Source organism: Vibrio sp. VP6 (assembly GCF_028823755.1).
Taxonomy (GTDB): domain Bacteria; phylum Pseudomonadota; class Gammaproteobacteria; order Enterobacterales; family Vibrionaceae; genus Vibrio; species Vibrio parahaemolyticus.
Window position 1 is genome coordinate 1 of sequence record NZ_JAPEID010000019.1, and the last position, 94,709, is coordinate 94,709.

The window sequence follows — 94,709 nt, forward strand, 5'->3', positions numbered from 1 at the left end:
TTTGTGACGCCCCAGTTGTTTAGCTATTTTAGCGGTACTAATCCCTTGCTTTCTGAGCGCAGAAATCATATACCTTTCGTTCTCAGTGAGGTGCGTGTATCTCATGTTTTTTACTTCTTGGCGGGAGCAAACTTCATGATTATCGCATTTCACTGTTTTTATGTTCAGAGGTGTCGCACTTCGTACTTGAATCCAAGGAGCCTAACAATCTGTTTAAGAGGGATTCGTAACGCGTGGCATTTTCACTATGCGTTGGTTTTAGTGTTTAAGGTGGTATGCGGCGGCTTGAGTATTGCGTTGCTCACCCCTTAACAGGGCGTTATGTGTATCCGCTTGGAAAGGCGTTCAGTTTGAAAGATCTATCAATGGCTGTAGTGGTAAAACAAGGTAAAGTTCTTATTCAGAACCGCTACCGACGTGGTAAAGGTATGGTTTTTGAATTTCCGGGCGGTTCGGTTGATTCTGATGAAAGTGGTGAGCAAGCCGCTATACGGGAACTATGGGAAGAAACAGGTTTAAATGGCCTTAAGGTTCTAGGTAATCACACTGCTCAAAATTGCTATGGTGGTGAAATAAGTTATGTAGTTTTAGAGGCTCTACCGAACCAAGAGCCAACAGCCGTAGACCCAGAACGGAAGCAGACTTTCTACTGGTTTATTCCTACCGATATTCCTCGTGGTGACTTCTTTGAGGCTGACTTAGCCTTCATCGAAAAGCATTTAGGATTATACACATAACAAAGCGTTTAAGAGGGATTCTCAACGCTTGGCAGTTTTGGTTCAAAGTTTAGCTTTTGTGTTTATGGCACAATGATTTAAGCTGGGTGGCACCGCGTTGTTCACCCCTTAACGCGGCGTTAACTGGCGCAGAAAATACGAAAGCACATTGATACGGTTTCTAGGTCCAGAGGTCTAGCGTGTTCGGTTGGTTTCCTTAATTTAGCTAATGCGACTAATTTAAATTTGGTACTTAAGTTTACTGATGTGAAAGGCGGCACAAAGCCTTCTAATAATATAAGGCATTCGCGATTAGTTCGGCGAACTTACATCGCCGAAGTATGGTGTTGTGAGACACATTTCAAACTAAAGATAAACTGTAATCTTTTGGTTAAACACATATTTGAGTTAGCTTTACTAATCATTAATTAGTGAAACCAGCTTTGGCTACAGTGGCTGTAAGCTCGGCGAAAACTGAAGGGCGCTCAGTTAACAAACTGTTCAAGAGGGATTCGCAACGCGTGGCATTTTTACTATGCGTTGATTTTAGTGTTTAAGGTGGTTTGCGGCGGCTTCGGTATTGCGTTGCTCACCCCTTAACAGGGCGTTAGACAAAATAAATAAGAGAGAATGTAATGGAAAGAAAAAAAGAGTCATTGGCTATAGATAAAATCTTTGAAGAAATTAGTGATTTTCTTATTATTGGTTTGACAGGTAGGACTGGATCTGGATGTTCTACATCCGCTGAAATTCTATCTGCTAAAAGTCTAGATTTACCCGACCCAGGACAGTCACACTTTTCTGGAAATGAGCAAAGAAAATATAGAATTGTTAAGAAGTATATAGAAAAAAACAGGAAGCCATTTTTATGGCTTCAAGTTAGAACAGTAATAACTGGCTATATTTTGAGACTGAATTTTTCTGAGTTTTGTGTATTATTGAGTGAAACACTAGATACTCCACTGCCAGAAGTTTCCCAAATTATGTCTAATTTTCGTGAGAAATATGAGAATGCGCATCATAGAGTCAACGGATATTTCATGAGTGAGGAAAATACTGTTGATAGTTTAAATAAGAAAAAAGAGGAATGCTACAAGATATTTTTTAATTGGCTGCCTGTACTATCTAATGAACTTAAGGATGAAATAACTAAAATTAAACCGGGTGCGTATACAAAGTTGTATCAGTTGGTCGGTGACAATATTCGCTCTTCAGGTTTAGCCAATTGTAAAGAATTTAATGAGGATTTTATATTTTCATTCCCATCATTGATTAATTCAATCATTAAATCTGCACGATACTTTTGTAAGATTAATAATAGGCCATGCTATATCGTTATAGATGCAATTCGTAATCCATATGAAGCTGTATATCTAAGGGATAGATATTCTGGTTTTTATTTGATGTCTGTAAATACTAGTAATGAAAACAGATTGAAACATCTCATGGAAAGCCATAAATTTACTTCTGTACAAATTAAGGAATTAGATACAAAAGAATATCCAGAGAAATTGGTTGGTTATCAAAAATATATTTCTCAAAATATACAAAAATGTATAGAGCTAGCTGACATTCATATAAATAATCCTAGAGAAAATCAGTTTGGTCATAGTGAGTTAAGAGCACAACTTGCGTGGTATGTCGCATTGATGTTACATCCAGGGTTAGTTATGCCTACTTCAACTGAAAGCTGTATGCAACTAGCTTATAGTGTAAAACAAAATTCGGGTTGTATATCTAGGCAAGTTGGTGCAGTTGTGACCGATAATGGGTATTCTGTTAAAGCTGTTGGTTGGAACAATACAGCTCAAGGCCAGGTCCCATGTCTATTAAGAAGTGCCGAAGATTTATTAAATGGGTTTGATGAAAGTGCTTATAGTAAGTATGAAAAAAATGATAAAGAATTTAGAACTGTATTAAAAAATAAGTTTGATCAGGTTCGTAGATATAAGCATTTGGATGGGAGAAATCTAGCATTTTGTTTTAAAGATTTACAGAATCAGGTGGAGCAAAAGAAAAACCAAGTGCATACGAGGTCTTTGCATGCAGAAGAAAATGCTTTTTTGCAAATTTCAAAGCATGGTGGTCAAGGTGTTAATGGCGGTATACTATTTACGACAGCTAGTCCATGTGAACTTTGTGCTAAAAAAGCATATCAATTAGGAATGTCAAAAATAGTATATATTGATCCATATCCAGGAATTGCTACACCACATATTCTATCTTGCGGTTCACATCAACCAAAATTGGAGCTTTTCAGGGGGGCAATAGGCCGAGCATTTTATCAGTTATACCAGCCTATTATGCCTTATAAGGATGAGCTTGAAGTGTTGTTAGATATTAAGGGGGGCGTTGATAAAAAAGATCTTCAAATACATCAGCTTAAATCAGAGTCAGAAGTCTTGAGATCAGAAAATGAAAACTTAAGAAAAGAAATTTCACGTCTTAAAGGGCTTGAAAATACCGAAGAATGATTTTATCTAACAAACGCTTCAAGAGGGACAGCCAACGCGTGGCATTTTTACTATGCGTTGGCTTTTGTGATTACGGTATTATGCGGCAGCTCGGTAGTAGTGTTGTCTGCCCCTTAAGCGGGCGTTAGTTGCCAACGAGAAAATCGCAGCTAAAACAGAATGTTTAGGTCTAATCGTTCGTGTGCTTTGATCGATACTGCACTTAGAACTTCGGGATCTTGGCTCGGGGAATTGAGCATCGATCTTTTCCTAGTTTGGTTTGCCGTTTCAGAAGCCGATTTACTTGTTGAAAGTCAGCTTTGTGGCATTGTCTTTTCAAATGAGCTTTTTGGTGTTGTTAGACGGCATTCTACGGCGCTGTTTGTTCCAAGTGGTTTCAGTGACAGGCGCTTTGAAACTGCGCCTGATTTAAGTTTTTCAAAACACGTAAAGTTCGTGTTGGCAAAGCTACAATTAATTTCAAATCAAAGCGTTAGGCTTGGCAACTAACAAAGCATTCAAGAGGGATTCACAACGCTTGGCAGTTTTGGTTTGAATCGGCTTTAGTGTTTACGGCACAATGGGTTAGGTTGGGCGGCTGCGTTGTTCACCCCTTAATGCGGCGTTAGTTGAATAGGGAAAATCCGTGAATATTTTTGAAGCATTTCTTAATGTGTTTGCGCAAGTCTGGTATCTAGTGCCTTTATTACTCATTGTTAGCGTTTTCAAAAGTAGGTGGCTAAAAGGTGTATTCGGTGAGTTTCTCGTGAACCGTCTTTTGTCCAAATTACCAGAGTCTGATTACACGCTAATAAAAGACGTAACGTTGCCGACTAGCGATGGTACAACTCAAGTCGACCATATTGTGGTTTCTAAATATGGCATCTTTGTCGTTGAAACTAAGAATATGAAAGGTTGGATATTTGGCTCGGCTCGCCAGAAGCAGTGGACACAAAAGATTTACCGTCATTCCTCTAAATTTCAAAACCCACTGCATCAGAATTACAAGCACATAAAAGCTCTGGAAACCTTGCTAGGTTGCAGTGAAGAGCACTTGCATTCAGTTATTGTTTTCATCGGCGATAGCACCTTTAAAACCGAAATGCCTCCAAACGTTACCTATGCTCGAGGAAGTATTCGATACATTCAGCAATTTAACGATGTAGTGTTCTCTGACAATGATTATGCTCGGTTAACTGAGTCTATAAACCAGATAAAGTTAAAGCGTGGAGTTATTACGGATTTAAAGCATCGTAAACATGTCAAAGAAGTTGTCACATCCAAAGCTAGCTCAAATCAGTGCCCCCGTTGCGGCTCTGAAATGGTGTTGCGTGAAACCAATCGTGGTGAAAATATAGGTAAACAGTTTTGGGGTTGTTCAACTTTTCCCAAGTGTAGAGCGGTGAAACAATTCAACTAACAAACTGTTTAAGAGTGATTCGCAACGCGTGGCATTTTTACTATGCGTTGAATTAGTGATTAAGGTGGTTTGCGGCGGCTTCAGTATTGCATTGCTCAGCCCTTAGCAGGGCGTTACATGCTTGATAATAGTGGCTAGTTTGTTAATTACATTTACTATAGATATTTCTAGAAGTCTGTCGAATGTTGATTGACTCCTGTTGAAGATTGGAAATGCCTGAATAACATAATTGCTATTTTAAGTTTATGGGGATTTGTTGATGGTAGTGATCGAGAGTTCAGTTGGTGCTGGTGGAGTTAATAAGAAAAAAGATGTAAAAATTGTTCAGATTTTGCTAAACAGTCAAGCTAAAGCAGAAAAGCTAATAACCGATGGTTTGTGTGGTTCAAAGACAATCGGAGCAATATTTTCTTATCAAAGAACTATAATGCCAGGTTGGAAGCCTGATGGTAGAGTTGATCCGAATGGAAGAACTTTTCGCGAGCTATTAATGTATGTGCCTAAAGAAGAAAAGGAAAAACTTAGTAGTTCATTAATTGTACGCAATTAAAATGTTGAAATAGAGTCAAGGAATAAGTTGTCAACTACAGACTATTCTGTTAGCTATAAATCATCACTCCCTAGCGATAAAAGATTAGTAAGTAGTTATTCTATTAATGTTATTAGGTTAGCGTTAGCACAAGCTGGAATGAAGTGTGCGGTAATATCTAGTACATTAAGATTTCCTGAAGAGCAAGCGTCCATAATGTATAGAAACGCTAGAATTGATTTGAAAAAACAAAAACAGCTGTATGGTAAAAATGGCGACGCTGTTCTTGATGTTTATAGTAGTAATTCAAAAAAAGATAAACATGAAGTTATAAGACTAATGAAAGAAAAAATAGAACTATTAGCTAGAGATGGTAAAAAGGTTTCAAAGCATTGTACAACTGTTGAGGACTATAAGAAATACAATGTTATTGATATCGGTGTTAATTCTACAAGAGCAGCTAATAGTGAGTTTTTTCTGTTAAAAAAATTACTGCTGTTTTGAAAGCATTAACAGAAGACGGATATATCAATAAGTTCATTGATGAAACAGGAAAGTCAAATAAATGTTGGCATATAGAAGTTGTCCCTAATGCAAAAAAAATCACGAGGTTTGATTGATGAGGGTATCCAATTGCATACTGATCTTTTGCTTGGCTTTAAGTCCATTTTATTCAAGTGCCTGTGATGAAATCTCTTTCATGCCATTGATCAAAGGCTCTTCTGCATTTTATGTCTATGAGGGGATTGATACAGATAGTGATGAGAAAGTAATAAGGCACTATTACACTTTTAGTGATGGAGACCAGTTAATATTTGAAAATAAATATTGTCTAATGAATAACTATGTGGTTAATTATCAATCAGAAAAGTTAAATTTAGATAAGCTAAAGTTACGAGTTGGTTTAATACTAGATGGTATTAAAGATAAACATCAATTAACAGTTAGCCCAGACTTTTTTTCAATATGGTTCTATGATAGTGAAAAACTTGAACTTGTGGTTGATTCAAAATTCTCGAGTATAGAGGTATCTGGAACACGGGAATATAGTAAAAATTCGGTGTTACATGAAATGATTAGTCTATATGTTGGTGTTGGAGGTGAGCCATAGGGGCATCGTTGGTGCGCATGTAACAAAGCATTTAAGATTGATTCCCAACGCTTGGCATTTTTCATTCCATCGTTGGGTTTTGTGTTTACGGTGGTTTGGTTGAGTTTCGTGGTAGCGTTGCTCACACCTTAATGTGGCGTTATAAGCTTTCAAGATACAGTTGAATTTGGAGATATAAGTGTTTGAAGTTCGTGAAGCCATAGATGAAGACTACGAGTTCCTATTTGAGCTAAAGAAGGCTGCCGAATATGAACCAGTAAAAGCCGTTTTTGGTTGGGACGAAAACGTACAAAAAGCAATTCATCGCAATGAGTGGAATGAAGCGAAACCAACCATCATAGAAATTGAAGGAGTACCTGTTGGTAGTTACCTAGTGCAGGCCCATCCTGAGCACTTGTATTTTTGTCGCTTTTTCTTATTGCCATCCTGCCAAGGTAAAGGTATTGGTAGTCAAGTTTTGAAAACTGTAATTTAATTTGCTAATGAAAAATCACTGCCAATTCAGCTTTGTTATTTGCAAGGTAATCGAGTAGGGCAACTATATAAAAAGTTTGGCTTTGAGGTAACAAGGCAAGATGAACAGTTCGTGCATATGCTCAAACCACGCTTATAACAAAGCGTTCCAGACGGATTCACAACGCTTGGCACTCTCAATTCGAATCGGCTTTAGTGTTTATGGCACAATGGTTTAGTTAACGTGGTCGCGTTGTTCACCACTTAACGCGGCGTTAGTTGCCAACGAGAAAAGCGCAGCTAAAGCATAATGTTTAGGGCTAATGTTCGTATGTTCTTGGGCTTGTTTCCGTATTTTAATTTTTAGTCTTCAGTTCCGACTAGATCTGACACTTCAATTTGAAAAGAAGAGAGTTACCCACTTTGATTAACGGTGCTGAATCTGTAATCAAAGACAATAAGAGGTAACTCCCATGCTTCATACTAGCAATCCAATCATCAAACACAAAGCTGGTCTTCTCAATCTTGCAGAAGAGCTTGGCAATGTATCTAGAGCCTGCAAGGTTATGGGGGTCTCACGAGACACTTTTTATCGCTATCAAGGATTGGTTGAAACTGGTGGCATTGATGCTCTGATTAATCAAAGCAGAAGAACACCAAACTTGAAGAACCGAGTAGATAGTGAAACAGAGCAAGCCGTTCTCAAGTACGCCATTGATTTTCTTGCTCATGGGCAAGTTCGGACAAGCAATGAGCTGCGTAAGCTAGGTGTATTTATTTCTCCAAGTGGCGTGTGTTCAACCTGGTTGCGTCATGACCTAGAAAACTTCAAAAAGCGCCTTAGAAAAACAGGTAGCTGAAAACGGTATCATTCTAACGCACGAGCAAGTTGCTGCTCTTGAACGTAAGAAGCACGATGATGAAGCTTGCGGTGAAATAGAAACAGCCCATCCAGGTTATCTAGGCTCTCAGGACACGTTTTATGTCGGCAACCTTAAGGGTGTTGGACGCATCTATCAGCAGACGTTCGTTGATACCTATAACAAAGTGGCTTTCGCTAAGCTCTACACAACCAAAACACCAATCACGGCAGCAGATATGCTCAATGACAAAGTCCTACCGTTCTTCGAGGCTCATGCGCTACCTATGCTCAGAATCTTAATCGACCGAGGTACTGAATACTGTGGCCGCGTTGAACAGCACGACTATCAACTCTATCTAGCCATAAATGATATAGACCACACGAAAACTAAAGCGATGTCGCCACAGACAAAAGGCATCTGAGAGCGCTTCCACAAGACCATATTGAATGAGTTCTACCAAGTAACATTCAGAAAGAAACTGTATGGGTCGATGGAAGAGCTACAGAAAGATCTGGACGAATGGATGGACTACTACAACAATCATCGTACTCATCAAGGAAAAATGTGTTGCGGCAGAACGCCGATAGAAACATTAGAGGATGCGAAATCAATCTGGGCTGAAAAGAATCTAGCCCAGATATAATCTGACAGGCACCGAGTCAAAAAGTGGGTAACTGTCAGATCAGGTCTGAATTAGTACAGTTAAAAGGAACATAGCTTTGTAACTCAGATAATTTCATAAAGTCCTTTTTGATAAAATCTTACACTAGCAAGCAATGTCTTGTTATGGTGTAAGCAATGCAACCTCCGAACTCAAACCCGCTTCGTGAAATGCTGTAACTTGTCGTTTGTCTAATGCAGAAAAAGCGATGTGGCATGTTGAATTACTGACACCTTTTTCAATGAGAAATCTTACATTTGGCTCGCTCGAAAGCCCGAAACCAGCAGCATTTTCATCTGACCATTTGAGTTCAATGCCTAATGGCTCCAGCGCATTCATGTAAAATGCACGACATTCTTCGAATGCTGCTACCTTAATTTCAAAATGATCTATCACTCTTTATCCTTTAGAGTCAGTTACAATTTCCCTTGAAGTGCACAACTCCAATGATGGGGTGAGGCATGTCATATCGGTGCTTTATACAACTTAGCGATTTAACCAGCGCATAGCTCACGTAAGATCTGCTTCTGTAAAGTTAGTTTTAAATGTGAAAGCAAAGGGCGTATCTCCGTTATCGCGCAAATGTTGAAGGCGGAATAAAGCTTCTTGTGGTGTTGGTATATGGCCATCTTCAACCCACCATAGAACATAGCTATCTTCTGTTAATCGATGAAACCATTCGCTTTTTCGGCGCATGAAATCTCTATGGTCAGTACGGAACATAAAGTTTTTGAGTGCGTCAGTACTTTCCCAGACAGACATGTTTACAATCATGTTTGGGTCTTCAAACAATTTAATGCTGGTGGCATCACCGGAGTCGTCTTTTAAACGCCAAACAAAGCCTTCACTCTCTTCAGCAATACCATTAACTAAGTCTAAATTGTCTACAAATTCTCTAATTTCAGGTGCATCCAGAGGATATTTGGCAAGCGCAATATTTAACTGTGCTAATTTCATTTCAGACCCTCCTTGGTCGGTAAGTTAGTGCAATAGCGGTAAGCGGCTTCTTATAATGCAATGTATTGCTTATGCCTTCAAAGATAAATTAGAAAGTTAGTGATTTTGACTGCCAATTACGTTGTAAAAATCGGTTTGGTACATTGGTCTTGTTGAGTTAAAGACGGTACCGATAACGAGAGATTTCTTAGAGACAAACCATCCCATTTGTGCGAGAGTATTTTTAGTCGATTTGACTATCTATTTGATTTTTAATTTATATTTCGAGTTACTATGAATTAATTGCGCAAGTATCACTCGGCGTGTTCAGTTCAAGACGAGCAATACTTAAAGGAGTCGCTATGTATTTTTGGGATGTACAAAGTCTGAAGAACGATATTCGAGCCAACAAACTGTCGGAAAAAGATAAGTTCTTGTATATGTTTTTAAGCATAGCGTTTGTGACTATTGGTATTGAGCTTATTTCCATCTCGCCACTCGAACCACAAAATGTATGGGATGCTGTCGAATCTGTGTCTTATATTCTGATTGTCTTGTTTGGTACGTACTGGGCGTATAAGGCCAATGGTTCCGAACATGGTACGGATTTCCTTGGGCGTTACTTTAGTATTAGCTTTGTTGTGTCAGTGCGGTTTTGTACGTTATTGATTCCGATATCTGTATTTTTGCTTGCCTACTACATGACTGTGATGCCTGAGGATGGCATTGTGGTGAGCTCGTCCGTCGATGTTCTGCCATTCATCGTTTGGTATGCCTTACTTTACGCCAGTATCATCAAGCATATTAAAGCGGTGCAGGTTTAGTTGAGATTCTGCCTGTTTCCGCTTCGGATGTTTCGCCAAACTAAAAAGCCCTGCTCATTGGTGAGCAGGGCTTTGCTTTTAGGGCTAATCTTAACCGATGATGAAGAAGAAAATCGCGGTTGCAACAATACCAATCAGTGCATAAGGGAACTGTGTTGTCGCGTGTTGCATGGACGTACAACCAGAGCCTTGTGCAGACAACACGGTAGAGTCACTAAAGAAACAAGAGTGGCTACCGGCCGCTGATGCCGAAAGTAGAGCCGCAACGGTTAAGTGTAGTGGCACGCCAAGCTGTTCACCCAAAGGCAGAACTATTGGCATCGCTACCGCGAATGTTCCCCAAGAAGATGCAGTAGCAAAGACCAACGCACCAGTAATCATAAAGATAATCGCAGGGAAGTAAGACGCCGATAAGTAAGGGCTTACGGTCTCAATCACGTATTGCGTGACACCTAGCGAGTCATTGACGGATTTCAGCATGAAGCCACCAATTACGGTTGCAAGCGGTAGTAGCATGACTTTAATGCCATCATAAACAGCCTCGAACATATCGTTCATTGAAATCAGTTTTTGTGCGCCGTAGAAGCTAATGGTGAAGATCAGCGCGACGAAAACCCCCGCCAGTAGGTCGATACCAAAGTACCAGCTGGCAGCAACGAGGACGATCATCGGTAAAAGGAAGTTGATCAGACCCATTGTCGGATTGGTGTGCGCAGAAACTTCAGAACCAAAGTCCACATCGGTTGCGCCGTCTGGACGAACTTGACCATTCTTCGCACGCTCTTCTGCTTTTTTCATTGCGCCGAGGTCAGGGATTTTTTCCATCGCAACGAGTAAAACAATGACCAAGGTTACCCAGCCGTAAGCCATGTAAGGAATTGCTTGCATGTACGTCTGAATACCTTGGCCTGCTTCAGCGACGCTGTTTGCTTCTAGCAGTGAGCTAAAGAAGATGGCCCAAGTTGAAATTGGCACCAGAATACAGATAGGCGCTGCGGTTGAATCCACTAGATAAGAGAGCTTTTCACGAGAGATCTTGTAGCCGTCAGTGACTTTTTTCATTGATGATGAAATCGCAATTGCGTTTAAGTAGTCATCAATAAAGATCAGGATACCCAGAGCAAATGTCATCAACATCGATTGCTTGCGGCTTTTGACCTTGGTGACAAGCATATCGGAGAAGCTCAAAATACTGCCGCCTTTCTCCAACACGGCAATTAGACCGCCCATCAAACCACATACGAGGATGATCCATGCGATGGTTTCATCCATCATCACACTCATCGAAATATCGACAATTTGCTCGACCGCTTCGGTTGGATTGAGCAAAAGTACCCCAGCAATTGCGCCACTAAAAAGGGCTTCCACAGTTCGGTGTGTCGTGAGGGCAAAGACCAAAACCAACGCGGTTGGCAGAAGACTCATCCATCCGTAGGCTTCGCCTTCCTCATGATTTAATCCGATTGTGGTAAAAAAGATAAACGTCGCAACTGAGATTAAAGAAACAATAATATGTTGAGTATTGATTTTAAGCGGCGCATCCAGCGCCTTGGTTTGCGTTGTCATAAAGTGCATTTCCTTTGTTTATGCCGAGTGCAACATCCAGTCGATTTCCAATGGAGTAATCGCTCGCTCAAATTCTGCGAGTTCACTCCGCTTGCAAGCTAGATACAAGTCAATAAAGTCTTGTGAGATGTATTGAGCTAACTCGCTGTGCTCCAGTCGCTCTAGCGCTTCTGACATACGCAGCGGCAGTTCAACAGCATCGTCACTTAAGGTTGGCGGACATTGGTCTTTGGTGTAGTTATCACTCGCTAATACTGCGGAAAGTACTACTGCAGCGAGAATGTAAGGGTTAACGTCAGCGCCAGCGATACGATGCTCAATACGACGGTTTTTACTGTCGCTAATCGGCACACGCAGCGCCACGCCTCGGTGGTTTTCTCCCCAGTCAGCTTTTGTTGGCACATATGCACCCGGTAAAAAGCGGCGGAAGGAGTTAACGTTCGGACAAATCAAACCCATGGCATCGGAGGTTTGTGACAACATGGCTGCCATGGTTTGATAGAAGAAGGGGCTAGGTTGACCATCGGTTTGACTAAAGTGGTTGTTACCATCTTTATCAACCAAGCTGAGGTGAATGTGCATGCCATTACCCGCTTGTTCACCAAATGGCTTCGCCATAAATGTCGCATCAAACCCGTGCTGGTGAGCCACTTGGCGAATCAAACGTTTTGCAATGATGATTTCATCACACGCTCGCAGTACATCTTTGGAATGGTTGAAGTTGATTTCAAACTGTCCCGGTGCAGACTCAGAAAGAGCGCCGGACGTATTCAACCCTTGTTCTAATGCGATTCGATTAAGATCGGTCAAGAAATCCGCGTAGTCATCTAATCCATCAAGGTCGTAAACCTCGGTGTCTTTTTCTCGTGTTTTCTTCGTTGGATTAATTGCCGTTAATGGTTCGCCATTTTCCCCACGAGTTTTGTCGATTAAATAGAATTCTAACTCTAGCGCGACACATGGGTACTGATCTTTGGCATGCAGCGTTTGCAACATAGACGCGAGAATGTTGCGGATGAACAGTGGGTTAGGGTGTTGCCCGGTTTCATCCATCATACTAAGCAGTAGTTGGCCAACTTGTTCCTTTGCCGTTGGCATCAAAGTACCACTGATTGGGTAACAGAGGTGATCTGGCTCTCCGAGATCTTCGCCCAACCCCGCAGTTTCAACGACGTTACCTTTAGTATCGAGGGTGATGGTCGAGAGGGGGAGTGCTACCCCTTTATCAAGCTTCTCTAGTGCGTCTATCGGGATGCGCTTTCCTCTTGGAGTGGCATTGATATCGGTAAAGATAAGGTCGATAAATTCTATATCGGGCCATTTTTGTTTAAAATTTTGTACTTCCTGTAGATACGATTCCATTTTCTTCTCCAAATAGCCTGACGAGTAGAAATTAGAAATAACCAAATTAACAAATAAATTACAGTGCTTTAATTAAATCGTTTGTTTTTCAGGTTATTTTTAATTTAAACATGCACTTATACTGTGCTTTTGGTGTTTAACGGCTGGTTTTTATGTCTTTCTGTTAACTATTTTGTAACAGTTGGTTTTGTTTTGTTCAATATAATGAGCATAAATATTCAATTTAGTGGCCTAAATAGTGCGTTAGATCACGTTGTGACGATAATAACGAATATCCGTGTTGATAATTTTGTACATGGTTTGTAGGGTAAATGTTAAATAAATCGAACACGGAAATATCATGTCAGGAACACGCAAACCCATCATTGGTGTGGTTAGCTGCACTAAAGAGTTAGGTGGCTATCAGATACAAGCGGTCAACGACTTTTACTTACGCGCCGTTAAGGATTTTGGAGGGCTACCGATTATGTTAGCTCCAGAAATGTCGGGAGACGACGTAGCCACCATATTAGACATGTGTGATGGCTTCCTATTTCCTGGTAGTCATTCGAATGTTGCTCCGTATCGATACAATGCAACACACGAAGAAAGCCATAAAGATGAAGCGCGTGATGAACTATCACTGACATTAATTCGTCACGCGGTAGACCAAAACATTCCGTGCCTTGGTATCTGTCGCGGTTTCCAAGAGATGAATGTTGCACTAGGCGGCTCATTAAACCCAGCCGTTCACGACTCAGGCTTTAATGATCATCGCGAAGCGACTGTTGAAGATTTCGAACAAAAATACGCGCCCGCTCATGCGGTATTAGTGCAAAAGCAGAGTTTGTTTGAACAATGGTTGGTACAAAATCACTGGGAAAATACCACCTTTTTTGAAGTGAACACGCTGCACAATCAAGGCGTCGATCAGCTTGCCCCTCAACTGCAAGTTGAAGCTAAAGCCCCGGATGGCCTAGTAGAAGCATTTAGTCTTCCGCAACAAAAATTTTTCGTTGGCGTGCAGTGGCACCCAGAATGGAAAGCAAAAAACAATCATTTCTCTCAAATTTTATTCAATGAATTTATGATGGCAGCCTCTCGTTAAACGTTTGGAGCTGCATGAATGGACAATCATGAGATTGGTAAAAATATTGTTCAGTTACGTAAAAAACATGGATTGTCACAAAGGGAATTAGCCGAACGCGCTGGTATTACCCACAGTGCAATCTCGTCCATTGAAAATGGCAAAGTGAGCCCGTCGGTCAGCTCACTACAAAAAATCGTCAATGTCTTTTCTTTATCACTGTCGGAGTTTTTCATTTTTGAACAATCTTCGAATGATGAAGTGAAAGTGGTCTTCAAACCGTCAGACCTCGTGGAAATTGGGAGCGAGACGGTATCCATGAAACTAGTGACGAATGGCGACAAAGATCAAGTTATTGGATTCTTGATCGAAGAATACGCACCACATGGAACAACAGGTGCGGCGGAAATCAGACACGAAGGCGAAGAGGTCGGCACGATTTTAGAGGGAGAAATCACTCTAGAGTACAAAGGCCACTCCTACGTCCTCACAGCCGGCGAGTCGTACATTATTGATACGACGAAGCCACATCGATTTACGAATCACACAGACAAGGCTTGTCGATTGATAAGTGCGCATACGCCAACCACATTTTAGTGGGGGCTTGCCTTGTGTGATCACAAGGAGAGCGTATGAAAACCCAAGAGCAATGGATTGAGCTAAAAAACAATCTAAACATCGAAAACAGGGCGTACATTAACGGTGAATACAGTGCCGCTTTAACAGGGCAAACCATCCCGGTAGTTAACCCAGCAACAGACGAGATATTTACTGAGATCGCCCGTTGTCAGAGTGAAGATGTCAACCTTGCCGTATCGTACGCTCGTCAAGCATTCCAATCAGGTCAGTGGAGCGAGAGCAGCCCAGCTCATCGCAAGGCAGTACTTAAGCATTTTGCTGACCTGATTGATCAACACCAAGAAGAGTTAGCTCTGCTAGAAACTCTTGATACTGGTAAACCTATCTCTCACAGCTTCTCTACCGACATTCCTGGCGCGGCGAGTTCTTTGCGCTGGTACGCCGAAGCGATCGACAAAGTGTACGGTGAAGTTGCCCCAACAGAAAAAGACGTACACGCTTTTATTTCTCATCAGCCAATTGGTGTGGTTGCCGCGGTTGTGCCGTGGAACTTCCCACTTTGGCTCGCGTGTTGGAAGCTTGGCCCTGCTTTAGCGGCTGGTAACAGCGTGATCTTAAAACCCTCAGAGAAGTCATCACTGACCGCTATCTTCTTAGGCCAGCTTGCATCTCAAGCGGGCTTGCCAACAGGCGTTTTCCAAGTCGTGACGGGTTTTGGCCATGAAGCTGGCGAGGCGCTGGCGAAACACCAAGACGTAGACTGCATCGCCTTCACAGGCTCGACGCGTATTGCAGGTCAACTGATGGTCAGCTCGGGTGAGAGCAATCTAAAGCGCGTGTTTGCAGAAGCGGGCGGCAAGAACGCGAACATCGTGTTTGAAGATTGTGATGATTTAGACCGCGCAGCAGCAGAAACCGCTGCAGGGTGTTTCTACAATCAAGGTGAGGTGTGCGTCGCGGCAACCCGCTTGCTTGTTCACGAAAGCATCAAAGATCAGTTCATAGAAAAAGTTATTCAAGCGTCGAAAGCGTTCACGCCAAAAGACCCAATGGACCCAAGTTCATCCATGGGCGCGCTTATCGACCAAGATCATAAATCAAAAGTGTTGGAATACATCTCGTTAGGTGAATCAGAAGGTGCAAACGTACGTTGTGGCGGCGATGTCGATGGGCAGGGCGCATTTGTCTCCCCAACCATTTTAGACAACGTCGACAACAAGATGCGTGTCGCCCAAGAGGAAATTTTTGGTCCGGTGCTGTGTGTCATTCCATTCAAAGATGAAGCGCAAGCAATTGAGATCGCTAACGATTCGAAGTACGGCCTAGGTGCCGCACTTTGGAGTAGCAATATCAACCGCGTTCATCGCGTAGCAAAACGACTGCAAGCCGGCTCGGTTTGGGTCAACAACTACAACGAAGGTGACATGACGGTCCCATTTGGCGGATTCAAAATGAGCGGAAATGGTCGAGACAAGTCTCTCCACGCGATTGAAAAATTCACCGAAACCAAAACCACTTGGATTCGCCTACATCCTTAAGCCTGCTGACGATTACGATAAATAAAGGAATAGTTCTATGAACAAGCATACGGATTCGTTCTACGCGCACTCTGTGCCAAACATGCCGGAATACCCACAACTGCAAGACAACATCGAGTGCGATGTGTGTGTAGTCGGTGCGGGATTCTCTGGTCTTTCTTCTGCACTACACCTAGCGGAAAAAGGTTTTAAAGTTGTTGTGTTAGAGAGCGCAAAAGTGGGCTTTGGAGCAACTGGTCGTAACGGTGGCCAAATCGTTAACAGCTACAGCCGAGATGTTGACGTGATTGAAAGCCGTTACGACCAAAACCAAGCCAAAGCTCTGTGCGATATGATTTTTGAAGGCGGCGATATCATCCGTGGCCTGATTGACAAATACGACATCAACTGTGATTACAAGCAAGGTGGCTTGTTCACGGCACTGAACAGTAAACAACTCAAAGGGCTAGAAGAACATAAGAAGAACTGGGAGCGTTACGGAAACGACCAACTGACTCTGCTTGACGCAGGAGAGGTAGAACAAGCGGTAGGCACGAAAGTATACACTGGCGGTTTGCTGGATATGCGCGGTGGTCATATTCACCCGCTTAAACTGGCATTAGGTGAAGCCGCTGCGTTCATTTCTCTAGGTGGTCAAATCTTTGAGCAGTCGGCGGTCGTGTCGATTGATAAAGGGATGAACCCAGTAGTTAAAACTGCGCAAGGCAGCGTGAAGAGCAAGTACGTGGTACTGGCAGGTAACGCCTACCTTGGTGGTTTGGCACCAAACATCAGCAACAAAGCGATCCCGTGCGGCACACAAGTGGTGGCGACTCAGCCTTTGAGTGATGAGCAGTTAAAACAAGTGCTGACCAGTGACTACTGCGTTGAAGACTGTAACTACTTGCTGGACTACTTCCGCTTAACTGCCGACAAGCGTTTGTTATTCGGAGGTGGCGTGGTTTATGGCGCACGTGACCCAGAAAACATTGAAGCATTGATTCGTCCGAAGATGGAGAAAGTCTTCCCACAATTGAAAGGCATCAAGATTGATTACACCTGGACGGGTAACTTCTTGCTGACTTACTCACGCATGCCACAATTTGGCTCGTTTTCAGACAACATTTACTACCTACAAGGCTACAGCGGTCACGGTGTAACGTGTACTCATCTCGCAGGCAAGTTGCTGGCAGAAGCTCTGACCGGACACGCAGAACGCTTTGATGCGTTTGCGGCTCTGAAACATTACTCCTTCCCGGGGGGCCGCCACTTCCAAATTCCGTTTACGGCAATGGGCGCGGCTTACTACAACCTACGTGACAAACTGGCGATTTAAGAGATAAGGAATATCCAATGAGCAAAGTAGTGAAATTTGCAGCCCTTCAACTGACGAAAAGCTGGGATCTGGAAGAAAATCTAGCTAAAGCCAAAAAGGCGATTCGTGAAGCAGCACAAAACGGTGCGAACGTGATTCTTCCTCAAGAGCTGTTCGCCGCGCCTTACTTCTGCAAAAAACAAGAAGCGAAGTATTTCGAGCTTGCAGAAGAGACGGCAAATAGCCACCTTATTCAGGAAATGAGCGCACTGGCGAAAGAACTCGGCGTGGTTATTCCTGTTAGCTACTTTGAAAAAGCGGGCAACACGTTTTTTAACTCGCTAGTGATGATAGATGCCGATGGCACAGTATTAGATAACTACCGCAAGTCACACATTCCTGATGGTCCGGGCTACAGTGAAAAGTACTACTTTAGCCCTGGCGATACTGGTTTCAAAGTGTGGCAAACCAAGTTCGGTAAGTTCGGTGCTGGCATTTGCTGGGACCAATGGTTTCCAGAGCTTGCGCGCAGCTTGGCTCTGCACGGCGCGGAAGCAATTTTCTATCCAACCGCAATCGGGTCTGAGCCTCAAGATCCAACACTGGACTCGCGTGATCACTGGCAACGTACAATGCAAGGTCACTCGGCAGCAAACCTCGTTCCAGTGATTGCGTCAAACCGAGTGGGCACTGAGGTCGATGATGGTATCGAGACCACTTTCTACGGCTCTTCTTTTATCACTGACCACACTGGTGCAAAAATTGCCGAAGCACCACGTGAAGGTGAAACCATCATTTACGCAGAAATCGATCTCGCTGCGACAGCGAAAGCGCGTCACGCGTGGGGCTTGTTCCGCGACCGTCGTCCAGACCTTTACACCAGTGTTGGCAAACTAGCTGTTTAAAGAGGCGTTAAAATGAAGTTATCGACAACACCAGCGCAAGATGGCTTCTATTTTCCGGCTGAGTTTCAGCCGGTTAGTGAAGTTTGGCTAGCGTGGCCAGAAAGGAAAGACAACTGGCGTGATGACGCATTACCCGCGCAAGAAACCTTTGCCAGAATCGCGAACTTAATCGCGGAAGTGACCAAGGTGTGTGTGGCGGTATGCTCGCACAACTTTGACCGAGCGCGTCAAATGCTCCACTCAGACGTACGTTTGGTGGAAATCCCATTTAACGATGCGTGGATGCGCGATATTGGACCGACCGTGCTCGTGAATCAGGCGGGCGAGCGCCGTGGGATTAGTTGGCAATTTAACGCGTGGGGCGGCGAATACAACGGGCTTTACGATAACTGGCAACAAGACGATCTTGTCGCTGGCTCGGTGTGCGACATCATCGGTATAGATTATTACCGCGCCCCGTTTGTACTTGAGGGTGGGGCGATTCACACCGATGGTGAAGGCACCCTTTACACCACAGAAGAGTGCTTGCTTAGTCCGGGGCGAAATCCGCAATTGAGCAAAGCGCAAATCGAAGAGCAATTAAAGGCGTATCTCGGTATCGAAAAAGTCATTTGGTTGCCAAATGGTTTATTCAATGACGAAACAGACGGCCATGTTGACAACCTGATGCACGTTATCGCACCGGGTAAGGTGGTACTGAGTTGGACCGATGACCCAAGCGATCCGCAATACGCGTTGTCTCGTCAAGCGGAACAAGTACTTAAATCTCAGCACGATGCGAAAGGGCGCGAGATTGAAATTGTCCGTTTGCCATTACCGGGTCCGTTGCATTATAGCGAGCGCGAAGCCAATGGCATTGACGCCAGTTCAGGAATGAGTCGACAAGCTGGCGAACGCCTAAGTGCCTCTTATGCGAACTTTCTTATCGTCAACGGCCATGTGTTCTTACCGATGTTGGATGAAGACACCGACGCCATTGCGATCGATATTTTGCAAAACGCGATGCCGGAATACCAAATCATCGCGATACCGTCGAGAGAGGTTCTACTGGGCGGAGGGAACATTCACTGCATTACGCAGCAGATCCCTGCTTAAACATATGCTCGCCGCTGACTTTGCGGCGATGATGAGTTGTCAAAAGGAATGACCATGCAACAGATACAAAACCAAAGCCTTGTTTCGTTTATGGTAGCGAACCCACAGCAGGGCATTGCAGTGACTAATCCAGCGACCGGAGAGCTTCTCGGGTACGCACCAGTCTCAACCGAGAATGACATTTTAAATAGCATTGAACGTGCCCATGTCGCGCAGAAAGAATGGGCGGCACTGCCAGCAAAAACGCGCGCTGGTATGCTCAATCGTTGGTTCCAACTCCTGTTAGAAAACAAAGCCGACCTTGGCCGTTTGATGACGTTAGAACAAGGTAAGCCGCTAGCGGAAGCTCAAGGTGAAGTGCTTTACGGCGCGAGTTTTATCGAATGGTTTGCTGAAGAAGCGAAACGTACCTACGGTGAGACGATTCCTGCGCCGAGTGCAGACAAGCGTTTGGTGACCATCAAACAGCCAATTGGTGTTGCCTGTGCGATTACACCTTGGAACTTCCCAATTGCGATGATCACGCGCAAAGCAGGGCCAGCTTTAGCGGCAGGCTGTAGCTTTGTCGTAAAACCATCTGAATCTACTCCGCTGTCTGCGTTTGCGGTTGCAGAGCTTGCCTATCAAGCGGGTATCCCACGCGATGTTCTGCAAGTGGTTCTAGGTGAAAACTCCCGTCAGGTAGGTGCTATCTTCACTTCACACCCGTTGATTCGCAAGTTGTCGTTCACTGGCTCTACTCAAGTCGGTCGCGTGCTGATGCAGCAAAGCGCTGCGGACATTAAACGTACCTCAATGGAGCTAGGTGGCAACGCGCCGTTTATCGTATTCGATGATGCAGATATTGATGCAGCCGTGGCGGGCGCGATGGCGTCGAAATTCCGTAACGCAGGTCAAACGTGTGTGTGTGCGAACCGTTTCTACGTACACAGCAAAGTGTATGACGAGTTCGTTGCTAAGTTCGACGCTGCGGTTCAGCAGCTCAACGTCGGTAACGGCTTAGAAGAGGGCGTAAACATCGGCCCTGTGATCAGCGAATCGGCAAAGCAAGGCATTCAAGCGTTGATCGATGGTGCTATCGAGCAAGGCGCGAAGCCGGTTTCAGAACTTAAAAAGCTCGATGGCCTATTTATGCAGCCAGTGGTGCTCAAAGACGTTACTCACGACATGAAGATTGTCTCTGAGGAAATCTTTGGCCCTGTCGCGCCAGTGATTCGTTTTGACAGTGACGCACAGCTGATCGAAATGGCGAACGACACCATTTACGGTCTTGCGTCGTACTTCTACAGCCAAAACATCCACCGCGTTTGGAAAATCGCAGAAGCGCTCGAATACGGCATGGTCGGCATTAACGAAGGCATGATTTCTACTGAAGTTGCTCCTTTCGGTGGTGTTAAGCAGTCCGGCGTCGGACGCGAAGGCGCAAAACAAGGTATCGATGAATACATGGACGTGAAATATCTCTGCTTTGGCGGCAACTAATTAAGGACAAAACAATGACAAACCAACAACTACACGAAAGAAGAAGCCAAGTTATCGCTCAAGGCATGGGCGCACTGTACCCACTTTACGTCGAGAAAGCAGAAAACGCTTACGTATGGGATATCGAAGGCAACAAATACATCGACTTTGCAGCGGGCATTGCGGTGACCAATACCGGGCATTCTCACAAACGTATCAGTGATGCGGTAAAAGCTCAGTTGGACAACTTTTCGCACACGTGTGCGATGGTCACGCCGTATGCGTCATTCGTTGAGCTGGCGGAAAAGCTGACAGAACTTGCACCGGGTGAGACTAAGAAGAAAGCGATCTTTCTAACCACTGGCGCCGAGGCGGTCGAAAACGCCGTGAAAGTAGCGCGCGCTCATACTGGTCGTAGCGGCGTGATAGCGTTTAAAGGTGGCTTTCACGGTCGCACAAACATGACGATGGGGTTAACCGGTAAAGTTGCGCCATACAAAGCAGGCTTTGGTCCTTTCCCGAACGAAATCTACCACGCGCCGTACCCAAATGCGTTCCACGGCATTAGCGTTGAGCAAAGCTTACAAGCGATCGACGATCTATTTGCTTGCGATATTGAACCTTCACGCGTTGCGGCGATTATCTTCGAGCCAGTGCAAGGCGAGGGCGGCTTCTACAAAGCACCTGAAGCGTTTGCACAAGGCTTGCGTCAGCTGTGTGATAAGCACGGTATCATGCTGATTGCTGATGAAATCCAAACGGGTTTTGCTCGTACCGGTAAAATGTTTGCCACAGAATACCTAGGCATTGAACCAGACCTAATGACAATGGCGAAAGGCATTGCTGGTGGTTTCCCAATCTCAGCGGTAGTTGGGAAAGCGGATGTGATGAATTCTGCACTACCTGGTGGTTTAGGTGGCACTTATGCGGGCTCGCCACTTGGCTGTGTTGCTGGTCTTGAAGTACTGAAAATCATCGAAGAAGAAGACTTGTGTGCTAAAGCAATGGGCATCGGTGAAGTGGTCAATGCTCGTATGACTAAACTGCAACAGTCAGTGCCTGCTATCGGTGAAATCCGTACTACAGGTGCGATGATGGCGATTGAATTTACTGATCCAGAAACGGGTGAGCCGCTACAAGAGATGACCAAAGCGGTGATTTCTAAAGCGCAAGAAAACGGCCTTATCCTGCTTTCTTGTGGAGTAAAAGCGAACGTGATTCGTCTGTTACCTCCACTGACCATTGAATCTGAAGTGCTTAGTGAAGGCTTAGATAAGTTGGAAAAAGTGATTCTTGAAGTGGCGTAATTCACGCGCTTTTAAATAGCAATCACAAGTAAAGGAAACGATTGGCACCAATCGTTTCCTTTTTGTTTTTGGAAAATCGTCCTTCGCTTAACTAAATATCCTGTTTAAGTTGTAAGCGGAATCGATAAAAAAGTGTGTATCGACTCGAAAAACGTTTGCGATTCCAAGAATATCGGGTGAATTGGCAACTCGAAAAAATTACATTTGAATCAATGGTCTATGCAGTACCAATAGTAACTTACCACTCACCATTAAGGACTCAAATGAAACGTTCACTACTTGGATTAACCATGATTGCCTCTTTCAGCTGTTTGGCTGAGGGCGCTTTGGATCTCACCACGCTTTCAAACAATAATACCGACAACCTTGTATGGGTTGGACATTTGAGCCCAGACACCGATAGTGCCGTTTCCGTTATCCTAGCGTCACACATCTACGGCGGAGAAGCAGCGCTAACTGGCGAAGCGAACCCAGAAAGTAAGTTTGTGTTTGAATTTTGTGGCATGGACGCGCCAAAAGTGAAGGCGGATTTCTCTTCTCACCACATTGGTTTGGTGGATTTCAACCAATCGACTCAACTTGCAAAATCGGTTGATCCAACTTCCATCGTGGCAATCATCGACCACCACGCGATGGGCAGTTCGCCAATCAGCATGCCGCAAATCGTCACGATGGACATTCGTGCTTGGGGTTCAGCGGCAACAATTCTTACGGCAAATGCCGAGAAGTTAAACGTTAAACTGCCTAAGAATATTGCGTGTGCAGGTTTAGGGGCTATTTTGTCGGACACGGTTGTGTTCCAATCTTCGACTACCACCGAATATGACAAACAGTACGCGCAAAAGCTGGCGGACATTGCAGGCATCAAAGACATCAAAGGTTTTGGTGAACAAATGTTGTTGGCTAAATCGGATCTGAGCCATTTCTCAGCAGAGACGATTTTGACGATGGACTACAAAAACTTTGAATTCGCAGGTAAAAAGGTAGGCATCGGCGTAGCAGAAACGCTCAACGCGCAGCAGTTGATTGACCGCAAACAGGACTTCAACGAAGCTATTCAAGCGTATAAGAAAGCTCAGAATCTTGATTACTTGTTCTTCTCGATCACAGATACCAAGCACAAACGTGCAAACATGCTTTGGGCGGATGACGCAGATAAGAAAGTGCTATCAAAAGCTTTTGATGTGAAAATCGACAATGACATGTTGGTATTGGATGGCGTGACGTCTCGCAAGCGTCAAATTGGTCCTGCAATTCAACAAGCGATTGAATCACTCTAGTGACTAAGCCACACTGAAAATAATCAAAAAACCACCGTTAAAGGTGGTTTTTTCGTTTTTGGCAAGACAGAGTTGGAAATTTAGATTCCACGCAAAAGAGCAGAAGAAAACAGTCTCCCGCTTGCGATAAGCCATTGCGTATATAATAAAGGTCAATTGCTATCATTATTAGCTCATAATCTCATGCGAGAGAGTTGTAAAAGCCAATGTGCAGCAGTAGTCTCAGCAAATAATTGCCGCTCAATCACTTATTCTTTGCGATTGAGAGTCCATCCCCACTTTTCCACTTATTAAAGTGAGATAGTGAACCTGCTTACTGAAAATTGTTCGTGGCAGAACATTAGGAGGAGTTTTGGCTAATAAGACAATAAGAAATGCCATCTTAATAGGGCTAGTCCCCATCATTATTTTTGCTGTCGCTTTTAATGCCTTGTCAAATTTATATGTTGGGTATATCAAAGAGGCGAAAATCAAAACGTTGGTTGAATACTTAAATCACAGATCCACGTTTTTAGAGAGTGCCATTACCAAACAGATCGCCCAGCTCGACTTCAACTGTCAATCTGATGATATGAAAGTGCTGCGTGACCCTCGTTACTACAACCGCTACATTCGGTTTATTGGCATGACCACGGAAGATGGCGACTCGTGCTCAAGCGTAGGGATGCCTGTCTCCAAAGTTACGTCATCCGAACGGGTTCAATTAGATACCAACTTCTATATTTCCTTGATTTTGCCGGAATACAAAGACCAAGCAGAATGGATGGTAATTTATGACAATCAGCACGTTGAGGTGTTTTGGGTTCTCGATAACAGTTGGATAAAACAGCTTATTGCTGAGCCGTGTGAAGAGTGCTTATTCGTAAAATTTGAATATCACGAACCTATGTTTGGTGACCTTTCAATCAGTCGCGGCATGCCAAACATTATTGATGAAGACAATGCGCTATCGAGCGAGTTTTTCTTCTCTGATGAATCTCAGGCCAACATGCTCATCAAGATTTACAGTGGTGAAGCCTTGGCCGCATACGCGAATCAGCGTCTTTTCGTGTGGGGTGTGCCTGCTACTTTGATTCTTGGGATTGTGTTTGCGCTGTTTTATATCTCAAGTAAAAGCCTAAGAAAGTCTATCAAAGGGCTGATTCAAAACGGCATCAATAACGGCGAATTTATCCCTTATTACCAAGCTATTGTGGATAGCAGAGATGGCCAAACTGTAGGTTATGAAGCGTTGGTTCGTTGGTCAAGACGCGATGGTTTGGTGCCACCTAATATGTTTATTGGCGCCGCAGAAGAGAGCGGATTGATTGTTCCGATGACGAACCAGATGATTCGCAAAATCATCCAAGATCTTGAGTCACTGCCTGAGTCGATTTGGGTGAGTGTCAATATTGTCTCTTCTCATTTAGAAACCGGTTCGTTAACCAAACTGTTGGCAGATTTGAATTGGCCGTGTGCAAACCGAATTCATTTTGAGCTAACAGAAAGAATTCCGGTTAAAGACGTAGAAGCCGCGAAAAAAGAGATTCTCTACCTCACCAACAAAGGTTACAAGTTCAAAATTGATGACTTTGGAACTGGGTATGGTGGCTTTTCTTATTTGCAGGACTTGGGTATTCGCTGCTTGAAAGTGGACAAAATGTTCGTTGATCCAATTGGCTCAGACGACCAAAAACTCAAAGTGTTGGATTCTATTGTGTCTGCGGCGATGAAAGCGGAATGTGAAATGATTGCTGAAGGTGTAGAAAACAGAAAACAGATTGAGTATTTGGCTACGCACAATATCTATTTGATTCAAGGCTATGTGTACGCAAAACCAGAGCCAATCGAGAATATTGCTGAACCAAATCCGGAGGCGTAACTTCTGTTCGTTGATTTTAAAGGTGTCCAATGTGGCACCTTTTTTCTTGCCTATTGTTTACCAGAAAATAGGGAAGTCATTAAAAGTGACTCCCAACTTTAAATCGAAAACTTGAGCTGATTTTTATATCACGATGAGACGATTTTGATATTTGGCATATTGTCGAATTGAGCACTTCCCATTACATTTTTTTGCCATCTCATAGATGGTCGTCGAAGTAAATAAACAGAATGTGATTTCTAAATTTATGTATTGTGAGAATCACGATGAGTGAACATGAGTTCGTGTGCTCGTTTGACGAGCAATTAGCGATGGCCAAAAGTGAATTAATTTCAGCAATTACCCGTTATCGAGAAAACATCTTGATGAGAGATACTAAAAACAGATCTGAGTTGGAGGTTGAATTAGAGAAAAAGTTTCATACATACGAAGCGCTAACCAGTCAGCGGTATTGCTGAGTTGTTTGTATTCATAATTTGAATTTTTAATGTCGTCTAATAATAAAAATTTGAATGTTTGACTCTATGATAAGCAAAAATACTTTTAATAAGATCGCAATGCTATTACTCCTCACGAGTTTGTTTGGTTGTAATAGCGACAGTGGAAGCAGCACTAGCCAACCACCAATGAGCTTGCCAGAAGAAGTATTACCTGACGAGCCAGAAATTGAAGCACCAATACCGGAACTGCCAGTGCCTGAGTTTCCTGATGTTTCCAAACCGGAAGCTCCTGAAACGCCAGAGGTGACGCCGCCGGAGCCTTCTGATCCCGTTATTCCAGAGCCGCCAATACCAGACAAAGTGGTGTCTCGTATTGCACTAAACCAAAGCCGTGTGTCGCTTGCAGAGGGTGAGCTGGCGCAGGTGAAAGTCATCGGCTTTTATAACGATGGCACTCAAGACGACCTTACATCACAAGTTGTTTGGAACGTTGAAAATGCTGACATTGTTAACATCGACGAACGCGGTGTGATTACAGCGCTTAAAACAGGTGTTTCGGTCATTCGCGCAGACCTAGATGAGTTCAGTAGCGAAATGACCGTACAGGTTGTGGACGCGAAGTTGACCAACATTTACTTCGCTCTGCCACATAAGGCGATTGCCAAAGGGCTAAGCTTTCAAGCGAAAGCTTACGGTGAATATACTGACAAACAAACCCGTGATATTAGCCATCTCGTAGAGTGGGATTCCACAGATTGTAGCGTTGTCATGCCAGGCACAAACGGCATTTTCACCGCACAAGATGAGGGTGACGCGGATATCTATGCCGAGCTTGATGGCTTAACCAGTACGCATGGTTCTATTACTGTCACGCCTGCGGTATTAGTGAGTATGGACATTTCGTCAACCGCACTGGAAATGCCGTTGGGCACACATAAGCCTTTGGTGGTCATGGGAACGTTGAGCGATGGTGAACAAGTCGACCTCACCCGAGGTATCACTTGGCACGTCGATAACGATGTGGTTGAGATTGTCGACAACGTTGTGAAAGCCAAACATAAAGGAACAGCGTTGGTGACGGCTGCGTCAGATGGTGTGCAAAGCGAGCCAATACAAGTGCAGGTGACCGATGCAATCCTAACAAATATTGAAGTGACAACGAATGCGTCGAGCGTGGCAAAAGGCAACTCGACCCAGCTGTCTGCACAAGGAGTCTATAGCGATGAAAGCCGCGTTGAGTTGACCGAACAGGTTGCTTGGTGGGTTGATAATCAAGATGTCCTACAACTAGAAGGCGATCGCGTTAAAGGTCTTGCGGTAGGGCAGGCAATGGTTTACGCCACCAAAGATGCGATCACCAGTGCACCATTGCAAATTCAAGTAACGAATGCGGTGTTAGAAAAAATCCATGTTCATCCTAGTGAAATCACTCTAGAGAAAAAGAACGTCCAGCGATTTTATGCCTACGGTGAATATAGCGATGAAACCACTCAGGATGTAACGCATCGAGTGACATGGCGAAGCAGTAATAAAGCGGTTTTAGATTTGATTGCTGGTGGGCTCTCAAATAGTGCTCAGCTTGGTTCGGTCACCATTTCAGCTTCCTTTGGGGAGTTAAAAGGCACCTCTGAGGTCAAGGTTGTTGAGGCGGAAGAAAAAGAGTCTGCCATCTCTATTTGCCCACAGCCTCGTTCAGGAGAAGGAAGCGCGGAAGCGTGTTTGATGGTAGCGAGTGATGAAGATGGTCGCCTATTTACCGCACCACCATCAGTGAAGCTCATGAACAAACTAGGCTATGAGCTTGTTAAACCTTTGAGCTACGACGCGACAAAACCAAAAACTTACGTTGGCATCAAAACGGAAGACGGTACACGCGGCCCTGAGGGTGACTTTGCGATGTTCAACCAATACGGACGTGATCGCGCAGGCTTAACCAGCCAATACGCAAACTGGTGTCATGATTTGTCTGTAAGAAACTTTGCTGGCCGTGACAACTGGCGTCGTGCCACTCGCAATGAGTTGTTTAGCTTGTATCGTGCATCACGAGGCAGTGTTTGGGACGGGACTGAAAGCATCTATGAAGAAGACAAAGATGGCGGAGGTTTTGGTTGGCCAGCGAACTCGGAATATTGGTCTACCTCGCTAATGGATTTACCGCATCATGAGGGCGTCGTGTATGACATCATTAACCTGCATCGAGGTCGAGCGCAGTTGGTGATGGATGCTCGAGACCCGGCTTATGCTTCCTGCGTGTCTGACGCGCCTGGCGTTCCTCTTAAGTAAATGAATAGGCTCCTTCGGGAGCTTATTTTTTATCTCATCAGCATCGCTTGACTTCACTTATTAGCCGCGTAGCATCGATGTACGTCAATATTATGTGCAAAGGAAGGCCATATGACCGTCAAGGTATTTTGGAAAAACCCTTACCAAACAGAACTCACCTCCACGGTAACTCGAATTTCGGACAAAGAAGTCGAGTTATCCCACACTATTTTTTATGCTGAATCCGGCGGACAAGAGAGCGATGCAGGTACGATCGACGGGATTCCTGTCGTCGGTGCAATTAAGTCTGGCTCACGCATTGTTTACACTCTAGAACGTCAACCCACGTTTCGAGTTGGCGACCAAGTGATCACTCAAATTGACTGGCAAAGGCGTTATGCGTTGATGAAGCTCCACTTTGCGGCGGAAGTTATACTTGAACTGTTCACGCAAAAATTTGCAAACATTCAGAAGGTTGGCGCACATATCTCCGCAGATAAAAGCCGAATTGATTTTGAATGGCCTGAAAGCATCACGCCACTGCTGGCGGAGTTTCAACAACGAGCTCAGGCAGTTATCGATTCGGACGCTGAGATTGAGAGCGCATTCTCTGACGAAGGCCAAGAAAGGCGCTATTGGAAAGTGGAAGGCTTCGCTCAAGTGCCTTGTGGTGGTACACACCTTAAGCGCACCTCTGAAGTCGGCCGCATTGCCTTAAAACGTAAAAACGTTGGTAAAGGAAAAGAAAGAGTCGAAATTACTTTGGTTAGCTAACCGATTTCAGCGTTCAGTATTTCTGAACGCTGATTAAAAAAATTCAAATTGACTCTCTGACCGCGAGAACTAACATTCACGCACTTTGTTCATATCGTTTCAAGATAGCGTTGACACTCATTTTGGAAATGTAAATGAAGGCTTTGATTGAGGTTCTTGACGGGCAGGTGCAACACTGTCCGATAAATCAAAAGTTTGATATTAGCTCGACGGATTTTTACATTGTCTTAAACCATAACTGTGCTTTGGAGTTATGTGATTCTAAAGGCATTAAACAGCTTATCGACCCACCTTGTTTGGTCGCTATTGGCGCGGATTTCAAAGGGCAAATCGCCATCAATTCGTTCGTAGAAAATGCCAATATTTCGGGTTTCAGACTGGCTGCGTGTTTCATTGAAAAACTCAATCAACAGTTGAACTTCCGCGAGCTTTGCGATGGCGTGTTCTCGGGGAATGTGGTGGTGAGTTTCACTTTACGTCCGGGAATCGTGGATATTTACTCAGCATTAAAAGCAATGGTGAAAAAGGGCTGTGGTAACCGTTCAAATGATGAATTGCTCGATATCAACAGCATGCTTTTGTATTTGTTGATGCACTTTGAGCAGAGCGCCAGTCAGGCAGAAACTCGTTCATATTCTTCGTTGTCTTCACGTATTCGCGCACTGATTTCTAAAGATCTAACGAAGCCGTGGACGCTCAAAGAAATTGCGAAACTGGTTTACATGAGTGAGTCGACGGTAAAAAGAAAGTTGAACAAGGAAGGGACGACGTTTACTGATGTGCTGCAGGCTGCACGATTAGATACAGCACAAAAAATGGTGTGCAACAGCGACGCGAGTGTCAGTGCAATAGCTGAGCTATGTGGTTTTAAGCATGCCTCTTATTTTGGTGCCTGTTTCAGAAAAGAATACGGTGCCACACCGCTTGCTTATCGAAAACAAGCCCAGCTCAGAGCGAGTTGATCGTATTGAATAACAAAACGCCCGATACAAAATCGGGCGTTCTCTGAATATGATGGGGATGATTACTTAAACCGTTATTACTTCTTTTCTTGCGCGCAACGACGTTAAAATTTGAGGCAGTAAAGACATCACAATCATGCCCACCATCAAGCTGTATTGGAGTGGGGTAAAGTTTTCACCCAGCAGCAATAGCCCAGAGACGATCCCTGCAATCGGGTTGGCAATGCCACCAAACGTAAAGTCGACCACAGACATGCGTTGCAACAACCACACATACATGCCGTAACCTAGCGCGGTGTTGAGCACAATTACCCACAGCAGCCCGAGTGTGTTGGTCATATCGATATTCTGTACGGCATGCACATAAGGCTGCGGATTGATGGTAGCTAACACAGCCGCGGCGATAGACAGCAATACACCACCCAAAATCAACTGCCACGTGAGTACCGTCCACCAATGCATTTTTGTGCCGAGTGATTTGGTTACGCTACTGCCAATCACGATGCACATGATGGCCGCCAGCATCGCCCCTAAACCGATAGGGTTGAGCGAGATTGAGCTTGGATCGAACAAGAACCACGCTAACGCAATCAACACTGCGCCGCTAATGCCTTGTATTGCGCTAGGCTGACGTTTGTAAACCGCCCAACCAAACAGCATGGCAAAGACGGGGACAGAAATCATGCCGACACCGGAAATTGCAGAAGGTAGGGTCAACGCCATCACAAAAATGAGGCCAAAGAAGAAGGCGATGTTAATCGTGCCCAATACCAATAACACTTTCCATTCGTGCTTTTGGGGCAGCGAAGGTTTGATTGCCAGTAGCAGTAGTCCGGCTGGAAGTGCCCGCAGTGCTCCCAGCAATACAGGCGGCCAGTCTGGAAGAGTGAACTGCGTAACGGCATAAGTAGTGCCCCAGAAAAATGCGGGGATCATTGCGAGTAATATGTTCATGTAAAATATCTTCACGTTGAGATAATTAATTGTAAAGGTACGCGCTAGATTGCTTTTTGTAAAGTATCTTTATGTTAAAATAAATCGTCAGGCAGAATTCGTATTGGAGAAAGAAAACTCGTGGACGCAATTGATAGAGTAGTAACGCAGTGGGCGAAGGAAAAACCAGATCTTGATACCGAACCAATGGCTATCATGGGTAGGCTAATGCGCATTGCTAAGCATATGGAGTGTCGAGTCGCTGATCTGCACAAACAATATGACCTGAAAATGGGCGAATTTGACGTGTTAGCCACGCTGCGCCGTGCCGGAGCGCCTTACCGTCTCACCCCATCAGAGTTGATTGCGTCGATGATGCTCACGTCCGGAGCGATGACCAACCGCTTAGACAAGCTAGAAAAGAAAGGCTTTATTGCCAGAGAGCACAGTAAAGAAGACCGACGCAGTGTTACTGTTGAGCTAACAACTGAAGGCTTGGCATTGATTGAGTCGTTGATCCAAGAGCATGTGGATGTACAACATAGTTTGATTAGTGGATTGTCGGCGGACGAAAAGTCACAAGTGAATCAGGCGTTAAAGTTACTACTGCCTCAATTTGAATAGCGAATCTCGTTGCTAAGAAAACAAGGAATGAGCATGAATATCAAAGAATTGGAATCGTATTTAGAGACATTTATGTGCGCCGAAAGTGACTTCCCTTTCGGCCCTGACGCACTTGTGTTCAAAGTAAAAGGCAAAATGTTCGCGATAATCGCGGAGCGTGGTGGTCGAGAATACGTCAGTGTTAAAGTGAAACCGGAAGATGGAGAAGTGCTAACGTCCCAGTTTACCGACATCACACCGGGCTACCATCTTAACAAACGCCATTGGGTCACAGTGTATTTCAATGGTGATGCCGAAGATGGTCTCATTCAAGACTTGTGCGAGCGCTCCTACGATTTGGTTGTAGCGAAACTGCCCAAAGCGCAACGTACATTGCTTGGACACTGAAGCCAAATAGCATTTCAGGAAAGCGTTTAGGCAATAACGAAAACCATCAATTGCTCGCTGAAAAACTCGCACCTTTTTTGAGCTCGGACTATATAAAAAGAAGTTGCGTAAAAAGGGAAGTGGTATGCGAGCACTATCTGACTGGTTAGAAGCCTACGGTGAAAACCATCAAAACCCAATCAATCAAAAAATCCACAAAGTTGCCGTACCGGGTATTTATCTTTCTGTGGTTGGGCTTATTTGGTCCATTCCTCAACTTTCAATCTTAGGTTTTCAGCTCAACTGGGTTTGGTTCGCTGTCATTCCGGTTTGGGTCTTTTACTTCCGTTTATCTCTCAGTGTGTTCATGATGATGCTCGGTTACACGTTAGCGTGTATTGGTTTGATTTGGTCGTTGGAGATTCTACAGCTACCCGTCTTACACATTTCTATGCTGTTGTTTGGCGCTTTGTGGATTCTTCAGTTCATTGGGCACAAAATCGAGGGCAAAAAGCCATCCTTTTTTGAGGACCTACAGTTCTTATTAATCGGCCCGATCTGGGTGTTTCGAAAGCACTAAATGCACAAGCTGAGTGTATTGCCACAACACGATTAAGATTTTGAGTGTAGTATTCGGCTCCTTTCGAAGTTTATGTAGTAGAGGCGAGTGGTGAGTGACGCGCATTTCCAAGGGCAGTTTGAAGTTGAGTTAAAGTATCGAGTAAAAAATCATGATGCATTTTTAAACACGCTCAAACAGATTGAGCATGAAGTCATGTTCGAAAACAACCAAGAGTCAGATTGGTTTTACGATACCCCACAACGCACGCTGACTCAGCAGGGGAAGAGTTTAGTGCTCAGAGAAATTCAGCCTGCTGGCATCAAACTGTGGATTGTAAAAGGGCCAGAAGCTGACCGTTGTGAAGCAACAAATATCACTAAGTTAGATTCTGCTCAAAGTATGCTCGAAAACATGGGCTACGAAGTGATTCAACGCAGCAAGAAAATCAGAAGTATCTTCTTTGTCGGCGAGTTCCATATCACCTTAGATTTTCTCGATGGTTTTGGTCACTTTGCGGAGTTCGCTATTATGACCGACGACGAAACTGCTTTGGCTCGCTATCGCGAGCGGTTAGTCGCACTTGCGCTGCAGTTTCATCTGAGTGAAGCGGATAGAGAGCACCGCTCATACAAAGAGATTTTAGCTGCATAGTCGCTATTTCTTTCCTTTCTAAAACGCGGAGCAAATTCTTCCCAAAACACAATGTCATTTTTGTGTTCTTCTCATTGGTTTGACAGGCAACTCCTAGTAAACAGCACTATGATTACCATAGTGCTGATGCACTGAACCCACACTATCATTTAATGAGTGACGCCGTCACTTTGTGGAGGAGTAATGTATAACCGAGAACATAAGTATGTTTATTGGCGAGAGGAGAGAAAGAAAGGAAAATGGCACTACATCATGAAATCGTTTTTTATGATTTGTTGTGCGTTGTTGGTGGGTAAAATTATCGGTTTGTTCATCTTTGGAGAGCTTCACACTTTTCAGGACGTGACGGAGCAGTTTCCGGCAGATTTCTTCATCATGATGTTAGTTGGTTTCCCGATTAGTGTTGTGGGCTGGTATCACGAAGAGTCCAAGTTCTTCCGTGCTCTAAAACGTAAAGATAAGCAGCTAAAGATGAAGCGAGAAAAAGCAAAGCAAAACAATTCATCAGTGAGTTAATTTCATTTTGTGCGATGGCGCAACTTCCTGTTTTTTCGTGCAGTAATCCGCAAGGTTTCCATGATTTTTTGCAAATTTTGTTCGTGCAAGGTCTGCTAGTTTCTACAAGACATACTCCGGTCTGCCACTGTGATTGGTTATTGTAAGACCGAAGGTAATAGAACGTTAAATGAGATGGATACATGGACCGACAATCAATGCTGCATAGTCAGAAGATTTATTTTTGTACTGACGAAGAACTCGCAAAACAGCAAACGCAATGCCTAGAGATTCTCTATGACTATAACCAAACGCGACCTTCAGAGGGCGAAAAACGTGGTGAAATTCTTCAGCGTTTACTTGGGGCTGTGGGCGATAACTGTTATTTAGAGCCACCGCTTCGAGCAAACTGGGGGCGTCACACTTATCTGGGTGACAATGTGTACGCCAACTTCAATCTTACACTTGTCGATGACACCTATATTTATATCGGCAATTCCGTGATGATTGGCCCGAACGTGACGATTGCGACAGCAGGACATCCTATAGAGCCAGGTTTACGTCGTGAAGTGGCTCAGTTCAATATTCCGGTTCACATCGAAGACAATGTTTGGATTGGCGCAAACTCAGTGGTGTTACCGGGTGTGACGATTGGTGAAAACTCGGTTATTGGTGCAGGGAGCGTTGTGACCAAAGATATTCCAAGTAATGTAGTTGCGGTGGGGAACCCTTGTCGTGTGCTACGTGAAATCGACGAGCATGACCGAGAGTTTTACTTCAAGGATCGTAAAGTCGAGGGCAATGTCTATCGAGACCAAAAAGAGGCTTAACGCTGGGCATATGAAGCGATAGATAGAAACAAGAAAAGGCAGATGGACCATCTAATCTGCCTTTGTTCGTATTGAGTAGCTAAAAGACGAAATTCAACATCACCGTGTAGAGGTTGGCATTGGTATCGGCTGGTGGGAGAGAAAACGCGCCGGAGTCGTTGTTGAAGGCTTTAAAGTGTTGCCATTCGGCATTCACTGACACGTTGTAATCCACGTCAAACCTTAACCCTGTAAGGACGCTGTCACCGGTCTTCTTTTCGTTGTCGTCAAACTGCTGGCCATAAACCACGTAAGGGGTGAACTTGTTTAGGTTGTAGCTGGTTGCGGCGTACCACGAGGTCGAGATATCGCTGGTTTGTCCTTCGGCTGTGACGGTTATACGGTCAAACTCATATTTTGCACCCAGTGAAAACAGCTGGATGTGTTGGCCTTCATCTTTCAGCCGTATTGTTCCCGCCGTGCTGCCTTGGCCAGGTATGGGTTGCATGGCGTTAGAAAGTATGGTGGTTTGATCGTACTCGGCATTCAAATACGCAAAGTTCCAACGGTAGTTATCACCGCTTAACGTCAAGTTAAGCCCTGCTGAATAGTTGGTGTCTATACTAATGTCCGTATCTTCACTGATGGTAACGTCGCTGCTGTAACCATAGCCCACAAACGGCATTGCAGTGATCATCACATTCTCATTAAGGTCGTAATTCCATCTAACGGATAGGCCATCATACGCCGTGATCCCGAGAATGCTGTCATACACTTCGTTCGGAGGTCTGGCGGTGGTAAACGCTTGTCCCACATAGTTGTATTCAGAAATAAGGAATACAGGCAAACGCAATCGACCACCACGAATTTCGACGTTGTTATAGGTGTAAGCGAGGTAAGCCCATTCTACTTTGGGTTCACTCCAATGATCTTGCGGTCGCTTGACGACTTGAACAGAAGCACGAAAAGCTTGATAGAAGTAATCAAGTTGGAGGCCGAATGTGGTGTCGCAATCGAAACAGCTGTCATCATCAATAAATCGATTCACGAGCAATGAAGTTTCGTTGTCGGACTGCGCCCAAGCAATGGAGCCAAACCCGCTAAGCGATAAGTTATCGGTCAGTTCTACTGTTGCTAAGCTCGGAAAAGCGACACTGCTAATAAGTACTGCGAGGAGCGATCTCTTCATTTCATTTCTCCGAACTGACGACATAAAGAACATGAGCATCCGACGGCAACGAGTCGACGGGGGCATAGCCAATGCGATTAGGTTGTTCTCGCATCCACGCTAACAAGATTTCAATACTGGGTTGATCAATTACTTTGGGTGGACGCGCCTTGCCTGAAAACGAAAGGCTGGCCCAATGCGCATTCATTTGAGCCAAGTTTTTATTAAGCAGGTAGCGATAGAACTCCGTTCGTTCAACGGACGTCTCTGGCCAATCAGAGAGTTCAATTCGTTGGCCTTGTAATAGTCTGGTTTTGCCTCGGTAGAGCTTCCTCGCTTTATTAATGGTCAACGCGTCAAACTGAGCGTTAAGTGAGAAAATGGCGTAACTTTCTGCGGCAAATGCCTGATGGCTCCAAGGCAACAAAAATATAAGCAGCAAACAAGCGGAGACCAGTAGTCGCAGCGCTCGTTGATTATGAGGGGGGAGAATCATGCTCATGTGTGGCTCGCCTACATTACGTTTTCGATTTGATGCAACAGTTTCTCCTTTCTCACTGGTTTAGGCACATAAGCGTCCATCCCGGAGTCAAAACAGCGTTGAATATCGTCGTCGACCACACTGGCTGTTAGCGCGATGATCGGCGTTTTTTCGAGTCCTAAGTTTGCTTCATAAGCGCGGATCTGTTTCGTTGCTTCGAACCCATCCATCACCGGCATCATGCAGTCCATTAAAATGATGTCGAAGCCACCATCGCGCTGGAACATCTCCACTGCGATCTGGCCATTTTCCGCGACTTCAAACTGATAGCCAGCCTTGCTTAACAGTAAAGAAGCAACTTTTTGATTCACTCGGTTATCTTCCACCAATAAAATCCGTTCACGTCGCATTGGCACCGCACTTAACGTCTCACCAACGCGTTGTTTGAATTCGGGTTCTTCAAAAGCGGGCAAGCTTGACTGGTTGAGCTTTGTCGATGCAGTTACGGGAAGTCGCAACCCAACGGCTTTATCAAGTTTCTCTTTGAGTAAATCCGCTTTAAACGGTTTTGGTACGTAGTCGTCCATGCCGACGTCAAAACACTTTTGAATATCGTCATCAACAACGCTTGCTGTTAACGCGATGATAGGAATGCGGAACGTTCGATTTTCTTTCAGCTCTATTTGTCGGATTTGTTTTGTTGCCTCAAACCCATCCATCACCGGCATCATGCAGTCCATCAAAATCAGACAGTATTGGGATGTTCTGAACATGTCGACCGCTTCCTCACCATTAGCAGCGACATCAAAACTAAAACCTGCTTTGGTGACATGCAACCCTGCAATTTTTTGGTTCACAGTATTGTCGTCTACAACGAGCACTTTGGGTAATTTTTCAAGTCGGGTTGCAGGCTGAACGACGGAAATAGATTGAGTAAATCGTTCAGCACAGCTTTCAAGCGCTTTGAGTAGACGTTGTCCTAGCAAAGGTTGAGTAATGATCGCTGCAACACGGTGACCGAAATCAAGCTGTTGGCTGTGTAGATGTTTGATTAGGCAAACTTGCACATGTTGATGTTCCAAATTTCGCATCAAATCTGTGTTCTTCACTGCGGCATCTGGCGTCGTTTCAACATAAAGAATGATGATGCGTTCTTTGTCGTTAATCCATGTTGGAAGAGCACTAAGATCATGAACAGATTGATGCACTTGAATTTGATAGAAGCTCAACTCATTACGTAGTTTTGTTTCTAGGTCAGTGTCGTCACAGACGAGCCAGATTTGGTTATTCACGGTATGTCTAGCACGAAAATGGGCTTGAGAAATCGGCGCGGTGAGTTGGAAGTAGAAACGGCTTCCGCGGCCTTTTTCAGATTCAAGTTGTATGCTTCCGCCCATGAGTTCGACAAGTTGCGTACTGATGGCAAGGCCTAAACCTGTTCCTCCAAATTGGCGGGTGGTGGAATCGTCCTCCTGAGCGAATGGTGCGAAGATTCGTTTCTGTTGCTGCTCATCGATGCCGATGCCTGAGTCTTGCACGGAAAACTCGATGATGGCTTCCGATTCATTACTTTCAAGCGTGGTAATCGAAAGCTCTACACTGCCTCGTTCCGTAAATTTAACGGCATTGGACATGAAGTTCATGATCACCTGACGCAAGCGGTGATCGTCAATGACGATGTGGTAAGGCGTGTTCGGGCTAATGCTGACGGTTAATTCGATGCCTTTCTCTTTTGCTTTTGGGGACACGATTGAGGCTATGTCATAAATTGATTCTCGCACGCAGGTTGAATGAGGACTTATCAGCAACATACCGGACTCAATTTTGGAAAAATCCAACACGTCGTTAATCAGGCTGAGCAGCAATTGGGAAGACGTCTCTATTGTGTCGACGTAATCTCGCTGTGTAGCCGTCAACGGGGTGTCTGCCAGCACTTCAGAAATACCTATCACACCGTTGAGCGGAGTACGAATCTCGTGCGACATGTTCGCTAGGAAGCTACTTTTCGCTTTGCTGGCTTCAATCGCGTCGTCTTTGGCGCGCTCGGCATCTTCTTTGGCTTTGGTGAGTTTCTGCTTTGCTTGTTCTCTCTCATGACTGAGTTTTTCCACTTCTTGAGCAAACTTGCTTAACTCATCTTTGCCTTTGATGAGCTCAGAAAGTGGTGAGTCTTCGCTGTAATTTTCGCGGCTTAAAAACTCAAGAACAAGATGCAGGTTGTTGGTCACTTTACGCACCAAGCGAATGGTTAAACTGATAACAAGAATCGTCACCAACGACATGATAACAATGAATACCAACCGCTGTTGCGTGGTTGCTTTAATGGTTTGTGCGAGCTTCGTTTGCAGCTCATGTTCCATCGTATCGTCGATGTCATGAAGTAGCGCCAGTCGCGTGTTCAACGCAGCAAGTCCAGCTCCCGTTTTAAGAGGAGATAACGCTTGTAGTTCCTCTTGGTTAAGTAACTGATCACGAAATTCTTGGCTAGTTTGAAATACCTTGTTGCTAAAGGTTTCTATCAGCAATTGGACTTGGTTCTGGTTGGCATTGAGCGCGACGAAGCGCTCTACAAGCAGCTGTTGGTTTTGAATCAGAGACTGAATCTCATCACGAACAGCCTCGTCGTAATGAAGACGCTTATTGGCTGAATAAATGAGATATTCACTCAATCGACGCTCTTCCGTCGACCAAAACATTAACCATTCCAATTGCATTAAGGAGGAAAGATGGCGATCGGTTTCGTAACTGACGTTACTAAAATAGACCTTGTCGAGATTAAGTAGGATTTGCTCAAAAGTATCTGCTCGCCATTCTGCAATATCCAGTTTTTCTTCGATATCGATTGCTGTGAACATCGAGAGGCTGGCTTCTTCAAAACTCGCAAGTAGAGGCAAAACCTCTGAATTGTCGCCAAAAACGCGGGGGGTCGTTTCTTTTAGTTCTTGAATGAGCTGCGCTGTTTTGTCAGCTTTATTCGGGATGGATGGGTTATTGGGTAAATTAAACAGGTAAGAGACTTTGTCGATGTAAACAGAGAATAATTGAGCTTTTTGTAAATCTTGAGCTTGAGTCGAAAGATTATGAACGTGTTGTCCCGCCAGAAAAAACAACAAAATGATTGGCAGTAAGACAAGGCCAAACAGTTTGTGTTTAACTGACAGGTTATTCCACGAAAAAATTCCGACCACAGCGCATTTCCATATCCAAAGGGTTGATATGAAAAGTGTAGTTTATCTATTTGGGTTGTTAGCGCTGTGAGTGCAATCGGGTTTAAAAGGGGATAAAAATGTGACGTGTTTTGCAGAAAGCTTCTCATAACGCCAAGCAAGAAGCAGAGCGTTATGAGCTTTTCATGCCAGTTTTTAACCTACGATGGAAGAGGCATTGTGCTTCATCGCTTGGCAGGTATTTTCAAGTTCTAGGAGCTGCGCCGCTGGAACAGGCTTGCCTAAGAAAAAGCCTTGTGCCACATCGCAATTTAGACGCTCGATCAGCGCCAGTTGTGTTTGGGTTTCTATACCTTCTGCCACAACTTTCATTCCGAGGTTGTGAGCCATTGAAATGATGGCACGTACCAGAGAGTCATCTTTGTTGTCTTGCTGGGTTTGCGCGATAAATGAGCGATCGATTTTAAGCCCATCAAAGTTAACTTGTTGAAGATAGGACAGGGCAGAATAGCCAGTACCAAAATCATCTAACCAGACTTCAATACCAGTGGCTTGCAGTTTGCGCAAAACGAAGTGGGCTTTTTCGATGTCGTCCATCAAAAGTGACTCCGTCACTTCTACGTGAATGTCTTTGGCGGATACATTGTATTGCGATAAAAAGTGCTCAAATATGAGGCTAAGATCCTGACGGTAGATTTGTCGTGGGGACAAGTTCAACGCGATATGAAAATCATGGTCGAATGCTTCTGCCCATTCCGCTCTTTGCTTGATCGCGGTTTCGATCAAATGCTCACCAAGATCGAGAATCAAGTCGTTTTGTTCTGCAATCGGAATAAACTGTTCAGGGCCAATGTAACCTTTCTCGGGATGATTCCATCGCACTAAAGCTTCAACCCCAACCAACTGGTAGGTCTTAAGGTCAAATTTAGGTTGATACCAAAGCTCAAACTGCGATAAGTCGTGGATGGAGCGACTCAGTTCTCTTTCGATATAGAGTCGTTGTTTCACCGTCGCATCGAATGCGGGATCGTAAACGGACATAATGTCTTTGCCGCGACGTTTTGATTCTTGTGCGGCAAGGGATGAAAGTTGCAGCAACGAATCTGCGTTACAGCCAAACTCTGGATATACCGCAACACCAAGGCTGGTGGTTAAGCGGATATTGTGACTGTCGAGCCTCAATGGCGATAGCACTTGTCTATGAATTTGGTTGGCAATCTCGCGCGCTTCTAAGCTGTTGTTGCAAGGGAATACGACGACAAACTCATCCGCCCCAACGCGGCTTGCGAGTATCCATGGTCGATAATCTGGTTCGATATAAATTGGCAGTTCCTTTCTCAATAGTGCCGAAAGGTGCACCAGTAATTTGTCCCCAACATTGTGGCCGTAGTTGTCGTTGATGTGCTTAAAATCATCCAAATCGACAAATAGGACGGCAAGCGCTGGCGCTCGCTTGGCGCTGATTTGTTCTTGAAGATCAATCAGCAGCTTTTCACGATTAGAAAGCGAAGTCAGAATGTCGTGATAGGCCATGAACTCAACACGGGTTGTGTAGGTGTTTACCTTGTTAGACATCTTGTTATAGGCAGTAATCAGCTCACCAATTTCATCTTTGCGTTGAATATCGGTAACTGGAAGTGCTTGGGTATCAAATTCCGAAAACTGTTCACTCAACTGTTTGATTGGTTTCACCAACGAGCGACCTACAGCGAACGCGAATAAGCTACCCATGAAGATAGAAATAATGCTGATTGCCAGCAGCAAAATAAACATGTTGTGTTTATCTTTAGACGTTATCGCTGCAACTTGTGCAATGTTTTGCTCTTTTTCTTCTAATAAATGGGCAAGGTTGAGCTCCAAATATACGGCTCCAAGCGTCACATCTGATTGGTGAATAGGCGCGGCAATTTCCAGTTGTTCTCTAGATAGAGCGACTTGGACACGTTCTTGTTCAATGGCCTTAAGAATAAAGTCTGAGCGGTAGTGGGGCTGAGCAAACATGGCAAGCTGAGGTGTACCGTCGTGGAATACAAGTCCATCGTTATCTACAACATGGATTTTTGATACGTCCGGTTGGCTTAAGGTTGCCGTAATCTGTCCATAGACTTGGCTGATGTTATCGTTGTAAAGCGGATCAAACAGCTGCTTAGACAACAACTCCGCGTACACTAATCCTTTTTGTTTGACGTAGGATTCCGTCTTATCTTGAGAATTTTGCGTAATCTGCTGCGCGAGATTGTTTGAGTATGTGTCGTAGCCATGCATGTAAAGTACAAGGTTGACCACAACCACCAAAACAACGACGGAGATGGTCGCGAAAATGTATTTGGTTTCTAGCGAAAGTTTGTTCAGCATCAGTTTGCCTTTGGTAGCAAGTTAACAGACTTTCGAACCGTGTCGAGAGACGTTGCCATATCTGGCGTGAGTGCTGATATGCGCTTGGTATTTTGGAATACATCCAAGGCATGCAAACCTTCTGGTGAGGCATCCATTTTCAATAAAATCGATGTAATTTCATTTTGGGTCGATTGGCTCAAAGTAGGCGACGCTAAAACCAAATCACGCGGGATCTCAACCGAGTTATGGAAAATGGTCAGTTTTTCCTTCATGTTTTCTGGCAAATCTTTTGGGTTGTTCCAGTTGAAATTACTGAACGCCCCGGCGGCAACGCGCTGTTTATACACCCAAACGGATAGGTTGATTTCGTTGGATTGTTCCAAATGTTCATCCAAAAACAAATAGCCGATACGGCCTTTCGTTGGGTGAGCATCAATAGAGCGAAGGTATTCTAATTTTTCGCCTTGGTTGAGCAATGTAATGGCAGGTAAGTAAAAGCTGCTGGTGGAGTTGCGACTCTCGAAAATGAGCGTTTTGCCGCGCAGATCGGCCAAGGAATGAATGCCACTGTCTTGATGGGTGAAAAATACAGAGTGGTATTTTTCGAGTCCCTTTTTCCACCTTACGGCGAGCACTTGGCTGTTAGATTCTCGTTCTAGGGTTACGGCGTTAAACGGTGTAGCTGTTGCAATTTGAACGCTGCCATTTTTGAGAGCAACTGCAAGTTGTCCATAGTTGTTGAAGACTTGTACCGACCCAGAGGTATAACCGAGGTGATTCAGCCTTCCGGACACATATTGAGCAAAGGGTGTCGCCTTTTTGATTTTACTTTTTGCTTTGTCGGAAACGATACCTACGGTGAATACGAGGTCATTGACGGGTTGAGCGCTAGCAAGAAAGGGGGAGCTTAAAGAAGCAAGCAGTAAGAGTGTGCAGGCAGGTTTCATCCGGCGTCAACATCCTTGGGTATGTGTTCTTGAACGACAAGATTCATAATAAAAGCAAATTGCACTTCAACGAAGCGCACAATCATTCAGTAATTATTGAGTTAGAACTCAAAAAGTGACTCGGTCACGTATCTTTCAAATAGTACCGATTTTGAATGTTAAGTACAGGAGTAATGTCGCTCTTTCAGCGACTGAAACACAAGTGAAACAGGGGATTTGTCGGCGTTCTGAGAAACAAGGCTCACTTAACTTGAACGGTGTAAGTGAGCCTGAAAATAAAATGAGAGGTTAAGCAAAGACTTATGCTGTTTGGGTTATCAGTGTGGCTAGTTACGACATACGTTCTAACTGTTTTACGTATTTTTGCTCTAGCGCTTCATTACCTGCCGCACGTTCTAACTCGATCATAAGTTGCAGTGACGGTTTTTTCACACCGTACATTTGATTAAATCGCATCAGTCGAATTCTTGCATCGGTAAAGTTGCCACTTTCTATTTCGAGTTTAGCCAGTTGGAGAATCGATTTTGGGCGGTGTGGGTCGTGATCGATAGCTCGCGTAAAGTAGTATTTTGCTTTGCCTTTATCTTGTGATTTCAATGCGCAGAAAGCGGCGTTTTCGTAGCTTGCAGGGATGAGGTAGTAATAAGGTTGTTCAATTGCGCGGTTAAACATTTGGTCGGCTTGTTGGAAATCACCTCGTTTACATAGAAATGTTCCGTAGTTATTGAGCACGTTGCCGTTTTTGGTGTGTTGGCGTAAAGAGCGTTTGTACATGTCTTCTGCTTTCGCATCTTCACCAACGGTTTCGTAGTAGTGCGCCATAGAAAGCTGTGCGCGATAGTACTGTGGGGCGTGGCTCAAGGCTTGTTGCAAGTTGTCGTGCGCTCGGATCATATTGCCACCTTCGAGATAACCAAGCCCAAGAGCGATGCGAGATTCTGCCATAGCAACAGGATCGGCCTTCACGATAGGAGCGCCGTTTTCTTTTACGGTAACACAGCCTACGAGTGCAAACTGAGTCATCAACATTAGTGCACTGAGCGTTACGGTTTTCATTCTTCTTCCCCACATCCCTGAATCTGACAGCATGATATGAATTACGTAGCAAAAGCCCATTGAGGAAAAAGCACTATGCGATCAGGTTTGCAAACTGATATGAAAAAGCCGCCAGATGGCGGCTCGGTTCACAAACTTAATTTGTTGATTTAATCGTCTTTAGTGAAAGCATCTTCGCTGAAGTGATCCAGATCGTAAGGCGTTTGTTGGTATACGCAGTAGTTGAGCCAGTTCAAGAACAGCAAGTGTCCGTGGCTTCGCCAACTCGCAATGGGAGAGTTGTCAGGGTTGTTGTTCGGGTAGTAATTGACCGGAATTGCCGGCTCCATCCCTTCACCCAAATCCCGAATGTACTCATTGTGAAGAGTGTGCGAGTCATACTCTGGATGGCCGGTAACAAAAACGTTTCGCTTGTCTTTGGTCGTTGCCAGATATACGCCCGCCACATCGGATGTGGCGAGAATATCTAAGTCAGTATGTTCTTCTAAAAAGTGTGGCGAAAAATCGGCATAACGCGAATGGGGCGCTAAAAACGTATCATCAAACCCACGCAAAATAGGGTGGAATGGATTATGAATTTGGTGATGATATACACCGGAAAGCTTTTCTTTACGCGTTTTTTTCGGCAAGTCATACAATAACTTTAAGCCAGCTTGCGCTGCCCAACACACATACAACGTCGAGGTAACATGGTCTTTCGCCCATTCCATGATGGTTTTTAAATGATCCCAATAGATCACATCTTCAAATTGCACTAGACCAAGTGGCGCACCAGTGATGATAAGACCGTCGAAATTCTTCCCTTTTACCATCTCAAACTGACGGTAAAACGTATCTAAATGCTCGGTTGGTGTGTTTTTGCTTGGTCGATTATCTATGCGCAGTAGCTCGACGTTTACTTGCAATGGACTGTTTGAAAGGAGGCGAAGAAACTGCGTTTCTGTTTCGATTTTCTTGGGCATCAAATTCAGAATCAGTACTCGCAAAGGACGTATTTCTTGACTCGCGGCACGAGTTTCGCTCATTACAAAGATGTTCTCTGTCCTTAGTACATCTGAAGCAGGTAGTTGATCTGGAATTCTAATTGGCACGACTTTCTCTCCCTAAGCTTAGTCAATCTAGACGTCTATACTTCTAAAGCTAACTTAAATTAAAATGGATGTCGATACGAAATGTGACTTTAGCCAAGGTTATTTCAAAACGCTGATAGCAGAAGATGGCGACACCTATTAGATAGTATGGGAAAGGCACAGCAAAGCAGCCAGCAATTGTGATTAAAACAGGGTTTCTGATGAGACGAGGTTGAAACGAGGTGACTATTATTTGATGCGCATTATGCGATCAAGTTAGTATACAAACGTGACTTGAATGTAACTTAGTCTCTAAATCGTGAGCCATACTAAAAACTATTCGCTCGCTCGACCCACGTTGTGTGCGGTATTTGGAGACATCGTCAGTGGAGGACATTATGTTCGGTATTTTTAAGAAAAAAACGAAAATTCAGAGCATTGCTCAAGAGGTTCCAAGCGTGTTGTTGCGTTCGTTTGGCGATAAAAACACTTACGTTCCCGATGAAATTGATCAGGCACTTCAAGAGCTTGGCTATGACAAACAGAAAGATCTGAATCATCATTATTACGCGTATGGCATGTTCGCAAGCGAATCATGTTACGAGCAACTAGGCCTAACCGATGAGCTTGGGAACTACGGCCATTTTCAGCGCGAAGTCGGCAAAATGCTTTTGAACACACCTGAGCCAATAGACATGCATATCTACTTCGAAATTTCTCAGCAATACCAAAGAGAAGGCAAACGAAATACCCACTAGAGCGCGTGGGATTGCAAGCATGCTTTGCATGATTTTTAGACAAAATATGTAAAAACAAAAAGCCGCGACAGGTAACTGCCGCGGCTTTAATCTATTGCGTATTTCGGAAAAATTAGCTTGCTAAAGCTTCGATTAGTTGAGCTTGAGAGCGAACTTTTCGATTGCGATACATCACCGCCGCGATAGCTGGCAAACTAAATGCGATGAACCCCAGTACGAGCGCATACGCCCCCGTTTCTGCGCTGATACCTGCTGGTACGTCGAACGACACCACGATAGTGATCATACAGCTAATTAATCCTAAACCTGCCACTAAGCTCATCCCCACTTTGCCACCAGGGACACGAAATGGTCGTTCGATGTCTGCGTGTTTGCGTCGTGACACCAAAAAGCTAATAAAGATACACACGTACATCACCATGTATAACTGAGTCATTAAGATATTCAGCAACCACATACCTTGGTTAACGTTTGGAACCAAAATAAACACTAAGGACAACACGCTAACGATGGCCCCTTGCAATAAGAGTAGGGCGACAGGTGCTTGGTTTTGATTTTCTTTCGCCAGTGCGATTGGCATAAACTGGTCTTTCGCCGCCACATGCAGGCTCTTTGTCGGTGCAATAATCCAGTTGTTCAAGCTTGCTAGCGTGCCAAACACAATCGCCAAAGCTATCACAGGCAGCATGAACGAGAGGTTCAAATCATCAAAGAAGGTTTTGAACGCCAAGATCACACCTTCGCTTAAGCTGGCGTGATCGCTTGATACCACCGATGAAATTGACAGTGAGCAAGCTGTTAAAGAAACCAAAATCAGCGCCGTAGAAGCCAAGAGTGCTTTTGGATACGCCTTTTGTGGATTTTCTACTTCACTTGCATATGAGGTGGTAATTTCTAAACCAGTCAATGAAAGCACTACAGCGGTGAAACCTGCCCCAATTCCATCTTGAGAGAAATCGGGTAGCCAGTCAGAGACATGACTAAGGGAGATATGAGACTCACCCGGATTGGTATATGCCCAGTAACCACCCAAGCCAATGATCAGCAAAATTGGGAAAATGAGCCCTAGAGTGCCAAACACGTTTGTGATCATCGATGACAAACGTAAGCCGAATATATTTACCAATGTTAGCGCCCAAAAAATCACGTTAATCATGATTAACATGAAAATATTATTCTGCGCCAGTTCAGGGAAAAATGGGTAGGCACCTGTAGCGACAATGAAAGAGATCAGCGGCGGGTAATAAACGATATTTTCCGCATATTGATACCAAACGGTCGCAAAGCCGAAGTTAGGTCCAATCGTTTCTTTTCCCCAAAGATAGACACCACCCTGTTGAGGGTAAGTCGTGCTTAGCTCGGCACACACTAAAGCTGTGGGAATGAAAAAGCATAAACCAGCAAGTAAAAAGAAAGAGATGGCATGACTACCAAATAAGGCGGCACCCGGTATGTTTCTGATGCTATCAACGGATGTAACCGTAATCATGATCACAGAGAAAACACTGAGTTTAACAGCGGACTTGGCGATATTGCTCATTCGATACCTTTAATAAACGAGCCACGAATTCATGGTTGGAAAACCCGCGTGCTACAAGTAAGACGCGCGTATTGTAGGGTTGTTATAAACGGCGGGTATATAGCGAAAAATGGTATGTATTTACCCAAAAATGAACCGAAAACTCAGTGATTTATTTGTAAGCAATATAAACGTTTGCGTTGGTGTATTGGCGTGAAAAAAGTAAAAGAGACACACAACAAACTGCCTCAGGTTGACCTTCACCCAAGGGTAAGCGTTAAGTTAAAGGGAACGAAAATCGTTAAGGAGAAGTCAAATGGGATGTTGTAATCAAGCGCCAAAAGGTGGAACAGGCAAGCTATCATACTTAATGTTAGTTATCGCTGGATTGTTTGCGGCTATTTTTCTGATCGCCGTTCTTTGGGGGTAATACGCAATCCAAGGTATTGTAAATACACGGTTATGTTTATCCAAACTTTATGAAAGGCGGGTGGATTCATTTCATCAGTAGATGTTAATGTCCGAGCTCGTCTTTGGTGTTTTTGCACGCCCAACATATTCTTGTAAAGTTCTTATTGTGTAGTGTGTCGAAGAACCATAGAATCCGCGCGCTTTAATTTATGTTATTAGCGTTATCAATGATAAAAGTGCTTTTTATTATCATTGTTTCTCCCGCTTATAGATGCCCGCATCTGACATTTCACACATGAATAAATACAAAAAGCCTGAATTTAAGGCTAAATTTCTTTTACCTCGTTATTGGGGTACGTTAATTCTCATCGGCGTGATGTACTCATTGAGCCTTCTTCCTTTTAATATTCAATTAGCGCTAGGACGCGGTATTGGCCGTTTAGCCATGCGAATAATGAAAAAGCGTCAAGTGACGATACGGCGCAATCTTGAGCTTTGTTTTCCTCACATGGGCGAATCTCAACGCGAGGCAATTTTAAAAGATAATATCGACAACTCCGGTATTGCACTCTTCGAAACAGCGATGGCATGGTTTTGGTCAGATAAAAGAGTCAGTAAGCACGTTACGATTAAAGGAATGGAGCATTTAGAAGCGTTAGAAAAGTCCGGTAAAGGTGCCTTAATGTTGGCCGTCCATTCAATGAACTTGGAATTAGGTGCTCGCGCATTTGGCATTCAAAAATCTGGGACGGGTGTCTATCGACCAAACAACAATCCGTGTTTCGACTATTTCCAATACAAAGGTCGTTCTCGTTCTAACCGTACGTTGATCGATCGTAAAAATGTCAAAGCCATGCTTGAAGCGCTCAACTCTGGCGAGCGTGTTTGGTATGCGCCGGATCATGATTACGGTAACAGACGTTCGACGTTTGCTCCGTTGTTCGCGGTTAAAAATGCCTGTACAACAACAGGCACTAGCTTGCTAGTCGATAATACAAATTGCGCAATTGTCCCATTTACGATGGTCAGAGGCGAAGATGGGCATTATACCTTGACGATTGATGCGCCAGTGGATGGTTTTCCAAAAGACGACCCCGATAGTGCTGCGGCTTTCGTTAATAAAATTGTTGAAACATCTATTATGGCAAGCCCAAGCCAATACATGTGGCTCCACCGACGTTTTAAAACCAGACCAGAAGGGGAAGACTGCTTGTATAAACCAAGACTTGTCCCTGCAATGGATATCAGTATTTAAAAAGAAAAATGCCCAAGGAGCTAAGTTCCTTGGGCATTTACTTTCTAGAGTCTTAACTCGTGGGTCTTAACGTTATATTAAGTTCAGCAGTTATAGGTAACGACTTTTTAAGTGGGCTTGGAAGTGTTGAGCATTAAGCGTTTCACCTGTTGCTTGTTTTACGAGCTCATCGGTCGTTAACAAGCTGCCTTTGCTCCAGATATTGTCTGATAACCAAGTAAAGATAGGTGAAAGGTCACCACTTTGAATTACACCATCAACGTCGATAGTCTTCTTCATCGCTGCCATAAACTGTGCCGCGTACATGGCTCCTAGTGTGTACGATGGGAAATAACCAAAAGAGCCGTCTGTCCAATGGATGTCTTGCATACAACCATTTTTGAAGTTGCCCTCTGTAGATAGACCCAGATACGCTTTCATTTTCTCGTTCCACAATTCAGAGACGTCAGTGTGTTTAATCACACCGTTCATGAGATCTCGTTCAATTTCGTAGCGAAGGATAACGTGCGCAGGGTAGGTCAGTTCATCTGCATCAACTCGGATGAAGCCTTTTTCTACTCGCGTGTATATCTTCGCTAGATTGTCCTTCGCGAACTCGTTGCCAGAGAAATGATTTGAAGCCAAGCGAGCAAGATGATCGATAAAGGCGTTGTTGCGGCCAATTTGCATCTCGAAGAATAGAGATTGTGACTCATGAATGCCCATCGAGCGCGCTTCACCCGCTGGTGTGCCAGCCAATTCCTTAGGTAAGCCTTGTTCATAACGAGCGTGACCAGTTTCGTGCACGATTCCCATTAATGATTGCATAAACTCACTCTCATCGTAACGAGTTGTGATACGCACATCGGTAGGAACGCCGCCACAGAACGGGTGGACACTCTCATCGAGTCGACCATGCTCGAAATCGAACTGGAGCAGCTTCATCACTTGCAAGCCCAGTGCTTTTTGTTTTTCAGCAGGGTAATGGCCGTTAGGAAGCAGAATGTTATTTGATTTTTGCTTTTCAATTGCTTCGTCAATTAAAGAAGGCAACCATGTTTTGACGTCAGAAAACAGTGTATCTAAAGAAGCCGACGTCGTGCCTGGCTCGTAAACATTCAGCATCGCATCGTATGGCGTTGTGCCATTTGCGTCTGCACGAATTTGAGCCTCTTCTTGGGATAGCTTTACAACTTCTGCCCAGTTCTTCTCAAAACCGGCCCAGTCATTATTAGCACGCTGTGTTCGCCAAGCGTGCTCACACTTCGAACCGGCAAGAGAACTTGCTTGAACTAATGATTCTGGAAGAAGGTTTGCAAGCTGCCATTCGCGTTTCATTTCACGTAACATGGCTCGCTCTTGCGTGGCGAGGGTTTCTTCTTCTGCTTGTGCAAATAGATCCTCAAGATGCGGCTGAGTCATGAGCGAGTGGATGTGTACTTCAAGTTCAGCCATTGCGTTGGAGCGTGCTTCAGCACCGCCTGATGGCATCACAGCTGCTTGATCCCAGCCTACAATTTCTAATAAATGGCCAAAGTTGGCGACTTTTTTTGAATGTTCGACGAGTTTTGTAAATGCATTCATTGTGACTACTCTTATTTTTGTTCTTTCCCTAAACACCCGAAAAGGGTCCTTCACATCAAGTCGCGCTAAGCAACTGAAGTTAATTTACTAATAATTAACATTTAATGACGTCTCATTGTCCACAAATTCATCCGGTTGTATAGCGCTCTTAAAAAAGAAGCTTGCGAATCGAGTTGATTGGCGGTATTGATGACGCATTACCCATTAATTATCACAACAATATGGACATACTAAATTTTGAAGCGTTTCTTATCGCTATCACGATTTTAACGCTGACGCCGGGGCTGGATACCGCATTAGTTCTTCGTAATACAAGTCGTTCGGGCTTAAAAGATGGGTGTACAACAAGTTTAGGCATTTGTTTTGGCTTGTTTGTACATGCGTTTTTCTCTGCCGTGGGCATTTCTGCCATCCTTGCACAATCCGCTGAGCTATTCCAAATCGTTAAAATGATTGGAGCCGCGTACCTCATTTGGCTTGGTATCAGCAGTTTGAAAGCGCTAATGGCTTCAGACGGAGGCATTACTGTCGCTGAACAAATTCAGCAGGTATACAGTGGAAAACGTTCGTTTAGAGAGGGCTTTCTCTCAAATGTACTAAACCCAAAAACGGCAGTGTTTTACTTGGCATTTTTACCGCAATTCGTTAATCCGGAAGGCTCACCATTGTTGCAATCTATGACGATGGCCGCTATCCATTTTGTTATCGCAATGGTTTGGCAATGTGGCTTGGCGGGGGCTTTAAACTCAGCAAAGAACTTGCTCAAAAATGCCAGCTTTATGAAATGGATGGAAGGAGTAACAGGTGCTGTGCTTGTTGCGCTAGGAATTAAGTTACTGATTGAAGAACCACTTTAAATGCGCAATTTATACCGACTTGCTTTAATGCTGACGCTGTTTTTGTTGGGGTTTGCGAGTGCTGTTGCTTGGATGACATTACCACAAATCAAGTTTTCACCTCGGGGGATGGAGTGGGGGTGGCACTGGGCGCACTTTGAGCCGTTTTCTAATGGTATCCAAAAGGCGCGAACGCACGACACCAAACAGCTCTTGTTAAGACGAGTTTACCTTGACGATGCGATCGTCGTTTTTGTATCTACGACGTTAGACAACAAGTTTGAAATCGATGTTGTGCAGGAGAAAACTTGCAAACCGAACGCCACAACTTGGGCATCCGTATCAGTGAATCGCCAGCGAATGGCGCATGTGCCAATGGTGTGTGATAGCGTCGGACAGAGTTATTTTTACCGTTACATAGGTAAGCATTTAGATTCGCTAGAATTTGGCGTTGATGAGTCTTTCATTACGGAAGATTTTGCCCATTGGCCAATCGCGGATATTAAAGTTGATCAGTTCAAACAGCAAAACGCTAAGTTTTTTGAACAGCGTGGAGAGAAGGTTGAACATCAGTGGTTACGTGATTAACGCTGTCATCTGAATCTAGATAAAAATAAAGCCCGCTAAACATGAGCGGGCTTTGTGTTTTAAGGTTTCTAACTCGTTTAAGTGCAGGCTTAACGGTTCTTTGTAGAGCTATGCTTTTACCGCATCAAGATCATCAGATTGAACTGAAGGGTTAAAGAACAATTTAGTTTCTGCTAGTACAACATGACGAAGCGCAATCAAACCAATAAGGTTAGGGATCGCCATCAAGCCATTTACGATATCTGCCAGAATCCAAATCATGTCTAGATGCAGGAACGCACCTGAAGCCACTAGAGCAAGGAAGATAATCTTGTAAGGCAGAACCGCTTTTGTGCCCATTAGGAACACCACACAACGCTCACCGTAGTAGTTCCAACCAAGGATCGTTGTAAACGCAAAGAACATCAGACCGATAGACACCAGCATTGGGCCAAATGTTTCTGCGTTGAGACCAACAGCAAAGGCATGCGTTGTCATCGCGGCACCTGACAAGTCACTTTGCCAAGCGCCAGTTAGGATCAGGGCTAGACCTGTCATGGTACAAATGATGATGGTATCGAAGAAGGTACCTGTCATCGAAATCAAACCTTGTTTAACACAAGAGTCTGTTTTCGCTGCTGCTGCGGCCATTGGCGCGCTACCCAAACCCGATTCGTTGGAGAATACACCACGCGCAATACCAGATTGGATTGCCAACATGATGCTAGCACCTAGGAAACCGCCCGTTGCTGCGGTAGACGTGAAAGCAGATACCAACACAAGTTCAACAGCATTTAGTAGTTGATCTGCGTTCATGATGATCACGCTAAGACACGCCAGCACATAAAACAGCGCCATTGCTGGAACCACTTTACCTGCGACACTTGCGATAGATTTGATGCCACCTAGAGTTACAAATGCAACCAAAAGCGTCAGGATGAAAGCTGCAAGCTCACGGTTTACACCTAGAGAGATTTCACTTGCATCAAGAATCGCATTTACTTGCGGGAACGTACCGATACCAAAACAAGCAACCCCAAGTGAGAATACCGCAAACATGATGGCTAGTGCTTTAGAGCCAACACCATATTGTAGGTAGTACATTGGGCCACCAATCATTTGGCCATTGTCGTCAACGCGTCGATATTTAACAGCAAGCAGACACTCAGCGTATTTCGTCGCCATTCCGAATAGGGCAGCAAGCCACATCCAGAATAGGGCGCCAGGGCCACCAAGTTTGATTGCGGTTGCAACGCCGACAATGTTACCAGTACCGATAGTTGCAGAAAGTGCAGTACAAAGTGCTGCGAAGCTAGAAACGTCACCCTGTTTATCAGATGACTTATCTTTACTGAATACCATCGCTAACGCGGTTGGTAGGTGCTTAAACTGGATCAAGCCTAGGCTAAAAGTGAAGTAAACACCGGTTCCCACAAGCAAAATAAGCAGTGGTGGACCCCAGACAAAGTTATCAATGGTTTGTAGTAAAGATTGTAGGTCGTTCATGATTTCCCCTTAATAAAACAACTAATAAGGAGAAGAGGGAAAGGACGAGATCAAGGATCTCTAATAGAACTAAGCTATTTAAAGAAGGCGGGAACGCCAAATAGTTAGGTTGTAACTTTCCACTCCTCTGTCCTTTTGCCTGAGAGTTTCACCCCGCACACATGTGCAGGACTTGCTCCTTCGGCGACCGATTTAACGGTTCTCTCCAGAGGTTCCTCCAACTACAGTCCCCGCTACCAAGGTAGCACCTGAAATAGTTAATTCTTCGGCGAGTTAATCTAACCAAATGTTAAAGTTTGGTTAATAACCACTCTCCTGCAGTCTTCATCGGAACAATTACTCAATCAAATGAGTAAAGGTTAGTTAATGATGCTGGTCACCATTAACGTGTGAACTCTATCATGTTTCTTGACCATTTCAACACCCTTGGACGATTTATTTTCAACACATTTTTGAACAAAAGGTATTTTTATGACGTACTGGATAGAGGTTTGTTGAGTAGAGTAGGGAACTGATACTATTTCTATCGGCAATATTCGCATTTCTCAACATAATTGTTGGTAATGCATCGCCAGTGAGCCTTAGGTAAGTTATTCAATTAAGAGCACAAAATTGATCCAATCTAGCACACGCGAATGAAAATCTACGCTAAGTTGACCTTGCGTAACGTAGAAATGAGTTACAATAAACTTTTGTGAAACTGTCTCAGGAGTTAGTCAGTTTTACGCGATTGGACAAGGAGGCTGTATGACCAGATTGTTAGCCATTGCGGTATTGATAGTTGTAGCGTTTGTGCTATTCCGTTATCGAACCAATGAAAAAGTCCAAAAAGCGACCGTCATAACATTGATTGGCGCATTCCTGATTTATACCGCATCCATTGTGATTGCGGAACTGATTCGCTAGCAAGATAGAAGAGTCCTTGGAGTAATATACGGTGACTTCTCAAAAAAATATTGAAGAACAAGATGAAGTGGTTGTCATTGAGGAACGTGACAAACGCACACACATATATATCGCAATTGCAGCGGTACTAGGCTTGGCATTTGGGGGCTTGGCTGGCTCTGTTTTGACGGCGAATAAATGGGAATCTACTTACCAAGTTTTAGAAGATAAATATCAAGCGCTTGCTCAAGATAAAACCGCGTTAGTTTCTCAAGTTAAAACTCGTGAAGAGTCGCTAGACAAAGAAATCCAAGAAAAAGTGGATGCACTGCTCGCAGAAAAGGACGCCGCACATCAGAAAGCGCTGAAAAAATTACAAGCTCAGCTTACCGAGGTCGAGAAGGTTAACTTGTCGTTGGAATCTCAAGTGAAGCAACAGAATGACAAGTTGAGCTCAAGCAAGACAGAGAATGAAAAGCTCACTCGCCAAGCGGATATGCAAGCAACCATGTTTGAACGCTCTCGTGAAGTGTTCCAGAAAGAACTCAAAATCTCGCAAGATCTAGAAGCGTTAGAGAAAGAGCGCGAGAAGCTACTGCCGAAAATCGACAAGCTGAAGAAAGAATGTGATGTGTTCTTAGAAGGGAAGTCGTGGGATGTAAAATCCGATGCTTGCGATAAGCACGATGAAGCAAATTCTCGACTTAGCCAAATCGATCAACTAATTGAAGTCTACAAAATGGATCTCAAACAGATCAAAGAAATCACATCGGATATGGGTTTATAAGCTCAACAATACACTCGATTGTTCATATAAAAAGGAGCTCACTGAGCTCCTTTTCCTTTACCTATGTCAAGCTAAAACTCGTTAGATACGAGAGGCATCATAACCTGATGCAAGCAAAAGTTCTCGTTCATACCTAATGAGTTGAGCACGATCTTCAATTAATTCGTTCAAAGCTTGAGATGGCTTTCCTGCGAGAGTTTTGAAAGCAGCAAACGTTTCTGCACTGTCGATCTCATCAATCATACTGCTAATGACATTGCGCGCTTCACACGGATTGTTATCTGTAGTGAAGTATTCCACTTGTTTAGCTGCAGCTTTCATTTCTGTTAATAGCTCAAGCGGGCTCGTGTCTTTTGCTACCGCCATGTAGTTGTCTAACACGCGCTTTGCATAAAGCAGTTCTTTTAGTGGGATATCACGTCCACTTTCAATTAGGGATTCGCTAAGGATCATACTTGAGCTCATGGGCATTCCTTTAGTTATATACAACGCAGCTTATAAGTGTCCCATGAGTCTAATTTATTGAAGTCTAGTTGGGAATGGTAAAAAGCATTTTTTACGCATTTTTATTCACTAATGAACACGCGAATGCGATGCTTATCAGGATCGGTCGCTACAAAATTTAACCCATACACCGAGGTCATTGGTGGCTGAATAATGTCTACGCCCATCTCTTTCCACTTGTTGTAAACCAGCTCCAGTTGATGGCCGTCTGCTACAGACAGCGATAACTCGGCTCCTCCACCTTTCACCATGCTGATTGGAGTGAGCGCGTCACTTTGTTTGAGCGTAAGTTTGACGCTATGGGAAAGTGGCATAGAAGCAAATGTAGGAGATAAAAGCGTGACCTCGCAATCAAACAGTCTCGAGTAAAATGTTTGGCTCACGTGAATGTTTTCTACATAGAGAACGAATGAATTGATAGTCAGCATGGATTATTCCTCAACTTTGTTAAATAGATGAGGCTGAATTTACCGAAAGAGCATGACAGGTGCTGTCAGTAGTGAATTTTCACGTTAAAATCTAGTCGCTCTAAAACAAAGAAAAGGAGCCATTTGGCTCCTTTTTTCCTAACTGAATCAGCGGATATTAGTTGGTACGTTTCGAAGAGTACCAGTTGTTTTGATACGCTTTAGATGCAAACAGCGCGTTTGCTTTTGCTCGGTCAATAACGGATTCATCGACCTCTAGCGGTTTCATCGTTTGGCTTTCAAAGTTGTATTCCATGGTCGACACTTTTTCGCCAGGAGAAAGTACAACCAAGTTATCTCGGGTTAAGTAACCGAAGTTTTTGTCGTACTGCATCATTGCGCGTTCATCTTCGCGAGCCAGTGGCTTAGTTAAGTCACGGCCAATCATCGGTGTTTTTGCGTCCACACCAATAAGAGACAGCAGCGTTGGCGGCATATCAATGTTGTTGGCGATGCGGTCATCTTTACGTGGTTGAATGTCTTTACCAATGATCAAAGCAGGGATGTGGAAGTGCTTAACAGGAACAAGGTTTGCACCAAATACACGAGCATCGTGGTCCGCAATTACGATGAAAATCGTGTCATCCCAGTATGATGATTTTTTCGCTTTGTCGAAGAACGTTCCCAAAGCGTAATCTGAGTATTTCACCGCGTTGTTACGCGTCATGTGCTCAGGATCGTATTGTTCGATTTTACCTTCTGGGTACTCATAAGGACTGTGGTTGCTTGATGTGAACACAAGGCTGAAGAAAGGTTTGTCGCCTTTTGAAAGGCGCTCAAACTCTTCATCTGCTTTATTGTAAAGATCTTCGTCACTCACTCCCCAAGAGCCAACAAAACCTGGGTTCGTATAGTTTTTCTCCTCAACAATTTGGTCGAAGCCATTGCCGAAGAAGAAGGTCTTCATGTTATCGAAGTTTGCTTCACCGCCGTAAATGAACTGTGTGTGGTAGCCTTGCTCTTTCAGCAAATCAGCAATAGTAAAGAAACCCGTTTGGCTCTTACTCAGTTTAACAACCGCGCGAGAAGGCGATGGCGGGAAGCCTGTTGTTACCGCTTCGATACCACGAACTGAACGAGTGCCCGTTGCGTACATTTGTGTGAACTGCCAGCCTTCTTGCATTAGTTCATCAAGGTTTGGTGTAAGAGGCAGACCACCCAAAGAGCCCACAAACTGTGCGCCCAAGCTCTCTTGTAACAAGATAACCAAGTTTTTACGCTTGCCTTGGTACGTCGCTGGGTTGCTGTTCATGGTTGGTAGCAATGTAGGATCAAAGTCGACCTTCGTTGATGAAGCGCGAACGAGATCCAACATTTTTTGATTGTCCATCTTGCCGTAGAACTGCTCTGCGCTCTTTTCTGACTTCATATTGTTGACAGCAAATAGCAATGAGTAAGACGAATTCAGTGCTAAGTCGTTAAGCAGTGGATCGTTCGAAAACGCCACCATAGCAGGGTTGAGTGGACGGTGACCCAAAGACGAACGAGCGCCTGCAACACAAAGAAGCACAACGAAAACCGCCAAAAGAGGGCGCCATTTCCAATTGATTTGTTGCGCGCTATCGGTCAGTTTTTTGCTCCATTTCCAGCCTAAAACTAGCGTCAAAGCAGTGCCGATTGCACCAATAAACAGTTCTAGTTTGTAGCCAGTCCAAAGCATGCTCATCACTTCTTTCGGGTAGATGAGGTATTCAACAAACAGGCGGTTCGGACGCAGGTCATATTCTTGAATGAATGGCGCCGTTGCCAGCTCCATGTACACAAGAATCCATAGCCCTGCGACCATCCAAAGGCGCAATACCCATTTCCAGCATTCTCCGACCTTGCCTTTTAGTGGCATGAAAGAAGAAAGCAGAGCAGGGAGGATGAACAACCAGCATAACGTTGCGATATCAACACGCACGCCTTGGCCTAGGATGTAAAGGAAGTCGTTGAAGGATTCAATACGATCAAACTGCCAAAAGGCGAGTAAAATGCGTGATATGGACAAAAATGCAAGTGAAAACAAAGAAAAAACAGCGAGAGGCTGCAATGGCCCAAACATGGGTCTCTTAGACGAACTTTTCATATTTATTTTGTGATGGACTTAGTCGTGATGTTGTGTCGTTTCTAGCAAAGCGAGCGTGAAATAAACGTGAATTATAATGAAAATCTATGGACTGAATTGTAAGTATTCGTATGTCTATGTAAGAGTGGGAGGCGTCTCATGTCTGGGGCGAAACAAGGCGATAGAAGTGTGCTCCATATCGCCTTTTTAGTCGTCTTTTTTCGCTAGTACTTTGGGAATGCGACGACAAACGTGTTCTTGCCATTTTCTCTCGGAATCAGCTCTATTGTTGCGCTGTGTAGCGTGGCGATATCTTTGCAAATAGACATTCCCAACCCCGCACCATCGCCTTTTTCTGAGTGACCTCGGTAGAATTGTTCAAAGATCCTTTCTCGCGTTTCTTGTGGAATTTCGGGGCCAGTGTCGGAAACCAAGATTTTGATGGCATTTCTATTTTCTTGCACATTAACTTGGATTTCGCTGTGTGCGCCTGAATAGCGAATGGCGTTGTCTACAAGGTTACGGAACAACACTTCTAACAACATTTTGTCGCCAGAAAGGGCGACTTCCGCTGGTGAGAGGCTGATGTCTTGATCTTGTCTTAAAGCAAGTGGCGCTAAATCGGCGACGACGGTTTGCAGCAATGGCGTTAGTTCGACGTTGTCAAAGACGCGTTCAGATAAACTGTCTACTTTAGCAAGTGTAAGCAGTTGGTGGATGAGACGGTCGGTTCTTTCAATGCCTTGAAGGATGTTGTGTAAGTCTCCGCGTAGCTGCTCTGGATCATTACTTTCAAGAGCGTTTTCTACGTTTAGGCGCAGGATTGTCAGCGGCGTTTTGAGCTCGTGAGCGGCGGCTCGCGTAAAGCGCTTCTCTCTCTGCCACGCTTGTTCAAGTTCAGAAAGCAATGAATTGAGTGCTTCCACCAACGGAGCAAGCTCGGTTGTGTTGTCGGTTACATGAATGCGGTCTAAGCGGTGCACGTTTCGTTGCGTGATAGCCGTGCGTAGATCGTTAATCGGTCTGAAATACCTGTCTATCAGCCAGAATAGCAACAGCAGCAAAGTCGGCAATAGTAGTAACTGTTCGATGGACGTCGACAGAGCGATTTCATGGATGATCTCTTTACGTATCTTCTGCTTTTCAGCAACGACTACGTATTCGTTCTCATGCTCGGTCTGTGGTAATGAGAGTTGGAAAGTGCGCCACTGTACGCCGTCTTTGGTAATGTCGGCGTAGCCGTTGTTATAAAAAGAAGAAGAAAGAGAACGCAGATTCGGAGTGGAACTCCAGATTAACTTGTTGTCACGGTAGAATTGAAAAACGAGATTCTGCTCGTAGGGGTGACCAAATTTGGTGGCTTTGTCTTCGTCGCTTTTTGCCAAAGAATCGATGTTCTTCATCCACTGGTCGAATAGCTCTCTGTGGTTGGCGAGAGTGTCCGTTTCGGTTGAAATGGACAGCGTCAGCAGCATCAGCTTAGCGGATTGCCCAAGCCTAGCGTCATAAACTTCTTCGACTTCGTGTTTTGCTGATTGAAAGCTGAAGTACAAAGAAATAAGCAAAAGCGCACTGACTAACAAGCCAACCGAGAGCGTCAGTTGGCGTTTAATGGAGTAAGGTTTTTTATTTTTCAAGAATGTACCCCACACCACGAATGTTTTTGATGGCGACGTTGGGGGCTTTTTTTCGTAGGTTATGAATGTGAACTTCTATCGCGTTGTCGCTTGAACCTTCATCCCAGCCGTGTAGTGATTGTTGCAATTGCTCCTTACTTTGCACGCGTCCGGCGTTCGTCATCAAGCTGGTGAGGATTTTAAATTCATTGCGTGTGAGTTTAAGCGGAGCGTCATCGTAGCGAATGCTTTGTTCCGATAAGGATAAAGATAACTGCCCAACTTGAATGACTTCTTCTGCACTACCGGATTGACGGCGAATCAACACACGCAAGCGAGCGAGCAACTCTTCGAGTGCAAACGGTTTTCCGAGGTAATCATCTGCGCCGCCATCAAGGCCTTGAACGCGATCGCGAATGTCGTCTCGTGCAGTAAGTATCATCACTGGGAGCTTAAATCCGCCTTTGCGAATATTACGCAGAACTTCCAATCCATCGATATCGGGGAGAGTGAGATCCAAAATCACGGCAGTGAACGCTTCTGTTTTGAGTGCGCTAGTCACGCCAGACCCTTTTTCTACCCAATCCACGGTGTACCCATGGCGACTTAATGAAGTCACCATGGATTGACCGAGTAGTTTGTCATCTTCTACGAGTAATAAGCGCATAGATTATTTCAATCTCCCAAGAGTCGCTTCAATTTCCAGTTTTCGACCTTTATCCGCCAAAGGTCGGTCAGGGCGAGGTGATGCTTGCATTGCGCGAGTCAAATACACTTTCGCTTCTTTGTCTCGACCTTCTTCTGCAAGGAAGTCTCCATAAAAATAGTTCGGATCGATGCCTTTTGGATTGATCTCTAACGCTTTTTTCAACATTTCTTCGGCTTTATCGTCATCACCAAAGCCAATTGGCCACCCCGGAACTTTGTAATACAAAGAACCTAAACTGGTGTATGCAGAGCCATCAAGCGTTTGCGGTGACGTTGCAATTACTCCTTCGAGTAAAGATTTGGCTTCTTTGGCGAGTGATAGGGCACCTAAGCCACCTTGAGCACCAGCCAGCGATGCTTTATTGATTGCCAGCCAAACAGTGAGTTCGGGATTGCCGGGTTCTCTGTCGAGATAAATACTGGTTTTGGCAATCGCACGATGGAAGCATTGTTCCTTTTCGTCACCATCGGGCGTGCTGTACTGACATTCCGCCCATTTCTTTTGAACTTGTTGCAGTGGAGCATTACCCGCTAACGCAGCGGTCGAAGCTAACGTTGAACAAACCGTCAAAGCGCAAAGTAGTTGTTTGGTATTCATCGTCCATGTCCTCTTCAATGACTGACTCGGTTTACGTATTGGTGAATGGTTTCTTGTTGCTTACGAATCGCAGAAGAAACCACGCTTGGAAGCAGTTGATTGATGCGCGCAAAAAGTTTTTCTGGCCAACCAATCCACTTCGCGGAAATTTCTTTTTCCAACATGGTAACAACGTGATCGGCTACAACTTGCGGCGAGTCCGTTTTGTTACCCAGTTGTCGATTCATTTCATTGACGGCATCGCTATTGAGTGAGGTTTCTGTCGCTCTTGGGGCCAAATACAGCGCACGAATTCCGGTTGCGAACAGCTCTCTGTCGATCGATTCGGTAAAACGGTGCAACCCCGCTTTTGCCGCGCAATAGGAGGTATAGCCAGGGTAGCCAATTGAGCCGAATGTTGAACCAATATTGAGAATCACCCCAGGCTGTTTTAACCACGTTAACGCCGATTGGCACAGCAGCATCGGCGCGACGAGATTGAGTTGGATTTCGTCTGCGATCTGCGTTGGTCGTTTGTGGCTTAACAACGAGAAATCGTTGCTGCCCGCATTGTTAATCAGTGCGTCCACTTTTTGATGTTGGCGCGCTCGATCTTTAATCGCTGTTAATCCTTCTGATGAGGTGATGTCTGCAACGACTACGTCATGACGTTCTGGATTTGACAGTTCACGCTGTAGTGTTTGCAAGCTCTCTTCGTTTCGCCCAACAAGAATGAGGCTGGCTCCGCGTTTTGCTAACTCTCGCGCGATGGCTTGCCCAATTCCGCCCGTTGCGCCTGTCAGGAGAATGGTGCTGTTGTTAATGATCATGCTTCACCTCACGCCGCTTGTTGGGTTGAGAAGGAAGGCAAAGAGCGCAGCATTTGTCCGTACAGTGCAAACACCATTTTTGCAGAGTCGATGATGACTTGTTGATCTTCCACTTTGGTGATTTTGTTCATCAGTGATTCAAAAAATTGCAGATGATCTTGGTCTAACACGCTGTGTGAAATTAGGTAAGTCATTGCTGAAGGCGGTAGGCTTAACGTTGACTGGATTTTTTCTGCCATTTGGCCACCAATGCCGACGCTGGTGCCTTCTAATACCCACACCATGCCAAACAGCGCGAGTGGGTTGTGGCGGTCAATGTTGTGGTAAAGATAGGAAACCATTAATTCAATCGGCGCACCGACTTGACCTACATCTTTGTTGTTGCGCACTGCTTCGGCATCACCGCCACACGCTTTGATGTCATTTAAAATCCATTCTTGATGGCCTTTCTCTTCCTCGATGTATTCGGCAATGGCGTCTCGTACCCATTCGTATTCGCCAGATAGTCGGCCCCCACACGCCATCAGCAAGGGAACGGTGTGCTTAACGTGATGGTAAGCTTGGGTTAGAAAGGCGATATACATATCTTTGGAAATGTTGCCTTGTTGAACGTCTGCGATGACTGGCGCAGTTAACATTGCTTGTTGAGCAGCGGCAGTGCTTTTTTTGAGTTGTTCGAAAAATAAAGTCATAACCTTCTCCTTAAGAAGCCGTTAACTAAGATGCAGTTTGGAAAGACGTAATGTGTTGCTGAAAGGGCAAATCGATGCGTTGGATCTTTTGCGCTTGCAGCGTTAATTCAGACGTTGTGCTCGCTAATAACTGAGCCACATCATGTTCGATTTGATTTCGTTTGAGCTTGCCGTTATCCGTGTACCAACCAGAGATGGCTCGTGGGTTGTCCAGCAGCAATAAGGTTCGGATTTGAGCGTAATCGGGTAGGGTTCGGTTTAATGCATGAACCTTTGCTTCGACGTCTTCGCTATTGGCAATGACAGCACATAATGTTTGTTGGCTATCACCTGTAACGATCAGTGGCGTCATCGGCAAAAACGCCAACGCTTCTGATTCAATCCACTCCGGTGAGACATTTCTGCCGTATGCGGTGACGATAAGGTTCTTCTTGCGTCCTGAGAGAGTGACAAAACCTTGCGCGTCAATTTGGGCTAAGTCGCCAGTCGCTAACCATTTTTGAGTAAACGGCTCATTCAAATAGCCAAGAGCAACGTTGCCTTTGACGAGCAGTTCACCATCTTCTGCGATACGAATCAGAGCGTGGGGAAGTGGTTTGCCACACGTTCCTGCTTTAAATGTGGCTGGTGTATTCAAACAAACGACGGATCCACATTCAGACAAGCCATAACCTTCAAACGCAGGGATGTTCAGCGCATGCGCGGTATTAATCAGTTGCGACGACACTCTTGCGCCGCCAACGGCGACAAATTTTAGAGAACCCACAAGAGAGGGCTGCTGTTTCGCGATCTGAATGAGCGCAAGCAATAAAGCCGGTGTTAGCACTAAGCTTTCTGGTTTGATGGTCGCTAATGCTTGTGCAAACAGACGCGGTTCGAATTGGCTTGAACCGAGTAAGCCAGTTTGCTCTCCGGGTAAAATATATGACGTCACGCCCAACATGAGTGGAACATAAACGCCAGTTATGTTCTCGAGAAGTGTCGATAACGGAAGCAGCACTAAGTGTGAGTGTGCCGTGCTATTTACTGCGTCGGCGAGCGATTTTGCCACCAAACACAAATGATCATTGCTTAAACAAACGCCTTTAGGCTGACCAGTCGAGCCCGACGTAAATGTGATTTTTCCGGTTTCTGGTAGATAAGCTGCCTGTGTATCTTCATCTCCCAACTGGTTACGACGCAGCAAAGGCAAATTTGCAATGGAAAACGGATTGTCTTGTTGCTTAAAGCTTTGCTTAGGATTAGAACCCAACCATGCTTGCCAATCGCCAACTAAAGCATCGACGCCTGATTGCTCTAACGTATGTTCAACTTGTGCATCAGAGAAAAAAGTCGGAATAGGCACGACGACTATGTCTGCCGCCATCGCCGCCAAATCAACAATGGCCCAATCAATGCTGTTTTCTGCGCGTAGCGCGAGTGCTTTGATGTTCTGTGCAATAAGCTCTGCGGCAACGAGTTCGATCTTGTTTAACAATTCAGAGTAAGTCAGTTCAACCGTTTGATTCGCTTCGTAGCCAACAAGTGCTACTCGATTTGGTGTCGTTTTTGCCCATTTTGTAATGGCATCGAGGAGAATATTCATACATCACCTATATTCTGGCGTTGTGTTTAACCAAGTTGTTCTGGTTGTGTTTGCGGTTTTAACGACGTTTACTTTTCTATCTAGGCTTGTTTGCGTTTTCTTTCTTGGACTAATCGAAGACGCTCTAGTCCTTTTTGCAAATTGCCAGCTAACACACGCGGTTGATGTTCGTAGTATGACCCCCAAGTGGACTCGGCATCGGGGACTTTGTTTTGATCGGCCTGCGCGATGATATGAGGCTCCAATCCTAGGCGCGCCATCATGGCGTGGAGTGGATCTGTCGCGGTGAAGATGCACCATTCAAAACCGAGGTTGACCAGCATTTCTGCGATGAGGTAGAAGTGAAGAGATGACATGCCCTTAGCGAAAGATGCCAAGTGACCGAATTCCACTAAGTTCGAACGTTTTACGTCGCAGTTAAATACGTTAGAAACCAGCTTTTGGGCGTCGTCTTCTAAATACTGTTCAAGGAACAAGGGCTCATCTTCGGCGATGCGAAAGCCGCATACGGAAATAATTTGGCCGCCTTCAATGAGGGTTAAATACGCCGGCATAAATTGTTTTAGCTCGGCAAAGAATGCTTCTTGATAACGCTGAGAAACATGCTCGATAACTTGGCTCCAAAGCGGATGCATTGGATAAACGATGTCTAAAGTAAAGCCATCTGCAGAAGTTTGTGCATGGTGTTTCATGAGCGCTTCCTTTGTTTGAGTAGTTATCAACAAAATAAAACGCGAAACTTAAGAAATTCTTAAGGAATGAAATTTTGATAAATTATTTAACGACAGGAAGGCTTAAATGGCAGTGCCTTTTGGGGGTTTTGTGCTGGTATGTGGTTGATATTAATACGATGTTTCCTTGAGTAATCTAAATAAAAAAGCCAGTCTAAATAATCGACTGGCCTTTCATTTTCTCACTGAGGAACTAAAGATACGCTAAAGCTTTAGCGGTTTCTTAAGGTTTTTGGGCGTTACATTGCCGCTTTCTTCGCTTCTTCAATCCAACCATCAAAGGTTGTTTGGTTGGCTTTAATCCAGCCATTTACGTGCGCTTCGATGTCTGCCGCGCTATTTTTACCTTGGCTCATCATCATGTTTTGAGCGCTGACATCATTGATATTCAGTTTGATGATTTCGAACAGTTTCGCTGCCGATGGGTTCTTCTCTGTGAACTCTTTGTTCGCGACGATGCGCATAGAGTTCATTTCAAAACCGTAGTTTTTGCCGTTTTTCAGTGTGGTGTCGATGTCTTTACGTTCACCAGGAAGAGACGAGAACGGCACCTCTAGCCACACGACGTCTTTACCCGGAACAAGTACGCCACTTACCCAATACGGCGTCCATGTGTAGTAAAGAATTGGGTCACCTTTTTTGTAGCGGGAGATTGTATCAGCAATGATTGCGGCGTAGTTACCCTGGTTGTGAGTGACGGTGTCACGAAGCTTGAACGCGTCCAACTGATGCTCAACCACCATTTCACAACCCCAACCTGGGTTACAGCCGGTAAGATCGGCTTTGCCATCGCCATTTGCGTCGAATAGTTTCGCCAATTTTGGATCTTTTAACTGACCAATGTTCGTAATGCCGTATTTCTCGGCGGTTTTCTTATCGATGAGGTAGCCTTGCGCTGCGCCACTGACGTATTGGCCTTCTCGGAAAAACTTATCATCACCACCTGACATGGTGTATTTGTCTGCATGGAGCGGAAACCAGCCAACCGCTAAGAATGTTGCGTCACCTTTCGCTATCGAGGTGTAACCGACGTTGTAATCCACTTCTTTGGTTGGTTGGACATCGTAACCCAAAGCTTCCAGAGCACGATTTACGATCAACGTTTGGAACGTCTCTTCAGCGACAGTGGACTGTACAGGTTGAACCGTGACGCCTTCACCCGGTAACTCTCCGGCAAAGCCGTAAGTCGAAAATGTGATTGTGCTTAGCGCGCCGACAGACAGCGCTTTCTTCCATGAATTATTCATTCGTATTTCTCCTAAGTTTTAGGTCGTTTTGGTTCTTGTTGGTTTTAAATTTGAGCAGATAAGAGATAGGGCCGGTATGGTACCAGCGAAGTTTGGTATTGCCGGCGTTGACGCCAAGCTCTTGCGTAATGCGATCCAACAAAATAGCGAGGATCACAATGCCTAAACCGCCGACAGCGGCCAGACCCATGTCCAGTCGTCCGATGCCTCGTAACACCATCTGACCCAAACCGCCCACGGCGATCATCGAGGCGATAACCACCATCGATAGAGAAAGCATTAAGGTTTGGTTGACGCCCGCCATGATCGTTGGCAGCGCAAGTGGCAATTGAATGCGATACAGCATTTGCTTTTTGTTTGCACCAAAAGAGTGACCTGCTTCGATAAGCTCTTCCGGTACTTGTTGAATCCCAAGAATGGTCAATCGAACCACTGGCGGAAGGGCGAAAATGATCGTCACGACAACGCCCGGTACGTTACCAATACCAAACAGCATCACGATCGGAACAAGGTAGACGAACGCCGGGGTGGTCTGCATCGCATCCAATATTGGTCTTACAAATTTGGCGGCGGTTTGGCTTCTGGCTAGCCAGATCCCCATGGGTAAGCCAATCAACAAGCAGAAAAACACCGAAGTGAGCACCAAGGCGAGCGTGGTCATGGCTTGAGACCAAGCGCCGATCAAGCCAATGAACACTAGCGATACTAGCGTTGATAAACCAAGTTTGAAGTTAGAAAACTGCCACGCGAGTAAAAATAGGATCAGCACCATAATCGGTGACGGCGTAGAGACTAACGCGGTTTCGAATGAGGACAAGATAAAATCGATCGGAACTCGTATGGCTTGAAAAACAGGGCGACCATGTTCAACGAGCCAATTCAACCCAGATTCTACCCAATTATCGAGTGGGAGAACGGCATCTTGAAATGGGTTCATGATATCGAAAGGTGTCTCTTGCACGGCTTCGCTGTTCAACCAATCGTTGTTAGTTGCGGCCTCGCTACCTTGTGACCACGGGTCTTCTTGTGTTGGTGCGGTTTGCGACCAAGGATCGTTATTTGTTTGCTCTGTAGACATCGTTTAATCCTTATCGAGTGTTTGCAGAAGACGCGACTTCGTCACGACACCAAAATAGGTTCCTTGCTCATCGACTACTGGCACAGCATAAGGAACGCTCGCCACGATGCCGAGAATGTCATTCACAGACTGGTCGGGCTGAAGGGTCACGTCATCTTCTAATTGTGCGCTGGCCAAGGAGCGATTTTCCTTGTGGGCTAAGCGTAAGGAGTCGAGAGAAACGATGCCGGAATATCGGCTAGATTTATCTACGACGATGCCGTAATCACGGTCGTGATCCATCAAGATTTGCATGGCAGAGCCTGGGCCGTCGTGTTCGGATTTCTTGAATACCGCAGCGGGCTTCTTGCGCGCAATATCTTTGACGGTTAGCACGCTGGCGACATTAACGCCGCGGAAAAACGCCTCGACATAATCATTGGCGGGGTTATGAAGAATTTCATCTGGTGTGCCGACTTGCACAACTTCGCCGTTTTGCATGATGGCAATTCGGTCACCGATGCGCATGGCTTCGTCCAAGTCGTGCGAAATGAACACGATGGTGCGTTTATCGTCATTTTGCAGACGAATCAATTCATCCTGCATTTCAGAACGAATCAAAGGATCGAGCGCCGAGAACGCTTCATCCATCAGCAAAATATCGGGGTCGCAAGCTAGGGCGCGGGCAAGACCAACACGCTGCTTCATACCACCTGATAGTTCATCAGGAAACGATTCAGCGTAGGTGTCTAATCCAACTCTCTGCAACGCTGATAATGCACTTTCGTGGCGAATAGTCACATCGACGCCTGCGAGTTCCAGGCCGAAAGCGGCATTTTCTATCACCGACATGTGGGGCATGAGCGCAAAATTTTGAAAAACCATTGAAATGTTGTTCCGACGAACTTCGCGCAGTTCTTCTTCGGAGATGTGAGCAATGTCTTTCCCTTTGAGGTAAACACTGCCTTTGGTGGGTTCAATGAGTCGATTGAGAAGTCGAACGAGAGTGGATTTTCCTGAGCCAGATAGACCCATAATGACAAAAATCTCGCCTTCATTGATGGTCAGAGATACATCGTTGACGCCAACGGTTAAGCCAGTTTGTTCAAAAACATCGTCTTTATCAACGCCTTTTTCGATGAGTGAGAATGCTCGCTCCGGAGCTTCTCCAAACACTTTATAAAGTCCCTTAACTTCCAGTATGGGATCCATGTTAATTGTCCTTTGTTATGTGTTTATCACGAGTTAACGTTTTGTACTCTAATTAAATTGATAAAAGTTTTCAAATGATTGACTTGGCTTATTGGTGTTCTGTGATCATATTCTTCGTAGTAATGAACTTTCGTTGTTTTATTGATAAATCTTTTTAAAACATCTAGTTATGAATATGTTCGTTTGTGTTTTTAGGCGATAAACACGACGTTGAATTTATTTTTAAGTTTTTAATACATGTCGGTACAGTAGGGTTGCATATTTATTGCTCAGTATTTAGAGGCGGAAAGAATAGTGAAATGATTAGAGTTCAAATCTGTGTTTGGAAGAAGCAAACATAACATGATGAGGTAAGCAGAAGTCTTAGCGTTATCTGTTGCTTATGCGAAATCGAGATGATATTGATCTGGTTACTTTAGGCAACGCATGGAATAAAGAATGGAAGCCGAGCAGTTAGAAGTACTCAATTTCATTAGCCAACATCCTCCTTTCGATGAACTGCCAGAAGAGCAGTTAAAAAAAATCGCCATTCATGCAGAAGTGGCGTATTTCCGTCAAGGTACCGACATCCTCAAATTTGGCGATACGATTCGCGACTTGTATATGGTACGCAGTGGAGCGGTAGAGATTTATCGACGCAAAGGTGAACTTTATAACCGTATTGATGCTGGTGGCCTGTTCGGGCAAATGGGGTTGCTCATGAACAACCGCGTTCGTATGCCAGCAAAAGCGATTGAAGACACCTTGGTGTATTGCATTCCTGAGAACATCTTCAACGAACTTTGCGACGAGTTTGAAAACTTCGCGGATTTTATGGAGCTCGAAGATAGCGCTCGGCTTCGCAATGCGATCTCTAGTCGCTCCGATGGCAATGATTTAACAACCGCAAAAGCGCGTAAAATCCTGACTCGTGACCCTGTGACGCTCGAAGCGACCGCTTCTATTCAAGAAGCTGCAAGCCTAATGGCAGAAGAAAACGTCACCGCCTTGCTCATCGTCCGCCCAACTGAAGAACTGACCGAAGAGGATGATGACCAACTGCTTGGCATTCTTACTGACCGCGATTTATGTATACGGGTTTTGGCGCAGGGGATTGATACCAATATATCGGTGGGCGAGGTCATGAGTTACGACGTGGTATCGCTTGATTACAACGCGTATGTGTTTGAAGCGATGCTGACCATGCTTCGCTACAACGTGCATCATCTGCCGATTCTCAAAGACAAAAAGCCAATAGGCATCATCGGTATGACGGACATTGTCCGTTACGAATCCCAAAACAGCTTGTTGTTGGTGAGCTCGATTTTCCAACAGACCAGTGTGGAGGATCTCAAACAAGTTTCCCTGCAAGTGAAAGATTGTTTTGTTCGCATGGTCAATGAAGACGCCAACGCACACATGATTGGACGAGCGATGTCGGTGATTGGCAGCAGCTTTAAGCAACGATTAGCGGAACTCGCCGAGCAAGAGCTTGGTCCTGCTCCAATTCCTTACTGTCTGGTTGCGATGGGATCGATGGCGCGAGATGAGCAGCTCATTGTCACCGACCAAGATAACGCGCTGATTCTTGATGACAGTTACGATCCTGACAAGCACGGCGAATATTTCGCGCAGTTTGCGAAATTTGTATGTGATGGATTGGCGGCATGCGGCTATACCTATTGTACGGGCGACATTATGGCTACCAATCCTGAATGGCGAAAAACCAAATCGCAATGGGAAGAGTGCTTTGGCGATTGGATCGATCATCCGACGCCAGAGAGGTTGCTAAACAGTAATATTTTCTTCGATTTGCTAGGGATTCATGGTCGGGTGAAATGGGCAGAGCAACTGAGTAGCTTTATCGTCAGACGAGCCAAAAAGAACAATCGATTTTTGGCTTGTATGGCTTACAACGCAATTCGAAGAACGCCGCCGTTAGGATTTTTTAAAGATTTCGTGATGGAGAAAGATGGACGTCATCGAAATTCGATCAACCTTAAACGACGCGGTACCGCGCCGCTGGCAGATTTGATTCGAGTGCATGCCTTGGCGATTGGTTCGCGCTCGCAAAACTCGTTTGATCGATTAGACGACATTAATGACGCCGGGATTCTGCCAAAAGGGCGAGGAATGGACTTGCGAGATGCGATGGAGCTTATCTACATGGTTCGAATCCGTCACCAAGCCTTGGATATTGAAAATGGCGACGAGCCAGATAACAACATCGAGCCAGAAAACATGTCCGATTTCGAACGTCGTAATCTGAAAGCGGCATTCCAAATTCTAAGCAATGCGCAGAACTTCATTAAGTTCCGCTACCAAAGAAGCAGTAAATGATGTGGTTGGCAAAAAGTAAGGCGAGTACACCGCTGCTAGATACTTCGCAAACGCCGGAGTGGTCAGTATTGTTTGAGCAGTTGGCAGAGCAAGCGCAAGATCAACGGTTGAAGCGATACTATTCGACTCCTATGGTGAATGGGGATACGCCATTAAAAGAGGTGCCGTTTGTCTCGGTAGATTTTGAAACGACGGGCTTAAATGCAGAAGACGATGCCATTCTTACCATTGGTCTTGTACCGTTTACGATTGACCGAGTGCAGTGCAGTGGTTCAGCGCATTGGATTGTAAATCCGAACCGAGAGCTTAATGAGGAGTCTGTCGTTATTCATGGCATTACGGATTCTGAAGTGAAAAACGCGCCCCAGTTAACACAAATACTAGGTGAGATTTTGGATGCGCTCGCTGGCAAGGTGGTGTTGGTGCACTACAAGAATATCGAGCGGCAGTTTTTTTATAATGCGCTTTTAAACACCATTGGCGAAGGGATTCAGTTTCCCGTCGTCGATACATTGGATATCGAGTACGCACTTCAACGCCGAGAATGTTCAGGCATTTGGAATAAGTTAAAAGGTAAGAAGCCAGGGTCAGTGAGGTTGGGGCATGCTCGGGAACGATATGGTCTGCCTGCTTATCAACCGCATCACGCATTAACGGATGCATTGGCGACGGCAGAGTTGTTTCAAGCTCAGTTGCAATATCACTTTAACCGAGACATGCCAATTTCTGCTATTTGGCAATAAATGTTATTTACCTTAAACACAAAAACATCAAATGATCGATGGGGGTGTTTCCTTTTAAGATGCTAATGAGAGCTACTACTTTAAGAAAATACATATACTTAAACTTGTGCTTGGTGATGTGAACTAATCATCACTCAAACTCCTACAAAGTATTTAAATTTGGTCACGTATTGTTAAGGAGATTATTCGTGAGCACCGACAATAATGGTGGGATTAAACGTCCCGATGGAAAGGTAAACGCGATAGATACTGACTATCAGATTGGTCAGGATAACGTCGCGTTAAAAGTCGGCCCATTCGGCTTAGACATTCACAACCGAGTTTTCGCAATTTCTGGGATGGCTATCGTCCTCTTTGTTGTGGCAACGCTAACTTTTCGCCAACAAGTTGAACCCTTTTTCGCTGGCTTACGTGCTTGGCTAGTATCCAATCTTGACTGGTTCTTTCTTGCTTCTGGCAACGTATTTGTCATTGTCTGCTTGGTCTTGATTGTGACACCGCTTGGCCGAGTTCGAATTGGTGGTACTGAAGCGACACCAGATTACTCTTATGCAGGCTGGCTAGCGATGTTGTTCGCAGCCGGTATGGGCATCGGATTAGTGTTTTTTGGTGTGTCTGAGCCAATGTCGCACTTCAGCTCTGCACTTGGCGGCGTGAACATTGAAAATGGTGTGCGCACCGACTGGGCTCCACTTGGTGGTGCGGTTGGTGATACAGATGCTGCATCTGCACTTGGTATGGCTGCGACCATTTACCACTGGGCACTTCACCCTTGGTCGATTTATGCATTGTTGGCCCTTGGCTTAGCGATTTTTTCGTTCAACAAAGGGTTGCCACTGACCATGCGTTCCATCTTCTACCCGCTGTTTGGTGAACGAGTTTGGGGCTGGGTAGGGCATGTTATCGACATTCTTGCGGTTGTTGCGACGGTATTTGGTCTGGCGACATCGCTCGGCTATGGTGCTTCACAAGCAGCAACAGGTTTGAACTTCTTGTTTGGTGTGCCAATGACCGACACAACTCAAGTCGTGTTGATTGTAGTGATCACGGCATTGGCGCTGATCTCGGTGGTTGCAGGCCTTGATAGTGGGGTAAAACGTCTGTCTGAAATCAACATGATTCTGGCGGCGATGTTGCTGTTCTTTGTGATCATCGTTGGCCCAACAATGGCGATTCTGACTGGCTTTTTCGACAACATTGCGTCGTACATCACTAACATTCCCGCATTGTCTATGCCGTTTGAACGTGAAGACGTGAACTATTCGCAAGGTTGGACTGCGTTCTACTGGGCTTGGTGGATTTCTTGGTCACCATTCGTGGGCATGTTTATCGCACGTGTTTCACGTGGACGTTCGGTTCGTGAATTTATCATCTGCGTTATTTTGATTCCTTCGACGGTTTGTGTGCTTTGGATGACCGCTTTTGGTGGCACAGCGATCAGCCAGTACGTGAATGACGGTTACGAAGCCGTATTCAATGCTGAGCTGCCGCTTAAACTGTTCGCCATGTTAGACGTAATGCCGTTTGCAGAAATCACATCGGTAGTAGGTATCATCCTGGTGGTTGTGTTCTTTATCACGTCGTCGGATTCAGGCTCTCTTGTGATCGATACGATTGCAGCTGGTGGTAAAGTCGATGCGCCAACACCACAACGTGTTTTCTGGTGTACGTTTGAAGGCTTAGTCGCCATCGCACTGATGCTCGGTGGCGGACTGGCAGCGGCTCAAGCGATGGCTGTAACTACAGGCTTACCATTTACCATCGTATTGCTTGTTGCGACAGTTTCTTTGATTAAAGGTCTAATGGATGAACCTCGTCCAAGTACCAAGGCAGTCAAAAAAGATAAATAGCCACGACGACAAAACTAACCTTAAAACGGCATGCGAAAGTGTGCCGTTTTTTTATGTAAAAAACCTTAAGTCCCCTCTTTGAAACCCCACTGCATTCTGACTCATGTTGAGTTGTTTCGCATTAAATGATGCTTTAATAAATTAGAGTTCAAACTATTTTAATTTTAGGTTAAATGTTGTTTTTATGTGATTTTAGTCACATCAATCCAGATTAAAACGCCAATTATTTGATTTTCAACCGTAAAGAATGTCCATAATAAATACGAAATTTAATTAGACATCAAAGGATATGTATTTCAAAATGATCACATCAGCACCTTGGGTGCTTTATCCAGAAATTGGAGAAGACCCAAGCAAAAAATGGATTTTTCGTGAACCTAAAATCTCTGATGGTGACGGCATTTACAGCTTAATTGCAGATTGTCCTCCGTTGGACATGAACTCTTCTTACTGCAATTTTCTACAGTCAACGCATTTCAGCAAAACCAGCATTTTGGTTGAGCACAAAGGCGACATCGCTGGCTTCATCTCGGGTTATCAGAAGCCTGACGAACAAGACGTATTATTTATTTGGCAAGTCGCTGTATCACCTCGATTCAGAGGTAACGGTTTAGCATTTCGTATGCTCAAGGAGCTTCTCGAAAGGGAAGCGCTGAGCGAGGTTAAATCGGTAGAAACGACCATCACGGAAGATAACCAAGCCTCTTGGGCGTTGTTCAAAAAGTTAGATGCGATGAACGGCAATCATGGCCAAGTCAGCACCTTTTTGGATGAAAAAGCCCATTTTAAAGGCAAGCACGATACAGAGTTTTTGTATCGCATTCCTCTCAAATAATCCTCAAACAATAGGAATCAAAAACGGTCTCATCATGGATATTTTCAAAAAGCAGGAATCCAACGTACGCTCATATTCAAACAATTTTCCAGTGGTATTTCGCAAAGCGAAAGGTTGCTGGCTAGAAACAGAACAAGGTGAACGCTACTTAGACTTCCTCGCTGGAGCGGGATCCCTAAATTATGGCCATAACAATCCTGTATTGAAGCAAGCACTGCTTGAATACATTGAAATGGATGGCATCACTCACGGTTTGGATATGCATTCAGAAGCGAAAGCGGGCTTTCTCGCTGCGCTGGATAACTACATCTTAAAACCAAGAAAACTGGACTACAAAGTTCAATTCACCGGACCAACTGGTACGAATGCGGTGGAAGCAGCACTTAAGTTGGCGAAAAAAGTGAAAGGCAGAAGCAGCGTTGTTGCATTCACTAACGGTTTCCACGGTTGTACCGCAGGTGCGTTGGCGGCTACAGGTAATCAGCATCACCGACAAGGTAACGGCTCAAGCCTTACAAACGTAACGCGCATTCCGTTCGAAGGTTACGCTGGCGTTGATGGTTTGGCGCTGTTCGAAACTATGCTGAATGACAACTCTGCAGGTATGGACAAACCAGCAGCCGTATTGCTGGAAACGGTACAAGGCGAGGGTGGTTTAAACGCCGCCTCCAATGAGTGGCTACAGCGTCTAAGCAAAATTTGTAAGGCAAACGACATTCTATTGATTGTCGATGATATTCAAGCTGGTTGTGGTCGAACTGGGACATTCTTCAGTTTTGAGCCATCAGGCATTGAACCCGATATTGTGACGCTATCGAAATCGATCGGTGGGTACGGTCTGCCAATGGCGGTTGTACTGCTGAAACCAGAACTTGACCAATGGAAACCAGGCGAGCATAACGGCACGTTCCGTGGTAACAACCACGCATTTATTACTGCGGCAAAAGCACTAGAAATCTACTGGTCAAATGACGATTTCGAAACGCACATTAAGCAATGTTCGCAAAATGTGAGTGAAGTGATTGATCGCTGCGTGCGTCGTTTCCCGCAAATGTTCGTTCAGAAAAAGGGACGCGGCATGATGATTGGCATCGAGTGTATTCACGGTGACTTGGCAGCAGAAATCGCTAAAGCATGTTTTGACGACGGCATGGTGATTGAAACCGCAGGCCCAGACGATGAGGTGGTGAAGTTCTTCTGTCCATTGACTATCAGTGAATCTGAGCTGAACCAAGGATTAAGCATCTTTGAACGTGCAGTAGAAACGATTGCTGCAAAACACTTCAAACAAGCATCTTAATAAGGATTATCAGTTATGATCGTAAGAACACTTGACGAGTGTCGAAATAGTGAGCGTCGCGTAGTCGCGGATAACTGGGAAAGCGTACGTATGTTGTTGAAAGATGACAACATGGGATTTTCTTTCCACATCACCACGATTTATGAAGGAACGGAAACGCACATCCATTACCAAAATCACCTAGAGTCCGTTTTCTGCATGAGCGGCGAAGGTGAAATCGAAGTGGTGGGGGGCGAAACTTACCCAATCAAACCCGGCACATTGTACATTCTGGACAAGCACGACGAGCATTACCTAAGAGCATACAAAAACAAAGAAATGGTCATGGCATGCGTTTTCAATCCCCCAATTACAGGTGCCGAAGTGCACGATGAAAACGGCGTTTATCCGCTCGTTGACTAAAAGCCAGTGTGAGGCGCACGTCGCCTCACACCTCTAAGCGCTTTCTCTTTCTCTGTTTCACTTAACGTTACCAATCAAAAAGGCTTATCATGACTTTTACCGTAGAAAAAATCGGCGGTACTTCAATGACTGCATTTGATGCTGTTCTCGACAACATTATTCTTCGTCCTAAAACGCCATACAACCGCATTTTTGTTGTGTCAGCATACGGTGGCATGACCGACGCGCTATTAGAATGTAAAAAAACCAGCAAAGCAGGCGTCTATCAGTTAATTGCGAAACGTGACGATCAATGGCAAGACGCCCTAGCGTATGTGGAAAGCCGCATGCTACTTACTAACGAAAACATCTTTGCGGATCCAATGAATCGCATTCGAGCGGATAAGTTCATTCGTTCACGCATTGCAGAGGCGAAAAATTGTATCGCTAATATTCTAGAAACCTGCCAATACGGACAGTTTTCTCTGCGTCACTATCTGCCACAAATTCGCGAGTTTCTATCGTCGATTGGTGAAGCGCACAGTGCGTACAATACAGCGCTTAAGCTGAAAAACATGGGCATCAATGCGAGGTTTGTGGATCTCTCTGGTTGGGATAACCAGGAACCAAGAAGTCTCGATGATTCCATTCGCGACGCGTTTGCTGATATCGATGTGACCAAAGAACTGCCTATTGTCACGGGTTATGCATACTGCAAAGAAGGTTTGATGCACACTTATGACCGGGGCTACAGTGAAATGACGTTCAGTCGTATTGCAGCTATCACCAAAGCAGACTTAGCCATCATCCATAAAGAATACCATTTAAGTTCCGCGGACCCACGCGTTGTCGGCCCAGAGAAAGTGTTGCCAATTGGAAGCACGAACTACGATGTAGCGGATCAACTTGCTAATTTGGGCATGGAGGCGATTCATCCCAATGCTGCCGCTGGTTTGCGCGAAAGTGGGATTGAGCTGCAAATCAAAAACACGTTTGAGCCAGAACATGAAGGTACGTTGATATCTTCAGGGTATCGCCCAGAAGAAGACAAAGTGGAAATTATCGCCGGTAAAGAAAAGGTCTTCGCACTGCACTTGTTCGATCAAGCTATAGTCGGCAAGGTTGACAACGTGAGTTACGAATTGATGGAAATCATCTCTGATGCACGCGTCAGCTTGATCGGTAAAGAGATGAACGCTAACTCGATTACGTATTACCTTGGCGGTAGCTCGGACAGCTTAAACAAAGTGTTATACAAGGCCGAAAAACGTTACCCGAATGCCTCCATTAAAGGGCGAATGGTTGCGCTAATTTCAGCCATCGGTTCACACATCGACACTAACAAAACGTTAGCGAAGGGCGTCCTTTCTCTCATGAACAGTGGTGTCACACCGGTGGCGTTGCACTCGTCAATGCGTAATGTAAACGTGCAATTTGTCGTCAGTGACAAAGAATATCAACGCGCCATTTGTGCATTACACGATGAGTTTTTTGCGCCTGTCGAAGGCTCGAACGCAATGGAGCATGTGGCTTAATTGATTCATCGATTTAGACGTTACAAAAGGAGCCTTTCGGCTCCTTTGTTCTGTTTAGTGCCAACTAAATTTTAAATATTTGGCCTTGCGGTTTCATGAGTTGATGGTGGTAAGTGAGGCAAGGTGACTTGTGGTTGCTCGCCTGTCAGAGAACGTAAGAATTCAGTGATTTTGGTGGACTCTTCTTTTGTTAGCTTTTGACCGAGTTGCAGATCGGCCATCATTTCTACCGCTTCTTGAAGATCCCAAACAGACCCGTCATGGAAGTACGGGTAGGTCAATTCTACGTTACGTAAGGTTGGGACTTTGAAGACGAACTTATCGAAATCACTTCCGGTAATAGCTTTGCGGCCAACATCTGGGTTGTCTGTTGCAAATGGTTTCACTAACCCCATTTTTTGATACATTTGTCCGCCTGCTAATGGCCCGCTGTGACAAGCAGTACAGCCTTTGTCTTTAAACAGTTGATAGCCTTCCACCTGTGCAGTAGTAAGTGCGTCGTCGTTACCTTTCAACCATAAATCGAATGGAGAATTTGGCGTACGCAGTGTTTGTTCAAATGTTGCGATAGCATCGGTCACGTTATCAATGGTGATGTTGTTGCTGCCATAAGCTTGCTGAAACCACTCGCGGTATTGAGGGATAGATTGAAGAGTGTCGACCGCGAGCTGGTGGGTAAATGCCATTTCCAATGGGTTTTCGATAGGGCCTGCGGCTTGTTCTTGCAGATCTTTCGCTCGCCCATTCCAAAATTGAACGAAATTCAAATCTGAATTAAACACCGTAGGTGAGTTGATTGGGCCAATTGACCATTTGTGACCAATTGAGCTTGGTAAGTTATCAACGCCACCTTTAGCGATGTTATGGCAAGAGTTGCAAGAAATGGTGTTCGACGCCGACAGTCTCGGTTCAAACCACAGCGTTTTACCCAATTCAATCTTTTTACTGTCGAGCCCAGAAATGGGTTCGATGACCTTGATGGGTTCGTTGGATTGACGTTCAGCATGGGCACCGAAAGACAATATAGATAAAACACTCACTGCGATAAGAGTTTTCATAATAACTTCCTTTTGACGTGATTTTCGACTCTCACTAGAGCGGCGCACTTCTTGTGAAACCGCTGATAAAACAGTCGTTGGTGCGCTCGAAAATTACGGTATAGGAAAGGTGTTATTCGATAAAATGCAAAAATTCGATGGCTTTTATGGCAAAAAACGATGTTAAAAGTGATGAATTTTTGTACGTCAAGCTGGAGCAGGCTATTGTGAGTGTTGGTTACAAATTTGTCACAAATGTTTAAAGTTATTTATCGGACGAATCCTTGATTAAAGTCAATTTCAATCTGAGGTTGTGAGGCGTTCAAATACAACAAAGGGGGCGATAGTTCGCCCCCTTTGTTGTTCATCTGGTCATGGAATTGTGATTTCTGTCAACTTATCTCTTTGAGCTGCAGAGAAAAATTAACTTAGGCTTTCGGTAACAACGGGTTTGTTGTTACGTTTTGCTATCCAATACGCCACGCCACCCCATAGCGCAACAAGCAACCACAATGCTGTCCAATGTTTGGCAACTTGCTGCCATGTCGCGCCCATTTGGTTGAGCGCCAAGAAGCCTTTTATTGCCCAAGTACTCGGGCTCAAATCGGCTATCCAAAGCAGTGGAGCAGGTATCGATTCAACTGGCCAAATGAAGCCCGCTAAAAAGATGAGAGGCATTGAACTGACTAGAACCACCAAGGTGACCAGTTCTCTTCTTGGTAGTAGATAGCCAAGCCAAAAGCCTAACCCACAACAACCCAGCAAGAACGGGAAGAGCATGGTTAAGAGCTCACCTGCTTTGGCAATGTGATTCACACTCAGACGTTCGAAGCTAAAACCAAAGTAATACGCGCTCAGTAAGTAATAAATGGCAATAAACACCAACGTTCTTACCAATAACAATGACCCGGTTGATACCTGAGACCAGTAGCCTCGGCCATGACGCTGTGAACCGGTTTGCAAGCCAACCGCCATAATAAGTGTTTGCTGCAAAATCAGCACAAAGACAGCAGGAACCACGTATTCGATATAGCCCATCGTTGGGTTAAAGGTCGGTTTCATGTTCAGCTTGATAGCAGAGTAATTGTGGCTCGCCAAACTAAGCGGTACGCCTTCAATCACCATTTTGCTGACTTTAACTTGTGCGCCTAATGTACCGCCTGCTTGAGCTAAACCTTCAACGACCGTGCCGTATACTAAGAAGTAAGAGGCATCTGCGGCGTACGCAAGAGTCGGGCTTTTACCTAACATTACGTCTTTGTAGAAGTGCTCAGGGATCACTAAGAAACCCGTAATTTCGCGATTCAAAAACGCTTGTTTTACATCCTCAACTGTATGTAAACGCGAGACGATTTTGACTTGAGGTGTCGCATCGACCATACGCTCTAGCTTTAGGCTGGTTTGGCTTCCGTCTAGGTTTACGACCGCAATTGGCTGCTCTCTAGGGGTTTGTTGTGCGTATGGCAGCGGATACAAAAACGAATAAAAAACCACGCCACCAAAAACAGTTAATGTGACGACGGGGTTGGTCAGCACAGAGCGAATCTCTGCTTTAATCAGTTGCCAGAGTGTCATGCTGCCTCCCTTTGCTGAGTCGACAGTGCTGCCGCTCGGTATTTATGAATGAATGCGGCTGTCAGTAAGAGTGGCACCACATACCAGATCATTGGCCACAAAGCACTAAACGATTGAGTGGCTGAAGCTCCGTAGCTTGCCTGACCAACCTGAACTTCGATGTAATGGGTGATAGGTAATTGTGAGCGCCAAGCATGAGCGAGCGTGTTCATGTCGGAAACTGGAAACGTAATCCCCATAAAAGCAAAACTTGGCGCAGTAAACGCACCAGCAAAACTCATTGCGCGGGCAGGGTCCATCGATAAAAAGAAAAACAGTGCGCCCATAATGATACAGGCAACAACGGTGACCAATTGAGCCAGTAACATGACTACGAGACTGCCTTCCATCGGCCAGTCCAATAACACATAAAACCAGTAGAGGAACAAGGCACCTTGCAACATAAACACTGGGATGTATTGGCTCAAAATTGCGCTGAGTTTTGTGTATGGTTTATTACCCAAAAACTCAAAGCCATTTTTGCCCCCATAAATGCGAAAGTGCGCCGCAAGGATCAAAATCGTACTCACAACGATACAAATTTGCCAAATCGCAGGCACGATAGCGGTGACCAAAAACTGCGCGTAGTTAGTGTTGCGATTAAACAGAGCGGTGATTTGGGTCGACACTGGCACAGCTTGGCCGAGCGCGGACAACGTCGTTGTATTGCCTTTGGCGAGATTGCCCATCACTTGCACCTGAGCATCAAAGTACCCTTGAGCTTGTGCCACGGCTGAATTAATTAACTTTGCCACCAAAATATATTGGCTGTTAAAAAACACTGAAAGCTGCGGTTGGCGATGCAGCAAAATGTCTTGGTCAAACTTAGATGGAATGACGGCAAAAGCGTAAATATCGCCTTCAATCATGGCATTCTTGGCTTCATTCGCACTGGTGTAGTGATAATCCACAGAAAGCGTTGAAGAGGCGTCTAACGTTTGGATCAACTTACGAGAGAGTTGCGAATGTTGTAAATCGACCACGCCAATCGGCAGGTCTCTCGCGATTCCCGCAGAAAACACGCCCCAAATGGTAAGCGAAAGCAAAATAGGCACCCAAGTTAAGCACGACAGTAGCCACTTGTCGCGCCGTAACACATGCCGTTGTGAAATCTTAATCGTCATAGACTTTTTACCTTGAGCGATTACAGCTCAACCACAACGCTCATACCCATGCGCAGTTCTGGTTCTGGTTGAGTAGGGCGAACTTCTACTTCAAAGGTACGCAGATCGAAACCTTGTGCTGCATCGGTCGCTCGCCAAGTTGCGAAATCGCCCATTACTGCAACGTGCGTGACTTTAAACTCGACACTTTTATCTAATGCTGGCAGGTATGCGTTAAATGTGGTGTCTTTAGTGAAGTGTTTAAGCAGATCCTCGCGCACGTTCAGTGTTGCCCATGCATCTTCAGTGTCGATGACGGTCACGACAGGGAAGCCCTGCGGTGCAAGCTCACCGCTTTGTAAAAGTACTTGAGATACTTCACCGTCAAACCAACTGTAGATTTGAGTATCTTTCGCATAGGCTTCCACTTCAGCAACTGCGCCAGATGCCATACGAGCTTTCTCCGCCGCGGCCACTTTGGTTTCGCTACGAGCCCCTTCTTTCGCCATCTCATACATCTGGAAAGCTGCACTTTCGGTGTATTTAGAAGCTTGCCATTGGGTTAACGCTTCATCGCGTTTTTGCTCGGCAACCACACCATCTTTATACAGGTTGTTCACGCGGTTATAGGTTTTTTCCATCAAATCCGCTGCGGCTTTCGCTTTTAGCCATTGGTCTTTCGCGGCTTGAATTTGTTGCTCACGTGCACCTTTCTCTGCTTCTTGCGCTAGTGCATCTGCCGCTTTTTCACCAGCCTTTGCTTGTTCCAGTTTCGCTTCGATTTCTGGGCTGTGAAGCGTAAAAATTAACTGGCCTTTTTCAACATCATCGCCTTTGCGAACCATCACTTCGTCGATGCGACCTGGGACTTTCGATGAAATGCTGTATTGCTGAGCTTCAATCAAACCTTGCAAGCGAACTGGTTCTGGCTGATAAGCTTGGTAAAACTGATAGCCAACCCAAGAAGCCACACCCAAGGCGCAAAGTGAAAGTAGAACGGGTTTTAAAGATTTTGCTGCCATGACTTATTTAACCTCTTTGGATATTTTCGCTGGGGCGTAAGCGGTATTTTGATATTGTTCGAAGCTGTTCATTTCACTGCTTAATGCTAATAGTTTGGTTAGTGAAATCAGATAGCGGAAGCGCGCTGCCGAACGTTGAGTTTCGATACTGGCGACATAAAGCTGAGCGTCAACCACATCGAGAGAAGAAGAAAGACCTTGAGTGAATGCCTTTTCTCGCAGAAGCAGGTTTTCATTGGCTAGTGCGATGCTGGATTCTAAGCCTTGCACTTCATCAATCGCTTGCTGCGCTTCTAGATACGTTTTCTGCACAAGTAAAGACAAGTCTTGTTTGGCTTGAGATTTAAGAGCATCAACTTGAGATACAACGCTTTGTGCGGCTTTAACTTTTTCGCTTCGACCTGTGGATTCAATCAATGGAATGTTAACGCTAACCCCTACGAGCCAATCCGGTTTCATTTGGCTGGCCAACGAATCGTCTTCATACAGGCTGTAATCGCCATATAAGTAAACTTCTGGGTAGTATTTGCCTTTCTCTGCCTTAATTAAGCTCGATGCCTGTTTGTGCTTGGCATCCAAAATGTCGAGCCCAGGGTAGGTGAGCAAGGTCTGATCGATAAATGCACTCAGTGGTGGCAGGTTATCGTTAATGAACAAGGTTTCTGCTGGTTCAACAGAATCCTCTTGCGCGAGAAGTTTTCCAAGAGCAGCTTGTGCAATACTCAAGTCACTGGCTGCTTTGCGTGTTTCGACTTTGGCTTTGTCTAATGAGGCTTCAGCTTGTAGGCGTTCAACGCGAGCGATCTGTCCTTGCTCTTCCAGCTTGATGGCAAAATCTCGGTGCTTTTTCAAACCTTGTTCTACGGCTTGGCGCGTAGCGAGCACTTCTTTGGCAAGTACAACTGAGAAGTAGTATTTAGAAAGGTCTTCAAAGCGAGCCTGTTGCTCCATGGCTAACTGACTTTTCGCTTCATCGGTTTTACCCGCCGCGGCAGATTGCGCAGCTGAGATTCGGCCACCAGTAAAGATAGGCCAAATCGCACGGATAGAAGAAGAGAAAATATCGCGCTCAGTAATGGTTGAGGTGGTGTTCGCTAAGGCACCAAAAATGGGTTGAAAAGCAGGTGGCACATTAATGTGTGTTCCAGTGCTATCTAGGATCTGCTTTCCTGAAAGAGTAACGTCGGTGTCCAAGCGTGTGTAGTTAGCACCAATGCTTACTTGAGGCAGATTAAGGTTGCTGGTTGCACTTTCTTGATATTGATAGTTCTCAACATTTGCACGTTGAGCTTTAAGAGAATAGTTGTTTTCTAGTAACAACTGCCACGCAGTGTCAAACGTGATCGGTGCTGAATGGCAGGCAAGAGAAATGGAGCTACTAATAAGGCCCAATACCCAAAACTTTCCAGTTTGTTTCATAATGGCTACTTTGTTGTAGAGTATTGGCTCTAATATAAAGTAATCAACTCACGCTGTTAAGTGGTTGAAAGGAAGAATTAAGGGTAAATCAGCGCTCAGCATCGCCAATCACTGAGCGCGAGGTTGTTAAGAGTTTATTTCATACGAGGGCAGTGGAATTCCGCTCGCCATTCTAGTTGGCGAGAACCACGCATCGTGTTCAACAAATCTTTACCGCTCATTTGAGGAAACGAGAGTAACACCTTGAGATCCGAAGCATTACCTCCGTTTTTTTCATAAGCCCTGACGTGTGTAAAAGTTGAATACATATTCTCTGACAGCATAGCCTTATTCAGGCAAATTCCAAATGTATCGCGTTCCATGTTTGGTGTTCCTTCTAAACTATAAATTCACCTCTGTTTATAGTTTTCCAGTTTGCAGATGGTGTCTAAGTGTTTGTCATATAGTCAGTATTTGTATTTTTATTAAGTTATTTCCAAATTGCCTGACTTCAATGTTGAGCTAATAATAGACTTCCAGCTTCACTGCTTTCTTATAAGATGCTCTTTGTGGCTTCTTGACTAAAAATTATACGATGGAAAGTCTAAATGTGCCTCAAAAACCGCTAAATTTGGTGTGATCGTAATCATGCTTTAAAGGGCAATTTATGTATGCCATTGAATATCAGCAAGGAATATTGTGCCTGATGAATGGATGTAATTTTATGTTTCACGCCGCCTATTAATTCACCATAAAAGTCACGCTTTGTTTGCCGTGTTCACAGATTTATCATCTGATCTAAGCCTTGCTGTTAACTCGATGTTAACTTAGAACAACACCACAGTGACGTGGAAGTGGGTTAACGGTAAGGATGTACCATGAGTTGGAGAACCATCAGCTTTAGAAAGCGCATGCTGGTCATTATGACGCTCTCGGGCTTGATCGAGTTACTTATGCTCGTCGCCGCAGGTTTTACCTACCTCAAAGTCAATCAAGAACACGAAATGGGTGAAAAGGCACTCGGTGTTGCCCGTTTCCTTGCAGAGTCTGAAATCGTCATTGAGATGGTGGAAGCTCAGCAGCCAGAACCTTATCAAGAGTCCTTTCGCGCACTAACTAAAGCGATTGGTGCGGCCTTTATTGTGATTGGGGATAACCAAGGCGTACGCTTAATTCATCCGGTAGATGAGCGAATTGGTAAGCCAATGAAAGGGGGCGACAACCAACGAGCTCTGGTCGAAGGTCAATCCTATGTGTCTACAGCTCGCGGTTCTTTGGGTTATTCCGTCCGCGGTAAAGCGGCGATATTCGACGCACAAGGTAACATCATTGGTGTGGTGTCGGTGGGGTATTTGCTCGACAGGCTCCAAGATCGCATTGAGCCATTCCTCGCTTTTTTAATTTTGATGGTTGTCGTTGTAGTGGTGGCAAATGCCGTGGTGTCCAATTACGCGTCTCGAAAATTCCAGCGCGCGATTTTAGGCTTCGAACCAGAAGAGATCGGCCGTCTGTATGGTGAACTGGAAGTCACCATGAGTACTATCAAAGAAGGTGTACTCAGCATTGACGCACAAGGTGTGCTTCGTTCCATCAACCGCAGTGCTTGCCAGATTCTCGGCATTGACAGAGATAAGGCGCTCAACAAACCGCTTACGGATACATTACGCGACAGCGACTTATATACCGTTCTTGAAACGGGTCAAGAAGATCACGACATTGAAATTTTCCTTAATCATAAGCGTTTAATTGCGAACCGCTCACCCATCTTTGTGGAAGGAAAGATTGTCGGGGCAGTATCAAGTTTTCGCTTGCGTGACGAGATCAATGAACTTACGGAGCAGCTCTCGCAAACCAAAGAATATGCAGACTTGTTGCGTTCTCAAACTCACGAGCATAGAAACAAGCTCAATACGATCAGTGGCTTAGTACAAATGGGTGAGCTTGAGGCTGTGCAAAAGCTTATCGGACAAGAAACCGCCCATTATCAAGCCATGATTGAGTTTTTGCGAGATACCATAAAAGATCCGCTTATTGCGGGTATGTTGTTGGGCAAAACAGAGCGAGCACGAGAACTGGGTTTGCAGCTGGTGGTCGAGGAGGGCAGTCGCTTGGAGCCGCTTACTGAATGGTTAAATTCGGAAGATCTGGTCACCATTTTAGGTAACTTAATCGACAATGCGTTTGATGCGACTTTGAGCGTTATTCGCAATGAATCCAACGTTGCATCAGAGCGTCGAAACATCGAAGTCTCGGTTAGCGATTACGGCAACGAAGTGATTTTAGAAGTCAGCGATCACGGATGTGGGTTGCCAGAGAACATTGAACCTCAAACCCTTTTCAAAAAAGGCATTTCGACAAAATCTCGACAAAATAGAGGGGTAGGTCTGCACCTAGTGAACCAATTAGCGACCCGCTATCACGGGCATGTTGAAATGCTACCAAACACAGAACATGGAACGCGAATAACCGTGTATTTGCCAAAGGAAGAACAAGTATGAACATGGCAACGCGAGTAATGATCATTGAAGATGACATTGCCATTGCTGAATTACACCACAAATACCTGAGCCAATTGGCAGGGTTGGATGTGGTTGGCATTGCAACGACGCGATTAGAAGCGGAAATGCAGCTCGAAGTGCTCAAGCCAGATCTGCTTTTGATGGATGTTTATCTGCCGGATGGTACAGGGTTGGAGATACTAAATACGCTGCGCTCAAACAATCAAACTTGTGATGTGATTTTGATTACCGCGGCTCGGGATGTCGACACACTACAGCAAGCGATGCGCGGAGGTGTGGTGGATTATCTGTTAAAACCCGTCATGTTCCCACGCTTGGAAACGGCACTTAAAAAATACATCACTCAGCGCCAACAGCTGGATGTCGCGGAAAGCCTCGATCAAGGTTTGGTTGACCGCATGTTGCAATCAAATACAGGAACGGACAGTTGCCCTAAACGCTTGCCTAAAGGGATAGATAGCGTAACGCTCGATAAAATTCGCGACTTGTTTGTTGGGGAAGCCGCGCTAACGGCTGATGAAGCGGGAGAAAAGATTGGCGCTAGCCGAACCACGGCAAGACGTTATTTGGAATATTTGATCAGCTCGGGTGAACTAGAAGCGGATCTAAACTACGGCACGGTTGGGCGTCCGGAACGTTGTTATAAAAAAGTGATACGGTAACAAAATGCGAACCCAGATCGTATTTTGAGTGTAAAACAGTTAAAGCGGTGATTTTTAGTCACCGCTTTTTTGTATCAGCTAAAAATAATCTTTAAAAGAAAAGGTTGATGAAGTTGTTTTTGACAGATGAGGGCGTAGTAGTGATTCGTCCCATGAAAACAAATCGGATTAACACATTTGCACAGAGGAAATAGATTTGGCTTATTTCACACTTATTATGTAATGGATTGCAAGTGTGGGTAAGTTTTGTCCGAATTAGAGTTTTTGCTTAAATTTTAACTAACTTAAGTGTTACTTTTTTTATCCATAAAATACAAGCATTTATGACGTTTTAAGTAAGTTATTTAAACGTTTGCACAGCCAAGTGTTGATGTAAATCAAATAGTCGTAGACAATACTGCCCCGTGTCGGACTTTCCTCCACTGAGCGCAAGGTTGTGCTCTTGAGACATAAGTGACCTAAATGGCCTCAAAACGTCGTGTTTCTGATGATTAGGAGCGCAACTTCTTGAGGTTCTTTGGGCCTATAGACTTTACCTATCAACGTAATAGGTAAGACCAATTTTCTATTTTTGAGTGTCATTGATAGGGTTGGCTCATCCTTTAGCCGTATCCGGGCACACAATAAGTACCTCGTTTTTAAGGGAAAGATGATGGTAATACCAGAAAACAGCAGCATCGTTATTTTTGGTGCTTCAGGTGACCTTACATACCGTAAGCTCATTCCTGCTTTATACCACCTTTATGCGAACAAGCAGCTTCCAGAGAGTTTTGCCATTCTTGGCGTAAGTCGTACTGAATACAGTGACGAGTCCTACCGCGAGAAGCTGAAAAAATCGCTTCAAGAAATGGAAAAAACCGAGCCAGCAACGCTTGATGCATTTATCAACCATCTGCATTACCAAGCAATTAACACTTCTGACACGCAAGATTACAGCAAGCTGGCAACACGTTTAGACCAACTTGCCGACGAATATCAATTCGAACAACGTAATACGCTTTTCTACCTAGCTACACCTCCAAGCCTATACAGTGTGATCCCTGCAAGCCTTGCAGCACATGGTTTGAACAATGAGGAAGATGGCTGGAAACGTCTGATCATCGAGAAACCGTTCGGTTACGACCTTGAGTCAGCACGCACGTTGGATAAAGAGATTCACGAGCACTTCCAAGAACATCAAATCTACCGTATCGACCATTATCTAGGTAAAGAGACGGTTCAAAACCTACTTGTTTTCCGTTTCTCTAACGCGATGTTTGAACCGCTTTGGAATCGTAACTTCATTGATTACGTGGAAATCACAGGCGCTGAATTCCTAGGCGTAGAAGAGCGTGGTGGTTACTACGACAACTCTGGCGCTGTACGCGACATGTTCCAAAACCACTTGCTACAAGTATTGGCAATGGTCGGTATGGAACCACCAGCACAAATCAACGCAGATTCAATGCGTGATGAAGTGGTGAAAGTGCTTCAATGCCTAAAACCACTGGATGAAACAGCACTACGTAACGATCTTGTACTTGGTCAGTACACTGCATCAGACGTGCGTGGCCAACACCTTCCGGGTTACCGTGAAGAAAACGGCGTAGCGGACGATTCTCGTACTGAGACGTACATTGGTCTAAAAGCTTACATCAACAACTGGCGTTGGAATGGTGTACCTTTCTATGTACGCACTGGCAAGCGTCTTCCGACTCGCGTTACTGAAGTGGTTATTCACTTTAAACAAACACCGCACCCAGTGTTTGGCCAAAATGCGCCAGAAAACAAACTGATCATTCGCATTCAGCCAGACGAAGGTATTCAAATGAGCTTTGGTTTGAAAGAACCAGGCGCAGGCTTTAAAGCGAAGGAAGTGAAAATGAACTTCCACTACGCAGACCTGCAAGAGACTCAAATGCTAACTGCATACGAGCGTCTTCTACTTGATGCTCTAAATGGCGACGCTACGCTATTTGCACGTAGCGATGCAGTTGAAGCATGTTGGCAGTACGTTCAGCCAATTTTAGACTTCAAACAAGATCCTCAATCACTCTTCGGATACGCATGTGGTACATGGGGTCCTAAAGAGTCTGATGACTTGCTTCAGCGTGACAACCGCGCTTGGCGTTTCCCATGTAAAAACCTAACAGATACGGACTACTGTGAACTATGATCAACCATAAGATCTATCAAACTGCGGAGCAGGTAGTAGAAAGCCTAGCTAACGACATGAAAGCGTTCAGCGAAATGGGCCGACCTGTTCACATCTCTCTTTCTGGCGGCAGCACTCCTAAAATGCTGTTTAAACTGTTGGCTTCTGAGGCTTACGCAACTTCGATTCAGTGGCAAAACCTTCACTTCTGGTGGGGTGATGAGCGCTGCGTGGCACCTGATGATGCAGAAAGCAACTATGGTGAAGCAAACACATTGCTGTTTAGCCAAGTAAATATTCCTGCGGAAAACATTCACCGTATCCGCGGCGAAGATGAGCCTAAAGCTGAAGCAGAGCGCTTTGCAAAAGAGATGGCAGAGGTGATCCCGACTGAAAACGGAACACCTGTGTTTGACTGGATCTTATTAGGCGTTGGTGCAGATGGTCACACAGCTTCTCTGTTCCCTGGCCAAACGAATTATGATGATGCGAACCTGTCTCTTGTAGCTGCGCATCCTGAGTCGGGTCAACTTCGTGTGTCGAAAACCGCACGCGTATTAGAAGCAGCGAAACGTATTAGTTATTTAGTACTTGGCGCGGGTAAAGCGGACATTGTTGAAGAAATCAACAGTTCACCAGCTAACGTACTTCCATATCCGGCGGCGAAGATCCATGCAAAAGCGGGTCTGACGGAATGGTATTTAGATTTGGACGCAGCAGCAAAAATCGCTTAATGCGCTTGCTCGTCAATGAAAGACAATTGGAGAGAAACAATGAAAGGTGATATCGGTGTAATTGGCCTAGCAGTAATGGGTCAAAACCTTATCCTAAACATGAACGACCACGGTTTTAAAGTGGTAGCTCACAACCGTACTGCTGCCAAAGTAGACGAGTTTCTGGAAGGACCAGCGAAAGGCACGAACATCATCGGTGCATACTCTCTAGAAGAACTAGTAGAGAAGCTAGAAACGCCACGTAAAGTGATGCTAATGGTTCGCGCAGGTGACGTTGTCGATAAATTCATCGACGCTCTAGTCCCTCTACTAGACAAAGGCGACATCATCATCGACGGTGGTAACACGAACTACCCAGATACAAACCGTCGCGTTGCAGCACTACGCGAAAAAGGCATCCACTTCATCGGTACCGGCGTATCTGGTGGTGAAGAAGGTGCACGTTTTGGCCCATCTATCATGCCTGGCGGCGCTCCAGAAGCTTGGGAAGCGGTTAAGCCTATCTTCCAAGGTATTTCTGCGAAAACTGACGCTGGCGAGCCTTGTTGTGATTGGGTTGGTAACGATGGTGCAGGTCACTTCGTTAAGATGGTTCACAACGGCATCGAATACGGCGACATGCAGCTGATCACTGAAGCTTACCAGTTCATGAAAGACGGCCTTGGTATGTCTGCAGATGAAATGCAAGCGGTATTCGCTGAGTGGAACAACACTGAGCTAAATAGCTACCTAGTTGAAATCACGGCTGACATCCTTGGCTACAAAGACGAAGATGGTGAACCTCTAGTTGAAAAAATCCTAGACACTGCTGGCCAAAAAGGTACAGGTAAATGGACGGGTATCAACGCACTAGACCTAGGTATTCCACTAACGCTTATCTCTGAGTCAGTATTCTCTCGTTGCCTATCTGCACTAAAAGATCAACGTGTTGAAGCTGAGAAACTGTTCGGTAAGACAATCACGCCAGTAGAAGGTGACAAGCAAGAGTGGGTTGACGCACTGCGTCAAGCGCTTCTAGCGTCTAAGATCATCTCTTACGCTCAAGGCTTTATGCTAATGCGTGAAGCATCAAACGAGAATGGCTGGGACCTAAACTACGGTAACGTTGCTCTTATGTGGCGTGGTGGTTGTATCATCCGTTCTGCGTTCCTAGGCAACATCCGTGATGCATACGAAGCAAACCCAGAACTAGCATTCCTAGGCTCTGATGATTACTTCAAAGGTATCCTACAAAGCAGCCTAGTAGCATGGCGTAAAGTTGCAGCTAAGTCTCTGGAAGCAGGCATCCCAATGCCATGTACGACTTCTGCACTAACGTTCCTAGACGGTTACACAACAGCTCGTCTACCTGCGAATCTACTGCAAGCTCAACGTGACTACTTCGGTGCTCACACTTACGAGCGTATCGACCGTGAGCGTGGTGAATTCTTCCACACTAACTGGACAGGTACAGGCGGTAACACAGCGTCTACAACTTACGACGTATAATCGTTTTAAGTAAACCGACTGAATATAAAAGGATGCCTAAGTGGCATCCTTTTTTGTGTCTGTAAGATATTGAGATATTGGTAGATTTAAAAGTTACATCAAACGTTGATTCGTCACGCACTTCTCAGAAATGGGAGAGAATGCTTTTGCTATCAGTTTAATATTTCTTTTCGAAGAGTGAAGCTAAGCTGCTCTCTGGCGTCTCCTCAACTACAAGGTCAAGGTAATAGAAATGACACAACGGAAGCATCCATTTCACACAGTTTTCGTGTTGCTTATGTTCATATTGCTGATCATTTATTCCATTTATCGCCTTTATCATCATTTCGCTTTCGAATCTTTACCGCGTCAGCTCAGTAGTGATTTTCAAGTGGTCTACATTGATGCGTCATATGTTTTAAGTATCGCAAGCTTACTCTTTAGTCCCACATTATTGGTTTATATTTTATTGGATCGAATGACACAGTTAATCAAAGTGCCGATTAAAGTGATAATAATAACAGTTGTTTTGTCCCTTATCGTTGCTATTCCAGTTCAAATTTTTGAATTTGGGCGATTGGAACATATTGCAGAAAGTAATGGTTACTTAGCGTGTCCACCTTTCACAATCGCGTCCAGCGGAATGACGATGGAAGCAATGGTAATAAATGAGAGTCTTTGTACGGATGCAGAGATTAATCGCATTGCTATGTATGGCTATTTTCACGAATTAGAAAGGGTTGATAAGTTATTAAAGACACGTGAAAGAGCGCTAGGCTCTAATAGGGAAGAGCAGGGCAATGGATGATACGCCAAGTATAAAAACAGTTTGTGTGGTCGTTTTTCTGATAAGTTTGATTACATGTGGTGTTGCTTTCACGCTACTCAGCACTCACTTCGACTTTCTAAGTTTAAAAGATCAACTAACTAAGCAAATCTCAAATCATCTATGTGAATACGCGTTATGTTATCGTCATTGGCACTAGTATCAACACTCTTGTCAGTTGTGTTTATGCTACATATAAAGCAAAGATAGGCAGAGCAGTGTCGACGACATTAAGTCGTTTGCTCGAAGTTTGGTTGTTGTCAGCGATTGCTTTAGTGTGGCCTGTTTTTCTTATTGAACAAGTATGACTAACTTCACTTGCAACAGCTCAAGGCTACTATGAATGCCCACCATTGAATGCCCACCATTTTCTTTAGCATCGAGCAAGCTGAGCATTGATGTTATGGTTAGTGATCCTAAGTTATGCCAAGATGAAATAAATGCTTACCTAACGTCTAGGAGTATTAGTCACTAGAGCGCCTAGGCGCTCTTTTCTGTGGTCGTTTTCTTGTTTTGATAGAACCTGTCTTTGAGGTAGAGAATTGCGCTGACCACAAGAGTCACTACAGAAACAGTGAATAGGGCATACATGCTGAGAATCCATGCGAATGTGGCCGTCAAAAAAGCAATGAAGGAAAACATTCTGCTGAAAGACATCACATGGCCAAGTTTGTTACTTTTCATAAACGCCTCCCAAAGCTGAGTGGGGATAGACAAGTGTGATCATATTCCACACTTTGATTGTCTTCCTTTCTTGGCATTTTCACCCAAAAAAGTGGCTAAAGATTTCTCAAAAAAGGTGAAATATTGAACTGGTAGACAAATTTGTGGATGAAGTTGCAGTGATATGAGCTTATTTGATTATCACGTCAAAAAAATTTTACTGCACAGGCCAGTGGCTGTTATGCATGAATTTGTAATTTGAAACGTCGCCTACCTTAATTTTGTAAGGTGCATGGGAAGTACTTCTCATTCTGTTGATTTATAGAATCAAAAATCACTTTTCTTTGTTTAACAATGCTTTATTGAATATGTGTGATTGCATCAGTTTTGAGAATGAAACTAAGGTTGCAAGAAAGGCGAAAAAGAGTGCTAGGTAAGCCTTTGAACTACGCCTATAATTAGCGCCCACATGGAGGATGTTTAATAAATGAACATCCTTTATTTTTTGAAACCAGCAACAAGGATCCAGTAAAACGTGTTTTTCTGGTGTTGTTTACGTTGACCAAGAAGGTGATTAACTCAACAAATTGAGGTTCTAAGATGACTCTTAACAAGTACTTTGTTTTCATTCCGGCAGAATTGGATCAGGAAATACACAAGGACAACCAAGTGATCTCTGAGAAGGAAACTCAACGTCAGGCATTAGTAAAACAGGCGCAACAACAAGGTGGCCTGTAAGCTAGGTTTCAAATAGAAAGAGCACCGCAAAGGTGCTCTTTTGGTATCTGAGGTTATGGATTAACCCAATATGCCGAGGCTTTTCAGCTTTCTATAAATTGTATTTCGACTGACGCCAAGCATGCGAGAGGTTTTACTGATGTTGCCCTGATTTGCTTGATATGTTTTAAGCAGTTTGTCTTCGACGGTTGCACGCAGTTTTAATGTTGGCTCTGCAGCGGTTGCTACGTCTTGAGCTTGGCTGAGCTTCTTACTCAGGTGAGTCGGTACGTGAGCGAGCTCCAACGTTTCTTCACCTTGCGCCATTAACGCGGATACTTTGATTAAACTATCGAGTTCTCGCAGGTTTCCTGGCCAAGAGTAAGAAAGCATTAGAGAAAGTAGGTGAGGACAGAGTTGTTGTTCAGATTCAGCATGACGTCGATGGATATTCTCGATCAGTTGTTGCTTATCATCTCGTTCTTCAAAGCGAGGCAATTCGATGATCAAACCATTGAGACGATAGTATAAATCTTGACGGAACAATCCTTCGCTAACCAAGCTATCGAGATCTTTATGCGTGGCCGCGATGATTTGCGTATCGACTTGAACACTTTGGTTTGAACCAACGGGAAGTACAGTCTTATCTTGAAGCACATGAAGCAAGCGGCTTTGAGCTTCTAACGGTAAGTCGGCGATTTCATCCAGAAATAAAATCCCTTTATGAGCCTGACGAATTTTACCCTGATAGCCTTTGCTGTTTGCGCCAGTAAATGCCCCAGCTACGTAGCCAAACAATTCGGACTCAACCAAATCTTTCGGTAGTGCGCCACAGTTGACGGAAACCAAAGGGCCAGTTTTTCTCTGGCTGTTTTTATGTAGCGCTTTTACAAACTCATTTTTACCGACCCCAGTTTCTCCGAGAATCAGTAAACTGATGTCTTTATCGATAACGCGATTGGCTTGTTGCCAGCAATGCTCGACAGTGGAATCACCATAATGCAGATCATTGGAAGCGGTAACGGAACGAGACTTCACTTTTTTGTCGGTCAGCGGCTTTGTTTTGAACACGAAAGGATGGTCGGCACTTTGGATAGAAAGAATGTCGTCGAGCGATTGCCCGATGACGTTTTGTTGCGCGAGGAGTTGAGAAGCAACTTGGTTATGCGCAAGGATCTGTCCATCTTCATTGGCGATGATAATCCCTTGCCACCCACTGTTCAGTAAGCCTTTCTCACACGCCAAATCCACACGAATATGCCCTTGTGGAATCAAGTTAAGTAATTGATTTTCAACCTGCTGCACCATGTTTTGTACCAGCACCTGCGTTGAGAAGTCATGTTTCTTTTGCTCGCTGGTGATATCTAATATGCCAATCAAATGACCAAGATGATCGAAAATAGGATTGGCCGAGCAGCTAATAAAACGATGGTGTTGGATAAAGTGTTGATCGCCAATGACAGAGACCGGTTTTGCTTCAATTATCGCAGTCCCAATCGCGTTGGTGCCTTTGACCTTTTCTTGCCAACACGCCCCCGAACTCAGCGCTATTTCGGTCAACTTTTCGCGGAACTTAGGTTGCCCCCAACTGCCGATGATGACGCCGTCGGCATCCGTCAGAATTAAGCGGCTGTCACTGTGAGCAAAAAGCTGATTAAACAGCGGGAGAGCAAACTGGGTGACGGTTTCCAATAAGAAGTTAAGTTGGTGACGCCTATCTTGAAGTGTCGCTGGTGTCACTCGAATATCTTCAGGGCGTCGACGCTGTTTTAAACCCGCCTGTTCACTTCGGATCCATGACGTAGAAAGCCAGTTGTTATCGCTAATGTGTTGAAGTTCCATGACTGTACCATTTTGTCACAGTGAGGGTGTGCCATTTTGGAACACTTGAACATTGGTGTTCACACCATACATCCGCTCAAACATCGCTCACTTGGTTTGTTATCGCTTGGTAATCATAGTTTTACATTTAATTAACAACAAGTGCGGCGTAGTTGGCGTGTGACTTGCGTAATGCTCTTTGTGAACAGTGCGATACGACACTGTCGTTAGGCTTTGTTGCGTAATTCGATGGAACTAAATCAAGAAACTACGATCTGAGCGGCT

83 protein-coding genes, 3 pseudogenes and 1 riboswitch are annotated in these 94,709 nt (G+C 44.8%); of the genes and pseudogenes, 49 read left to right on the forward strand and 37 right to left on the reverse strand.

Annotation, left to right across the window (positions count from 1 at the left end):
- Positions 1-105 (reverse strand): helix-turn-helix domain-containing protein (locus tag OU793_RS13335; RefSeq protein ID WP_274647783.1); only part of this gene is annotated, 105 nt, incomplete at its 3' end.
- A gap of 245 nt (positions 106-350) precedes the next feature.
- Here OU793_RS13335 and OU793_RS13345 point away from each other — a divergent pair.
- The 9 genes and pseudogenes from OU793_RS13345 to OU793_RS13400 all read left to right on the forward strand — a co-directional run bounded on the left by OU793_RS13345 (position 351) and on the right by OU793_RS13400 (position 8,188).
- Positions 351-737: an NUDIX hydrolase gene (locus tag OU793_RS13345; RefSeq protein WP_031809563.1), complete on the forward strand. Its 387-nt coding sequence runs from the start codon at positions 351-353 to the stop codon at positions 735-737.
- A gap of 614 nt (positions 738-1,351) precedes the next feature.
- Positions 1,352-3,190: a hypothetical protein gene (locus tag OU793_RS13355; RefSeq protein WP_029845369.1), complete on the forward strand. Its 1,839-nt coding sequence runs from the start codon at positions 1,352-1,354 to the stop codon at positions 3,188-3,190.
- 231 nt (positions 3,191-3,421) lie between these two features.
- Complete coding sequence (locus OU793_RS13365) at positions 3,422-3,679, forward strand: hypothetical protein (RefSeq protein WP_159404094.1); 258 nt, start codon at positions 3,422-3,424, stop codon at positions 3,677-3,679.
- Between the two features lie 136 nt (positions 3,680-3,815).
- Positions 3,816-4,589, forward strand: coding sequence for a nuclease-related domain-containing protein (locus OU793_RS13370; protein WP_031809560.1), 774 nt, complete (start codon positions 3,816-3,818; stop codon positions 4,587-4,589).
- A 259-nt stretch (positions 4,590-4,848) separates the two neighbouring features.
- Complete coding sequence (locus OU793_RS13380) at positions 4,849-5,139, forward strand: hypothetical protein (RefSeq protein WP_236578036.1); 291 nt, start codon at positions 4,849-4,851, stop codon at positions 5,137-5,139.
- A 27-nt stretch (positions 5,140-5,166) separates the two neighbouring features.
- Positions 5,167-5,622 carry a hypothetical protein gene (locus tag OU793_RS13385; RefSeq protein WP_236578037.1) on the forward strand — a complete coding sequence of 152 codons (456 nt, stop codon included), beginning with the start codon at positions 5,167-5,169 and terminating at the stop codon, positions 5,620-5,622.
- Positions 5,623-5,818: 196 nt separating this feature from the next.
- The gene (locus tag OU793_RS13390) at positions 5,819-6,229 is read left to right on the forward strand and encodes a hypothetical protein (protein ID WP_024701711.1); all 411 of its coding nucleotides are present in this window, start codon (positions 5,819-5,821) and stop codon (positions 6,227-6,229) included.
- Between the two features lie 178 nt (positions 6,230-6,407).
- A pseudogene (locus OU793_RS13395) lies at positions 6,408-6,842 on the forward strand (GNAT family N-acetyltransferase).
- Positions 6,843-7,155: 313 nt separating this feature from the next.
- A pseudogene (locus tag OU793_RS13400) lies at positions 7,156-8,188 on the forward strand (IS481 family transposase).
- Between the two features lie 168 nt (positions 8,189-8,356).
- On the opposite strand, the pseudogene OU793_RS13405 reads toward OU793_RS13400, so the two are convergent.
- Positions 8,357-8,602 (reverse strand): annotated as a pseudogene (locus tag OU793_RS13405) (lactoylglutathione lyase); the annotation flags it as partial.
- Between the two features lie 114 nt (positions 8,603-8,716).
- Complete coding sequence (locus OU793_RS13410; RefSeq protein WP_021449154.1) at positions 8,717-9,163, reverse strand: DUF3291 domain-containing protein; 447 nt, start codon at positions 9,161-9,163, stop codon at positions 8,717-8,719.
- A gap of 341 nt (positions 9,164-9,504) precedes the next feature.
- Between OU793_RS13410 and OU793_RS13415 the strand changes: the two genes are divergently transcribed.
- Positions 9,505-9,966 (forward strand): hypothetical protein, encoded by a 462-nt coding sequence (locus OU793_RS13415; protein ID WP_005500350.1) that lies wholly within the window; start codon positions 9,505-9,507, stop codon positions 9,964-9,966.
- A 90-nt stretch (positions 9,967-10,056) separates the two neighbouring features.
- Here the strand turns inward: OU793_RS13415 and OU793_RS13420 are convergent, their stop codons facing one another.
- Together OU793_RS13420 and OU793_RS13425 are read right to left on the reverse strand one after the other, a co-directional pair.
- On the reverse strand, positions 10,057-11,532 hold the full coding sequence (locus OU793_RS13420) for a Na+/H+ antiporter NhaC family protein (RefSeq protein WP_180793868.1): 1,476 nt from the start codon (positions 11,530-11,532) through the stop codon (positions 10,057-10,059).
- A gap of 18 nt (positions 11,533-11,550) precedes the next feature.
- Complete coding sequence (locus OU793_RS13425; RefSeq protein ID WP_005464574.1) at positions 11,551-12,894, reverse strand: glutamine synthetase family protein; 1,344 nt, start codon at positions 12,892-12,894, stop codon at positions 11,551-11,553.
- Positions 12,895-13,234: 340 nt separating this feature from the next.
- Between OU793_RS13425 and OU793_RS13430 the strand changes: the two genes are divergently transcribed.
- The 13 genes from OU793_RS13430 (at position 13,235) to OU793_RS13490 (ending at position 29,718) form a co-directional block, all read left to right on the forward strand.
- Positions 13,235-13,981, forward strand: coding sequence for a gamma-glutamyl-gamma-aminobutyrate hydrolase family protein (locus tag OU793_RS13430; RefSeq protein WP_025633231.1), 747 nt, complete (start codon positions 13,235-13,237; stop codon positions 13,979-13,981).
- Between the two features lie 18 nt (positions 13,982-13,999).
- Positions 14,000-14,557 (forward strand): HTH-type transcriptional regulator PuuR, encoded by a 558-nt coding sequence (gene puuR / locus OU793_RS13435; RefSeq protein ID WP_005464588.1) that lies wholly within the window; start codon positions 14,000-14,002, stop codon positions 14,555-14,557.
- 35 nt (positions 14,558-14,592) lie between these two features.
- Complete coding sequence (locus tag OU793_RS13440) at positions 14,593-16,077, forward strand: aldehyde dehydrogenase (protein ID WP_063517419.1); 1,485 nt, start codon at positions 14,593-14,595, stop codon at positions 16,075-16,077.
- A 37-nt stretch (positions 16,078-16,114) separates the two neighbouring features.
- The gene (locus OU793_RS13445; RefSeq protein WP_021822206.1) at positions 16,115-17,392 is read left to right on the forward strand and encodes an FAD-binding oxidoreductase; all 1,278 of its coding nucleotides are present in this window, start codon (positions 16,115-16,117) and stop codon (positions 17,390-17,392) included.
- A gap of 17 nt (positions 17,393-17,409) precedes the next feature.
- Complete coding sequence (gene aguB, locus OU793_RS13450; RefSeq protein ID WP_005485617.1) at positions 17,410-18,276, forward strand: N-carbamoylputrescine amidase; 867 nt, start codon at positions 17,410-17,412, stop codon at positions 18,274-18,276.
- A gap of 12 nt (positions 18,277-18,288) precedes the next feature.
- Positions 18,289-19,371 carry an agmatine deiminase gene (gene aguA / locus OU793_RS13455; protein WP_025508957.1) on the forward strand — a complete coding sequence of 361 codons (1,083 nt, stop codon included), beginning with the start codon at positions 18,289-18,291 and terminating at the stop codon, positions 19,369-19,371.
- A gap of 54 nt (positions 19,372-19,425) precedes the next feature.
- Positions 19,426-20,853 (forward strand): NAD-dependent succinate-semialdehyde dehydrogenase, encoded by a 1,428-nt coding sequence (locus tag OU793_RS13460; protein ID WP_193237439.1) that lies wholly within the window; start codon positions 19,426-19,428, stop codon positions 20,851-20,853.
- A 14-nt stretch (positions 20,854-20,867) separates the two neighbouring features.
- Complete coding sequence (gene gabT / locus OU793_RS13465; protein ID WP_140103286.1) at positions 20,868-22,139, forward strand: 4-aminobutyrate--2-oxoglutarate transaminase; 1,272 nt, start codon at positions 20,868-20,870, stop codon at positions 22,137-22,139.
- Positions 22,140-22,402: 263 nt separating this feature from the next.
- A complete protein-coding gene (locus OU793_RS13470; protein ID WP_005477846.1) occupies positions 22,403-23,419 on the forward strand; it encodes a manganese-dependent inorganic pyrophosphatase in 1,017 nt (338 codons plus the stop codon).
- Positions 23,420-23,771: 352 nt separating this feature from the next.
- Positions 23,772-25,280, forward strand: a complete 1,509-nt coding sequence (locus tag OU793_RS13475; RefSeq protein ID WP_021453483.1) for an EAL domain-containing protein — start codon at positions 23,772-23,774, stop codon at positions 25,278-25,280.
- Positions 25,281-25,837: 557 nt separating this feature from the next.
- On the forward strand, positions 25,838-28,003 hold the full coding sequence (locus OU793_RS13480) for an Ig-like domain-containing protein (protein WP_236578038.1): 2,166 nt from the start codon (positions 25,838-25,840) through the stop codon (positions 28,001-28,003).
- A gap of 111 nt (positions 28,004-28,114) precedes the next feature.
- On the forward strand, positions 28,115-28,756 hold the full coding sequence (locus tag OU793_RS13485; protein ID WP_020838923.1) for an alanyl-tRNA editing protein: 642 nt from the start codon (positions 28,115-28,117) through the stop codon (positions 28,754-28,756).
- Between the two features lie 134 nt (positions 28,757-28,890).
- Positions 28,891-29,718, forward strand: coding sequence for an AraC family transcriptional regulator (locus tag OU793_RS13490; protein WP_140103283.1), 828 nt, complete (start codon positions 28,891-28,893; stop codon positions 29,716-29,718).
- A gap of 66 nt (positions 29,719-29,784) precedes the next feature.
- Here OU793_RS13490 and OU793_RS13495 read toward each other — a convergent pair whose 3' ends face one another.
- Positions 29,785-30,672: a DMT family transporter gene (locus OU793_RS13495; protein ID WP_069536635.1), complete on the reverse strand. Its 888-nt coding sequence runs from the start codon at positions 30,670-30,672 to the stop codon at positions 29,785-29,787.
- A 120-nt stretch (positions 30,673-30,792) separates the two neighbouring features.
- On the opposite strand from OU793_RS13495, the gene OU793_RS13500 reads away from it, so the two are divergent.
- The 6 genes from OU793_RS13500 (at position 30,793) to OU793_RS13525 (ending at position 34,179) form a co-directional block, all read left to right on the forward strand.
- On the forward strand, positions 30,793-31,275 hold the full coding sequence (locus OU793_RS13500) for a MarR family winged helix-turn-helix transcriptional regulator (protein ID WP_005464470.1): 483 nt from the start codon (positions 30,793-30,795) through the stop codon (positions 31,273-31,275).
- A gap of 33 nt (positions 31,276-31,308) precedes the next feature.
- Positions 31,309-31,662: an MmcQ/YjbR family DNA-binding protein gene (locus OU793_RS13505; protein WP_025534820.1), complete on the forward strand. Its 354-nt coding sequence runs from the start codon at positions 31,309-31,311 to the stop codon at positions 31,660-31,662.
- 124 nt (positions 31,663-31,786) lie between these two features.
- Positions 31,787-32,221: a DUF962 domain-containing protein gene (locus tag OU793_RS13510; RefSeq protein WP_180775060.1), complete on the forward strand. Its 435-nt coding sequence runs from the start codon at positions 31,787-31,789 to the stop codon at positions 32,219-32,221.
- An 87-nt stretch (positions 32,222-32,308) separates the two neighbouring features.
- Complete coding sequence (gene cyaB / locus OU793_RS13515; protein WP_025795082.1) at positions 32,309-32,854, forward strand: class IV adenylate cyclase; 546 nt, start codon at positions 32,309-32,311, stop codon at positions 32,852-32,854.
- Between the two features lie 183 nt (positions 32,855-33,037).
- Positions 33,038-33,370: a hypothetical protein gene (locus tag OU793_RS13520; protein ID WP_005464576.1), complete on the forward strand. Its 333-nt coding sequence runs from the start codon at positions 33,038-33,040 to the stop codon at positions 33,368-33,370.
- A 182-nt stretch (positions 33,371-33,552) separates the two neighbouring features.
- On the forward strand, positions 33,553-34,179 hold the full coding sequence (locus OU793_RS13525) for a sugar O-acetyltransferase (protein WP_140103281.1): 627 nt from the start codon (positions 33,553-33,555) through the stop codon (positions 34,177-34,179).
- A 79-nt stretch (positions 34,180-34,258) separates the two neighbouring features.
- Here the strand turns inward: OU793_RS13525 and OU793_RS13530 are convergent, their stop codons facing one another.
- From OU793_RS13530 to metA, 7 genes are all read right to left on the reverse strand, one after another.
- Positions 34,259-35,347 (reverse strand): outer membrane beta-barrel domain protein, encoded by a 1,089-nt coding sequence (locus tag OU793_RS13530; protein ID WP_021453354.1) that lies wholly within the window; start codon positions 35,345-35,347, stop codon positions 34,259-34,261.
- Position 35,348: 1 nt separating this feature from the next.
- Entirely contained in the window at positions 35,349-35,822 is a 474-nt protein-coding gene (locus OU793_RS13535) for a hypothetical protein (RefSeq protein ID WP_021454613.1), read from the reverse strand.
- Between the two features lie 17 nt (positions 35,823-35,839).
- Complete coding sequence (locus tag OU793_RS13540; RefSeq protein WP_140103280.1) at positions 35,840-38,995, reverse strand: response regulator; 3,156 nt, start codon at positions 38,993-38,995, stop codon at positions 35,840-35,842.
- Between the two features lie 174 nt (positions 38,996-39,169).
- On the reverse strand, positions 39,170-41,329 hold the full coding sequence (locus OU793_RS13545) for a GGDEF domain-containing phosphodiesterase (protein ID WP_005464359.1): 2,160 nt from the start codon (positions 41,327-41,329) through the stop codon (positions 39,170-39,172).
- Complete coding sequence (locus OU793_RS13550; RefSeq protein ID WP_140103279.1) at positions 41,329-42,258, reverse strand: phosphate/phosphite/phosphonate ABC transporter substrate-binding protein; 930 nt, start codon at positions 42,256-42,258, stop codon at positions 41,329-41,331. Before OU793_RS13550 ends, OU793_RS13545 begins: the two co-directional genes overlap by 1 nt.
- 330 nt (positions 42,259-42,588) lie before the next feature.
- Positions 42,589-43,314, reverse strand: coding sequence for a type IV pilus biogenesis/stability protein PilW (pilW, locus tag OU793_RS13555; protein WP_025590378.1), 726 nt, complete (start codon positions 43,312-43,314; stop codon positions 42,589-42,591).
- Positions 43,315-43,463: 149 nt separating this feature from the next.
- The gene (metA, locus tag OU793_RS13560; protein WP_023623471.1) at positions 43,464-44,405 is read right to left on the reverse strand and encodes a homoserine O-succinyltransferase; all 942 of its coding nucleotides are present in this window, start codon (positions 44,403-44,405) and stop codon (positions 43,464-43,466) included.
- A gap of 377 nt (positions 44,406-44,782) precedes the next feature.
- On the opposite strand from metA, the gene OU793_RS13565 reads away from it, so the two are divergent.
- Positions 44,783-45,142 carry a hypothetical protein gene (locus OU793_RS13565; RefSeq protein WP_005477703.1) on the forward strand — a complete coding sequence of 120 codons (360 nt, stop codon included), beginning with the start codon at positions 44,783-44,785 and terminating at the stop codon, positions 45,140-45,142.
- A gap of 112 nt (positions 45,143-45,254) precedes the next feature.
- Here the strand turns inward: OU793_RS13565 and OU793_RS13570 are convergent, their stop codons facing one another.
- Complete coding sequence (locus tag OU793_RS13570) at positions 45,255-46,682, reverse strand: APC family permease (protein ID WP_140103278.1); 1,428 nt, start codon at positions 46,680-46,682, stop codon at positions 45,255-45,257.
- A 685-nt stretch (positions 46,683-47,367) separates the two neighbouring features.
- On the opposite strand from OU793_RS13570, the gene OU793_RS13575 reads away from it, so the two are divergent.
- Positions 47,368-48,327, forward strand: coding sequence for an LpxL/LpxP family Kdo(2)-lipid IV(A) lauroyl/palmitoleoyl acyltransferase (locus tag OU793_RS13575; protein WP_005500398.1), 960 nt, complete (start codon positions 47,368-47,370; stop codon positions 48,325-48,327).
- Positions 48,328-48,417: 90 nt separating this feature from the next.
- On the opposite strand, the gene OU793_RS13580 is transcribed toward OU793_RS13575, so the two are convergent.
- Positions 48,418-49,890: a carboxypeptidase M32 gene (locus OU793_RS13580; protein ID WP_171970955.1), complete on the reverse strand. Its 1,473-nt coding sequence runs from the start codon at positions 49,888-49,890 to the stop codon at positions 48,418-48,420.
- Positions 49,891-50,111: 221 nt separating this feature from the next.
- On the opposite strand from OU793_RS13580, the gene OU793_RS13585 reads away from it, so the two are divergent.
- The gene (locus tag OU793_RS13585) at positions 50,112-50,747 is read left to right on the forward strand and encodes a LysE family translocator (protein ID WP_005464660.1); all 636 of its coding nucleotides are present in this window, start codon (positions 50,112-50,114) and stop codon (positions 50,745-50,747) included.
- Positions 50,748-51,314 carry a hypothetical protein gene (locus tag OU793_RS13590; RefSeq protein ID WP_005477711.1) on the forward strand — a complete coding sequence of 189 codons (567 nt, stop codon included), beginning with the start codon at positions 50,748-50,750 and terminating at the stop codon, positions 51,312-51,314. It abuts the gene before it with no gap.
- Between the two features lie 108 nt (positions 51,315-51,422).
- Here OU793_RS13590 and OU793_RS13595 read toward each other — a convergent pair whose 3' ends face one another.
- A complete protein-coding gene (locus tag OU793_RS13595) occupies positions 51,423-52,799 on the reverse strand; it encodes a sodium:alanine symporter family protein (RefSeq protein WP_005464704.1) in 1,377 nt (458 codons plus the stop codon).
- 117 nt (positions 52,800-52,916) lie between these two features.
- A riboswitch (glycine riboswitch) is annotated at positions 52,917-53,018 on the reverse strand.
- Between the two features lie 528 nt (positions 53,019-53,546).
- Here OU793_RS13595 and OU793_RS13600 point away from each other — a divergent pair.
- Together OU793_RS13600 and OU793_RS13605 are read left to right on the forward strand one after the other, a co-directional pair.
- On the forward strand, positions 53,547-53,705 hold the full coding sequence (locus OU793_RS13600) for a hypothetical protein (protein WP_005477734.1): 159 nt from the start codon (positions 53,547-53,549) through the stop codon (positions 53,703-53,705).
- Between the two features lie 31 nt (positions 53,706-53,736).
- A complete protein-coding gene (locus tag OU793_RS13605; RefSeq protein ID WP_005464478.1) occupies positions 53,737-54,471 on the forward strand; it encodes a hypothetical protein in 735 nt (244 codons plus the stop codon).
- A gap of 81 nt (positions 54,472-54,552) precedes the next feature.
- Here OU793_RS13605 and OU793_RS13610 read toward each other — a convergent pair whose 3' ends face one another.
- The 13 genes from OU793_RS13610 to proV all read right to left on the reverse strand — a co-directional run bounded on the left by OU793_RS13610 (position 54,553) and on the right by proV (position 67,744).
- A complete protein-coding gene (locus tag OU793_RS13610) occupies positions 54,553-54,936 on the reverse strand; it encodes a hypothetical protein (RefSeq protein ID WP_005464338.1) in 384 nt (127 codons plus the stop codon).
- 101 nt (positions 54,937-55,037) lie between these two features.
- Positions 55,038-55,403, reverse strand: coding sequence for a VOC family protein (locus OU793_RS13615; protein WP_159404096.1), 366 nt, complete (start codon positions 55,401-55,403; stop codon positions 55,038-55,040).
- A gap of 157 nt (positions 55,404-55,560) precedes the next feature.
- Positions 55,561-57,510, reverse strand: a complete 1,950-nt coding sequence (locus tag OU793_RS13620; RefSeq protein WP_159404097.1) for an LTA synthase family protein — start codon at positions 57,508-57,510, stop codon at positions 55,561-55,563.
- A gap of 203 nt (positions 57,511-57,713) precedes the next feature.
- Positions 57,714-59,126 carry an ATP-binding protein gene (locus OU793_RS13625; protein ID WP_193237440.1) on the reverse strand — a complete coding sequence of 471 codons (1,413 nt, stop codon included), beginning with the start codon at positions 59,124-59,126 and terminating at the stop codon, positions 57,714-57,716.
- Entirely contained in the window at positions 59,116-59,772 is a 657-nt protein-coding gene (locus tag OU793_RS13630; protein ID WP_021454096.1) for a response regulator, read from the reverse strand. The genes OU793_RS13625 and OU793_RS13630 overlap by 11 nt, the downstream gene beginning before the upstream one ends.
- A gap of 3 nt (positions 59,773-59,775) precedes the next feature.
- On the reverse strand, positions 59,776-60,411 hold the full coding sequence (locus OU793_RS13635) for a hypothetical protein (RefSeq protein WP_005464317.1): 636 nt from the start codon (positions 60,409-60,411) through the stop codon (positions 59,776-59,778).
- 14 nt (positions 60,412-60,425) lie between these two features.
- Positions 60,426-61,220 (reverse strand): SDR family oxidoreductase, encoded by a 795-nt coding sequence (locus OU793_RS13640; protein ID WP_029822641.1) that lies wholly within the window; start codon positions 61,218-61,220, stop codon positions 60,426-60,428.
- A gap of 8 nt (positions 61,221-61,228) precedes the next feature.
- Positions 61,229-61,912 carry a TenA family transcriptional regulator gene (locus tag OU793_RS13645; protein WP_005464637.1) on the reverse strand — a complete coding sequence of 228 codons (684 nt, stop codon included), beginning with the start codon at positions 61,910-61,912 and terminating at the stop codon, positions 61,229-61,231.
- A gap of 25 nt (positions 61,913-61,937) precedes the next feature.
- On the reverse strand, positions 61,938-63,497 hold the full coding sequence (locus OU793_RS13650) for an AMP-binding protein (RefSeq protein WP_140103273.1): 1,560 nt from the start codon (positions 63,495-63,497) through the stop codon (positions 61,938-61,940).
- A gap of 80 nt (positions 63,498-63,577) precedes the next feature.
- Entirely contained in the window at positions 63,578-64,189 is a 612-nt protein-coding gene (locus OU793_RS13655; protein WP_015296838.1) for a thermostable hemolysin, read from the reverse strand.
- A gap of 278 nt (positions 64,190-64,467) precedes the next feature.
- On the reverse strand, positions 64,468-65,475 hold the full coding sequence (proX, locus tag OU793_RS13660) for a glycine betaine/L-proline ABC transporter substrate-binding protein ProX (protein WP_025622429.1): 1,008 nt from the start codon (positions 65,473-65,475) through the stop codon (positions 64,468-64,470).
- Entirely contained in the window at positions 65,468-66,553 is a 1,086-nt protein-coding gene (gene proW, locus OU793_RS13665) for a glycine betaine/L-proline ABC transporter permease ProW (protein ID WP_021823169.1), read from the reverse strand. Before proW ends, proX begins: the two co-directional genes overlap by 8 nt.
- A gap of 3 nt (positions 66,554-66,556) precedes the next feature.
- Positions 66,557-67,744 carry a glycine betaine/L-proline ABC transporter ATP-binding protein ProV gene (proV, locus tag OU793_RS13670; RefSeq protein ID WP_140103272.1) on the reverse strand — a complete coding sequence of 396 codons (1,188 nt, stop codon included), beginning with the start codon at positions 67,742-67,744 and terminating at the stop codon, positions 66,557-66,559.
- A gap of 438 nt (positions 67,745-68,182) precedes the next feature.
- On the opposite strand from proV, the gene OU793_RS13675 reads away from it, so the two are divergent.
- The 7 genes from OU793_RS13675 (at position 68,183) to OU793_RS13705 (ending at position 76,707) form a co-directional block, all read left to right on the forward strand.
- Positions 68,183-70,063, forward strand: coding sequence for a DUF294 nucleotidyltransferase-like domain-containing protein (locus tag OU793_RS13675; protein ID WP_140103933.1), 1,881 nt, complete (start codon positions 68,183-68,185; stop codon positions 70,061-70,063).
- On the forward strand, positions 70,060-70,806 hold the full coding sequence (locus tag OU793_RS13680; protein WP_017448937.1) for a 3'-5' exonuclease: 747 nt from the start codon (positions 70,060-70,062) through the stop codon (positions 70,804-70,806). Before OU793_RS13675 ends, OU793_RS13680 begins: the two co-directional genes overlap by 4 nt.
- A 188-nt stretch (positions 70,807-70,994) precedes the next feature.
- Positions 70,995-72,656 (forward strand): BCCT family transporter, encoded by a 1,662-nt coding sequence (locus OU793_RS13685; protein ID WP_005500438.1) that lies wholly within the window; start codon positions 70,995-70,997, stop codon positions 72,654-72,656.
- A gap of 301 nt (positions 72,657-72,957) precedes the next feature.
- Positions 72,958-73,491: a diaminobutyrate acetyltransferase gene (ectA, locus tag OU793_RS13690; RefSeq protein WP_005477699.1), complete on the forward strand. Its 534-nt coding sequence runs from the start codon at positions 72,958-72,960 to the stop codon at positions 73,489-73,491.
- A gap of 34 nt (positions 73,492-73,525) precedes the next feature.
- A complete protein-coding gene (ectB, locus tag OU793_RS13695; protein WP_005464458.1) occupies positions 73,526-74,791 on the forward strand; it encodes a diaminobutyrate--2-oxoglutarate transaminase in 1,266 nt (421 codons plus the stop codon).
- Between the two features lie 15 nt (positions 74,792-74,806).
- Entirely contained in the window at positions 74,807-75,193 is a 387-nt protein-coding gene (locus tag OU793_RS13700; RefSeq protein ID WP_005464385.1) for an ectoine synthase, read from the forward strand.
- Positions 75,194-75,282: 89 nt separating this feature from the next.
- Positions 75,283-76,707 (forward strand): aspartate kinase, encoded by a 1,425-nt coding sequence (locus OU793_RS13705; protein WP_069536656.1) that lies wholly within the window; start codon positions 75,283-75,285, stop codon positions 76,705-76,707.
- Positions 76,708-76,778: 71 nt separating this feature from the next.
- Here the strand turns inward: OU793_RS13705 and OU793_RS13710 are convergent, their stop codons facing one another.
- From OU793_RS13710 to OU793_RS13735, 6 genes are all read right to left on the reverse strand, one after another.
- Positions 76,779-77,765 (reverse strand): cytochrome-c peroxidase, encoded by a 987-nt coding sequence (locus OU793_RS13710; RefSeq protein ID WP_025625392.1) that lies wholly within the window; start codon positions 77,763-77,765, stop codon positions 76,779-76,781.
- Between the two features lie 402 nt (positions 77,766-78,167).
- The gene (locus OU793_RS13715; protein WP_140103932.1) at positions 78,168-79,319 is read right to left on the reverse strand and encodes an ABC transporter permease; all 1,152 of its coding nucleotides are present in this window, start codon (positions 79,317-79,319) and stop codon (positions 78,168-78,170) included.
- Entirely contained in the window at positions 79,316-80,482 is a 1,167-nt protein-coding gene (locus OU793_RS13720; RefSeq protein WP_140103931.1) for an ABC transporter permease, read from the reverse strand. Before OU793_RS13720 ends, OU793_RS13715 begins: the two co-directional genes overlap by 4 nt.
- Positions 80,483-80,502: 20 nt before the next feature.
- Positions 80,503-81,483 (reverse strand): HlyD family secretion protein, encoded by a 981-nt coding sequence (locus tag OU793_RS13725; protein WP_140103930.1) that lies wholly within the window; start codon positions 81,481-81,483, stop codon positions 80,503-80,505.
- 3 nt (positions 81,484-81,486) lie between these two features.
- Positions 81,487-82,902: a TolC family protein gene (locus tag OU793_RS13730; RefSeq protein ID WP_140103929.1), complete on the reverse strand. Its 1,416-nt coding sequence runs from the start codon at positions 82,900-82,902 to the stop codon at positions 81,487-81,489.
- 134 nt (positions 82,903-83,036) lie between these two features.
- Positions 83,037-83,264, reverse strand: a complete 228-nt coding sequence (locus tag OU793_RS13735) for a hypothetical protein (RefSeq protein ID WP_005500455.1) — start codon at positions 83,262-83,264, stop codon at positions 83,037-83,039.
- Positions 83,265-83,759: 495 nt separating this feature from the next.
- Here OU793_RS13735 and OU793_RS13740 point away from each other — a divergent pair, with 495 nt between their 5' ends.
- From OU793_RS13740 to OU793_RS13765, 6 genes are all read left to right on the forward strand, one after another.
- Positions 83,760-85,379 carry a sensor histidine kinase gene (locus OU793_RS13740; RefSeq protein WP_140104164.1) on the forward strand — a complete coding sequence of 540 codons (1,620 nt, stop codon included), beginning with the start codon at positions 83,760-83,762 and terminating at the stop codon, positions 85,377-85,379.
- Positions 85,376-86,062 (forward strand): response regulator, encoded by a 687-nt coding sequence (locus OU793_RS13745; protein WP_042770566.1) that lies wholly within the window; start codon positions 85,376-85,378, stop codon positions 86,060-86,062. Before OU793_RS13740 ends, OU793_RS13745 begins: the two co-directional genes overlap by 4 nt.
- A gap of 652 nt (positions 86,063-86,714) precedes the next feature.
- Entirely contained in the window at positions 86,715-88,217 is a 1,503-nt protein-coding gene (gene zwf, locus OU793_RS13750) for a glucose-6-phosphate dehydrogenase (RefSeq protein ID WP_180793966.1), read from the forward strand.
- Entirely contained in the window at positions 88,214-88,930 is a 717-nt protein-coding gene (pgl, locus tag OU793_RS13755; protein WP_017448949.1) for a 6-phosphogluconolactonase, read from the forward strand. Before zwf ends, pgl begins: the two co-directional genes overlap by 4 nt.
- 39 nt (positions 88,931-88,969) lie before the next feature.
- Positions 88,970-90,418 (forward strand): decarboxylating NADP(+)-dependent phosphogluconate dehydrogenase, encoded by a 1,449-nt coding sequence (gene gnd, locus OU793_RS13760; RefSeq protein WP_005477829.1) that lies wholly within the window; start codon positions 88,970-88,972, stop codon positions 90,416-90,418.
- 232 nt (positions 90,419-90,650) lie between these two features.
- Positions 90,651-91,205: a hypothetical protein gene (locus OU793_RS13765; RefSeq protein WP_005500462.1), complete on the forward strand. Its 555-nt coding sequence runs from the start codon at positions 90,651-90,653 to the stop codon at positions 91,203-91,205.
- A gap of 498 nt (positions 91,206-91,703) precedes the next feature.
- Here the strand turns inward: OU793_RS13765 and OU793_RS13770 are convergent, their stop codons facing one another.
- Positions 91,704-91,907: a hypothetical protein gene (locus OU793_RS13770; RefSeq protein ID WP_159404099.1), complete on the reverse strand. Its 204-nt coding sequence runs from the start codon at positions 91,905-91,907 to the stop codon at positions 91,704-91,706.
- A 579-nt stretch (positions 91,908-92,486) separates the two neighbouring features.
- Between OU793_RS13770 and OU793_RS13775 the strand changes: the two genes are divergently transcribed.
- A complete protein-coding gene (locus OU793_RS13775; RefSeq protein ID WP_005464410.1) occupies positions 92,487-92,624 on the forward strand; it encodes a hypothetical protein in 138 nt (45 codons plus the stop codon).
- 60 nt (positions 92,625-92,684) lie between these two features.
- On the opposite strand, the gene OU793_RS13780 is transcribed toward OU793_RS13775, so the two are convergent.
- The gene (locus tag OU793_RS13780) at positions 92,685-94,445 is read right to left on the reverse strand and encodes a sigma-54-dependent Fis family transcriptional regulator (RefSeq protein WP_140104083.1); all 1,761 of its coding nucleotides are present in this window, start codon (positions 94,443-94,445) and stop codon (positions 92,685-92,687) included.
- Positions 94,446-94,709: the final 264 nt, after the last annotated feature.

Bases quoted from the DNA above. Each gene is read 5' to 3' on its own strand.
- OU793_RS13630 (WP_021454096.1), bottom strand. From the start codon at position 59,772: ATGCGCTTATTACTCGTAGAAGATGACAAACTACTCGGTCAATCCATG.
- OU793_RS13380 (WP_236578036.1), top strand. From the start codon at position 4,849: ATGGTAGTGATCGAGAGTTCAGTTGGTGCTGGTGGAGTTAATAAGAAA.
- OU793_RS13635 (WP_005464317.1), bottom strand. From the start codon at position 60,411: ATGAATACCAAACAACTACTTTGCGCTTTGACGGTTTGTTCAACGTTA.
- OU793_RS13510 (WP_180775060.1), top strand. From the start codon at position 31,787: ATGCGAGCACTATCTGACTGGTTAGAAGCCTACGGTGAAAACCATCAA.
- OU793_RS13770 (WP_159404099.1), bottom strand. From the start codon at position 91,907: ATGAAAAGTAACAAACTTGGCCATGTGATGTCTTTCAGCAGAATGTTT.
- OU793_RS13565 (WP_005477703.1), top strand. From the start codon at position 44,783: ATGTTCGGTATTTTTAAGAAAAAAACGAAAATTCAGAGCATTGCTCAA.
- OU793_RS13650 (WP_140103273.1), bottom strand. From the start codon at position 63,497: ATGAATATTCTCCTCGATGCCATTACAAAATGGGCAAAAACGACACCA.
- OU793_RS13495 (WP_069536635.1), bottom strand. From the start codon at position 30,672: ATGAACATATTACTCGCAATGATCCCCGCATTTTTCTGGGGCACTACT.
- OU793_RS13585 (WP_005464660.1), top strand. From the start codon at position 50,112: ATGGACATACTAAATTTTGAAGCGTTTCTTATCGCTATCACGATTTTA.
- OU793_RS13645 (WP_005464637.1), bottom strand. From the start codon at position 61,912: ATGACTTTATTTTTCGAACAACTCAAAAAAAGCACTGCCGCTGCTCAA.
- OU793_RS13580 (WP_171970955.1), bottom strand. From the start codon at position 49,890: ATGAATGCATTTACAAAACTCGTCGAACATTCAAAAAAAGTCGCCAAC.
- OU793_RS13715 (WP_140103932.1), bottom strand. From the start codon at position 79,319: ATGACACTCTGGCAACTGATTAAAGCAGAGATTCGCTCTGTGCTGACC.
- proX (WP_025622429.1), bottom strand. From the start codon at position 65,475: ATGAATAATTCATGGAAGAAAGCGCTGTCTGTCGGCGCGCTAAGCACA.
- proV (WP_140103272.1), bottom strand. From the start codon at position 67,744: ATGGATCCCATACTGGAAGTTAAGGGACTTTATAAAGTGTTTGGAGAA.
- OU793_RS13680 (WP_017448937.1), top strand. From the start codon at position 70,060: ATGATGTGGTTGGCAAAAAGTAAGGCGAGTACACCGCTGCTAGATACT.
- gnd (WP_005477829.1), top strand. From the start codon at position 88,970: ATGAAAGGTGATATCGGTGTAATTGGCCTAGCAGTAATGGGTCAAAAC.
- gabT (WP_140103286.1), top strand. From the start codon at position 20,868: ATGACAAACCAACAACTACACGAAAGAAGAAGCCAAGTTATCGCTCAA.
- OU793_RS13705 (WP_069536656.1), top strand. From the start codon at position 75,283: ATGACTTTTACCGTAGAAAAAATCGGCGGTACTTCAATGACTGCATTT.
- OU793_RS13420 (WP_180793868.1), bottom strand. From the start codon at position 11,532: ATGACAACGCAAACCAAGGCGCTGGATGCGCCGCTTAAAATCAATACT.
- OU793_RS13530 (WP_021453354.1), bottom strand. From the start codon at position 35,347: ATGAAGAGATCGCTCCTCGCAGTACTTATTAGCAGTGTCGCTTTTCCG.
- OU793_RS13600 (WP_005477734.1), top strand. From the start codon at position 53,547: ATGACCAGATTGTTAGCCATTGCGGTATTGATAGTTGTAGCGTTTGTG.
- OU793_RS13775 (WP_005464410.1), top strand. From the start codon at position 92,487: ATGACTCTTAACAAGTACTTTGTTTTCATTCCGGCAGAATTGGATCAG.
- OU793_RS13470 (WP_005477846.1), top strand. From the start codon at position 22,403: ATGAAACGTTCACTACTTGGATTAACCATGATTGCCTCTTTCAGCTGT.
- OU793_RS13700 (WP_005464385.1), top strand. From the start codon at position 74,807: ATGATCGTAAGAACACTTGACGAGTGTCGAAATAGTGAGCGTCGCGTA.
- ectB (WP_005464458.1), top strand. From the start codon at position 73,526: ATGGATATTTTCAAAAAGCAGGAATCCAACGTACGCTCATATTCAAAC.
- OU793_RS13550 (WP_140103279.1), bottom strand. From the start codon at position 42,258: ATGAAACCTGCCTGCACACTCTTACTGCTTGCTTCTTTAAGCTCCCCC.
- aguB (WP_005485617.1), top strand. From the start codon at position 17,410: ATGAGCAAAGTAGTGAAATTTGCAGCCCTTCAACTGACGAAAAGCTGG.
- OU793_RS13735 (WP_005500455.1), bottom strand. From the start codon at position 83,264: ATGGAACGCGATACATTTGGAATTTGCCTGAATAAGGCTATGCTGTCA.
- ectA (WP_005477699.1), top strand. From the start codon at position 72,958: ATGATCACATCAGCACCTTGGGTGCTTTATCCAGAAATTGGAGAAGAC.
- zwf (WP_180793966.1), top strand. From the start codon at position 86,715: ATGGTAATACCAGAAAACAGCAGCATCGTTATTTTTGGTGCTTCAGGT.
- OU793_RS13615 (WP_159404096.1), bottom strand. From the start codon at position 55,403: ATGCTGACTATCAATTCATTCGTTCTCTATGTAGAAAACATTCACGTG.
- OU793_RS13640 (WP_029822641.1), bottom strand. From the start codon at position 61,220: ATGATCATTAACAACAGCACCATTCTCCTGACAGGCGCAACGGGCGGA.
- OU793_RS13390 (WP_024701711.1), top strand. From the start codon at position 5,819: ATGCCATTGATCAAAGGCTCTTCTGCATTTTATGTCTATGAGGGGATT.
- OU793_RS13415 (WP_005500350.1), top strand. From the start codon at position 9,505: ATGTATTTTTGGGATGTACAAAGTCTGAAGAACGATATTCGAGCCAAC.
- OU793_RS13655 (WP_015296838.1), bottom strand. From the start codon at position 64,189: ATGAAACACCATGCACAAACTTCTGCAGATGGCTTTACTTTAGACATC.
- OU793_RS13725 (WP_140103930.1), bottom strand. From the start codon at position 81,483: ATGGCAGCAAAATCTTTAAAACCCGTTCTACTTTCACTTTGCGCCTTG.
- OU793_RS13745 (WP_042770566.1), top strand. From the start codon at position 85,376: ATGAACATGGCAACGCGAGTAATGATCATTGAAGATGACATTGCCATT.
- OU793_RS13780 (WP_140104083.1), bottom strand. From the start codon at position 94,445: ATGGAACTTCAACACATTAGCGATAACAACTGGCTTTCTACGTCATGG.
- OU793_RS13730 (WP_140103929.1), bottom strand. From the start codon at position 82,902: ATGAAACAAACTGGAAAGTTTTGGGTATTGGGCCTTATTAGTAGCTCC.
- OU793_RS13520 (WP_005464576.1), top strand. From the start codon at position 33,038: ATGTATAACCGAGAACATAAGTATGTTTATTGGCGAGAGGAGAGAAAG.
- puuR (WP_005464588.1), top strand. From the start codon at position 14,000: ATGGACAATCATGAGATTGGTAAAAATATTGTTCAGTTACGTAAAAAA.
- OU793_RS13610 (WP_005464338.1), bottom strand. From the start codon at position 54,936: ATGAGCTCAAGTATGATCCTTAGCGAATCCCTAATTGAAAGTGGACGT.
- OU793_RS13525 (WP_140103281.1), top strand. From the start codon at position 33,553: ATGGACCGACAATCAATGCTGCATAGTCAGAAGATTTATTTTTGTACT.
- OU793_RS13720 (WP_140103931.1), bottom strand. From the start codon at position 80,482: ATGACGATTAAGATTTCACAACGGCATGTGTTACGGCGCGACAAGTGG.
- OU793_RS13445 (WP_021822206.1), top strand. From the start codon at position 16,115: ATGAACAAGCATACGGATTCGTTCTACGCGCACTCTGTGCCAAACATG.
- pgl (WP_017448949.1), top strand. From the start codon at position 88,214: ATGATCAACCATAAGATCTATCAAACTGCGGAGCAGGTAGTAGAAAGC.
- pilW (WP_025590378.1), bottom strand. From the start codon at position 43,314: ATGAAAACCGTAACGCTCAGTGCACTAATGTTGATGACTCAGTTTGCA.
- OU793_RS13440 (WP_063517419.1), top strand. From the start codon at position 14,593: ATGAAAACCCAAGAGCAATGGATTGAGCTAAAAAACAATCTAAACATC.
- proW (WP_021823169.1), bottom strand. From the start codon at position 66,553: ATGTCTACAGAGCAAACAAATAACGATCCTTGGTCGCAAACCGCACCA.
- OU793_RS13590 (WP_005477711.1), top strand. From the start codon at position 50,748: ATGCGCAATTTATACCGACTTGCTTTAATGCTGACGCTGTTTTTGTTG.
- OU793_RS13675 (WP_140103933.1), top strand. From the start codon at position 68,183: ATGGAAGCCGAGCAGTTAGAAGTACTCAATTTCATTAGCCAACATCCT.
- OU793_RS13505 (WP_025534820.1), top strand. From the start codon at position 31,309: ATGAATATCAAAGAATTGGAATCGTATTTAGAGACATTTATGTGCGCC.
- OU793_RS13535 (WP_021454613.1), bottom strand. From the start codon at position 35,822: ATGATTCTCCCCCCTCATAATCAACGAGCGCTGCGACTACTGGTCTCC.
- OU793_RS13485 (WP_020838923.1), top strand. From the start codon at position 28,115: ATGACCGTCAAGGTATTTTGGAAAAACCCTTACCAAACAGAACTCACC.
- OU793_RS13740 (WP_140104164.1), top strand. From the start codon at position 83,760: ATGAGTTGGAGAACCATCAGCTTTAGAAAGCGCATGCTGGTCATTATG.
- OU793_RS13430 (WP_025633231.1), top strand. From the start codon at position 13,235: ATGTCAGGAACACGCAAACCCATCATTGGTGTGGTTAGCTGCACTAAA.
- OU793_RS13480 (WP_236578038.1), top strand. From the start codon at position 25,838: ATGCTATTACTCCTCACGAGTTTGTTTGGTTGTAATAGCGACAGTGGA.
- OU793_RS13570 (WP_140103278.1), bottom strand. From the start codon at position 46,682: ATGAGCAATATCGCCAAGTCCGCTGTTAAACTCAGTGTTTTCTCTGTG.
- OU793_RS13410 (WP_021449154.1), bottom strand. From the start codon at position 9,163: ATGAAATTAGCACAGTTAAATATTGCGCTTGCCAAATATCCTCTGGAT.
- OU793_RS13545 (WP_005464359.1), bottom strand. From the start codon at position 41,329: ATGCTGAACAAACTTTCGCTAGAAACCAAATACATTTTCGCGACCATC.
- OU793_RS13355 (WP_029845369.1), top strand. From the start codon at position 1,352: ATGGAAAGAAAAAAAGAGTCATTGGCTATAGATAAAATCTTTGAAGAA.
- OU793_RS13765 (WP_005500462.1), top strand. From the start codon at position 90,651: ATGACACAACGGAAGCATCCATTTCACACAGTTTTCGTGTTGCTTATG.
- OU793_RS13425 (WP_005464574.1), bottom strand. From the start codon at position 12,894: ATGGAATCGTATCTACAGGAAGTACAAAATTTTAAACAAAAATGGCCC.
- OU793_RS13595 (WP_005464704.1), bottom strand. From the start codon at position 52,799: ATGAACGACCTACAATCTTTACTACAAACCATTGATAACTTTGTCTGG.
- OU793_RS13490 (WP_140103283.1), top strand. From the start codon at position 28,891: ATGAAGGCTTTGATTGAGGTTCTTGACGGGCAGGTGCAACACTGTCCG.
- OU793_RS13710 (WP_025625392.1), bottom strand. From the start codon at position 77,765: ATGAAAACTCTTATCGCAGTGAGTGTTTTATCTATATTGTCTTTCGGT.
- aguA (WP_025508957.1), top strand. From the start codon at position 18,289: ATGAAGTTATCGACAACACCAGCGCAAGATGGCTTCTATTTTCCGGCT.
- OU793_RS13575 (WP_005500398.1), top strand. From the start codon at position 47,368: ATGAATAAATACAAAAAGCCTGAATTTAAGGCTAAATTTCTTTTACCT.
- OU793_RS13460 (WP_193237439.1), top strand. From the start codon at position 19,426: ATGCAACAGATACAAAACCAAAGCCTTGTTTCGTTTATGGTAGCGAAC.
- OU793_RS13620 (WP_159404097.1), bottom strand. From the start codon at position 57,510: ATGAAAAGTTCGTCTAAGAGACCCATGTTTGGGCCATTGCAGCCTCTC.